Genomic DNA, 115,343 nt, shown 5'->3' on the forward strand with positions numbered 1-115,343 from the left:
TTTTTCCTTGTCGTAGACCAGCACGGAATTGCGATTATACTCCCTGACCAGTTCCGGTTCGGCTATTTCAGGGTCGTAACCCGATTCGCCGTACTGGTACTCGTAGTGACGCCGGTTGCGGAAGCCCCAGTACTTGGTCCAGGTTCCGACTTTCTTGCCATTCTCAAACTGCCCATCCCAGTCACGCTGTCCATTTTCGAGGTAGCGCACGTAGTCGCCTTCCACTTTGCCGGCCACGTAGGGAATGACCTCTTTAATTTTTTTACGCTCGGCGTCATAGTAGCTCACGGCCGCGTCGCGGGGGAAACCCATTTCGTAATGCGTCTTGGTCAGCAGCACATTGTCCTTGTTGTACCGCTCCCAGCGCAGGTGACGGGTACCGAGGGCGAAGTACCCGGTTTCAACTACCTTCCCACCCTGCAGCTTCTTATAAGGCCCGTGTAGTACTTTGTCAGTCGCAGGGTTCAGCTCCGTGGTAGCTTTGAAGATTTTACGCTTCTTGGGATTGAAGTAATACAGAGCCGGTGCGTATTCGCTGGGCTGTCGGAAGACTTTAAGGTAATAGAACTGCTCAATCACTTGGTTGCGGCCTTTGGGGCCGGACTTGGTAAAGCTCTTCTTTATTCTCTCGCCCAGAAAGACATTCTTTTTCTTCTTTGGCTTACGCTGAGCGGCCTTCTCCTTTTCCTTGGCGGCCCGCTCCTGCTCTTTGGTCATAGCCAGGCGCTTGGTGTCCAGGGAGGGGGCGCTGGTCGTGTCCCGGGCCATGGTCAGCGAGTCACTCAGCAGCGTCGACAAACCGGGCTGGTCGGACTTACTGTTAAAGGAAACCGTCTTTTTGCTGCAGGCCGCGGCCAGAAACAGCAGCACGAGCACAAAAGGGAGAAAGGAGAACCGAAGGAGGCGCATCAACGAAATGGGCTGAATTCGAAGGGTCGAACGTAAAGATAGAAGGATTTAGTGCCGCGCCTCGGCAGGAGCTAAGCCGCTCAGCGAAGGTCAATCCTTAAACTCACCTGTCGGCTGCGCCAGAAGCTACGTATTCGGCGAACTGTGATAAAACAAAGGGGCCGTCTCCGCATGGAGAAGGCCCCTTTGTTTTTTTATTCCCTACGACCAGCTTAGGCGGTCAGCAGGTCGGCGCTACGCTTCACGAAGGCCGTTAGGGCTTCGCCTTTCAGCAGGCCCTGGGCCAGCAAGGCGAGGTCGAAGGCCTGGCGGGCCAGTTTCTGGCTGGCTTCGTCATCGGCGCTGAGCACGCGCTGGGCTACGGGGTGGTTGGCGTTTACGCTCACGGTGTAGCTGTCGGGCAAGGAACCGAACATCTGCATGCCGCCTCCCCCACCGGCGCGCTGCATGTCCTTCATGCGGCGCATAAACTCGGGCAGAGTAATGATAACCGGCGCATCCTGGGGCGACAGAGCCTCGACCTGCACGTGCATTTGCGGGTTGCTGATGGCCGTGGTGAAGAGCTCCTGCAGCTTGGTCTTGTCCTCGTCGCTGAGCACGCTCTCGGTAGCGCCATCCTTCTCGATGAGCTTACCGATGGTATCGGCATCGACACGCTTGAAGGTGACTTTCTCCAGCTTCTGCTCGAGCTGCCCGATAAAGTGGGAGTCAAGCACGGTATCGAGCTTGAGCACGTCGTAGCCCCGGTCGAGGGCGGCCTGCACGAAGCTGTGCTGGGTTTCGGCGTCAGTGGTGTAGAGCACCACGGTCTGCTCGTTCTTGTCCTTCTGGTTGGCCTGCACGAATTCCTGGTACTCGCTCAGGGTAAAGAACTTGCCGGCCGTGTTCTGCACCAGCACGAAGTCCTTGGCCTTGTCGTAGAATTTGTCGTCGGAAAGCATGCCGTACTTCACGAACAGCCCGATGTCGGACCATTTCTCCTCGAAGCCTGTGCGGTCCTTGCGGAAAAGCTCCGCCAGCTTGTCGGCGACTTTCTTGGTGATGTAGGTATTGATTTTCTTCACCGCCGCATCGGCCTGCAGGAAGCTGCGCGACACGTTCAAGGGAATATCGGGCGAGTCGATGACGCCGTGGAGCAGCATCAGGAACTCGGGTACCACGTCCTTCACCTCGTCGGTAATGAACACTTGGCGCGAGTAAAGCTGAATCTTGTTGCGCGAGAACTGCAGCTCGTCCTTCACCTTGGGGAAGTAGAGAATACCGGTCAGGTTGAACGGATAGTCCACGTTGAGGTGAATCCAGAACAGCGGCGGCTCCGAGAAGGGGTACAGCTCCTGGTAGAACTTGGTGTAGTCCTCGTCGGTCAGCTCGGCGGGCTGCTTGGCCCAAATCGGCTGGGTCTGGTTGATAACCTCACCCTCGAACTCAATTTCAATGGGCAGGAACTTGCAGTACTTGGTCAGGATGGTGCGCAGGCGGGCCGCTTCCAAAAACTCGTCGGAGTCGGCGGCTACGTGCAGCACTACGTCGGTGCCCCGGTCGGCCTTGTCGGTGGTTTCGAGGCTGAACTCGGTGCTGCCGTCGCAGGTCCAGTGGGCGCCTTCGGTGCCCTCCTTGTAGCTCTTGGAAAAGATTTCAACGTTGTCGGCCACCATGAAGGCCGAGTAGAAGCCCAGGCCGAACTGCCCGATAATCTGGTCTTTAGCAGCGGCGTCCTTCTCCTTGTACTGCTCCACAAACTCGGTGGCGCCGGAGAAGGCAATCTGGTTGATGTACTTCTTGATTTCCTCGGCCGTCATGCCCAGGCCGCGGTCCGAAATGGTGATGGTGCGGGCTTCCTTGTCCACGCTCACCTTTACTTTCAGCTCGCCCAGCTCCCCTTTGAACTCTCCCAGCTGCCCCAGGCTCTTGAGCTTCTGGGTGGCGTCTACGGCGTTAGAAACCAGCTCCCGCAGGAAGATTTCGTGGTCGGAGTAGAGAAATTTCTTGATGATGGGGAAGATATTCTCGGTATGAATCGAGATGCTACCTTTCTCTTGCATAGCGCGTTGGCAAAAGGGTTTGAAATAAGAATCCGGACGAAACGCCAGCTTAACGCGGTGGCGTTTCAACTAATCTGCCCGCTTCAAAACCTGTTCCACGCCGCTATGCCTGCCAGTTTGACAGCGCACCCGCACCTGCATAGGGTCTATTTTAACCCACAGCGGAAACCAGCGCTACATTGCCAACTACTGCTTCTCCGCCAGTAAAACATTGCCAGCGAGTACGTTATTAGTTATTACCCACTGCTTTGAGCAATCAACGGCAACTTCCACACAGAACGGAATTTAGAACGTATCGGGGACACCTTCCCAAGATACTGAGTTCTTAGGCCCCGTTACGTTATTATACTTTTCCGAATCAGCGCCGTGTTGCTCCGACCATTCCTGTTCCAGCTCTAGACCACGGCCAGAAGAGTTTGTCAGCCAGTCCAAGGCCGATGTGGCGTCGGAGAAGAATTGAATATCTCCGCACTCATACCGCTGACCATCAGCCAGTACATTCTCTATCACCAGCTGATTGTGCATGTTGTTGGGCAGAATAATCGCTACGTCAGTTACCTGCAAGCGCACAAATAACGGCAGCCACGTATCGCTAAGCCAAGCTTGCTCATCTATGCCTACTACCGGCATGCTAGAAGTATCGACCAGCCAACGCCTAACCCTCTCTTGATCTGATTTTTCCAGCAAATAATAGAAAGCTGCCTGAAACTGAGCCGAGCTAATAGGCCCACGCCACTGCCAGCGGAGCAAGCGTAATCCTTGGTCGTAGTGAAGTAAAAGTGAATCGGGTTTGTGCATACTACTCGTTGGCCCTACTGTGAGTAGTGCTGTCTAAACAAATGTACTGGATAAAACCACCGTTTGTATAACTTTTCGACTACGGGCCATCTAAACCAGCCCAAAGCCTATCCGCCAAGGGTTAAGCATTAGCGCGAAAATCACCTCAACACTAAATCCATTTGCCGAGCATACATAAATTGTACTAATCTAATAAAATTCTTTAAAAATTAAAATCTACTTGTAACCCTCTCTCGGGTATCATATTGCATTTACCACGGAGAGAACAAATTAGTATCACCAAGTACTGTTATCCATTGAGAAAAGCCCCGGTCCAACGTATATGCATTGATCAATACAATGATACCTCTTCACTGCACCACCTTTGATCTTGATTAGGACGCACCACGGCGCTCTACAGCCTAGACAGTCCCAAAGTTGCCTCACAGCCTTCAGGCACGCTACAGCAGATTTTGCTAGCTCAAAATTTTTTCTACCTTTGAGTTACGGCTTCTGACACATTGTTGCAAATGCACGCACTCCGCTCCCGTTTAGCTATTCTGTTGCTGCTCTGCTTTACGCGGGTGCTGCTGCCGGATGCGTGGGTGCTGGCGTTGCACTCCCACCAACACACGACCGAAGAAGCGGCCCAAAAGCCAGGCTTGTTAAAAGCAAAGGCGCTGCTGTCGGTGAAGCACCAGCACTGCTCTGTCGACCATTTTTACGACATGCCCTTCCAGGCGGCCATACCCCTGGAATTTTTGTTGTTTACAAGCTACCAGACTCCGTCTCCGCAGACGGTAGCTTCAGTATGGCTAGCTGCCACGCAGCCCACGGCCGACCTGCGCGGCCCGCCCTGCCAGGGGTAAACTTTCTGTTCTGAGCTAGTACTCAGCCTGCCCCTGCTTTGCAGTCGGTAGTGGCTGATGCTCAGCGTTGCTGTGCGGCCCCAGAACTCCTGCCCTGCACAGCGGCGAGTTTTCTCCACTGGCTTCCCTTATTCTTTATGGATTTTCGCTTCTTGGCAGTGGCCAGGGTAGCGTGTGCCCTTGGACTGATGCTGTTGGCATTGGTACCGGAGACTCGCGCAACCCAGGCTTTGCCTGAGTGCATGCTCTCTTTGAGCGGCCGTATCACCGACCACGAGTCGCGCGAGGGGCTGCCGGGCGCCACGGTGGTTGTGCTGGAAACCCAGCAGGCTACCCAGACGGATGCGGCCGGCAACTACCATCTCCACGTTTGCGCGGGCTCCTATCATCTGCAGATTTCCTACGTGGGCTACAGTCCGGAAGCCGCAGAAATGCGCGTCGACGGCGCCTTGATTCGGAATTTCCAGCTGCACCCCGATGCCGTGCTGCTGAAGGGCGCCTTGGTGCAGGGGCAGCGGGTTACGGCCCCCATCACCCAACCAACTGCCACTTTGAGTGGCGCGGCCCTGCAACAGACCCGCGGGCAGGCCCTGGGCGAAGCCCTGCAAAAAATGTCGGGGGTGACGGCCATCCAGACCGGACCGGGCATTTTCAAGCCCATGATTCATGGCCTGCATTCGAACCGCGTAACGGTGCTTAACAACGGAGTGCGCCAGGAAGGTCAGCAGTGGGGCGTAGAGCACGGGCCGGAAATAGACCCCTTCACGGCTTCCCGCCTGACGGTGGTAAAAGGCGCTGCCAGTGTCCGCTATGGTTCCGATGCCATTGGGGGGGTAGTACTGGTCGAGCCAAATCCCCTGCGTGACTCGGCCGGCATCGGGGCGGACTTAAACCTGGTGGGTATGAGCAATAATGGGTTGGGGGCTGCCTCGGCTATGGTAGAGGGCAATGCAGGTCGGCTGCCGGCCCTGAGCGGGCGAATCCAGGGCACGCTGCGGCGGGCGGGCACGATGCAAACGCCGGATTATTATCTCAAAAACTCCGGGTTTGCCGAGCAAAACTTTTCGGCTGCCCTGGGCTGGCGCAAGGCTACGTATGGGCTGGAGGTATTCTATAGCCAGTTCAACACCCGCATTGGGATTCTGCCAGCTTCGCACGCGGGCAGCAAAACCGACCTGCTCCTGGCCGTGGCCCGCCCTGAGCCTTTGGAAACTACTGGCTTCAGCTACGATATTGACCGGGCCTATCAGCACGTGCGGCATGATATAGCCAAGCTGACCGGCTTTGTCCGGACCGGAGCCGCTGGTCGGTTGCAGCTGACGCTGGCCCAGCAGGCGGATTACCGGGATGAGTACGACAAGTTCCGGCCCCGCAACGACAATCTGGCTTCCCTGAACCGACCGGAACTTAGCTACACCAACCGCACCAGCACCGGCGAATTGCTCTGGGAGCATGCTCCCTGGCACCAATTTACGGGGAGTCTGGGGCTGGCCGGCACTTACCAGTTTAACCGCTATGCCGACGGCAGCCGCCAATTTATTCCGTACTACACCAACCTGACGGGTGGCGTTTTCTGGATTGAAAAGTGGCAGCAGGGCAACTGGCTGCTCGAAGGCGGCCTACGCCTGGACCGCCGCGACCTGGCCGTGAAACGGGGTGACCGGAGTGCCACCGGAACCTTCTTCGTGGACCGGTCCCGCTTTCAATTCACCACGCCGGCAGCTTCCCTGGGCGCTACCTACGACCCCACCGCCCACCTTACTCTAAGCGTGAACACGGGCCTGACGCGGCGGGCCCCGGCGGCCAACGAACGGTTCAGCGAGGGAGTGCACAACGGCATGTATGAACTGGGCAACGACCTGGTGCCCGGCGCTACACCGCTGAAACCCGAAACCGCCTTTAATTCCGGCATCACGGTGAGCTGGCACACCAACCCGCGCTTCAATGGCGAAGTAACCCTGTACCAGAACCGAATTCTGGATTTCATCTACCAAGTACCCCTGACCGAGCCCGTGCAAACGGTGCGCGGCAGCCACATCAGCTGGCAATACCAGCAAACCGACGCCACCTTCCGCGGCCTTGACCTGAATGCCAGCTACCAGCTGACGACTGCCTGGCTGCTGGGAGCGAAAGGCTCGGTGGTGCGCACCCGCGACACCCGGGCCGACGAATGGCAGATTCTGATGCCCGCCGACCGGGTTGAAACCACCCTACGCCACGACTGGCACAAGCCCGCTACCCGGCTGCGCGGCGGCTACGCCCAACTGGGAGTAGTAGCGGTGGCTCGCCAAACCCGGGTGCCCGACAACTACGAAGCCCGCGACCTGCTGGCCCCGCCGGCGGGCTACACCCTGCTAAATCTGGAAACCGGCACGACCATTCAGTGGGGCCGCCTGCCGCTGACGGTGAGCGTGGCGGCTTCCAATCTGCTCAACCAGCGCTACCGCGACTACCTGAACCGCTACCGCTACTTCACCGACGAAATGGGCCGCAACGTGACGCTGCGGCTACACATTCCCTTGGAACTGACGCCTACACCTCACTAACCATTTCCTCTACCCTTCCCCTTTCTTTTCCATCATGAAAAACATTCTGTTTTCCAAGTCCCTGTTTGCCTTGCTATTAGCAGCACCCCTACTGGGAGCCTGCGACAAAGACAACGAGGAGCCGACGCCCGATGAAGACAACGAGCAAATCACGACGGTACGCTATGAGCTGACGCCGGTGGGCGGGGGCACGCCCGTGACGGTGCAATACCGCGACCCGGACGGCGACGGTGGAACGGCCCCCACTATTGGCACGCTGACGCTGGCTGCCGGCACTACCTACACGGGCAAGCTGGTGCTGCTGGATGAAACAAAGAATCCGGTAGTAGTTACCTCCGATGAGGTGAAGGAGGAAGCCGATGAGCACCTGTTCTTCTTCGAGCCCAGCAACGTGAACCTGACCATCAGCCGCACCGACAAGGATGAGAAAGGCCTCGAGGTAGGGCTCGAAACCCGCGTAGTGGCCGGCGCCGCCAACGCAGCTACTACCACCGGTACTCTCAAAATCACGCTGCGCCACCAGCCCGGCGCTAAAAACGGCACGTTTGCCCCCGGCGACACCGATGTGGAGGTCAATTTCCCGACGGCGGTGCGCTAGGGCAGAACCCAGCAGTAAAGCCCGGCCTAGCCGGGATATACAGTCTCCATTGGTTTGGTTTGGAGAACTTAACGAAGGCATCGGCTCGTAGCCGATGTTTTCGTGTTTCCGGACGCATCCTCCCAGCTGATTTCCCGTTCATGCGCTACGGCGCTTTTGTAGTTTAGTATGTCTCGTTCTCCCTGGGCCACCGGCCTGCTTCTTTTTGCCTGTTCCGGAAATCTGCTGGCCCAAACCCCGGAACTCTCCCCGTCTGTTGCCCCACCCCTGCGCCCGGTCCGGACGGCGGTAGTCCCCGTGACGGGCCGGGTAGTCGACCAAACCACCCAGGAGCCCTTACCGGGAGCCACCATCGTATTCCCGGACCTGCGTCAAGCTACCACCAGCGGCCCCGACGGCTCATTCCGCTTTACGAACTTGCCCAAGGGCCGTTTTCTGATGCAGGTGCGCTTTATCGGCTACAATACGGTGGTGCGAACGGTGGATACCAGCACGGGGCACTTAGCGGACGTAGCCTTGCTTACCGCCGCCACCGAAATCGAGCAGGTGGTTGTTACCGGCGTATCGGCTTCCACGGAGATGCGCCGCTCACCGGTGCCCACCACCGTCATCGACCGGAGCCAGCTCAACCAAGCGGCGGCCTCCAATGCCATTGACGCCATTGCCCATACGCCGGGCCTGGCCCAGATTACCACGGGCGCGGCCATCAGCAAGCCCGTTATCCGGGGCCTGGGTGCCAACCGCGTCATCACCCTGAACAACGGAGCCAAGCAGGAAGGGCAGCAGTGGGGCGACGAGCACGGCATTGAAATCGACGAGTATGCCATCGACCGGGCCGAGGTGATTAAAGGGCCCGGCAGCCTGCTCTACGGCTCCGACGGCATGGCCGGCGTGGTCAACTTTCTGGCTCCCGACCCCGTGGAAGAAGGCAAGATCCTGGGCTCGGTAGCAGCCAACTACCAAACCAATAACCACCTGCAAGGCTACTCCCTCATGAATGCCGGCAACCAGAACGGCTTCAACTGGCTGGTGCGGGGCAGCGGCAAACTCGCCGGGGCCTACCGCAACCGCTACGACGGCCGGGTCTACAACTCCGGGTTTCGGGAGCTGGACGGCAACGGGTACGTGGGGGTCAATAAAAGCTGGGGCTATTCGCACCTGACCTTTAACTCGTTCAATCAGGAAGTAGGCCTGGTGGAAGGAGAGCGGGACGAGGAAACCGGCCGCTTTTTAAAGCAGGTAAACGTGGGCGGCGACGCCGTGGCCGAAGTGCCGGTAGCCGACCAGGACCTGCGCGGCTACGACCTGGACGTGCCCAAGCAGCGCATTAACCACCTGCGCATCGGCACCGACAACAACTTTATCCTGGGCCAGAGCCGGCTGACGCTGAACGTGGGCTGGCAGCAGAACCTACGCCGCGAGTTTGGCGACGTGCTGGCCCCGAAAGACCCCTCCCTCTATTTTCAACTGCGCACTCTGGATTACGCCGCCCGCTATTTCTTGCCCGAAGCCAATGGCTGGAATACGACCATTGGGCTCAGCGGCATGCGGCAGGAAAACGTGAATAAAGGCGTGGAATTTCTGATACCGGCCTACCGCCTGCTCGACGGCGGCGTGTTTGCCGTGACCAAGAAAACCTTCGGCAACCTGGACCTGAGCGGGGGCCTGCGCTACGATTTGCGCCGCATCACAGCCGACGCCCTCTACCTGGACCCCGCCACCGGGCAGCCCGTGCCGAGCGGGGAAGGCGAGGAGAAGTTCGGGGGCTTTACCAGCACATTCCGTAACGTGTCGGGCAGTATTGGCGGGGCGTACAGCGTGACGGAGAAGCTGCTGTTCAAGGCCAATGTGTCGCGGGGCTTTCGGGCACCCAACATTGCCGAGCTGGGCTCCAACGGGATTCACGAGGGCACTATCCGCTACGAAATCGGGGACCCGGGCCTCAAAGCCGAAACCAGCCTGCAGCTCGACGGCGGGGTGAGCTACACCACCGACCACATCAGCCTGAGCCTGGATGCCTTCCGCAACCAGATCCAGAACTACATCTTCCCCGAGCGGGTAGCCGATGCCGTGAGTGCGGAAGGTGACCCGATCTTCCGGTACGGCCAGGGCAATGCCCGCCTGGCCGGCGGGGAGGCCACACTCGACATTCACCCCCACCCGCTCGACTGGCTGCACTTCGAAAACTCGTTTTCTATGGTGCGCGCCCTGCAGCTCAACCAGCCCGAGGGCCAGCAGTACCTGCCCTTTATTCCGGCCGACCGGCTGCAGTCGACGCTGCGGGTAAACTTCCGCAAGGCGGGCAACTCCCGCCTCCACAACCTCTACGCCCGCGCCGGCGTGGAGCACACCTTCGAGCAAGACCGGCTCTTCTCCGCTTTCGACACCGAAACCAGCACGCCCGGCTACACGCTGGTCAATCTGGGCGTGGGCTCCGACCTGGTGAATGCCACCGGCCAGCCCTTGTTTTCCTTGTACCTGACGGCTAATAACCTGTTTGATGTAGGGTATCAAAGCCATTTGAGCCGCCTGAAGTACGCCGCCTACAACGCGGGCAACGGCCGGATGGGGGTGTACAACATGGGCCGCAATGTGAGCGTGAAGCTGGTGGTGCCCCTGGTATTCAAGTAAGCCCGGCCCGCTGGTTCCAGAGCTGAGCAGCTTTGTGTTGGGTTCATCCCGGCACTTTCCGCAATACCCCGTAGTTGGCAGCAAGTAGGTAACTTGCTGCCAACCGCTTTTTAAGACCTTCTGCACTGTATGGCCCATTCGCACGACCACCACGACCACCATCACCATTCGCACGCGCCGGCGGAGTTTGGCCGGGCGTTCGGGGTGGGCATTGCGCTGAACATAGCCTTCGTCGTTGCCGAAGTTATCGGCGGCCTGTGGGCCAATTCTTCGGCCCTGCTCTCCGACGCGGGCCACAACCTGAGCGACGTGCTGAGCTTGGCCCTAGCCTGGGGCGCAGCCACGCTGGCCAAGCGCCGCAGCTCAGCCCGCTACACCTATGGCTACAAGGGGGCTACGATTCAGGCGGCCTTGGTTAATGCGGCCCTGCTGTACGCGGCCCTGGGCGCTATTCTGTGGGAAACCATTGCGCATCTGCGCCACCCCGAGCCGGTGAATGGCAAAATGGTCATGCTGCTGGCCGGCCTGGGCATTGTCGTCAACGGCTTTACGGCCTGGCTGTTCAGCAGCGGACAAAAGGGCGACGTAAACGTGCGCGGGGCTTATTTGCACATGCTCACCGACGCACTGGTGTCGGCAGGCGTGGTGGTGGGCGGCGGCCTGGTGCTCTGGACCGGCTGGCTCTGGCTCGACCCGGCCATCGGCTTCGTCATTCTGGCCCTTATTGCCTATAGCTCCTGGGGCTTGCTGCGCGAAACGGTGCAGCTCAGCCTGCAGGCTGTGCCCGCCGGCATCGACCTCGATAAAGTGCGGCAGTTTCTGCTGGCCCAGCCCGGCGTAACGGAAGTCCACGACCTGCACGTGTGGCCCCTGAGCACCCAGGAAACGGCCCTGACGGCCCACGTAGTCCGCCCCAGCGGCAGCTCCGACGCCAACCACTTCCTCAAAAACCTTCAGCACGACCTGGTCCACGAGTTCAACATTGGCCACTGCACCATCCAGATTGAGCAGGACACCGCCGTGCTGGGCCACCACGGCTGCTGCGACGCCGAGAAAGGCAGCGTCGTCACTACAAAACAGCCCGCGTGATACCCAAAGAGCACTTCCGCCAAATTGACGACGTCGGGCTAAGGCTTGTGGGCGCAATTGAGGGGTATTGCCCGGTACAGGCCGAAGGCACAGTAACCACTTATCCGTTTTACTTCCGGGCCCGCTGGGAGGAATGGGCTTTTTCCGTTGCGGAAACCAGCCTTATGGACGCCGTAGACATGCAGTCTTTCGAGAGCGGTGCAGATTACGGCTTCCTAGTTTCTGGCTTGGTTCCCGGTAAGTACGATGCCAGTTGGATGGATTACGACGTAGCTGAAGCCATAATTAAAGACTGTTGCCGCCAGTATCATGAGTTGCGGAGCGCGTAAATCTTTGTAATCTGCATTTCCAATCCTGCTCACTCCGCCCCGTTCCTGCATGGCCATTACCTCCCCCCGCCCCGATTCGGCCCCCAAAACCGCCTCCCTGTTCAGCGCCATCGTCATCGTGGCCTCGCTGGGCTACTTCGTCGACATCTACGACCTGATTCTGTTCAGCATCGTGCGGGTGCAGAGCCTCAATTCCCTGGGTATTACCGAGGCAGCGGCCGTCACCGACCAGGGGCTGTTTCTGATTAACATGCAGATGGGCGGCATGCTGCTCGGCGGCATCCTGTGGGGTATTCTGGGCGACAAACGGGGCCGCCTCTCGGTGCTCTTTGGCTCCATTCTACTGTATTCCCTGGCCAACCTGGCCAACGGCTTTGTCCAGACCATCGACCAGTACGCCTGGCTCCGGTTGATTGCCGGTGTGGGTCTGGCTGGGGAGCTGGGTGCTGGCATCACGCTGGTATCGGAAACCCTGCCCAAGGAAAAGCGTGGCTACGGCACCATGATTGTGGCCACGGTGGGCGTATCGGGGGCCATGCTGGCCTACTGGGTGGGCGACGTGCTGGGCTGGCGCAATGCCTACTTCGTGGGTGGCGGTCTGGGTTTGGCCCTGCTGGCGTTGCGGGTGGGCGTCTACGAGTCGGGCATGTTTGAGCAGGTGAAGCAGTCGGAAGCCTCGCGGGGCAACTTTCTGAGCTTGTTTACCAACGGGCCGCGCCTGGTGCGTTACCTGAAGTGCCTGCTCATTGGCGTGCCCCTGTGGTTTGTGGTCGGCATTCTGATTACGCTAGCCCCCGAGTTTGGCCGGGCACTGGGCATTACCGGCGAAGTTTCGGCGGGCCTGGGCGTGTTCTGGTGCTACTTCGGCCTCGTATTCGGCGACTTCGCCAGCGGCACGCTCAGCCAGCTGTTGCGTAGCCGCAACCGGGCGTTGCAGCTGTTTCTGGTGCTGTGCGGGCTGCTGTGCGCCGTCTACTTGTTTGCCATTCGCGGCGCCTCGCCCACGACTTTCTACACCGTGTGCTTTGTGCTGGGCTTCACGGTGGGCTTCTGGGCGCTGTTCGTGACGGTGGCCGCCGAGCAGTTTGGCACCAACCTGCGGGCGACGGTAGCCACCACGGCTCCCAATTTTGCCCGGGGCTCGGTGGTGCTGCTGGTACCTATCTTTAAAGCTCTTTCGGGGCTGCAAATGGGCGGGCAGCCACTGGGCATTATCGGCAGTGCGGCCGTTATTGGAGTGGCCTCGTTGCTGGTAGCTTTCTGGGCCGTCAGCACCTTGCCCGAGAGCTACGGCAAGGACCTGGATTATCTGGAAGAATAACGTGATGCAGCACCAACTATGCTGAAGGCGGGCCGTTACAGACTAAACAGTAACTCTCCCTAGTCATGAAAAAGACCCTAACCATACTTGCTGCTACCCTTTTGCTGGCTGGCGCCGCCCAGGCCCAAACCCAGGTGGCAGCTACCGACACAGCCCAGGCCCGCCTGCAAATGCAACAGCAGCGCACCGCCGACGCCAAAGCAAGCTTGTCGGCGCAAAAAAATCAGGCTTCGGCCAGCAGCAGCGCCGTAGCCGATACCAAGGCTCAACTGAAGCAGCAGAAAGCCCAGTTGAAAGAGCAGGAAGCAGCGGCCAAGCAGGCACGGCAGCAGGAAAAGCTGGCCAAACAGGCGCTGCGTGAGGAGAAAAAGAAAACCCGCGCGGCTAAACAGGCTACCAAGGCAGCTTAGGCTGCCCCAGGCTGCTTACGTATATAGCTCTAATCTTTTCGCACTCCGGCTCTTGAGTCGGAGTGTTTTTTATGTTCCTTGTTGCTTCATCCTTTCTTCTGCCCATGACTGCCAAACCGACGAAAAACAAACCGATGTACTACCCCTGGCACCATTTCGTGCTGTTTCCGGCCGCCGTGGTACTGGCCGGCTACGGCATTAGGCGCTACCTGAATGTGGCCGGCAACGACGACGAAATTTCCCGCCTGTGGTTTACCGTGATGCTGCTGGCCGTGGTTGGCCTGGGCGTCATCATTATGCTGCGCCAGCACTACGCGCTGGCCCTGCAGGACCGCCTGATTCGGCTGGAAGTGCGGCAGCGCTACTTCGAGCTGACCGGCCAGAGCCTGCGGACCTGGGAAGAGCAACTGCAGATGAGTCAGATTCTGGCGTTGCGCTTTGCCGGCGACGCCGAGCTGCCGGTCCTGGTGGAAGCTGCCGCTCGGGAAAAACTCAGCTCCAAGGACATCCAAAGCCGGATTCAGGACTTCCAGTTCGACCACCTGCGGGTCTGATTTTTGGGATTTGGTAAACTATGTATTCAGGTAGTTGGATTTTTCCGCCGATTTTTGTGTTGCCCTATTTCACCGCGGCCTTCGGCTTCGGCGGCGTTTGCCTGAAACCCTGAAACCGCGCTTGTTAGTACCCCCACAACTCCTATGATTCTGTACAACGTCACGACCAGTCTGGACCCGGAAATTGCCGAGGAATGGCTTGTTTACATGCGCGACACGCACATGCCCGAAGTAATGGCCACCGGTTTTTTCCTCAAAAGCCAGCTCTGCCGCATGCTCAATGAGGAAGATAATGGCATCACCTACGCCTCCCAGTACTATTGCGTAAGCCTGGAGCAGCTCGAAGAATACCAGAAGGTGGCCGCTCCGGCCCTGATTCGGGAAATGGAAAAGCACTTTGGTGGCCGTTACGCCTCCTTTCGCACCATGCTGGAAGTAGTCGACTAACGCGAGCTTGTGGCGCAGTTGCCCAATCAAAGGGGCCGTTCCTGTCAGGAGCGGCCCCTTTTCAGTATATTTCTTTTTCCAACCGCACTCCTCTCCCACCCCAGTCCTTCCCACCCATGAGCCTGAACCCTATCGTCTTATCTATTCCGATATACTTCACGCTCATTGGCGTGGAACTGCTCGTCGAGCGGCTGCAGCACACCGAGCGGTACCGGTTTCACGACGCCATTACCAACATCAGCTGCGGCATGACGTCCCAGATTACGGGCGTGCTGCTCAAGGTCGGCGTCATTGGCATGTACGAGCTGCTCTACACCCATTTTGCCCTGTTCCAGATTCCGCGCACCTGGGCCTGGGGCATCGTGCTGTTTGTGCTGGCCGACCTGTGCTATTACTTTGCCCACCGCTACTCCCACGAAATCAACTTTTTCTGGGGCGGCCACGTGGTGCACCACCAGAGCGAGGACTACAACCTCTCGGTGGCGCTGCGCCAAAGCTCGTTGCAGGGCTTTTTTACCTTCCTGTTTTATTTGCCCCTCGCTATTCTGGGTTTCGAAACTGAGTTTTTCGTCTACGTGTCGGCCCTGGTTACGCTATACCAGTTCTGGATTCACACCGAGTTTATCGGCAAGCTGGGGCCGCTGGAGTGGGTACTCAACACGCCTTCCCACCACCGCGTGCACCACGGCCGCAACCCCAAGTACATCGACAAAAACTACGCGGGCACCTTCATTATCTGGGACCGGCTCTTCGGTACCTTTCAGGAGGAAGAAGAAACGCCGGTCTACGGCATCACCACGCCGGTACGGTCGTGGAACCCGCTGTGGGTCAACTTCGGCCACTATTTCCAGATGCGCGAGCAGCTGCGCGAAACGCCCGGCCTGTGGAACAAGCTGCGTGTCGTGTTTGGGCGGCCCGGCTGGCGGCCCGCTGCCTTGGGCGGCCCCTACCAGATTCCGGAAGTCAGCGCCGCTACGGTGCAGAAGTACACCACCAACGCCCCACGGACCGTCAATTTCTACGTGCTACTGCACTACGCGGTGCTGCTGGGCGTGGCCGCCGTTTTTATGTTCACCCAGAAAGACATGGCCCCGACGACCCGCTACCTCGTGGCGGGCTGGTGCATGTGGACGGCCGTAGCCTGCGGGGCTTTGTTTGAAGCCAAACGCACCGGCTACCTGCTGGAGCCGGTGCGCGTAGCGGCCTCCCTAGCCCTGCTGCTGTTTGCCCTGCGCACCTCCGACCTGTTCTTCACCGCTGCCATAGCCGGCACGGCGTGGCTCGTGGTTTCGCTCGTGTGGGCTTATTCGTTCCGCAGGGTGTTTGCCTCCACGGCTGCTACCACGGCCGCGTCGCACGCATACGCCTGAAGCTGTTCGGCGTTGAGGTTGCCGTTGAACCACTCCGGGTCCAGGTTGGCCCCGATGCGCTTGTAGAACCCGATGGCGGGCTCGTTCCACTCCAGTACCTGCCACTTGAGGCGGTAGGCTCCGGTGCGGCGGGCTTCGGCTACCACGGCATCAAACAGCTTCTTGCCAATGCCCGTGCCGCGAGCCGCTTCAGTCACAACCAGGTCTTCGAGGTAGAGCATGCGGCCCTTCCAGGTAGAATAGGCCGTGTAAAACAAGGCAATACCCAAAATGCCTTGCTCCGGCGTTTCGGCCACGAAAAAGCCGAAGATGGGCTCGGGCCCGAAACCGTCGCGGTGCATATCCACCAGCGTGTTGGTGACTTCCTCCGGGGCCCGCTCGTAGATGGCCAGCTCCACAATCAGCTCGTGCACGCGGGCCAGGTCGTCGGGGGTACCGCGCCGAATGGTAATGTTTGCCATGAGTTTTTAGATTTTTATCCGTTTGTCATCCCAAGTTCGGCGAACGGGTTTCTCCTACTAGAACGAGTCGTTGTTACGAGAGTCGTTCTGCTTTTCAAGGTCCGTTGCGAGGCTCCGGATGCCAAACGCTTTTTAGGCTAGCGAAATAAAAAACCAACGCCCACCTGCTCAGACTTGGGCAAGTGGGCGTTGGCAAGAAAGCCCGAAGGCTGAAATTACATCTGGGGCTGCATCTTTTTGATGTCCTCGGTAGCGTTGGCCGCGTTGATTTCGCGGGTAGCGGCGTTCTGAGGGGCCGTTTTGCCACCCGTCGTGTCGGGTGCTGCCGGAATGGGGGGCAGCGCTTCGGTGGCTACATCCTCATTGGTTTCGTAATCGGGGTTTTTGCACGAGGTAACGGACAGCGTCAGCAGCGAAGCGCCGGTCAGCAGACCGAGCAGGAACTTTTTGTTCATAGTAAGCCGAAATAAGACAGGCGTTTGGGACTTTGGGGCCGCAAGATACGAAGCGAGGCCCGCGAAACCTACCTACGGCTTAGCGCCCCATAGGATACGGATTGACGCCCATGTTCTGGAAGGCAAACGACCACACGTCGGCCCACTCCTGAATTTGCAGGGCCGTGCTCTTGCCCGCACCGTGGCCGGCATTCACGTCGACGCGAATCAGCTGGGGGTTGGGCCCGGCGTTCATTTCCTGCAGGGTAGCCGCAAATTTGAACGAATGCGCAGGCACTACCCGGTCGTCGTGGTCGGCGGTGGTAATCATCGTGGCCGGGTACGTGGTACCGGCGCGCAGATTGTGCAGGGGCGAGAATTTGTACAGGTTTTTGAACTGCTCATAATTGTCGGAGGTGCCGTACTCGGGAGCCCAGTTCCAGCCGATGGTGAACTTCTGGTAGCGCAGCATGTCCATCACTCCTACCGCGGGCAGGGCTACGTGGGCCAGCTCGGGCCGCTGGGTCATGATGGCACCCACCAACAGGCCGCCGTTGGAGCCGCCGGCAATGGCCAGGTGCTTGGCATCGGTGTAGCTCTGCACGGTGAGGTACTCGGCGGCGGCAATGAAGTCGTCGAACACGTTTTGCTTATTGGGCGTCATGCCGGCCTGGTGCCAGGCTTCGCCGTATTCGCCGCCGCCCCGCAGATTGGGAATAGCCAGAATGCCGCCGTTTTCGAGCCACAGCATGCGGGCCACGCTAAAGCTCGGCGTCAGGGAAATGTTGAAGCCGCCGTAGGCGTAAAGGTAGGTCGGGTTCTGGCCGTTGAGCTTCACGCCTTTCTTATGCACGATGAACATTGGAATCTTCGTGCCGTCTTTGCTGGCGTAGAACACCTGCGTCGTGACGTAATCCTGGGGGTTCACCTCGACCTTGGGGGCCCGGAATACCGTGCTTTGCTTCGACTCCAGGTCGTAGCGGTAGATGGTGGTGGGGTAGGCAAACGAGGTAAAGGCGTAGTACACGCTCTTCGCGTCGCGGCGGCCCCCGAAGCCGGCAGCCGTGCCGATGGCGGGCAGTTCGATGTCGTTCTGGAACTCCCCTTTTTCACTGTAGACCTTCACCTGGCTGCTGGCATCCTTCAGGTAGGTCACGATGAGGCGGCCGCCCACGTGCTCCACGTTTTCCAGCTTGTTTTCGCCCTGCTTGATTACCTCTTTCCAGTTGGTTTCCTGGGGCTTTTTGGGGTCAACGAGGACAATCCGGTAGCGCGGAGCCTTGTAGTTAGTCAGCACCAGCAGCTGCCCGCCCACGTTGCCAATGACCGAGTTGTTGTGCTCGTAGCTGGCAATAAGGGTGGTGAACTTGGTAGCTTGTTTCGGGTCGGTCAGGTCGCGCACGGCCAGGCGGTTGCCGTCCTTTTTACCGTCGGTGGTGTAGAGCACCAAAAACCGCTCGTCTTCGGTGGTGCCCACCGTGCGAAAACCCAGGGGCATGGTCTTGTCTTCGTACACGAGCTTGTCGGCGCTCTGCGGGGTGCCCAGCTTGTGGTAATAGACTTTGTGAAACTCGTTTTTGCCCGACAGTTGGTTTTGCCCGGCCTTGGGCGCGTCGTAGCGGCTGTAGTAAAAGCCATCCTTGGCCCAGGCCGCCCCCGACACTTTCACCCACTGCAGCTCATCCTTGAGCGGCTGCCGGGTTTTGAGGTCCAGTACCTTCAGCTTCTGCCAGTCGGAGCCCCCGCCCGAGGTGGCGTAGGCCAGGTAGCGGTGGTCGTTGGAGAAATACGTGCCGGCCAGGGCCGTGGTACCGTCGGCCGAAAACTTGTTGGGGTCGAGCAGTACGTCGGCCTGGCCTTCCTGCCCGTTCTGCTGTACGTAGAGTACGCCCTGGTTCTGCAGCCCGTCGTTTTTGGAGTAGTACAGGTTTTCGCCTTCAATCTGCGGAACGCCGAACCGCTCGTAGTTCCACATCTTGGTGAGGCGGTCTTTGATCTGGTCCCGGAACGGAATTTTTTCCAGGTAGCCGAACGTGACCTTGTTCTGGGCCGTCACCCAGTCCTTGGTTTCGGGCGAGTCGAGGTCTTCGAGCCAGCGGTACGGGTCCGTGACGGGCGTGCCGTGGTAGTCGTCGGTATGGTTGGTTTTGCGGGTTTTGGGGTATTCCACAGCGAGTCGGGGAAGGTCGGCCGCGGCCGCCGCACCGCGACGACTCGGACCATTGGTTTCAGCAGTAGGCACTTCCGTAATGGGCCGGCGGGCGGCTACGTCGTTAGCCGGTTGCGTCGACTTACAAGCCCCCAGCACAGTCAGTGCCAGCAACGGATAGGATAATTTGCGCATACGATACGGAGCGTAGAAAGGAGGATGGGCCCGAATATAAACCCATAACCCGCAACCCGCGCAGCTTCGGGCTTTTTGTTTAGGGCAGGCACTGTCCCAACTGCCACCACCTGAGCTTCCTGTAGGCAGTAAGTAAAGTCAGAAAGAGCGTCATGCTTCGACTTCGCTCAGCATGACGCTCATGTTTTCATAACGACATAGTACACCGTTACCGGGCACTGGTCATGCGGCCGATTTTGGGAATCACCTGAATCAGGAAGCGCTTGTTCTGGCCTTCTTTGGCGCCGCGGTAACGGCCGGTGCCGAAGAAGCCGCTGCCGCCGATGATGAGCTCCACGCCGCTGTCCTGGCTGAAGTCGAGGCCGTTTTGCTTCCAGAAATTCAAGAGGTTTAGGGCCCGGCGGTAGCTGAGCTGGTAGGTGAGTTGCTCCTCGGCGCGGTTGCGGGCGTCGTTGCCGGTGTAGCGGGCGGCCATGCCTTCTACAATCACGAGGTAGCGCACGGGCTGCTCGGTTTTGATGGTCTTGAGCACCGAGCGCAGCGTGCGGCCGGCCTGCAGCAAGGCCGGCTTGTAGGCTTCCTGAATCTCGTCACGGCCCGACTTAAATTGTACCGGTACCAGCAGCTCGTGCCGCTCCAGCGCCGGGTCGTACTTAAAGTATTTGCCCTCCAGGCGCTGCAACGAGCGGCGAATCTTGGTAATCTGCTCCAGCTCTTCGGCCTTGGCTTTGAGCTCCCCGTTGGCCGTTTTCAGGTCGTGTTCCCGGTCCTTGAACAGCTTGAAGCTATACACGAACAAGACCAGCATCACCACGAAGAGCGACGTCATCAGGTCCACGTAGCTGGGCCAGAAGAAGTCGTTGGAAGAGCGGTTTTGCGAGTCGTTCATGGTGGGTTTTTAGGTAGGCTACTAGTCTAAATCCTGATAATAGTCATACAGCTTGGCGGCAATCAACTCGCTTTTCGTAGCAGGACGCAAGGTAGCTGAACCCGTATATGCTTCCCCAGTTATGTGGCGGCATTGATGCACATCACTGATAACTACTTTGCCCTCCAGTTCCGAATACCAAGCTTCTAGCGGCTCAAGCTGAATTTCCTCCGACCAGCCTACTTTATACACTACCAACTGGTAAAGCGCATCGTTTATGTACTTAATAAAGGAATGCAAATCACGATCAGCATGCCATGGCAGTTCTGCACTTGCCTTCCAAACCGTAATCAACTCATTGATTTTCCGTCTGCATTCAACCAGGGCGAAAGCTGAAACTGGTAAATCTGCTGTTTGTACTTTCTGGAAAAGCCAAATGAATGTTGTGTGCTCCGGCCGGAGGCCATTCTGACTGTAATGGTCAATTATACTCTGAACGTGATTCGCAGTACAGCCCTTTAGCTCTATCAAGAAGCTCTCCGGCGGATCTATACCCATAGCACCCACTGCTTGCAAGCAGCTTATAGCCTGACGAATACGGGCGTTGATTTGCATTACTTACACTGGCTTTACGCCACCAAACAAGCTGTCCATAAACCGCTGAAACCGGTTCTTGGACGTGGCCTTCACCAGCACCGTGTTCAGGTTGGAAAGCTCGGAGAGCAGCTTGGCCTGAATCTGGGAGTCCAACTCGATTTTGCGCAGCAGCTCGCGCTGGGTAGCTGATACTTCTCGGCCGAGCACGTCCTGCTGGGCATTGAGGTTCTTGAAAGGCTCCAGGTACTGGCGGATTCGGTCGAAGACGTTGTCCTCGTTGAGCTTCTGGAAGTGCTGCTGCCACTTTTCGTAGGCCTGCTGGGCGTCGCGCTCGTGGAAGCTCAGGCGCTGCTGCATCAAATCGGTGAGGCGGCCGGTGGCCTGGTCGAAGTACTGCTCGGTACGGGAGGCCAGGTTGCTCATTTCCTTCTGGTGGCGCTGGAAGAAGTCGAGCTGGGCCTGCACTAGGTTGTCGTGCTGGCCGATGTACTGGCCCACGTTGTTGATGCCCCGCTCGAAGCCCACGAGCCGGTCCAGGATGCTGCTCACGGCCCGGGCCGTTTCGGTGCCGTCTTCCAGCATCTGGTTGAGCCGCTCCTGGTAGCCCACGAATTGCTGGAACATTTCGGCCGACTGACTCACCTTCTCAAACACGGCCACGTTGGCCGAGGCCATCTTGTCGAACCCGATTTCGTTGAGCCGCATCAGGAAGTCGCGCTGCACCTTCACGTTCTCGGTGAGCGTGCCGATGACGGGCTCGAAGATGGTGACCTTGCTGACGAAGTCCTGGTTGAAAGCGTCGAGCACGGCCTTCAGGTTGGAGAGGCTGCCGGCCATATCCGAGTGCAGAATGGGCAGCAGGCGGGCTTGCAGAAAGGTGTAGTAGTTGTTCTGGGCCTGGTCGAGCTTTTGGTGGGCGTTGCGCACCAGGCCGTTGCCGAGCAGCGTGAGCAGCAAGCCCACGAAGGAGCCGGTCATGGCAATGAGCACCCCGGTCAAAAAGGGCGTCAGGGCCTCGTCGTCCGACACGCCGTTGCGGGCAATGCCTACCAGGCCCAGGATTACGCCCAGAAACGTGCCCAGCAAGCCCAGATAGAGCGGGGTGGCCACGTTGGCCTGCACCGCATTTTCCAGGACCTGACTCTGCCGCTCGGAAATGTCTTTGAGGATGCTGAAGTCGGCCGCGCCCTTGTTGTAGCGCAGGTAGGCGTTGGTGTCGGCAATGATTTCCTGGAACTCCGGCGTCACGGCGTCGGCCTTGACGATGTCGACCAGAAACGAGCCTTCCGGGGCATTGGCGGCGTATTCGGGTAGGTCTTCGCCGGAGGGCGTCACCAGGCGGCGCTCCACGCGCAGGGTGTTGCGGTCGGGGTAAAACTGGCTGAGCCGGCGGGCCTGGGCCCGGGTTTGCAGAAACGTGCGAATCTGCAGGCCCACCACAATGGCCACCACAACGACTTCGAGGATTATTTCGAGCATGAAAACGTCAACGGGGAGAAAGCACAAAGGTCAGCGCAAAAACGCTGACCTGCCACTCAATATGCAAAAAAACGCGCGATGCTGAGGGCACCGGCGCCCAATAACCGTTCTACGCAACCCAAACTAGAACGTCATGCTGAATGCAGTGAAGCATCCCGCGTGCAATGGTAAAATCTATTTACTGCTGCGGTAGAGATGTTTCGACAAGCTCAGCATGACGTGCGGGAGCTGGTCACTTGGTTCTATTCGAAATGAATAACGGCTTTCTGCTCAATTTGCCAGGCGCCGTTGCTCTTAATCAGAGTGCCATCCTTGTCCGTCACAATGCGCGACACGGGCCCGTTGGGCTGCTGGTAGGCGCAGGCTTCGCGCAAGGAGTACTGGGCGCTTTGGATGGCGTAGGCGTGGACGCCCGTGTTGGCAGTAACCCGGAAGGTGGCTCGCTCGGGCACCCGCGGGTCGGGGGTTATTTCGTAGATGCTGTCGTGCTGGGGCTGTTCCTGCAAATCGTACTCGCTGAAGCCCCCGTTTACGGGCACCTTCACGTAGTAGCGTGTCGGCGTGGAGGCGGCTGGCGCCGCAGCTACCGGAGCCGGGGTTTCCCAGGTTTCGGGGCCGGGCAGCTGCACCGGGGGCACCAGGCTGTCGAAGTCGTCGCGCGGGGCCGAGGCCGGAGAGCCCGACGGAATGGGCTGGGGTACTGGGGCCGTCTCGTGCATTGGCACCTGCGGCGGAGCATGCGTAGTGGGCGCTGAGGCAATGTTCTGAAACTGGTTCTGAACCGGGGGCGTCGGGGCCGGCGCTGGCTTAGGTGCCGGAGCAGCCGGGCGGGCCGGGGTATTAGCGGCCCGATTGGCAGCCTGGGCAACGGGCGGGGCCTGGCGTGGGGCCGGGGCCTCCACTTTGGGAGCCGCAGTTGCGGAGGACTGGTGCTTGGCTAGCTCTTCTGCTACCCGCTGCTGTACCATTCGCTCAATTTCGCGTTGCAGTTCGGGCGTTATGCGCTTGGGCGCAGCGGCGGCCGCAACTACCCCAGCCGAGGGCGCACTGCCGCTCAGAGCCGCTGCCTTCACCGATTCCAGCTCACTACGGTGCCGGTCGGCACGGGTACCCAGGGCACTGATGCTGCGCCGCAACATCACGTAGAGAAAGATGCTGAGCAAGGACAGAATCAGGGCCAGCGGGGCAAAAAGCTTGCTCATCAGGCTCTCACTGGCCGCGGCTGGGCGAGGTGCTATGGCATTTCCCTCTGCGGCCCCCTGCCCTACTCCGGCGTCGGAGGCTGCCAAAGAAGCTTCATCAGCAACGGAAGTATCTTCGGTGTCGGCGCCGGCAGCGGTTACGTCACTGTTCAGGTCGGCGGGCGGGGTACCGTTGGTCAGGTAGGCGTCCAGTTGCTCTTTCAGGGTGGTAAGCTTGGCCATGCGGGCCGCGTCGGCCCGTCGGGCGGGGGAAGCCTGCAGCTTAGTAACAATTTCGGTGGTCAGCTTCTGCAGCCGCGACTTATCCGAGCCCAGCCCCTTATACATCGTGCCCTTGCCTTCGAGAGGCTGGTAGAGCATGCTGTACACCTTCTGGCTGTCGGCCTTGATGCTGGTCACGAAGTCCGCTAGCGACCCGCCGCAGTTGAGGCTGCTTTTCAGGTTGGGGCGGTTGTTGTCGTCGTACACGTAGCGCACCGTAGCACACCAGATCTGCACCTTCTGCTCATCGAGCGTAGGCTGACCCAGGGGCGTTTGGGCGTAGCCGCTGGTGGTTAGCAGCAGTCCGGTAAACAGAGCAATAACGCGGTGGGAAAGAGTCATGAATACAGCGAAAAGCAGGTTGTGGAAATGTAGCTTGGGTGAATTTATACAGAGACACTGCGTCTTAGTCTATTCACATGGTTATTGAATTTGATTCATGAACTATCTTATATCCCACACTATTTCTAATCGTCCTTTCCTAGCTGTTTGAGGGAAGTATTCCAAGCATGCATCATACCCATAGTAATCGAACCACACACCCGGGATGGTTTCTCTATCTCTATCCGCGAGTATATCTATGCTTCCTTTACTAAGTTTTAGCGCAAAGTCTTCACATCTTGTACTTGAAGGCCCAGAGCCAAAGATCAAGCACGCATCCCCATCTAGATGACCTTTAACAGAAAGCTCTCCCTTATACACGTATGTGTGACTGTTCTCCTTTTTCAGAGTCCAACGGTGATACTTAGAAACATCGGTAACAATAATAGTACGTTGCCGCAACTCTCTTTCTGCTTTTAAATAGTCTTTGTAACCCCACCAAAAGAGGCAAAGCGCCGGTATTGTAATACACAGAGAAAATACCAGTGCTTTCCTATTTGTATCCAGCATTACCCATTCGAAATCAGCTCCCGGCTAAGATTGTACAAGGCTTGCTTGAGCGGATAGAAAAACAGCGTTTCGGGCAGGGTTTCACCCTGGCCGAGGTTGCGGCCAATCTGGTGCAGACCCAGATTGAGACTGTCCTCGATTTCGCGCAGCAGCATTTCCTTAATGCGGGTGCGGTCCACGTCCACGCCGACCTCGCGCATGAGCGGGGCCACGTCGTCGTTGTCGAGCACGATTTCCAGGAAGCGGCGGGTGTTGTCGATGACGCTCTGCTTGAGGTCGGCATCCACCTGGGGCATTTTCAAGCGGGCCGTGTCGATGTCCTGACCTTCGGTGGCGCCGTTGAGCTTCACGGTGCGGATCTGATCAAAGTCGGCCGAGCTGGTGGCGCTTTCCTCGAACAGTACGCCGCCGTTGGTAGTGGCTTCCTTGGGGTTGTCGGCCAAGATTACGCGGAAGTTCTGGGGAGCTTCCTGACCCGTGGCGGCCTTGAACACGGCTTTGCTGATTTTCTCAATGGCTGCCATACTGGCTCCGCCGCTGAGCAAACGCAGGTAGAGGCTGCCCTTGCCCGAGAAGCACAGGTAGCGCGGGGGCTTGAGGCCGAGGTGCTGCACCAGCTGGGCCACGTGGTAGACGATGGCCGTGTAGTGCAGGTAAAACAGCACCCGCAGCTGCCGCCCCTTGCCCAGGCCCAGGCTCTGGGTGAAGCGCAGCGCATCGTTGTAGGTGAACAGCAGGCTGGTCACGTCGGCCGAGCCGAAGTCGGGGTTCTGCAGGGCGGCGCGTAGGTAGCCCTTGTACTCCTGGTTTTCCTCCGAGTCGGGTAGGCTTTCCACATACTGCACGCCCAGGCGGAGCAGACCGTTCTGCTTGGGCGCACCCTGCACTCGGGCGTAACCATCACCCCACAGGTCGTCGCCGGCGAAACGGAACGAGGAGCTGAAGGCCGGCTTCTGCTCGGCGAATATCAGCAAGTCCGTTGTGCCACCGCCGATGTCGATGTTGATGACGTTTTCGTCGCGGTTGGGCACCACCTGGTTCGTGGCCGTGAGGTAGTAGTACGGCGCCACCGACTCCGAAATGCACTGAGTGGGGCGGCGGGCCCGGAAAATCTGCTGGAAGGCCTCGTCCCAAACCTGCTGGAACTGGTTGCGCAAAAACATGTCGAAGCTCAGCGGGGCAAACCACACTACGCGGGTGTCTTCCAGGATGCCACCCTGCATGGCCGCCTTGTGCTTCATTAGGAGCAGGATTTCCTTGAAGAAGGCCGCAATGCGGTTCACGCCCTGGGGGTCCAGCTCGGCGCTCCACTTCAGGTTGGTCACGAAGCGGTTCTGGGGCGGCTGCCCGGTTTCGGTGTTGATGCTGAAGCCGATGTTGATGTTGCTCAGCACCTTGCTCGGCTCGTTGGCGTAGGAGTTCGTCTCGCACACGGCCGTCCGGATCGGGAATTCATACACCGAGCCGGCCTCGCCGATGATGCTGGGCACAAACTCGCGGTTCTGAATCAACGGAATGTCGAACAGCTGGCCCGGGCCGCGCATGTAGCGCTGGAAAGCCGAGTAGCCGGTGTCGGGCAGCGGGGCGTTGAGCAGCTCCATCTGCAAGTCGTTTTCACCGATGGTGAACGGACGCGGGTGGGCCGAAGGGCCGTCGGCGTAGGCCACGTGGGTGTTACTGGTACCAAAGTCGACGGCGAAGGTGAAGCGGCGGGTACCGCGGTCCAGCTCCCGCCAGCGCGGCACGATGAGGCCGCGGGCCGGCGGCGCGCCGTGGAAAGCCGGCGGGCAGGTCAGCTCGGCCAGGTCGAAGTGGGTGCCGGTAATTTCATAGTAGGTGCTGCCGGCCGTGGAAACGCTCTTTTGGGTGCGCTCAAACTTGGTGGCCCGCTTGGCCGCGCCCTGGTCGGTGAGCCGCTCGCCGTTCACGAAGAAGGTCAGGTCATAGCGGCGCTGCAGCATGGTGGGCGAGTTGTCGGCGTCCACGAGCATGACCTTGTAGAAGTCGTTGTACTCGGGCTGGGCCCGCATCTTGTAGAACGGAAACACGCCCATCCCGATGTTAGCCTTCACGATACGGCCCTTCTCGGGAATCTCCCGGCCCTGCGCGTCCTTAGGATTCTGGGGATTCTGGTAGTAGCTCCGCTCGAAGGTGATGAAGCGGCCACCCTGCACCGGAATCCGCAGCGCGATGCGCACGTGGTTCAAGTCGATAGTGAAGGTGAGCAGTTCGGCCAGGTCGTGGTCGGAGAAGTACTCAAAGAAGGTCTGGCGCAGGGGCAGCAGGTAGGGGAAGCGCGCCCGGCCCTGGGTGTCGGCCCCGTACTGGAACGTGACCTTGCCGGTGTGGAAGCGCTGCGAATTCAGCTCGTAGGGTAGCTCCACCAGGGCATCCTCCAGAAAGTCGCCGACGGTCAGGTACGGGTACTTAAAGCCTTTGCCGGGCAGCACGCGGTTTTCCAGGGTCAGCTCGTCGGCATAGGGCACCGGCGTGCGGTCGTCCCAGGGCTGGCCGTTGAGGTAGTTGGCGCCCTGCATGGTCAGGTTGGGGCGCAGCACCAGCGGCGTAGGCCGGCTCTGGTTAGTTTGCCGCGTGGGCGCAATAAACAGGTCCGAGCTGGTCACGGCCGACTGGTCGGCACGACTCGGCAGCGGCACGTGCTTTACGCTGGCCAGGTTGCCCTGGAAGTCGGCAATGGCGGGGTACTTGGTGGCAAACTGCTGGGCCGTATGGTCGCCCCGCATCTGCATCTGGTTGATGATATTCCGGTCCAAGCCCGCAAACACGCTGCCGGCAAAGTCGCGGCGCTGCAGCTGTGGATACGCCAGGAACAGCTCGTAGACAAACTCCCGGAAAGCCGGCGAACGGTCCTCGAGCAGCACCACCTGATCATCAAAGTAATGGCCGCGGGCCTGGGCGCGTTCCAAGTCCAGCCGGCGCACGGCCGGAGCGGTAAAGAACATCGTCAGCGGCGACGTGCCGCCGAGCAGCTGCGGGCCGCCGGGCAGGTTCGGCGACTCGTAGAACACGAGGTACATGTCCGAGAAGTCGCGGAACCGGTCGTCTTGTAAGAACAAACGCAGGGTTTCGCCCAGCAGGCGAGTACCTTCGTCGCCCTGCATCCGCCGCAGCTCCGACTCCACGTTCCAGCGGCGCAGCGTGATTTTGCGGCCGGCCTGGGTGTAGAGGTTGTAGTTGTAGAGGATTTCGAACAGGTCCCAGAAGTGCGACACCAGCTCATGGTACACTGAGCCGGGGTTGCGCTGCCCTTCCCGGGCCAGAAAGTCGAAGGCCGTTTCAAAAAGGTGCATCCGCGCAAAGGGCGTCGGGATGCTGACCGCCACGTTCTTGGCCCGCCCGCCCGTGGGGTCGGTTACGGTATTGATTTCGGTGCTGGTGATGGGGGCGGTTTTCTGCCAGCCCTGCACCTGCTGGGAACCGTTGTTATGAAGACGAAGAACTTTGGGCATTGTCGGGAATTTGTCTTGGGTAAGGGGAGCCGCAGGAGGAATACGGCGAGGAGGGCGTCGATTCCCCTGCTTCTTTTCAAGGAGGGGTGCCCGAAGGGCGGGGTGGTTCGGCGTTGTTTAGAAGAACGTCATGTCGAGCAGAGCGAGACATCTCGCGTGGCGTCGTTGAGTTACTAATCAGCGTTAGCAGGCGAGATGTCTCGCTCTGCTCGACATGACCAACGATTTTCGTTCAACCAAACAACATCAGCTAGTGTGGTCAACCACCCCAGCGGCAGTAAACTGCCGCGTCCCCTCCTCATCTGAGGAGGGGAGTTAGTTATTCCGCTAAACCACTTTCACCTTTTCCTCAAAGGCCTTATCCGTCACCCTATCGAACAGGGCCACGAGCTTCTTGAAGTTATCGGGCTCCTGCACGGACTTAGCCGCGTCGTTGAGCTGGTTGAGGAAGTAGTTCTGACTGAGGCCTTTGTTGAAAAAGTCGTTCCACTTCTTTTCCACAGGCTTGCCGGCAATCATGGCGTTGAAGTCGTCGGTGGTTAAATCGAAGGGACGGAAGGCGCGGCGGTTCTGGGCCAGCTCCTTGAGCCACTCGTCCACGCCGTACTCGGGGCTGTGCAGGAAATTGTTGAGCTCCTTGAAGATGGGCTCGTTGCGCAGGGCGTGGTCCAGGTTCAGGTTGTCGAAATAGGGCGCCTTGTCGGTGGGCAGGTGCTGCTTGTGGTAGCGCGAGAAGTAGAGCAGCTGGGTCAGGTTCTTGGCTACCAGCTCCCGCGACTCGTCGGGCAGGTGGCTGAAGTTGAGCTCCTGGGTGTCGACGCCGAGGCCGTACTCGTGGAAGTGCGGGCCGCCGTTGCGCAGCTCGGCATCCGAATACTGCATGAAGTCGACCACGCTCAGGGCGGCCAGCAGCTCGATGAGGTGGGCCTTGTTGCGCTGGGCCGTGCCGCCGGGCTGGTTTTCGTAGGGCGTGTCGGGCGTGTCGGCCAGGTAGTACAGCGCGTCGAGGCCCTGCAGGTTGTGCTCGTAGTAGCTAAGCGCCGCCTTGGTTTTGGTCAGGAAGGAGTTGGAGTCGATGATGGAGTTGTCCTCGCTCTGCAGGGCGAAGTAGGGCATCACCGTCACGGCGCCGGTGAGGGCGTCGCGCAGGTAGCGGGCGTTGCTCAGGCGGGTATTCTGGTCCTTGAGGTTCTTGAGCAGCAGCGGGAAGCCGGCCGCGCCGGTACCGCCGAAGATGCTGGAAATAAAGAACACCCGGTCCCCGGCCTGGAAGTTGTCGGCGAAAAACCGGATTTCGGGCGACTCCACCACTTTGTTGAGCACGATGCTGCCCACGTTGGGCGAGCCCCGGAAACCGATGGTGAGCGGGCTTTCCAGGTTGTCCTGGGTGAAAAGCAGCTCCACGAGGCCCTTGGAATCGACGGACAGCTGGTCGTAGCTCAGGTACTGGCGGAAGCTCTGGTTGATGCCGCCGAAGTCGAACACGAAGGTATCCTTCACGCCGCCGTTGTTGTCGGCCGAGATGCTGCTGAGCGTGCTGATGTCGGTTTGGAAGAAGCCCTCGTCGCGCTTGCCCAGGCGCTGGTAGATCTGCTGGTAGCTCTTGAGCATGTCGACCGTGCGGTTCATGTCGCCGTTGTGGGCGTCGGGGTCGATGATGATGGGCACCACCCGGTCGCAGTTGGCCAGCTTCACGCCCGAGGCTAGCAGCATGGTCAACGACCGAATAACGCGGGAACCGGTGCCGCCAATGCCGAAAATGAACAGTTTAGCCATGTTGGAGTTGAATTTTGACGAATCTCCCCGCAGTAGATGATGCGGGGATGATGCAGTTTGAAGTCTTACGGGGTTTGTTGAGTGACTATCGTTCTGACGTTTCAACCACCCCGCCCTTCGGGCACCCCTACTTATCTAAGGAGGGTAACTGGTGTTCTTAAGCCTTAAAAAGGAGTCGTGCTGGCGTTGGTGGAGCCGCGCTTGAGGATGACCGAGAACAGGAAAAACCAGAACAGGCCCAGGATGGCATTCCAGGTCGACATCCAATAGATGTAGCTGTGCGAAGCTACCGCCTGGGAGTTGGCCTGCCAGATACCGATGATGAAGGCCAGCAGGGCGTTGATAACCAGGAAAGTTACCCAGTGGCGCACCTTGTTAAAGGTTGCCACGCCCATGGCCCGGTTAATCAGGTAGTAGAAAATCAGCACCATAGCCAAGGACAGGCCGATGGTGAGCAAGCCTACGTTGGGAAAAATCACCTCCCGGTAGACCGGCGTTTCGGACGGGGGCTGGGGCGAGCCGATGAGTTCGTAGATAAAGCGGAAGAAGCCTTTCATAGAGCGGAGTGTAGGGCAAACGGTGGTTTGCAGAGCGTGAAACGAGGGTGAAAAGCGGTAATGTGGGTGCCGATGATACGAGAATCTACTGGTGCCGTTGGGCTTAGTCGGCGGGCTGCAAGGTGAGCGGAATAGTGAAAACCGGGGCTTTCTCCTGCCCGGAGGTCGTTACGGCCTCTACCCCGTCGAGCAGGCTGCTCAGGGCGAAGGTCTTGGCCCCGACCTGGTTGATGTTGCTGTCATTCTTGGTGGTCCACTGCCCTACCCAGGCCGGGCGCTGGTTTTTCAGCACCAACTGGAGCGGGCGGGCGGCTTTGCCGAGCTTGGTAACGCGCACTTTGACAAAATGCGTGTACTGGCTTTCGGCCCCACTGCTGTTTTTGGTTTGGTCGTTGGCCGCAAATACGTCGATAATCTTGGCGTCGGTGTCCTGGGCCTGTAGTTGCAGATTAGGCTTGAGGTACTTTACGTCGCGAAACAGGCCGGGCAACTGCTTTAAATCTAGGCCGACCACAAACTCTACCGGCTCCTTGGCCGACACGCTGCTCACGGCCACGGTGTGGTAGGTAGCCCCGGCGGCCCGTTTGCTGGCGTCTTTCTCACCATAATACCAGGAGCCCACGTTCTGGAAGCGGCTCAGTAGGGACGACGTCGGCACCGGATACGTTACGCCAAAATGGGCCTGCTGGGCGGGCTGCTTTTCCAGCAATGCCGTGTCGAAACGGCGTACGGCGTCGGCGGGGCCAATCACCCAGAAGTAGTAGGGAATATCCGTGTCGCAGCAGCTGTTGATGCGTTTCATCGCCGTTTTCAGGGCCGGATAATACGTACCGCGGAAGTCGGACGAGTAGCCGTACACCGACACGGCCAGGTCCGGGCGCTGGGCGCGGTTCAGCGCGTCGGTAATGTCGGTGCTGATGTAGGGAATAGCCCCGGCGTTTTTGGGGGAGTAAATAAAGTCCGAAATCAGCACGCTCACCGAGTTGGGCGCGTAGTAATTAGCTACCAGCGTATCGAGCACCGTGGGAATATCGGTGCTGCTGGCCGGTTGCTGAATGCCGCCGCGCACGGTCTGGGAGAGTTGCTGATAGGAGTCGCGGTAGGGTTTTTCCTTGATGCGCAAAAACGTTTTGCGGGCCGCACTGCTGCGGTTTACTTCCGACAAAAACTGCGCAACGTGCTGCTGAAAGCGGGTATTGGAGGCATCGGCGCCGGTTTTGGGCATAAAGCCTTCCATGGAGCCCGATACTTCCAGGAACACGTTGACCTGGGCCAGCGGGCCGGAGCCGGCCGGAGCGGGGGTAGCTGCCGCAGCCGTCGTTTCCTTGGGCGCTACGGCACCGGGAGCTTCGGTAGGCGGAACCTCCGTGGGAGTTTCGGCCCCGCCTTCCTCCTTGATATCCTTGCGGGAGTAGCAGCCGGGCAAAAGCAGCAGCCCTAAAGCCAGGGCCGGAAGCAGACGGAAAGAACTGGTCAAGTGCATTCGAACAAATTAAGAGCCGTCGACGGTGCGCCGCCCTCTGCGTACTGCCAGCACGGCCGGCAGGTTGTGGGTGGAACGTACGTAAGGCTATAAAATTTTATGGCAAAAACCGCATATAGGCTTGATCTTGCCACCAAGCCTATGCCAATCAGCCCGTTAAAACTGTGCCATGAAGTCCGCAACCCGCAAAAAGAACGGTCCGGGCGAGTGGCCGACATCAGGGCGCAAGCGCAATAATTCGGTGCCTGTTGCGCATCTTGCAGAAGCCAGGCTTGAGCTCATCGGTAGGCTCGGCTGGATGTAGCCATGTTCAAACCTTTATCCTGGGCCGTGGTGCTGTGCGCCACGCTGCTAAGCTGCGAATCCCGCCAGCCAGTCACTGTTACTACGGCTCCAACTGAGTCGGCTACATCAGCGGCCCCGGCTGCTCCGGCGAAGCCCACTAGGCCCGGCGTAGCCGATACAACCGCCGCTTTTGCTACGCTGAGCGCCCAGCCCGATTCTACGCACCGCCCACCGACCATCACCATCGGAGGCCAGCAGTACCGGCTCCTGACCAGCGCCAAGACCGACCCCAACCGCCGCCTGCCCGTGCCCCAAGACCCAGCCGATTCGGCCGAAGTGGTTACCGCCGAATCGGAAGCTATGGCACTCGCCGGCAGCTACGGGTATGACGTGCAGTACACCGTGAGCCTGGTAGCCGCCAATGGCAAGCCCCGGTTTACAGCGACGCTACACAAAGCCGATTTTGCCGCCGCCATGGGTCCCACCCACGTGAACGAGTCGTTTGCCGCGGCCCCCGACTTTTACGGCTACCTGCCCGGGTTTAACGCCCTGGCCTTTGTCGTCTCCTTTTATCTGCACGACACCGACGACGGCGGTGAGGCCCTCTTGCTGCTCGATGCAACGACCGGCAAGGTGCGCCACATCGGCATGCAAGGCTGGGCATTCGGGGCCACCGACGGCATAACCCTCACCCCCGATGGCCGCACTCTGCTGACCAGCTACGAAATTGTGCACGCCAACGGCCGGTCCGTAAAGCTGGCTCGTAAAGGCCTGGAAATAGCCGGTACCCTGCTGATAAATGACCAAACCGTGCTGGCCGTATATGAGGGCGAAACCTATATTGACGCCGATGGGGGCATGACCAACCGGGAAATAAATGGCCCCAATGCCTACCTGCTCGACCTCAACGGCCGCGAAATAGGCCGCTTCAACTTTCACGGCACGCAGGCGGAAATGGGGTACGGCTTCACCTACAAGTACCTGGCCCAGACCCGCTCCCACTATTTGTTCGACGACGGCATCAAAGTTCTATTCGTACTTAACCGCGACAACCCCCGGGCCCACCGGCCAGTTCGGCTTACCCAACTGCGCAAATTCACTGCTCCCCAGCGTCCTACTGAGGTTCGCCTGCATCTTACCTCTACCCTGGGCAGCCACCTCACCCTCTACGTCGATACGCTGAGTAGCAGCGCAGTACGTTACTCGCTGCGCAAGCCTACGTATGAGCCATAAACCAATTGCGGCTTGGTAAAGCGGCCTACGTGCTCATTTCCACGTCGTCCCAGTCCTGAGCCCGGCTGAACACCCACTCCAGGGCTTTGCGCCGCTCGTACACCAAGCTTTCCGATACCAGCGCCTCCCGGCCGTGCAGGCGTTCATCCACGCAGTACCAGTGCAGACGGTAGTAGTAGTCGAGCATGCGGTAGAGCTCCTCAGTGGAGCGTAGCTGCTGCACCTGGGCCAACTTGGCGTTGTCTTCGCCGGCCTCCAGGTTGGGCAAGAGCGAGGCCATGTTGTCGCCGCACCACTCGGTGGGCTGCAACTCGTCGGTCATGCCGGTGGCCCACATCAGGGCCCAGAGGCTTTCCAGGCTCCAGCGCAGGTTAATTAGCTCCTGCTCGGTTAGCTCGCTGTTGTCTTTTTGCAAAAGCGTCTCTTCCTCCGGCGACAGAAACACCAGCAGGCCGTGTTGGGTCAGCCAGTCGCGGATAATATCGACGGGGGCCTGAAAGGAGATGTTGATCAGCGCATTCAGTACGCTCATGCGGCCCTGCACCTCGGCTACCGAACGGGTAGCCGGCGTGTCGAGTATCGGCAGCCAGTCGCAGACGCGGCCGCCCAGCAGCAGTACCTTGCCTTCCGATTCAGTCTTGGTATGAAATTTAAATTCCTCCGTCATACCCCGGGCGGATTATTGGTCTTATAAAAACGCCGCTACCTGGCACTTCAACCAGGTAGCGGCGGCAACTACGGCAGCCTTGTGCGGTGTTAGCTATAGTCAATTTCGGTGTTGTCGCCGATGTTGAGGCTATGGTTCAAGCCGCGGAACGAGGCATCCGAGCCCACGATACAGTCGTGCATCACGGCCTGCCGCAGCTCGGAGTACGAGCCAATAATAGAGTCGCTCAGGATGGTATTTTTCACGATGGTCCGGTCGCCGATAGCTACGTTGGGCCCGATGATGGAGTGCGAAATCTGGCAGTCCTTGCCGATGCTGACGGGCGGAATGATGATGGTATCGGGAAACTCGGGGTATTTATTACCCAGGAATTCGGGCCGGTTGAGCAGCTTGGCATTGGCTTCGAGCAGGGAGTCCTTGCGGCCACAGTCAAACCAGTGGTCTACCGGCGCGGTGGTCATCTGAGCCCCGTCCTGAATCATGAGCATCAGGGCGTCGGTGAGTTGGAATTCGTTGTGGGTGCGCAGGTCCTGCTCGATGATGCGTTCCAGGGCCGAGGCCAGCCAAGCCGGGTCGGCAATCTTGTACAACCCCACCAGCGCATAGTTCGACTTCGGAATCCGGGGCTTTTCAATGACCTTGGTCACTTTCCCGCTGTTGCTGGTTTCGACCACCCCGAATATCGAGGGCGTTTTCACCTCCTTCACCGCCAGCACGTTGCCTTCGGTACGCAGCAGCTCGCGCAGGTCCACGTCCACGATGGTATCGCCGAGCATAATGAGTACGCCGTCCTGATCGTGGCGGAAGGTGTCGCGGGCCAGCCACAGGGCGTGCCCGATGCCCTCGCGGGGTTCCTGCACCACGAAGGTGGAGCGCAGCTGCGGATAGTAGCGCCGTACGTAGCTCTCGATTTTTTCGCCCAGGTAGCCGATAATAAACACGAATTCCTCGATTCCGGCGTCCTGCAGCCGGTCGATGATATGCCCCAGAATGGTATTGCCGGCCACCGGCACCAGCGATTTGGGCTGGGTATGGGTGTGCGGGCGCAAACGGGACCCGATACCGGCGACAGGGATAACAGCTTTCATGCGGTATGAAACAAGCGTAAGTCCGCAAAATAGTGAATCATTGTGGTAGCGGACCATAGAACAACCGCAATGACCTGAATTCGTACTGGGAACCCAGCAGCAACAGCTGCCCAGGCATTCGGTTTCAAACTGGACTTCTACTTTACCGCACTTCTTTCCCTTTTTCCCTTCATCCCTACTCCTTTTCTCATGAAACGTCTTTTTCTGTACCTGATCGGGCTGGTCGTGCTGCTGAGTCAATCTTCCTGCGGCTACAACACCATGGTGTCGAAAGACCAGGCCGTAAAAGCCCAGTGGGCCAACGTGCAGAGTGCTTACCAGCGCCGCTCCGACCTGATTCCAAATTTGGTGAATACCGTGAAGGGTGCCGCCAACTTCGAAAAAACGACGCTAACGGATGTCATCAATGCCCGCGCGAAAGCCACCAGCGTGCAGCTTTCGGCCGAAAACCTGACCCCCGAGAATATCAAGCAGTTTCAGGAAGCCCAAAGCCAGGTTAGCTCCGGACTGGGCCGCCTGCTGGCCGTATCGGAAAACTACCCCGAGCTGAAGGCCAATGCCAACTTCCAGGAGCTGCAGGCCCAGATTGAGGGCACTGAAAACCGCATCAACGTGGAGCGCAACAAGTTCAACACCGTCACCAACGACTACAACGGGACGGTCAAGTCTTTCCCCAATAACATCTTTGCGGGGATGTTCGGCTTCAAAGAAAAGCCCTACTTCGAGGCGGATCCGGCTTCGCAGAAAGCGCCGACAGTACAGTTCTAAGTTCGTTTTTGGTAGCTGGTTTTTGGTTTTCGGCCTGCAACATGGCCAAAGCCAAAAACCAAAAACGAATCACCAAAAACAGTTGTCATGACCAACCCCATTACCCCGGAGCAGGAAGCCGCGCTAGTGGCCGCCATCCGGCAAGCCGAAATCACAACTTCCGGTGAAATTCGGGTGCACCTAGAAGACACCTGCCCCACGCCCGAACCCCTGGACCGCGCGGCCCAGGTGTTTGCCGAGCTGGGCATGCACAATACCGCCCAGCGCAACGGCGTACTGTTTTACCTGGCCTGGGAAACCCGACAGTTTGCCGTTATCGGCGACGCGGGCATCAACGCGGCCGTCTCCGACGACTTCTGGGAAACCACCAAGGAAACCGTGCTGGAGCAGTTCCGAGCCGGTAAATACGTAACTGGGTTAGAGCGCGGCGTGCGCATGGTAGGCGAGCAGCTGAAGCGTTACTTCCCCTACGACGCCAAGACCGACAAAAACGAGCTCGACGATTCTATTTCATTTGGCGACCCCGCGCCGCCACGCGTATGAGCAACCTCTCCCCTGTGCTAGTGCTGCGGCACTGGCTTCGCTTTTTTCTGCTGCTGGTCGGGCTGGCTCTTAGTGCCAGGCTGAGCTATGCCCAGCAGGTTCCGCCCCGCCCCAGTCCGCCCCGCCTGGTCAACGACCTGGCCAATATGTTGCAGCCCGATGAGGAGGCCGCCCTGGAGCAAAAGCTGGTCACCTACAACGACTCCACCTCGTCGCAGATTGCCGTGGTGACGGTGCCCACCCTGGGCGACGACGAAATAGCCAACTACGCCCAAACCCTCTACGAAAGCTGGGGTATCGGGCAGAAAGGCAAGAACAACGGCGTGCTGGTGCTGGTAGCCGAAAAGGAGCACCTGGCCCGCATCCAGACCGGCTACGGCCTGGAAGGCGCCATTCCGGATGCTCTGGCCAAGCGCATCATTTCCAACACCATCGTGCCCGCCTTCCGCGAGCAGCGCTACTACGAGGGCCTCGACCGGGCTACCGACCAGCTCATTGCCCTGGCCAAAGGCGAGTACCAGGCCGACCAGGCGCCGGCTACCCGGCAGCGCGGCCGGCAGGATAGCAGCGGCTCGGGCTGGATGTTCTGGCTCATTATCGGCATCATTGTGCTTTTCATTCTGATGCGCAGCCGCGGTGGCGGCGGTGGTCGGGGCGGCGGATTCCGCGGCGGCATGATTCCGCCCATCATCTTCGGCGACTTCAGCGGCGGCCGCGGCGTATTTGGCGGCGGTGGCGGTTTCGGCGGCGGCTTTGGTGGTGGTGGCGGCGGTGGTTTCGGCGGCTTCGGCGGCGGCTCCTCCGGCGGCGGCGGGGCCAGCGGCAGCTGGTAAATGTCCTCCATGTATTAAATGAAAAAGGCCTGAACCATGACGGTTCAGGCCTTTTTGCTTTCAAGCTAGCGCGAGGTTACTCTACTACGACGCGGCGGGTTACGGGACCGTCGGCGTAGTTCACGCGCAGTAGATATACCCCGGCTTTCACGTGGCGTAAAGGCAGGGTCAGCGTGGGTTGTGGCGCGGGCTGCGTGAGTGCCGTGCGGCCCAGGTTGTCGAGCAGCTGCACCGACTCGGGCCGGGCGGTAGCGTCTAGAGCGAGGTTTAGCTCGCCCCGCGCCGGCACGGGCCAGGCCTGGGTACGGGCATCGAGCTGGGCATTGGTCACGTGCAGTACGTTGGGGGCCGTCAGGCGGACGAGGCCTACCCTGGTCTGCATATTAACGGCTTCAAAGGCTCCGGCAACCAGGATTTTACCATCAGGCTGCACCAGTAGAGCATTTGCGCTATAGTTAAAGTCTACGCCGCTAAAGGTAGCGTCGGGCTGTCCATCCGGCATCAGACGAAGTAGGTCGCTGCCAATGCCAATGACCAGAATCCGGCCGTTAGGCTGCACAGCCAGGTCAGTGAACCAGTCTATTGCTTGCTGATTATTGACTGGCAGCACAGGGGAGAATGAAGCGTCGATAGCCCCGCTGGGCAGCAGGCGGGCAAGGCGAAATGGTAGCGTAGCGGGCAAGCTATTGTCGACGTAGCTACCTACTAGTATCTTACCATCGGGCTGCACGCGGATGTTATGAATATCTATCCCCGGAGTGGTTTGAACGGGAGAGCTAAAGCTGGGGTCAAGGGCACCGTTGGGTAACAGCCGCACCATGGCCGATACGGTAGTCGAGTTGTAGGTGTCCCAGCTACCGCCAACGAGGATTTTACCATCCGGCTGTACGGCCATGCTGCGGATTATTTGGTTATGCCCAAGCTGACCAGAAATAAAGCTGTTGTCGGGCTGGCCGTTGGGCAATAAACGCTTCAACCGGCCGAAGGATGCGTCAATCACAATTCCGCCATCGGGCTGCACGACAAACCGATCCACGTAAGTACCAGGTTCGGGCTGAAAAGTAGCATCAACAGCACCCGTGGCCAAAAGGCGCATAATCTGCGGTGAGCCAACCATGTTGCCTATCAGCCAGGATCCGCTGATTAGAATTTTGCCATCGGGCTGCACAGCTATCTGCTGAACATCAAAAGGGTTTGCGGTTTGCGTGGGGAAAGTAGAATCAATCGTCCCATCCGGGTTGAAACGCGTCAGGCCCTTGACCCGAACCCCATCGACTTCATCAAAATCCCCGGCGGCTATAATCTTGCCATCGGCCTGAGAAGCCATGGTATGTATACTTCCATACTTGAGCACCACGGGGTTGAAGGAAGAATTGATGGCTCCGCTGCCGGTCAATACTACCACGCTATTGCGCCGCCCTTCCTGCTGTACTCCCAAGCCGCTTACTAATACCTGTCCGTTGGGCTCATCCTGCAGGGAGCTGACCTCTGTGCCGGCGGGAGGCACAAAGCCCGTATCACGGCTGCCATCCGGATTGACGCGAATAAGGGCCTTAGTGGCCGACCCGGCGTAAAGTCCATACATAGGCGCCATGATTCGACCATCGGCCTGAACAATAAACTCACTGGCATCATAACGATTCCGGACGGAGCCAGTAGGCGCCGTACTAACTTCTGAAAAGGACGGATCTACGGCCCCACTGGGCAGCAGGCGGCCCAACAGCCGGGTGCTACCGTCGGCGAATGGTAACCCAAACCCTCCGTCACCAACCAAAATATTCCCGTTGGGCTGTACCCCGATGAGGACGACTTTGGCCTTGTTGGTTAGTGGGGAAGAAAAGCTGGTATCCAGGGTCCCGTTCGGCAAAAGCCGGGCTATTGCCGCAGGGAAATCGAAGTCACCCCCAACAAGGATTTTACCGTCCGGTTGCAGGGTAATTTCCTGCACTGCATCATTCAACTGCGTGCCGGCGCTAAAGCTGGCGTCAACCGCACCTGTCGGCAGCAAACGCACAATGCGTTGAGCGGCTATACCGTTGTAAGTGGTAAAGGTGCCCCCTAGCAGGATCTTACCATCAGGCTGCACCGCCGAAATTCGTGCCCGGCCCGCACCGCTAGCCACTCCGGCATCGAAGCCAGGATCGGCGGAACCGTCGGCGTTGAGCAATAACAAGTCCTGCCTGCTTAGTCCACCTATGGTTAGAGCCCCGTCACCAATCAGCAGCAGTTTACCCGAGGGCAACACGCGCACATTGGTAACACTGCCTCGGAGCGTGGCAACGTTGCCAGTAAAGGTCTCGTCAACCGTATTGTCGGCATTGAAGCGCAGGAGCAGAACACTCGTTCTCGTTTCTGGACGCACAAAGTTACCCAGCACCAGCCGCTTACCATCGGGTTGGGAGACAGCCACAGTACCGCTAGCACTAGCAGGAGTATAGAGCACCGGAGACCGGAAGGTAGGGTCCAGGGCCTGACCAGTAACAGTTGCCCCTGTGAAAGCAGCTATGATTAGCGTAAACAAACATCGTAAAGGATTTCGCATAGTCTGTAAGAAAGAGTTCATGTGGTCCAATATACAGACGCTATTCCATTCAGGTAGAGCTCGAGCCATTTGCTTCCACTTGTCTTTATCGGACGACTACTCGCTAACAAGCCAGCACCTAGTGATTCGACCTCCATGCACAACAAAAAGGCCTGAACCGCAATAGCTCAGGCCTTTTTGTTGTGCGTAACTTAATGTTATTCTATTACTATGCGGCGGGTTATGGGACCATCGGCGTAGTTCACGCGCAGTAAGTACACCCCGGCTTTCACGTGGCGTAAAGGCAATGTCAGCGTAGCTTGGGTTGCGGGCTGCGTGAGTACCGTGCGGCCCAGGTTATCGAGCAGCTGCACCGACTCGGGCCGGGCGGTAGCGTCGAGGGAGAGGTTAAGCGTCTCGTGGGCTGGCACGGGCCAGGCCTGGGTGCGGGCGTCGAGCTGGGCACTGGCGACGTGCAGTACGTTGGGGGCCGTCAGGCGGACGAGGCCTACCCTAGGCTGCCCGCTAACGCTTGTAAAGCTTCCAGCAACCAGAATCTTGCCATCGGGCTGCACTAGTACATCTTCTACATCAGAGTTAAATCCGGCATCTCTGAAAGAGACATCGGCCGAACCATCGGGCATTTTGCGTAGCAGGCCATTACCATAGGCAGCTACTAACAGGCGGCCGTTGGGTTGCAGAGCAAGCCCTTTCACCCAGCCAAAACCGCCACTGGTAGGCAGACTGGAAGTAAACGTATTGTCGGCCCCGCCAGTAGGCAACAGGCGAAACAGGCCATAGGGTAATGAGGATGGGTAGGTAGCATCAGTGAAGCCGCCTACAATAATTTTGCCGTCGGGTTGCAGGAACAGTTCATCCACCTCCGTATCGGGAACAGACTGAATGGGTGACGAAAAAGTATGATCTAAGGATCCATCGGCCCGTAGCCGCGCCAATGCCTGATACTGGTTTGAACCCAAGCCCAAAAACAAGCCCTGACCTCCTACGAGCACTTTACCGTCAGGCAATGGCAATATAGTCAGGATAAGATCATTAGCCACAAATGGGTAAAACCCTGTTTCAGCAATTCCACCCTGACCGTTGGCTAGCAACAGCTCTAAATTACTGCCGTTTGTTACATAAATTTTTCCGTCGCTCCGGAGAGCGAACTGGCTTACATAGTTGCTCACATGAATACCCTTTGGCCCTGACCATGTATTATCGGGAGAGCCATTAGCCAGTAGCCGAACCATATTATAGTTGAGGCCGGATGCCAGCCCGATACCGAGTACTTTACCATCGGGCTGGAGGCTTATCTTTTCCATTCTTAACAGCGGGCCTACAGGGACTGTAAAGCTGGCATCTACGCTTCCGTCAGCATTGAACCGAGCTAGGTTATTAACCCGAACGCCATTAACCTCGTCGAACTCTCCTGCGGCCAGTACTTTACCGTCGGGTTGCTGCACGATGCTTCGTACGGAGCCAAACCGCAGCAACTGTGGGTTAAAAGCTGGATCGACAACTCCATCTGCAGTCAGCAATGCGACGGAGCTCCGATGGTTTGGCAGCCGGAAATAGGAGCCGCCTATCAGCAATTGACCATTGGCTTGTTGCTGAAGAGAGTTTACGCTTCCAAACGAGGTGGGCACGGCAAACGTCGCATCACGAGTGCCATCAGCATTAAACCGCGTCAGCAGCTCTGTGGCCTGCGTAGCACCAATTGTGACCGGAACCACCACTTGCCCGGTGGGCTGCATCACTATATCAGTGACGTCGTTTCGGTTGGCAATGGAAAAAGGATATGTAGTGTTATCGACTTTATAGGTGAATACAAGGTCTTGCGCCCCATTGGGTCGTAAGCGCACCAAGTAGTTGGCCTCGTTATTATTCCCCTCCAGTAAACCACCTACCAGAATACTGCCATCAGGCTGTAGCCCTAGCAAAGTAGCTGCAGCATCGGTTGAAAAAGGTGAAGTGAAAGATGGATCGAGGGCACCTGTAGATAGCAGGCGGGCCACCCCAGCGGGGGCATCAAAGCTACCGGCTACCAGGATGCGGCCATCGGGCTGAAGGATGATATCAGCAACGGGAGAATTGAATATAGCATTGGAGTTGAAAGTTGCATCGACGGCGCCGGTGGTCAGCAAACGAACAATGTTGCGGCGTACCACGCCATTGTAAGTGGAGAAATTGCCACCCAGCAGAATTTTTCCATCGGCTTGCACAGCCGACACACGGGCCGAGCCGCTGCTAGTAGCCGTACCGGCATCAAAGCTGGCATCAGGCGTACCGTCGGCATGAAGCACCATCAGATCCTGTCGGGTAACGCCATTAAGTGTGAGAGGACCTTCACCAATAAGCAACAGTTTGCCGGTGGGAAGTATGCGGACGTTGGAAATACTGTTGGTGAAGTTGCCCTGCAGTCCGGCAACATTGGTAGTGAAGACTTGGTCAACAGTATGATCAGCATTGTAGCGTACTAAATGGATTCTGCTACCAGCATCCGTTTGATCAAAGAAGCCAACGACCAACCGCTTACCATCGGGCTGGGGTACAACAGATGTTATCGAGGCCGGTGTGTAGAGGGTGGTAGGCTGAAAGCTGGGGTCAATGGTTTGCCCGTATCCGGCATGGCAGCCCAACAAGCTCATAGCCAAGGCTAATGACTTAAGTAATCTTTTTTTCATATGGCTAGTAGGATGTAAATCTCAGCAAGTTACACCCTACCCCACTGGGAACAAGATTTTTTACCATGCCTTACTAAACCCAAGAGCTCGTCCGCAGATTAAGCAAAAGCCACTATTGTCAGATGTGGACCCGAAGCCACCAGTTACTTACCAGAGGCAACTACTCCCCCACCTGCTTGTACAGCGGCAGCTCATAAAACGGCCGCAGCAGCGCTACCACATCCAGGGCGTCGGCCAGGGCCTGGTGAGCCACGGTGTCATCCTCGAACTGGGCCCGGGCCTTGCAGATGCTCATCGTGGGCAGGCGGGTGTCTTTGCGCCAGTTCAGGTAGAAGGCGGCCGGGTCGAGCAGGGCGGGCTCGTGGCGCACCAACGTGCCCCAGCCGGGCAGCTGCCGCAGAAACGGCACGTCGAAGGGCCCAATGTTCTTACCGGCCAGCGTCACGACCACGCAGTCGTGCTTATCGGCCTTAAAGCCGTGCTGCACCAGAAACTCCCGCAGCTGGGGCACTAGCTCGTCGGGGGTACACCGCTCCGGGTTAGCGTCTTTGCGGGCCAGCTCTTCGAGCAACCCGGCGTTCAGGGCCAGGGCGCCGGCCGTGCCGACATACTCCGGGTGGCGCACGCAGCGCCGAAAAGCGGGCAATTCTGCCAGCGGCAGTACATGCTTGGTGTCTTCCACCACGGCGGCGAGTTCGATAATCTGGTGCCGGTCGGCATTGCCACCGGTTGTTTCTAAATCCAGGGAGATATAGCGCATAGGCTACCCTATACGGGGCCGGCGCCCTTGCTGCCGTCCGGGCTTAATGGTCGCTGCGCACCCCGGCCCGAATGGCCGCCGGCAGGCGGTTTTCGGCCGGCGGTACCGGGCAGGAGTACTTGCCGCTGGCGTCGTAAGCGCAGTAAGGGTTGTAGGCCCGGTTGAAATCGAGCCACACGGTGCGGCTTTTAGGAATGCGGAAGTCGAGGTAGCGCCCCCCGCCGTAGCTCTCGTGGCCGTTGGTAGGGTCGGTGAAGGGAATGAACAGATAGTCTTCGTAGCCCGGCCGGCGCATCAGGTCCAAGCCCTGATACACGCTGAGCGTAAGCTTGCGGCCATGCAGGGTGAAGTGCAGCTCGCCGTATTTGCGGTATTCGGGCTCCCGCAGGCCGGTGGTTTTCATCTTAAACGGCGCCGAGGTGGAGTCGCGCACGAAGGTGGCCTCTACGTAGTAGCGGTAGTCGGCCGGAAAGAACGGTAAGCCCTGAAACGTACCACGGGCCTCCGCGGGCAAAGGCGTGCGGGCCGGGTCGCGGTATTCGGCATCCAGCTCCTGCTGAAACGCGGCTACGGCGGCGGCGTGTTCGGCGGGGCTCAGCCGCAGGCTCGTTTGGGCCTGGCTGCTTCCGGCAAGCAACACGAGCCATACTAACAGAAATACGCGCTGCCACTTATTCATATGCATCACCCTTACAAAAGAAAGCCGCCGCGCCGGAGTTAGGGCGCGGCGGCAAACCTACAATGCTCTTTTGATAAGCCGACTATTCTACCACGATACGGCGCGTCACGGCTCCGGTAGCGTAGCTCACGCGGAGCACGTACACGCCGGCCGCCAAGCCACGCACCGACAGCGTGGTCGTGGCCGCCGGCGTAGTAGTGTGCCGCAGCTGCCGACCCATCAGATCCAAGAGTGCAACCTGCCGGGGCTGCTGGGCCATGTTCAGGCGCAGGTGCAGCTGGTCGTGGGCGGGCACCGGCCAGATGTCAGTGGTAGCATCGGCCGCGGCGGCTTCGGTGGGCAACACCTGCGGCGCCGTCAGGCGGGCTACCGACCAGCGCGTTTGACCGGCTACTTGGCTAAACTGTCCACCCACTAGCAGTTCGCCAGTGGACTCTACCAGAGCGCTATGCACGGCCCCGTTTACCAAGCTGGTGCTGGCAGCAAACGAAGCATCCAGCTCGCCCGTGGGCAGCAGGCGTGCCAAGGTGCCCTGGTTAACCCCATTTATGCGCATGGTAAGACCCGAGCCGATCAGGAAACGGCCGTTGGGCTGGGGCACTACAAAGCTGACGCCGGTGCTGCCGATGGCGCTAAACGCCATGTTCGCATTGAAGGCCGGGTCGACGCTGCCATTGGCATTCAGCCGCACCATGTTCACGCGGTTGGCGCCATTGTAGTTGCTGAAGTGCCCGCCTACCAGCACTTGTCCGTTGGCCAGGGGCGCCACGTCATTCACGAGAACATTCACGCCGGAGGTTTCCGGGGTAAAGGCCGGATCCGGCCGGCCATCGGCCAGCAGGCGCATCAGGCCGGCGCCGGTATACGCGCTGCCATTGGAGGCCGTAAAATAGCCGCCCACGTAGGCGCGGCCGTCGGGCAGCACCTTCAGGCTCAAGACCTGACCCTGCTTGGGATTCGCATTCAGGTTGTTTTCATAGGCTTGGTCGAGCTGGCCCGTGGGCAGCAACCGGTGCAGGGCGTCGCCGAAGGTGCCGGTGTAAGTCAGGCTAACGCCGCCCACCAGCACATTGCCGTCGGGCTGCAACGCTAGGGCCGTTACCTGGGTACTGGTGCCGTTGAACACAAAACCCGCCGCAAACGAGGCATCGTAGCGGCCATCGGGTTCGAGCCGGGCTACCACGGCCGCCGGGTTACCTGCCACCTCCGTGAAGCGGCCACCCACCAAAATCTTGCCATCGGGCTGCTGGGCCAGCGCCTCCACGGCGTAGTTGGGGCCGGTTGCGGCAAAGGAAGCGTCCCGGGAACCGTCGGCGTTCAGACGCGTGATGTTGCTCACCTTCTGCCCTTGCACACTGGTAAAGCGGCCGGCGATGAGCAGCTTGCCATCGGCCTGCCGGAGCAGCTTGGCTACGCGGCCGGGTGTTACCAGATCGGGCTGAAAGGCCAGGTCGGGCTGGGCCGCGGCCGTGAGGCGCACCACGCTGGCCCCGGCCAGGCTAAAGGCCGTTTTCAAATTGCCGGCTACCGTCACGCCCCCATTGGGCTCCAGTTGCACAGCATTGATGGAGCCCAGCAGCGTGGGGCCGGTCGCAAACTGCGCGTCGATTTGTCCGTTGGGCAACAGGCGCACCAGGCTGGTATTGGGGGTGGTCGGCGTGCCAATAAACTTCTCGAAGCAGCCGCCAATCACGATACGCCCCTGGTCATCCACCACTATTTGGTCGTTGCCGGCCAGATTATTCAAGTAGCACCCAGTGTGGCCCAAACCCGGGAAAAACTGCGAATCGGCGCTGCCATCCGTTTTCAGGCGGAACAACGACCGGGACGCTCCCGTGGTGAACCGCAGCAACGCGCCATCCACAACCACGTCGTTATTGCGGGGGTCGAGGGCCAGGTGGGCGACGTAGGCATCGGGGCCACCCGTTATGGCCGGCACAAAACTGTTATCGATGGTGCCATTGGCATTCAGCCGCACCAGCAGGTGGCGGCCCGTGCCGTTGAAATTCTGGAACCCTCCGCCGGCTATAATTTTACCATCGGGCTGCACGGCCAGCGTCCGCACGAAGCCCGTGAAGCTGGTACCCAGGTTGGTCATAAAGGGCTGATCGACGCTGCCATCGGCGTTCAGGCGTACCAGGTAGGGCGCGGCTATGCCGTTGAAAGACGTGAAAAGCCCACCCAGCAGAATTTTGCCATCGGGCTGGACGGCTACCACCTGGGCGCCGAAGTTGTTGGTACCCGTGCCCGTGGCCAGCGCGGGCCCCAGCGTCCCGTCGGCATTCAGCTGCACCAAGTTGCGGAAGGCTTGGCCTCCTACAGTGAGCGTACCCGGGCTGAAAAGCAAAATTCGCCCCGAGGGCAGCTGGCGCACGGCATCAGGCGGGGTTTGTACAGCCGCGGCCGTGGTAAAGTTCTGATCCAGGCGGCCGGCAGCAGTCAACCGAATAAGTCCGGTAGCAGCCGTGCCGTTTACCTTCTGAAAGTTGCCGCTCACGATATAGCCGCCATCGGCCTGCCGGAGCATGTTGGCTACGGTAGCTGGCTGGTCTATATCCGTAACGGGGAAAGTTGGGTCGACGGTTTGGGCCTGACTTTGCGGGGCTGCCCCCAGGGCCAGACCGGCTACCAGGCAGAGGTAACGTAAACGAAGTAGCATAGGCTAAATAGGGAAAGAGGTATGAAAAATAACTAGGATAGCTGGCTCGGCGGAGCCAGCCCCGGTATTCTGTTTTTGAGTCAAGAAGTGGCGCCGTTACTCAACTACCACCCGCCGCATCACGGGACCATCGGCGTAGGTAACGCGCAGCAGGTAAAGGCCCGCTTTTACGTGGCGTAAGGGCAGAGCCAGCGTGGCTTCTGGAGCCGGCTGCATCAGGACCGTGCGGCCCAGGTTGTCGAGCAGCTCTACCAACTCGGGCCGGGCGGCGGCATCCAGGGAGAGGTTGAGCGTTTCGTGGGCGGGCACGGGCCAGGCTTCGGTACGGGCCGTGCTTTGGTGGCGGCCCACGCTGAGCACGTTGGGCGCCGTAATCCGGATCAGGGGCTCCAGGTTCTGAGTGGAGAGGTTGTTGAGCAACAACGACGAGCCGTATACCAGAATAGCTTCGTTGGCCTGCAGGGCCACGCGGGGCTGGTTGGTACTCCCCAGGATGTTGCTGAAAGACGCATCGTAGGCTCCGTTCGGGTTCAGACGCACCAGAGCGCCCCGGTTGCTGCCATTCACCTGCATATTCTGGCCCGCCAGCAGCACCCGCCCGTTGGCGTAGCGCGCCACCGACCAGATCGGAATGTTGCTCAGCGTGGGCGGCACAAAGCCGGCATCCACGGCCCCACTGCCATCCACGACGGCCACATTCGTGCGGGCTACCCCGTTATAATTCGTGAACTGCCCGCCCACCAGCAGCTTGTCATCGGGCAGGGGCAGCATCGTCAGTACGGTCAGCTGACCGGAAGTCGAGGAGCCGGGCGTGAAGGTGTTGTCCCGGCTGCCGTTGGTGTTGAGGCGCACCAGCACCGGTTGGGCCGTGCCATACGAGCCGATGTAGTGCTGGCCCGAAGGCAACACGGCCAGGCTGTACACATCCGAAAAGCCGGCCAGGCTGGTAGTCACGGCGCTGGCGTAGGCGCCGTCCACGCTGCCGTTAGCCAGCAGGCGGTGTACCGGGGCCGTGTAGCCATCCATGCCGATAACCGGACCCGCAACGAGTACCCCGCCATCGGGCTGCACGGCCAGCGCATTCACGCTGCTGCTCACGGCGCTGGAACTCAAACTCACGTAAGTAGGCGCTGCGAAGGAAGCATCGGGGCTACCATTGGCCAGCAGCTGGGCCACGAGGGGCGAAGCCTGGATGCCGACCCGGGCAAAGGTGCCACCCAGCACAATGCGGCCATCGGGGCGCACGGCAATTTTCTCCACTTCGCCATCTACTCCGTCTAGCTGGAAGCTGGGGTCCAGGGTCCCGTTCGGGTTGAGCCGGGCCACGTTGCCGGCCGTCTGACCGTTGATCTGCCAGAAGCGGCCTCCTACCAGCACCTTGCCATCGGCCTGCGGCACCACGTGGCGCAATGCCCCACGTTGCATCAGGCTGGCCCGGGGGGTGCTCAGGGCCTGGGCCGCATTGTTGAGCCGCACCAGGTTTACGTTGCGAATACTGCCGTAGCGGCTAAACTCGCCGCCCAGTACTACTTCATCATTGGGCAGCACCAGCACGCAGTTAACATCCGCGTCCAGCTGATTGCCCACGGCAAACTGCGGGTCAACCTGTCCAGTGGGCAGCAGCCGCAGTACAAAGGAATTGCCGTCGGTGGTGCTACCGTAGCTGGAATAGCAACCACTGACAATAACGCGGCCATTGGAGTCTACTTTGAAATGCTCACTGTTAGCGGCACTCGTACCCAGGCAGTTGAAGAAGGTCGTGTTGCGGAAGGCCGGGTCCAGGGCGCCGGTAGGCGTCAGGCGCACAATTGGCTGGCTGCTGCTAAAGCTGGTGTTATAGGCCAGCACGTGGTTGGTACGCGGGTCCAGGGCCAGGGAGTTGACGATGTAGAGGCCAGGGCCGGTAGTAGCTTCCGGGGTAAAGCTCGTATCGAGCGAGCCATCCGCATTCAGCCGGACCAAGCCCTGGCGGCCCGTGTTGTTGTAGTTGGTGAAGTTGCCCGCCACCAGAATCTTGCCGTCGGGTTGGACCACCACGCTGTACACCGCCGCGCTGCTGTTGTCGCGGGTAAAGCCGGCCTGCAGGGCCGTTACAAAGGCCTGGTCGACGCTGCCATTCGCGTTCAGGCGCACCAGCCGGTTGACGGCCACCCCGCTGTAGCTGGTAAATGAACCGCCCAGCAGGATTTTGCCGTCGGCCTGCACGACCAGGGTATTCACCCGGGTGTTGGTGCCGCTGCCGGGCGAAAAACCAGATACTACGCTGCCGTCGGCATTGAGCTTGGCCAGCGTATTGAAGGTGCGCCCGCCCAGCGTGATGTTGTTGTAGCCCAGCACCAGGATTTGCCCATTGGGCAGCAGCCGGATTTTATCAATCGGCGACTTACAATTGGCCAGGGTAGTAAAGGAGTTATCAAGGGAGCCGTCGGCGTTCAGGCGGGCCAACCCCACGGCGGCGCTGCCGTTTACCTGGGTAAAAGACCCGCCCACCACGTATTTGCCGTCGGGCTGCTGCTGCACGTTGTTTACCGTGCCGGTTTGCTGGATGGCAATAGAGGCCAGCGTCGGGTCAACCGTTTGTGCGTATAGCTGTTCTGTTGCTTGTAAGCTAAGTGCCAACACAAGGCTTGCTTGTATTAGTCTTTTCATATAGTTGACGGTTAGTTAACTAGCAAAGCTAACCACAATTCTGCCGCTGCAAGGCCCCGGCCGTTGCTTACCTTCGCCCTACTATGACTGATACCGCCCCCGCCCGCAAAAAGCTGTTCCTGCTCGACGCCTTCGCCCTGATTTACCGGGCCCACTTTGCCTTCAGCAAGAATCCGCGCATCAACTCCAAGGGCATGAACACCGGCGCCGTGCTGGGCTTTACCAACACGCTGGTGGAAGTGCTGCAAAAGGAAAAGCCCACCCACATCGGCGTGGCCTTCGACGCGGCCAAGAAAACCTTCCGCCACGAGCAGTTTGCCGAGTACAAGGCCCAGCGCCAGGCTATGCCCGAAGACATCGGCACGGCCATTCCCTACATCAAAAAGATTATCCAGGCCTTCAACATCCCCATTCTGATGGTGGATGGCTTCGAGGCCGACGACGTCATCGGCACCCTGGCCCAGCGGGCCGAGGAGCACGGCTTCGAGGAGGTCTACATGATGACGCCCGACAAGGACTACTGCCAGCTCGTGACCGAAAAGGTCAAGATTTACCGGCCCGCCTTCATGGGCAACTCGGCCGAGGTGCTCGACCTGGACCACGTGCTGCAGCGCTTCGAAATTGACCGGGTCGAGCAAGTAACCGACATTCTGGGCTTGCAGGGCGATGCTTCTGACAATATTCCCGGCATTCCCGGCATCGGCGAAAAAACGGCCAAGGCCCTGATTAAGCAGTACGGCTCGGTCGAAAACCTGATTGCCAACGTCGACCAGCTCAAGGGCAAGCAGCAGGAAAACGTGCGCAACTTCGCCGAGCAGGGCCTGCTGAGCAAGGAGCTGGCCACCATTCACGTCAACGTGCCCATTCCCTTCGAGCCCGAGGAGCTGTGCTGCTCCGTGCCCGACGAAGAGAAGCTCACGGCCCTGTTCGACGAGCTGGAGTTTCGGCAGCTGGCGGCCCGGGTGCTCAAAACCGGCCCGGTGCGCACCTCGGCCACGCCCATTAGCCCGGCCAAGGGCAAGAAAAGTCTGATTCCCACCGGGGCCGGCCACCAGGCCTCGTTATTTGCCGCCCCAGTAGGTATCACCGAGTTTATCGAGGAAGACGAGGACACGGGCCCCATCGTGCGCCGCACCCTGGCCGACGTAGCTCACCAGTATCACCTCGTCGACACGCCGGCCCTGCGCAAAGAGCTGCTCAAGTTCCTGCTCCAGCAGAAGGAAGTCAGCTTCGACACCGAAACCACGGGCCTCGACACGATGACGGCCCGCCTGGTGGGCTTGTCTTTCTGCTGGCTGCCCGGCGAGGCTTACTACGTGCCCGTGCCCCACGACGACGATGCCGCGGCCCAAGCCCTGGTCGACGAGTTTCGGCCGTTTCTGGAGCACGAGGGCATTCTGAAAATCGGGCAGAACATTAAGTACGACCTGACCATCCTCAAGCACTACGGCATCCGCATCGGCGGGCCGGTGTTTGATACCATGCTGGCCCACTACCTGCTCGAGCCCGACATGCGCCACAACATGGACGTGCTGGCCGAAACGTACCTGCACTACACGCCCATTTCCATCATCGAGCTGATTGGGCCCAAGGGTAAAAAGCAGAAAACCATGGCCGACATTCCGCCCGCGGAAGTAGCCGATTACGCCTGCGAAGATGCCGACGTAACCCTGCAGCTCAAGCACGTGTTTGAGCCCAAGCTCGAAGCTCTGGGCTTGCTCAAGCTGCTCAACGAGGTGGAAAATCCGCTGGTGCCCGTGCTGGCCGATGTCGAATACGAGGGTGTGCGCATCGACTCCAGCGCCATGGGCGAGTACTCGGCCCAGCTGCAGGGCTACATCACCGACATTGAAAAGCAGATTTTCGCCGAAGCCGGCCAGGAATTCAACATTGGCTCGCCCAAACAGCTGGGCGAGGTTCTGTTCGACAAGCTCCAGCTCGGGGGTGGCAAAATCAAGAAAACCAAGACCGGCCAGTATGCCACCGGCGAAGAAGTGCTCAGTGCCCTGGCCCCGGAAGCGCCCGTCGCCGCCCTGATTCTGGAGCACCGCCAGCTCACCAAGCTGCGCAGCACCTACGTGGAAGCCCTGCCTCAGCTCGTGTGCAGCCTCGACGGCCGCGTGCATACTTCCTTCAACCAGGCCGTCACGGCTACCGGCCGCCTTTCCAGCACCAACCCCAACTTGCAGAACATTCCGATTCGCACCGAGAAGGGCCGGGAAATCCGCAAGGCCTTCGTGCCCCGCGACGCCGACCACATCCTCGTGGCGGCCGACTACTCCCAGATTGAGCTGCGCATCATGGCCGACTTCAGCCAGGACGCCACCATGATTGAGGCCTTCCGCCAAGGCATCGACATTCACTCCAGCACCGCCAGCAAGGTGTTTAAAGTGCCCCTGAGCGAGGTTGACTCGGAAATGCGCCGCAAGGCCAAAACGGTCAACTTCGGCATCATCTACGGTATTTCGGCCTTCGGGCTGGCCCAGCGCCTGGGCATTGGCCGCAAGGAAGCCGTGGATATCATCGAGGCCTACTTCCAGGAGTTTCCGGCCGTGAAGCAATTTATGGATGCCAGCATCAACAAGGCCCGGGAGCTGGAATACGCCGAAACCCTGCTGGGTCGCCGCCGCTACCTGCGCGACATCAACTCCCGTAACGCTACCCTGCGCGGCTTCACGGAGCGCAACGCCATCAACGCCCCTATTCAGGGCACCGCGGCCGACATCATCAAGATTGCCATGATCCGCATCCACGACTGGCTGGACAAGGAAAAGCTCGGTACCCGCATGATTCTGCAGGTCCACGACGAACTGGTGTTTGACGCGCCCAAAGAGGAAGTTGACCTGATTATTCCCCGCATTCAGGAGCTGATGATCAACGCCCTGCCCCTGAGCGTACCCATGGAAGTGGAAGTAGGCACCGGCCAAAACTGGCTGCAGGCCCACTAAAGCCACCCGAAACAATAGGAAAGCTCGTCGGGCCCCGCCTCGACGAGCTTTTTCGGGTCCTGTTCTATCCTGAAGCTCGGTGGGCCGTATAGCAAAGTGTTACCTTCCACTGCCTGCCATGCCGCACCCGACTCCGACCACTACTGCCCAAAACGTGACCCGCGCCCTGCTAGGGGCCTTTATGGTTGTGGCCGGCATTAGTCACCTCACCTTTGCGCGCCGCGAGTTTCAGGCCCAGGTACCCGACTTTGTGCCGCTGAATAAAGACACGGTAGTACTACAGTCGGGGGTAGTGGAAATAGGTCTGGGCCTGGCGCTGCTGTTGTGGAAGCGGCGGCGGGTAGAAATGGGCCTGGGACTGGGCGTTTTCTACGTGTTGGTATTTCCCGGCAACATTCACCAGTACACCCACCACCTGTCCGCTTTCGGCCTCGATACCGACGCTAAGCGGCTGGGCCGGTTGTTTTTCCAGCCCGTGCTTATCGGTGCCGCCCTTTGGTCGACCGGTGCGCTTAAAACGTTGAAACGCAAGTCGTAGAGCCCGGGCTCGGCCATGGGGCAACCGGCAATTTCAACCAGACGTATTGCACAAAAGGCCGGCTCCATTCCGGAGCCGGCCTTTTGTGGTGGCGTTAGCAAGGTTACTGCGCCGTGAAAGTAGTCGTGAACGTAGCCGTTTCGTCGGGCTGCACTACCACGTTTCGCAGTACCAGCTTCGAGGAGCTCAGCTCCACAATGTCGGTCTGAGCCGCAGCGCTGTTGCCCAGCTCCGGCGCGTTGATGTAGATTTTGGTTTGGTCGGCATTGATGTCCCAGGTGCCCATGGCCATTTGCTCACTGTCGAGGCACACGTTTTTGCCTTCGTTTACCTCCAGGGTTTTGTTGGAGTTGAAGCGCAGGTAGTTGTCTTTCTCGCAGGCCTGCATAGCCGCGTACGTATCTTCCTTGCCAGCCTGGGCCCCGGTGTATTCCACGGTAGCGGCCGAAACCTGCCAGTTCTTGCCCACTAGCAGGTCTTGCTTGGTTTCAGTTTTGTCTTTTTTGCAGGCACCCAGGGCGCCGGTCAGCAGTAGAGATAATGCAATAAGTGAGTGGCGTTGCATGAAACTTAATGAGTTGAAAAAAAGTGTGGTACAAGGTAAGTCGTTTTGGGGCTACCAACCAACTTTGGGCCCTTGCCGGCTCGTACCTAGTCTAAACACAATGCCCCCACTGGCGGTATAGTAGCCATTATGCGTAACGAAATGATTTCACAGGGGCCAGCTTCCGTTGACGTGGTGGTAATAGGAGCCGGGCCGGTGGGGCTGGCGTGCGCGCTGGAAGCCCGGCGGCGGGGGCTCAGCGTGTGTGTCGTCGATAAAGGAGCCTTGGTCAATTCCCTGGTGGGCTACCCCACCAACATGGAATTCTTCTCTACGCCCGAGCTGCTCGAAATCGGGGGGTACCCGTTTCCGACAGCGCACTATAAGCCTCTGCGGGAAGACGCCCTCGACTACTACCGCCGCGTGGCCGTGGCCGAGCAGCTGACTCTGCGCCTCTACGAACGGGTGCTGCGCCTCGAAGGCCAGCCCGGCGCCTACGCAGTCGTGACCGAAAAAGGCCGCTTGGCGACGCGCTACGTCATTATTGCCACCGGCTTCTTCGACGTGCCCAACCGCCTCGACGTGCCCGGCGCCGACCTGCCACACGTGAGCTACTACTACAAAGAGCCGTATGCGCACGTAGGACAGTCGGTGGTGGTTATCGGAGCCAAAAACTCGGCGGCCAAAGCGGCACTGCAACTGGTACGGGCCGGGGCCCAGGTTACGCTGGTGGTACGCGGCAGCGCCGTGTCGGACTCGGTGAAGTACTGGATCCGCCCCGACCTATTGAACCGGATTGCCGAAGGCCGGATTCGGGCTTACTACCAGACTACCGTGCACCATATCGGCCCCGACAGCGTCGGCCTGCTCACGCCCGAGGGCCCGGTCGAGCTGCTGGCCCACTACGTGTACGCCCTCACCGGCTACCGCCCCGACTATAGCCTGCTGGCCAACCTGGGCATCACCTTCCAGGACGATGCCGCCCGCACGCCTACTCATAACCCCGACACGTTCGAAACCAATCAGCCCGGCGTATATCTGGCGGGCACCGTTTGCGGCGGACTCAATACCAGCCGCTGGTTTATCGAAAACGGGCGCCACCACGCGGCCGTCATTGCCGCCCAGCTGGCAGTTCCTGCTACGATTGAATAAAAAAGGCGGCCCTTGCGAAAGGCCGCCTTTTTGTTGCCGAAGCGGGGCTGCTACTTCTTGCTGTAGGTGTAGGTAAACTTCCGGTTCTGGCCCTGGGCATTCCGTATGCCGCTAATTTTGAGCGTATTATCATTGAGCTCAATGATATTGAAGCTACTGTTGCCCAACGTCTGCATGTTGGTTTTCAGCACCGTCTCATTGCTGTCGAACGACCAGGTCCCGGAGTAGCGCTGGGGACTATTGGGGTTGCAGCGGGAAGCTCCTTCGTCCAAGGCACAGCTGCCGCTGGTTTCGTAGCGCATCAAATCATCGGTGTCGCAGTCTTCCAGGTACGGAAACAGGTCGGTTACGGTGCTGCCGTCGTCGGCCGTCATGCCGGGCTCCACGGTCTGGGCGGTCAGGATCCAGTCCTTGCCCGACAGCATGTCGGTTTTGGTTTTGGGAGCAGGGCTATTCTCCTTGTCTTTCTTGCAGGATACTGACACGAGGGAGACAACCGAAAACAGGGCAAGCAAGGGTAAGCGAAATGGCGTTTTCATAGCGCGAAAATGGGTTTGGAGGTTGAGAGTAAGCTGTTTCAGCACCGACAAATCATTGTCCGTCAGCGTGAAACAAAGGTAGACCAGCCCCCTGCCGCCCCGCAAAATCACCACCTCACATGAATGGGTGGCGAAGACCAAAACGCCCAACCCCTATATATTTTCCAATATTTTTTTGCATCACATTTATATGTAGCCTTTTCGAGGTGTATTGTCGTCCCAGGCGGCCTACTGCTCTTTCTGTTGTTGCGTTGCAGGCCGCCAGACAACAGAAAAGCTCCTTCCCATTGCTGAGAAGGAGCTTTCAGTAAAGGCAGCTAAGTCAGGGTAGCGGTTATGGAAACTCCACCCCCCGGTAGGCCGCAGCGTTCAGCTGAGGTACTTTTGCCTCATATCGTGCGTTGATGGCCTTAATCATCTCATTAGCGACAATGGCATAGCCACGGGGCGTAGGATGAACCCCATCTAGGGAGAACAGGTTACCGCTTACAAAAGCAGCCGTGTTCGTCGTACCATTCGTGATTACCCCAAACCGGGCCACATTAGTAAAGTAAGCGTTGGCGTCGAATACGGCCAGGCCCCGATCCTGAGCAGCTTTTTGAATAACTGCGTTCAGGTCGGCGGTGCGAGCAGTTACGTTTGCTACTTCTGTAGCATCCAGCACAAACTGAGAAGGCAGGGGGTTGGCCAGCGTAGCGCTGTAGCCTACGCCTACCGGCAACGTGGTGGCGCTGCCACCGGTGCCGATAACGCTACGAGCGGGCAGGAGCAGCAAGTCGGAGGCAGTTGCTTCCCGAACAGTGTTGGTGCCGGTGCGGATGTAGAGACTAGCCGCAGCAGCATTCGGAATCTGTGGGTTGGCTTTGATGCTGGCAATAACTGCCGCCACGGGCACCGTCGTGAACAAGGGCACGTTCGTCACGTTTGGAATGGTAGCCACCAGTCCTTTAGCGCCACCAGCCGTCAGCACGTCCAGCATCTGACCATACTTGGTGGTAAACTCGGCCACCGGCGTCAGCGGAGCAGCCGTGCCGCCCGAGCTAGCGTAGCCCAGCACGTCGTTATTGCCGAGCCAGTTGGTGAAGAAAGTCGGTTTAATGGTATTCACCCGCTCCTGCACATATTGCAGGTAGGTGGCGGGCGAGTTGCTCAACAAACGCTCAAAGTAGGGGTTGAAGCCCGCCGGATTGTCGAATCCGTAGCCGACAGTCGTAATGTCGGCAATGCGGATACCGGGCACGCCCAGGTTCTGGTTGCCAGTGCCGGTATACTTGGCCAGCAGAGGCGTTTTCTTATCAGCGCCCAATCCGACGGCCGCGTTGGCGGCTACGTTTCCAATGATAGGATTGCCCGTGTTATCGAAGCCGGTAATGGCGAGGTAGCCGCTGCCGTTGCGTTGGTTCTCATTAAACAAAGGCTGCTCAAAATCGCCGCCGCCTACTTCCTTAAACTGCATTGCCAGCAGGTTCGGGTAGGAATTCAGCTGGCCCTCCAGGTACAGGCCGTTATCCGAGAAACCGGCCGTCAGGGAGTTACCAACGGCGATGTAGCGGGAGAAATCGGCCGTACCGGCGGAGGCTTTAAAATCATCTTCTAAATCGGGCTGGCACGCGGTGAAGCCCAGCCCCAGCAGTGCCACGAAGGGCACAAACTTGCGAAACAGTGTCGTATTCATGAGTCGAGAGGCGAAGGAGGATTAGAAGGTGTAATTCAGGCCCAGGCCCGGAATCACGATGTTGGTCTTGTAGGTACCAGCCACGCGGTCTGTGGTCTGGTTGTTCTGCAGTTGCTCGAAGGTCTGGGTACGCTGCTTGATGCGCACAAACTGGGTCGAAAGATCAACGCTAAAATGCTCGCCGAAGCCGTAAGAAACGCCCAAGGTGCCGCTGAGGCGGTCAGCATCCGGCGTTTCGGGGGTCACGTAGCCGTCCTTTACCGGCGAGTCGTCGTAGGCCCCCCCAATGCGGGCGGTAAAGGCATCCGTCACTTTGTATTGCCCACCCACGCGGAAAGTAAAGGCGTCTTCGTAGTAGCGTTTCGAGCTGGAGGTCGTCGAGCCGTTGATGGGCTGGTCGAAGTTGAAGTCCAGGGTACGGTAGGCGCTCCAGTTGACAAAATTAACGTCCAGGCCCACCGTCAGCTTGTCGTTGGGCATGATGCCCACACCAAAGCTCGTAGTGGCGGGCAAAGGCAGCGTGGCACCAAACTTAGTGGCTTGGAAACGCGAGGCAAACGTGGGCGAAATATTGGAGAAGGTCACGTCGCCATCTTCCACCTGAGCGTCGATTTTGGAACGGTAGCTGATACCAACCGACAGCTTATCCGAGGGCTTGAAGAAGATACCGGCGTTGTAGCCCAACTTGGTTTCGGCCTTGCCGTCCAGCTCGATGTGGCCGTAGGAATCGGGCAAAGGAATGTCGCGCTGCAGGTTTACGGCGCCATAGGCCAGCACTACCAAGCCCGCACCCACGCTGATTTTGTCGGTAAGCGCGTAGCTGAAAGTGGGCTGTACGAAGATGGATTTCAGGTCGATATCCGTCAGGGAAGTGCGACCCTCCCAGCCTTCGGCGTACTGCAGTTTGCTGCCAAAAGGCGTGTACACGGCAATACCCGCGCGGAATTTGCCTTCCGCTGGCCCAAAGCCGGCAAACAGGCTGAAGGGCGTTACAACCGAATTGCGCAACTCGCGCTGGGTGTTGCCGCCCTCCGCAATAAACGCGTTGCGGGCAAAGGTGACGTTGCCACCAAGCTGCACGCCCCGCTCCCGGACCATGGCCAAGGCGCCGGGGTTGTAGAACATGGCCGCCTGGTCCAGGGAAAGACCTACACCTACGCCGCCCATGCCGTTGTTCTTTATCCCGGCCAGCGTCACTTGATAGCCACCTGCCGAGGCTGCCGTACCCGAGAGTAGCGCACCACCCGCGAGGAGTAGAGTTTTTAGATTCATAATGAAGGAGAAAGGGTGAGAATGAGGGGTTGTGGAGCTAAATGTAGCGAGAAAAAAGAATTAACTAGTAGGCGTGCCGACTATTTCTACCGCCGGTGAATTGCCAGTTGAACGCCCCAAAAATGCAGTTATTATTCTTCGTTCACTACTTGCCGGGTCTTCAGATTTAAGCGCTGCCCACTTACGAGTAGATGCACCCGAAAATCCTGAGCGGCTACCGGCTCCCCGCGGCCGATCCGGCCCAGGTTGTTGCCGTGCATATGCTTCCCATCAACGGCCATCACGACGCCGTCGCCGAACACCTCGGCTTCCTGCCCGCGCCGGATGATAATCCCGGTTTCTTCTGCCAGGCCCAAACCCAGGCACATCGAGTGGGTGAGCATGGCGTGGGCCAGGCGCCCGAAACGACCCCGCTCCACGAAGTGCTGATCGATGAGCAGGTTACTAATCAGGCCCAGGCCGTGGTCGGTGCGGATACCGCCCTTGCGCAGGGCCCGCCAGCCATAGCCGGCCACGAGCATGTGTTCGGGCATGACCGAGGCGCCGGCGCTGGTGCCGGCAATAACGAAATCGGCCTGGGTATGGTAGCGGTGGGCCAGCTCGCGCAAAAACTCGGTGCCACGCAAAAACTCGGTAATCAGTTCCTGGTCGCCGCCGGTAAAAAAGACGAGCCGGGCTTCTTTGAGGCGGCGGAGCGAAGCGGGCTTGTCGGCGGAGTGGCGCTCGTCAATTTTGATGTGGCTCACATTGGTATTGCCCAGCTCACGCAGGGCCTTCACGTAATTGTTGGCCGTAGCGGTGGCGTCGCTGGCGGCCATGGCCAGTATCACAATGGGGGCGTCCGGGTCGGCCAGTAAGTCGGTGAGCAGGGCCAGCAGGGCATCGTCATCGCCGCCGCCGAGGGCAACGAGGGTTCCGAGCGGTGACGCAGACGACTGGGGCATAGCAATAGGGGTAAGCAACGGTCAAATGTACACGGGATATTAACTTCCCAACGGCCCACACGGGTCTGGGTTGCCACAGTTGAGCTGAGCGGCTGCGCCCGCGAGGCCACAAAAAAACCAACTGCCTGCGCGATACCCCCCTTCGGCCCAGCCGCTTTCATCCCGTTTGGGAAGCCAGGCTTGTCCCGGTCTACGGGCTGTAAATAAAGCGCAGAACGGGCGGTACCGGATATTTAAGTACTCGGCCGGGCACCAGGGCAGAGCGCGGATTAATCCAAGAATTGTTGCCGAGCCGGGGAATTGCCGGCCGAGGTTTGGCGTTGCGCAAAATGATAGAAACCGGCGCGGCCGGGCCATTTTTTTGGCCTACTTTTGCGCGCCGAATTACTCACTCAACCTGCTGCCTAGCGAAGCACCTCCCTCCTGACTTTTTCCATGAATCAGCATCCGACTACTGACCAAATTACGTCCCTGATTCAGGAGGGCGAGTTCTTTAAATTGAAAGAGGCCCTCAAGTTGTTTGAGCCCTCGGAACTGGTCGAGCTCATTGAGAATGAGGAGGAGCGCGAGCAGCTCATCGTGTTTCGGCTGCTGCCCCTGCGCCTGGCCACGGAGGTGTTTGAGTACCTGGACCTGGATATTCAGCGCCACTTCCTGGCTAACCTCTCCCAGGACAAAATTTCGGACATCCTCAATGAGATGTCGCCCGACGACCGGACGGCGCTGCTGGAGTTTCTGCCCGACGACTTCGTCAAGGAGCTGATTCAGACCCTGTCGGAGCCCGAGCGCCGCGTAACGCTGGAGCTACTGGGCTACCCCGAATACTCGGTGGGCCGCCTGATGACGCCCGACTACATTGCCATCCGCGAAACCTGGACCGTGCAGCAGGTGCTCGACTACATCCGGCGCCACGGCGGGCAGTCCGAAACCCTGAGCGTGCTTTACGTAACCGACCACCGTGGCGTACTCATCGACGACATCCGGATCCGGGAGTTTCTGCTGGCCGACCCCAGCTTGCGCGTGAGTGAGCTGATGGACCGCCGCTACGTGAAGCTCAACGCCATGCAGGACCAGGAGGCCGCCATTGAGGTGTTCCGCAAAAACGACCGGGTGGCCCTGCCGGTCGTCAACGACGAGGGCGTGCTGTTCGGTATCGTGACCATCGACGACATTCTCGACATCCGGGAAGAGGAAGATACCGAGGACATTCAGAAGCTCGGGGGCTCGGAAGCCCTGGACGAGCCGTATCTGGCCACCTCCATCTGGAGCATGGTGAAGAAGCGGGCCGGCTGGCTCGTGATTCTGCTCATCGGCGAGATGCTGACCACCTCGGCCATGCACCACTTCGAGGACGACTTGCAGAAGGCGGCTGTACTGGGCTTGTTTATTCCGCTCATTATTTCGGCCGGCGGCAATGCTGGCTCCCAGGCCACGTCGCTCATTATCCGGGCCATGAGCCTGGGCGAGTTCAGCCTCTCGGACTGGTGGCTGGTAATGCGGCGCGAAATAATTTCGGGCCTGTTGCTGGGTGGCATTCTGGGCGTGGTGGGCTCGTTGCGCATCGTGCTCTGGGCCACCTATATTGACCCTGGCTATTTCGGGCCCTATTGGCAGCTGATTGCTGTTACGGTAGGATTTTCCCTGCTGGGCATCGTGCTCTGGGGAGCCTTATCGGGAGCCATGCTGCCGATGCTGCTCAAGCGCCTGGGCCTGGACCCGGCCACGGCTTCGGCCCCGTTTGTGGCCACGCTCGTGGACGTGACCGGGCTCATTATCTACTTCTCGGTAGCCACGATGGTGCTGCGCGGCACGCTGCTTTAAATCGAGAGTACTTCAGCTAACTCAACAAGAAAGGCGCAAATACTTGCGCCTTTCTTGCGTATGTACTGTACCGTTCAACCCGTAGCCGGCCCCAGTGGCGGCTCAGGCCTAGCCGCTTTCCTGTATCTGTTATGACCGAAGACCTTCTGACCAAGCAGGAATGCCATTTCGCCTGGCTGGATATCACCAACCCCTCGGCGGCCGAGCTGCAGGCGGTAGCCGAGCAGTACGACCTGCCCGATTCGCTGGTGCGCGACTGCCTGGAACCTACGCACCTGCCCAAGTTTGAAACCACCAACGGGCTGAACTTCGTGATTCTGCGGGTCTTCGTGAATCCGGATAACCAGGAGGCCGATACGATTCAGGAGCTGAGCACCAAGATTGCCATTTTCTACGCCGCCGACTACCTCATCACGGTGCACCGCCGGGCCCACCCGGTGCTGAGTCAGCTGAAAACGGTGGCCCAGTCGCCGGGGCAGGAGTGCATTTCGCCGCCCGAGGTGGCCGTGCATCTGGTGCGTTACGCCCTCAACAGCTTTGTGCAGCCCGCCCTGCTGCTGACCAAGGAGCTGGACGACTACGAGGCGGAAATCTTTCTGAAGCAAGAAGTACCCAACGCCCTGCAAGGCCTGTATTTTCTCAAGCGCAAGGCCTCGGCCGCCAAACAGCTGCTGCTGCTCACCCGCGACATTATGACCACGCTACGCCGGCAGACGCTTACTTCCTCCACCACCGACTCGACGCTGCTGCAGGACACCCAGGACTTGCAGGTGAAGGTAGAAACCCTCTACCAGCAGCTCGACGGGGCGGCCACCAACCTGATGAATCTTTACCTGTCGTTGTCGTCGCAGCGCACCAACGAGGCCATGCGCGTACTGACCGTGTTTTCCGCCTTTTTCCTGCCGCTTACCTTTATTGCGGGTATCTACGGCATGAACTTCCAGTACATGCCCGAGCTGACCTGGAAGTTTGGCTACCCCGTAGCCATGGTGGCCATGCTCGTTATTTCGGTGGGCATCTATTGGTGGTTTCGGCGCAAGGGCTGGATTTGACCGACTGCGAAAGAGCTTCTTCGCCCGGTGCCCCACATATTTGCGCTTTCCTCCCCTAACCGCCCGGTATGCCCCTGCTTTACCCGTTGCGAAACGCCCTTAGATACGTGCTGTACCGTGGCCCACTGCTAGGTTTGGGCAGCTTGCTAACCGGGTGCGCGGCCGTGGGGCATATGCCCACTCTGGAGCCCGGCGACTATCAGCTTGTGCGCACCAACGACCCGGCCCTGACAACGGCCGTGGGGCAGGACCGGGCTTTCTACGTGGAACAGGCCCAGGATTCGCTGCATTTCTACGGGCAGTCGAAAACCGATACACCGCCCCACCGCCTGAGTTATGCCGTTCGGCGCGGCCGGTACGTGGTGCTGGTGCAGCGCAAGTTCGACCTCGACGTGTTTACGATTCCCTTCAAGGCCCGCCCGCCGCAGGGCGACGTGCCGGTGCAGCTGAACACCAATTTCAACGCGGCGCTCTACTTTGGCCGCCGCCTCGATTTCTACCACGTCAACAGCCACCAGCTGCTCAGCAACCGGCAAACCCCGCAGGTGCGCACCGTGGGGCTGGGCTACGGCCTGTTTACCGGGCTGGGCTCCACGGCCATTACGGCCGATGTCACCGGCCAGCAAAACAGGGCCGAGTACGAAGGCTTTGTAGTGCACGCCGGCGCTGCTACCATTTACGACGCGCGCATCTTCAACCTAGGCCTGGCCGTGGGTTTCGACCAGTTGCTGGGCCCCGACGGCCGCCACTGGCTGTACCAGCGCAAGCCCTGGTTTGGGGTGCTCTTTGGCCTGGATATCAACTAGATGATTTGTTCTGCGGGCTGGCTACGCTTGGTGGGCCTTATGCCGGCGGATGCTGCTTCTGCCAGCGGCGGCGCCCCGCCCAGGCAGGTACCAGAGCGACAACTAGTAGCGGCAGCCACAACCGGATATGATATTCCATCACCAAAGCATAGGTATACAACCACGTATGCTTTGTTGCTACTAGATAGGCAACTACCAGGGCCATAGCCGTGTAGGCGCTGAATACCCACCAGCGCAGAGCCACCCGATTAGAAGCCGAACGAAGGAAAGGTATTTCGAGCAGGACGTGGTAGAGTAGAAACGGCACGCTCAGCCAGAAAGCACCTATTCCAACCATTACCAGAACCCACAGCAGCCCTACCAGCAGCCACGCCACCGCAATACCGAACCCCGGGCCCATAAACAGGCACCCAACCACTAGCAAAGCCAGCAGCAGAAACCCACCCGTAACCCTGGTTTGCAGCCCCATCTGGTGTGTCGGTCCGGAGCGGATTAAAAATCCAGCTTACCCCGATTCGCCTTTTTCTCGCCGTGCTTTTTCTTGGATTCGAGGCGGGCCCGGACGGCGCCCTTGCTGGGCTTGGTGGCTTTGCGGGCTTTGGGCTTGTGCAGGGCCTTGCGCAGCAGGTCGTAGAACTTCTGCACCACGATTTCCTTGTTGCGCAGCTGGCTTCGGTCTTCCTGCGCCGAAAGCAGCAGTTCGCCTTCGGTTGTCAGCTTGGAAGCCAGCTTTTCCAGCAGCGTGGCCTTCTGCTCCTCACTCAGCAGCTCGGAGTTGCCCACGTGAAAGCGCAGCTCCACCCGCGACTCCACCTTGTTCACATTTTGGCCGCCCGGTCCGCTACTGCGGCTGGTTTGAAACTGGAGTTCGGGCAAAAAGGCGTCGGCGGGAGGTAGCATGGGCAAGAAACGGCGGGCAAGCGCCAAAGTTACGCGAATGAGCTTGGCCTACAGCTGCTCCCACAGCACGTAGCCCAGCACCAGCAGGCGCAGAGTCCAGGCCCCGGTACGCAGCCAGTTGGTGCGCACCAGCCCGTCGATGGTGATGTAGTTGTAGCCGTCCTGGGTCAGCCGGTTGTGGAAGGGGACGGAAATAAAGAAGGTGACCAGCCAAATCAGAAGCACCAAGGCCAGGCTCCACCACCCGGCCGCGCCCAGCCCCCGCCCGGCCCAGGCCAGCCAGCCGGCCAGCAGCAGCTCGGCTACCATGGGCCCCATCACCACCCAGCCCATGCGCCGCAAATGCGCCTGGTGAAACGCCCCGAAGCCGGCCGCCGGCACCTGGGCAAAGCCGGGGTAGTGTACCAGCTGCACCATCCAAATGACACCGGTGAGGTAAGCGGCCAGCGTGAAGTTGACGAGCAGAAGTTTAAGGAGCATAAGCGGGTAGCAAGTGAAAAACGGGCCGTCAGGTTGAGCAAAGCGGGGCATCTTGCGTGCGGAGGTTGCCAAAGTAACGCAATGCAAAGCTCGACCTGACAGTTTACCCAGCATTTGTCAGACCCTGTATACACCGACTGCCAACCTCGAAACCTGGCCTGGCTGCAACTCTGCCGAAGTGCGCTGGTCCATTGTGCTGACAGAATATTTACCTTCGGCTTCCCTTCCCTCCTTTCTTTACTTACCGCTCTATGAACAAAGCCTCTGCGCTTGGCAAATGGCTGCTTTTCTGCGCCGCCGTAGCCGGCCTCAAAAGCTGTAATTCCGGTGGTCAGGCCGGCGCCAGCCAGCCCGATTTGCTGCAGGCCAACCTCGACACCACCGTGCGCCCCGGCGACGACTTTTTCACCTACGCCAACGGCGGCTGGCTGAAGCGCCACCCTATTCCGGCCTCCGAGAGCTCCTGGGGCATCGGCAAGGAGGTGCAGAATGAGGTGTATGCCCGCCTGCGCGCCCTGAACGAAGAAGCCGCCAAGGCCAACGCCAAAGCCGGCACGAGTCAGCAGAAAATCGGTGACTTCTGGGCCTCGGGCCTCGACTCCGCTACCATCGACAAGCAAGGCACGGCGCCGCTCAAGCCCGAGCTAGACCGTATTGCCGCCATCAAATCGGTGGCGGATGTGCAGAGCGTCATTGCCCGCCACAAGGTGCTAGGTGTGAATTCGCTCATTGGCCTGTATGTGGGGCAGGACGCGAAGAACAGCGACAAAATGGCCCTGCATTTCTACCAGGCCGGGCTGGGCTTGCCCAACCGCGACTATTACTTCAACAAGGACTCGCGCACCAGCAATATTCGCAAGGAGTACGTGCGCCACGTGGCCCGCATGCTGCAGCTCATCGGGCAGGATTCGGTAACGGCCCAGCGCCGGGCCGCCCAGATCATGGCCCTGGAAACGCAGCTGGCCGGCTCCTCGCGCAAGCTGGAAGACCTGCGCGACCCCTACGCCAACTACAACAAGCGCAGCGTGGCCGACCTGGGTAAAATCACGCCCGGCATTGCGTGGCAGCCCTGGCTGGCGCAGATGGAGCTCAAGACCGACACGGTTATCGTGGGCCAGCCCGAGTTTTACCAGAAAGCCGGGCAGTTGCTCCGGTCGGTGCCCCTCGACCAGTGGCAGGCGTATTTGCAGTGGCACCTCGTCAATGCCTTTGCCGGCCAGCTCAGCCGCCCCATCGACAACGAGCATTTCCGCTTCTACGGCACCATTCTGCAGGGCAGCAAGCAGCAGCGGGCCCGCTGGAAACGGGTGCTGGACGAGGAGGAAAGCGGCATGGGCGAAATCCTGGGTCAGCTGTTTGTGAAGGAATACTTTGCCCCCGAAACCAAGGAACGCTACGCCAAGCTGACCCAGAACGTGGTGGAAGCCTTTCGGGAGCATATCCAGGCCCTGGACTGGATGAGCGACTCGACCAAGCAGAAGGCCTTGGTAAAGCTCAACAAGATTACGCCCAAAGTGGGCTACCCCGACAAGTGGCGCGACTATTCCAGCCTGGAAATCAAGCGCGACTCGTACTTGCAGAATGTTATGCGGGCCAACGAGTGGCAGTACCGCTACAACATCAACAAGCTGGGCAAGCCCGTGGACCGCACCGAGTGGGACATGACGCCCCAGACCTACAACGCCTACTACAACCCCTCGAATAACGAAATTGTGCTGCCGGCCGCCATCTTCGCCATTCCCGGCCTGGAGGATAAGAATGCCGACGACGCCATCATCTACGGCTACGCCGGGGCCAGCACCATCGGCCACGAGCTAACCCACGGTTTCGACGACGAAGGCAGTCAGTTCGATGAGAAAGGCAACCTGCGCAACTGGTGGAGCAAGAAAGACCGCGCCGCCTTCCAGCAGCGCGTGAATGGCATTGTGCGCCAGTTCAACGGCTACACCGTGCTCGACTCATTGCACATCAACGGCAAGGCCACGGCCGGCGAGAATATTGCCGACCTGGGCGGCATCGTCATTGCCTTCGACGCCTTCAAGAAAACCGAGCAGTATAAAAAAGGCGAGAAAATCGGGGGCCTGACGCCGACGCAGCGCTACTTCCTGGGCTACGCCCTGGGCTGGCAAAACCACCAGCGCAACGAGGTGCTGGCCCAGCGCATCCTTACCGACGTGCATTCGCCGGCCCAGTACCGCGTCAATGGCCCCTTCGCCGACGTGCCCGAGTTCTACGAAGCCTTCCAGGTAAAAGAAGGCCAGAAACTCTGGCGCCCCGACAGCGCCCGGGTAAAGATTTGGTAAAAGCCGCCCAAGTGACTTAGCAAGTAGCTCCTGTCATTGCGAGGACGCAGGACGAAGCAATCCGTCCTCTGCGAAGTACAACACATCCTTTTGCTAGAAAGCCCTTTCCTGCTCGTGTGGGAAAGGGCTTTTTACAGTAGAAGGCTCTGCACATTTCAGAGGACGGATTGCTTCGTGCCTCGCAATGACAATGACTTATACTCCCCGGGAAGCCTTGAACTGTTGTAATCCTTCGGCAGCCGACTTTCGCACCTTCTGCTGCAGAAAGGACGTCCAGCCCAACAGCCAGCCGACGGGCCCCAGCGCCTGCCGACTCCAACGCCAGAAGCTGAACTCGTCGTGGTGAGTCAGGATTTTGCCGTCTTTGAAGGTAAAGCTGGCGTTGATATGGTTGTGGACGCGCCGCTTGGTTTGGGAGAACGAGTAGCGCGCATCCCACACGGCGCGGCCCCGGTTGTCGTCGGCCTGAATGTGGTTGTAAGTCAGCTGCATGTCCTTACCCCGCTCGATGAGCATGCGCCACATAAGCCCGATATCCGTCCCTTGCAGGGAAAAGGCCGCATCGTCGAAGGTAGCTTCCGGGTGGTAGCAAGCGGCCATGGCGGCATGGTCGCGGCGCTGAAAGCCTTGGTAAAAGCGGTGCAGTAACTCTTCGTGCGGGTGCATACGGGGTGTTCAGGTGAGTATATTAGCTTAAAGGTGGAGAAATAACTTCACCTACGGCGCACTTTCCAGCCGCGCCTATCTCCGAAAATGGGCAACTGCACGGTTCAGCTTCACCTTGTCAGGGCGGGGTACGGTATTCGGGCACCCAGGCAACGGTTGTCAAACCCAACGCATCTTGCCGACAACTGCCACCTTTTACCTCTTGCCTATGAAAACGCTACGCCTCCTTTCTTGTACGCTGGTATTTCTGACCGGCCTGCTCTTCTCAGTCCACCTCCGGGCCGCTGGTCGCGCGGCCGACCGAGAAGTCCGCGAGGTTGCGGCCTTCACGGAAATCACGCTGGCCAACTCCGCCACGGTGGTCGTAACCCAAGGCAGCCCGCAAAAAGTGGAAGTAGAGGCCTCGGCCGAAGACCTGCGCCGCCTGGAAACCACGGTTAGCAACGGCAAGCTGCGTATCGGCATCAAGTCCGAACTAAGATCAGTTAACCTGGGCAAGATTACGGTCTACATCACGGTACCGGAAATTAATGCCTTGGCCGTCAGCGGCTCGGGCTTCCTGAAAGCGGGCAGCGTTAAGACCAACGCCCTGCAAGTATCCGTGAGCGGCTCGGGCCGCCTGGAAGTAGCCCAGTTGCAAACCACCGAGCTGAATTCGTCGGTTTCGGGCTCGGGCTCCGTCAGCCTGGCCGGCAGCAGCCCCCGGCACTCGGCCAGCATCAGTGGCTCGGGCAGCATCAAAGCCAACGACCTGCGTTCCGAAACCTGCCAGGTTAGCATCAGCGGCTCGGGCACCTGCCGCCTGAACGTAGCCCGCAGCCTGGACGCCAGCCTGCGCGGCTCCGGCAACGTATATGTGACCGGCAACCCCACTATCAACAGCAAAACCACGGGCAGCGGCCGGGTGCACCGAAGCTAGTATTCTCGCCCTGGTTGTTATACAAAAGGCCGGCCCCTGGAAGTAGGAGCCGGCCTTTTTGTAGAAACACGTCACTTTACTCAATCACCACTTTCTGGGTAACTACGCCCGTTGTGGAGGTAAGCCGCAGCTGGTACAGGCCCGCGGCCAGGCCCGGCACCTGCAAGTCGTATTCGGCAATGGCCGCGGCCGGCAACTGCTGCCGGTACACTACCTGGCCCTGCATGTTTAGTAGCTCCAGTCCGGCAGCCGAGGCCGTGGTTTGCTGCACCCGCACCGAGAAGGAGCCGTGGTTGGGGTTGGGGAATACGGTGGCGGCCAAGGCATTGGGCTGCGCTACCTGCACCACGGCTACTCGCGAGAAGCCTTCTTTACCGTCGGTGTCTACTTGGTGCAAGCGGTAGTAGCTCAGGCCCGGCAGCGGCGCCCGGTCGGTGAGGCGGTAGCTCTGGGCTTTGTCACTGTTGCCCACGGCTTTGCGGCGTTCTACCGGCTCAAACACCACCCCGTTGGTCGAGCGTTCTACCACATAGTAGGCGCTGTTGCGCTCCTGGGCCGTGGCCCATTCCACGTTCACATACGAGCCGGCCGCTTTGGCTTCAAACCGCACCAGCTTTACGGGCAGCGGGGTGCCGGTCCGGGCGCTACAGGTGCTGCTACCGGGTACCGGCTGCCGGCTGATACCGGGGCCTTCGTACTCGAATACCAACCGGTTGTTGCCCGTGTCTTCCCCAAAATGAATCAGCAAATCGTGCAAACCCTCGGCCAGGGTCACGGTTTTGGACACCGTAATAGCCGCGTGCTGCCCACCGTTGTTGATAGTGGCTTGGTTGAGGCGGGGCGGCGACACCCGGGCGGCGTTATCGAGCCAGAGGTAGGAAGCATCGTCGGAAGTCAGGTAGAAGGTGTAGTCACCGGCCGTCGTGATGGCCAAGCTACCCCGGTACCGGGCGCTGTAATGGTCGGGGTCAATGGCGGTGTTATCGGCCGGCGGCAGAATGTTGCCCCAGCCATCCTCGGAGTTGTAGTTCAGGCTCGATTCCAACCGGGTGATAAAGGCCGGGCTGTTATCGAAAAATGCCGGGTCATCGTTGAAATAGCCCGTAAAGTACTCCCCGTACAGCCCCGCCGTGGCCGGGCTACCATTGGGCGCGCTCAGGTTGCAGCCGGCCGGCGGCGGCGGCGCTACCGTAAAGGTGAAGACATTCAGGAACGTGGTGGTGGCGTTGGCATTGGTAACGGCCACATCCACGGCATACGAGCCCAGCGGCACCGTGCCATCCACGAAAAGCTGCCCCTGGTTCGGGTCGATGGTAATGCCCGCGGGCAAGGGCGTCGTGTTGGCAATTACGTACTGAGCCACGGCTGTGGGCGAGGCCACGCTGGGCAGGGACGAACTGCCGGCCGTGCCAGCTACCCGAGCTACCATCTGGGGCGAATACACGAGGCTGGAAGCTACGGCCTGCTCGGGCTGAATACCCGAGCACAGCAGTCCGGTAGGCACTACCTGCCGGGTGATGCCCGGCCCCTGGTATTCCCACACCAGCGTATTGCCCCCGGTTAGCTCTCCGTAGAGAAGCCGCACGTTGTGGAGGCCCGCGGCCAGATACACCGTCGCCTGCCGGGTCTGCACGGCATGGGGGCCGCCGTTGTCGATGGTAGCCGCCGCCCGGTTCAGGGGCGAATCCAGAGCGGCATTGTCGAGCCAGAGGTAGGAGGCATCGTCGGAAGTGAGGTAGAAGGTGTAGTTGCCGGCCGTCGTGATGCGCAGGCTGCCCCGGTACTGGGCGCTGAACTCATCCGGGTCAGCGGCCGTGCCGCCAGCCACGCCGGTCAGGTCACCAAAGCTGTCGGAATTAGTGTAGTTAAGAAAAGGGTCGATGCGGGTGAGGCCGGCTGTTCCGGTAAAAAACGGCAGCGCGTCGTTGAAGTAGCCGGCGTAGTATTGGGCATACAGGCCCGAGCTGGCACTGTTGCCGCCCGGGTCGTTGCCCCCGCAGCTGGGCGGTGGCCCCTGCACCACCTGTACCGAGGCCACCTTGCGAAACGTGCTGGTTCCGTTGGCATTCGAAACGGCAACATTCACCTCATACGTACCCAGCGGCACGTTGATACCAACCGTAATTACGCCCGTGTTGGGGTGAATAGACAGCCCCAGGGGCACCGCGTTGGCAAAGGTGTAGTAGGTAGCCGCTGAGCCGCCGTCGTTCACGATGGGAGCCGCCGACTGCGTGGCACTGCCGACAAAGGCGTTGATAGTAGCAGGACTGTAGGTGATGCTCTGGGGCGGGCGGGGCGCCTGCTGCGCCGTGCAAAACAGGCTGGCCGGTACCACCTGGCGGGCAATACCGGGCCCGGCATACTCCAGCACCAGGATATTGTCGCCGGTAGCCTCAGCGTAATGAATCAGCAGGCTGTGCAGGCCGGCTGTCAGGGTGAGCGTCTGGGTAGCCTCCTGCGGGGCATGGTAGCCGCCGTTGTTGATGGTACTCTCAATCGTGGCGGCGGGCAGGGCTATGGCGGCGTTGTCGAGCCAGAGGTAGGCAGCGTCGTCGGACGTCAGGTAGAACGTGTACTCGCCCGTGGTCGGCACATTAATGCTGCCCCGCAGCCGCACACTGAAGTTATCCGGATCATCGACGGGCCCGGTAGCAATGCCACTCAGGTCGCCGAAGCTAGTAGTCGTAGCAAAGTTGACCTGGGGCTCGGTGCGCCGTAGCAGGGCCGGAGCCGCATTGTTGGTGAAGAAGGACTGGTCCGGGTCGAAATACCCCGGGTAGTACTCGGCATGAAGCCCGGTAGCGGCGGGTTGCCCAGCGGGGTCGGTGCCGGTACAGCTACTGGACTGCGCCACTACGGCTGAGCTTGCCAACCAGCTCAGCAGCAAGACGATGCCACAAGTAGCTAAGCGAGAATCAGAAACGAGAGTAAACAACAATTTCATACTTAAGCTTTATATAGTCCAACAAATGGGTTGCTCTATCAAAGCTATATCTTTTCCTAATATTTGCAAATTTTTAATTTTTATTTGCATTAAATAATGCACACCCATTCGCTATTTCCTTGTCTAATAGCGTGCTTGGGCAAATTATTTTCCCGCTTGGTCTACTTCTGTCTGCCATAAGCCAGCTGAGCAGGCGGGGCATATATATGATTTTGCTATTATTTACTTACCCGCTTCAGCGCTTTCTCGTCCTTGTTCCTATCCTACTTCGGGCACAGCCCGGGGCCCGACTCGTAGAAGCTTCCGCAGATTCCTATAGTACATTGACGCAGAGCTATGTTTATTTGCTCTGGCGTTCCGGTTATGTTCACAGCAGTATTCTAAGATTTATGGCGCATTCTCACAGTAAGCTTTCTGCTTGCGCAAACTGTTCCTATACCTTTCCGGAAAGCCAGCCCGATGATTTTTGCCCCAAGTGCGGGCAACAGAATCAGGAGGTGAGTCTGTCCATGGGGCACGTCATGGAAGAGTTTTTGGAGGGCATCTTTCACTTCGACAGCAAGGTGTTTCGGACGGCCAAGCTGCTGCTACTGCGCCCGGGTGAGCTAACCAAGCAGTTCTTGCAGGGGCACCGCATGCCCTACGTGCCGCCCATCCGACTCTATGTCTTTATCAGCTTCGTTTTTTTCTTCCTGCTGTCCATCAGCGTGCCCCATTCTTCTACCCGCCCCTCCAAGGAACTGATACGGGATGCCAAACTGCGGGCCGCGGCCGACTCGCTGCGCCAGAATGCGGCAAAGCAGCCCAATATGATTGTGTTTGACAACGGCGACAGCCCTATGACCGCCAGCCTGGGCATGGATTTCTCACAAGAAGAGCTGGTTAAGCTCAGCCAGGACCCGACCCCGGCCCGCATCGACTCAGCCATTCGGAGCCGGGGGCTCGAACCCACCCTGTGGCGCAAGACGGCCCTGCGGCAGACGGTCCGGACGCTGAATATGTCGCCCGAGGAAATGACGCGCAAGTGGCTGAAGAACCTGCCAATCCTGATGTTTGTGCTGATGCCGCTGTTTGCACTGCTGCTCAAGGGCTTATACCTGCGGCAGCGGCAGTACTACCTCTCCCACCTGATTTTCTCCATTCACTTTCACTGCTTTGTATTCGTGCTGTTCATCGTGAACCTGGTGCTGAGCCGATTCAGTGACGGCGACTGGTTTGAGCTGCTGCTCATGATTCTGCCGGCCGTGTATTTCTTCCTGGCCCTGCGCAACAATTTTGGCCAGTCGAGTGCCAAAACCCTGGCCAAAGTGCTGCTCGTGATGGTCAGCTACGGGCTGGTTCTTACTACCGGCATCATTGTGTCAGTATTGGTAAGCGTGCTGCTGCTGTAAGCCGTTGGCAGCTTACCAATCGAGAAGCCCGCGCCGCTCGGGAGTCTTCTCCTTCTTCTTGGGCTTGTCTTTCTTGTTGTCTTTGTCGTCGCCGCCGCCCAGAATGCTGTCGAGCAGGCCGGTTTTCTTTTCTTTCACCAGCACGTAGCGGATCGAAAAGGCCGTGGGAAAGCGGGCCCAGTCGGCCGAGTTAATTTCCACGCTGGGCTTGAAATCGAAGGAAATAACCACCGGCACAAAGGCAATTTTGTACTCAGCCCCAATGATGCCGTCGAAGCCGCCAAAAGCGCCGTCGTCCTTGTGGTTGCCCAGGTGGCCACCCGCGCCCAGGTAGTAGTTGAGGCTGGGACCGAGAATACCAAAATGCCGCTCGGCCAGCACCGTAGCACTCACCTCACGGTTGCGCACCAGGCCAATTCCTTCCAGCGTTACTTTGTCCAGCACTTTCTGTTGAACCGAAACTCCGTAGTTGCCGGCTCCCAGCCGGAGGCCGGCGGCCGTCCGGTACTTCTGGGCCTGGGCCGCGGAGGGTAGCAGGGTGAGCACGGTAATCAGTATAGTCCAGCTTACCAAGCGGACGGAGGCAAACGAAAAAGCCATAATATTTATCAGAGGTACTTCGAACTTAGCTTAGCAATCCGCGTTTGAACGCGCAGATGCCATGCAAAGTACGGGCGGGCCGAGGAAATAGCCCACTTTTGGCCGCCATTGCCGTACCTTGCTGCCTCGTTCTTCAGTGTCTTCCGCCTACGTTCCCACCCGTGTACATTCATCAGGTGGCGGCTTATCTGCCCGCCCAAGTTATTACCAACGAACACTTCACCCGGCTTAACGGCCTGTCGCACGAGTGGATAATTGAACGTACGGGTATCCGGGAGCGGCGCAAAGCCGCTCCCGGGGAAAATACCAATACCATGGCCGTGGAAGCCACCGAACGGGTGCTGGCCCAGGCGCCTCTCTTTCCCACGGCGGCAGTCGACCTGATTGTGGGGGCTACCTACACGCCCCACGACACGATTTATACCGTAGCCCACGCCGTGCAGCGCGCCATTGGCGTTACCGATATTCCGGTGGTCAGCATTTCGTCGGCCTGCTCTTCGCTGCTGAATGCCATTGAAATTGTGGAAGGCTACTTCGCCATGGGCAAAGCCACCCGGGCATTGGTTGTGGTATCGGAGCACAACACGGCCTACAACAACGAGAACGACACGGTAGCCGGCCACCTCTGGGGCGACGGGGCCTCGGCTCTGCTCATCAGCAAAGAGCGCCTGGCCCCCACCGACCTGCGCATGCTTGACCTGATTACGGCCGGGGCCGGGGGCATTGGCAAAGCCGACGTCGCCGTGACGCTTAAGCCCGTGGAAAAAGGCATTGTGATGCCCCACGGCAAGGACGTCTTTATTCATGCCTGCCAGTACATGGCCAGCGTGACGCGCAAGGTTCTGGAACGCAACCACCTGAGCGTGGCCGATGTCAGCTGGCTGATTCCGCACCAGGCTAATTTGCGCATAACCCGCAACGTGCTCCAAAGCCTGGAGATGCCCGAGGAGCGGGCCGTATCCAACATCGACCGGCTGGGCAATACTGGCTGTGCCGGCGCCGCTATTGCCCTGGCCGAGCAGCTCGACCAGATTCAGACGGGCGAGCGGGTCGTTATTACGGTATTCGGCGGCGGCTACTCCTACGGCGCTATGCTGCTGGAGCGCTAAGCCAAGGCGGCTTAGTTTATCTTTACGAACGACGAACTCCCCGTCCGGCCGGCTTGGTCGCGCCAGCGCAGCACGTACCAGCCAGGCCGCAGCCCACCCACATTCAGGCTTTGCGTGCTGAAACCCGTGCGGGTATCAAGGCCTTGCAGCTTGCACATGCGGCCTACCGCGTCGTAGATATAGACGGAAAGATTCCCGTCGTTGACGCCGGCAAACAGAAACCGTAGCGTGTTGCCATCCACGGGATTAGGAAAAATCTGCACCACTTGGTTGTTGTCGGCGCCTGATTGTACCAGGAGCGGGGCCGCGTTGTCCGCTGACCCGTCGGGCCGGACCAAGCGTAAGCGGTAATAGCTTAGACCCGGTAGCGGGGCGGGGTCAACTACGCGGTAGGAATTGCCCGCCGCCCCGGCGGCTACTGTGGCCACGGCTTGCCAGGTGGCGGTGGTATCGGTGGTACGCTCCACGAGGAAACGACTGAGGAAACACTCGTCCCGGGTGCTCCAGCTTACTTCGGCTCCGGCAGTACCCGCAGAGCTGGCGGCAAGCCGGGTAAGCGGGGCAGGCAGCATGGGGCTGGGCCCGCAGCCGGGCGTCGCAAAGCTGCGGGTGCGCAGCACAACCCGGCCACCGGTTCGGTCATTGGTACTAAGAGCCCGATTGGAACGGCCCCGGCCAACCCCGAAGTACATAACGGCCGTAGCCGTATTCACGTGGGCCAGCTGCTGGGCATGCCCCAGCTCATGGAGCACCACCGATTCGAAGTCGAACTGCAGGGTGCTGGGAAACCCCGGCCCAAACTGCCAATTAACCGCATCATCAAACTGCATGTCGATTTCGCTCACCCGAAACCCGATACGGCCCTTGGCATCCACACAGCCTTGGTAATAGCTCGTCGTGCGGCCCAACACATTCGCGGGCAGCTCCGACCCATTGTCGAAGCCGATGGAATTTTCCCCATCGGTACCCGTGCCGGAGGAAGTGCGCACCGCGCCTACCGTCCAGTTCACGCCCGTCTGGCAGCGCCAGCCCGTAAGCAGGGCCCGCTGAAAGGCGGCGGCAGCGGCGGCATTAGCGGCAAAGCCCGGCTCGAAACGGAAAGTATAGCCCCCTTCCCCGTTCTGGTTGATGTGGTTGGGGCGGACGATGACCTGGGAATTCTGGGCCTGCACGTTGGAAGCCGCGTACGGAACCTGCAAGGCCACTAGGCTGGTCGTTTGCAGGCCGGCAGCCGTGAGTACGCGCACCGGCCCCGACCCCGCCGGATTGCCGGTAGTGGTATAGGAAGGCACCCGCACCCGAATCTGCGTGTCGGTCCAGCTCACGTAGTCCGACGGCTGGGGCTGCACGAAGGTGGCCCCGCCATCGTCGGCATTGGGAAACTGCACTGCTCCGGTGCCCCGGTCGGTACCAAAGCCCGAGCCGTTGATGGTCAGCACGGCCTCGACACCGGCGGGCACCGTGGCGGGGCTTAGCGCACTGATAATAGGCGCTTGTCCTTTGGCCTCGGCTCCGGGTTGGCTGCGGCGCAGCTGGGCTTGCGCCAGCGCCGGATTGGGCTGCAATTCGCGGCGCGCCTGCCCCAGCTCGGCGCTCAGCTCCGAGTAGAAAGCCGGCCCGATAAGCGGATACGACCGAAACGGCTCGGCAGCGGAGGCATCCGTGAGGTTGTAGCGAATAAACCCCTGCTCACTGGCATAGGGCGCGAATCCCGCCGTTGCGGCGGTGCCGGCAAAGGCTGCGGGTTGCAGAAAAAATACGCCCTGGTCACCGGGGTGCAGCCGTAGCGTATTGGTCAAAACCTGTTCGTCGAGCTCTACCCGGCCTCCTTCGGTAATTACCGTCAGCTCCGTCGGCACCTGACCTTTCCACACGCTATACACCCGCACCCGGTGCGCGGTGTAGATGCGGCGGTGGGCCGCATCCCAGAAGCCGCGGGCGTCCAGCACCTCGCCTTCTACCACCAACCGGGCTTGGCGGGCCCGCTCAGCGGCCGTTACCGGCAGCAATAGGCAGTGGCCCGCCGGCTCGGCCTGTTGGGCTACCACCGGCTCCGGCACAAAAGCAGACAGCAATAAAAGGCCAGCACCGAACCGGCAAAGAGTACCCCAAGGCTTCATAGTCGCGCGAAAAACGGCAGAAAGGATGTCTGCTCAAAGTACGTTAAATCGGCACGGGCGGCTTGAAGACCTGAGCGGGAATTTTACTTTCTGGTGCGGCGGCCTAAAACAAGCTGCCTTGCACCGGCTGCGGAATAATGCGTGGGGGTGGCACCTCCAGCCCCGTCAGCGTTTGCAGCTTCTCCAGAAAAAACTGCGTCCAGACCGGGGAATGCATAATATCCTTCTGGTGAATGAACAGGTAGGCCGTTTGCAGCCCCGCCTGTAGCCAGGCCGCAATTCGCTCGGCCCAGGCCGTAGCCCGGGCATAGTCGCTGCTTACCAGGCCATGCCCATTGAAGCGGATAAAGGCCGTGGGCGTGGTCAGGCGCATGTGCAGCACGTCGCGGCGGCCGGCTACGTCGGTTAGCACCAGGGTTTTGCCCAGGGCTTCGAACAAGGCAAACACGGCGTCGCGCTGGCGCACGTCGGCAAACCAGGCCGGGTGGCGCAGCTCGACGGCCAGGGGCACGTAGTCGGGGAAGTCGAGCAGGTAGCGCTCCAGCCGGGGCAGGTGCTCGGGGCCGAAGGTGGGTGGCAGCTGCAAAAACGCCATGCCCAGCCGCTCATCCAGCCCGCTGATGGAACGGCAGAAGGTGGTGGTCAGCTCGTCGGCATTGTATAGTTCCCGGTCGTGGCTGATGCTTTGGGGCAGCTTGGGGCAAAAACGGAAGGTGCCGGGCACGGCGTCGCGCCATTTGCGCACGGTGGGCGCATCCGGAATGCGGTAATGCGTTGTGTTGAGCTCAATGCTATTGAACTGCCGGGCGTAGTGGTGCAGGTAGTCCGTATCCTTGATACCCGCCGGAAAGTAGGATCCCAGCCAGGCTTTGTTGGTCCAGATAGGGCACCCTACATAGACAGCCGGCGCCGCTGCCGCCGCTTGCTGGGCCCGCGCCAACACGGCAGCCGTTTCGGCATGGTCGGGGGGCAGGCGAAAATCAACGTAGCGCAGATCAGAAAGGCGGCCAAAATCCATGGCGCAAAGTACGGCAAAACCAGCTGCTCGGGCGATTTAAACGCTTAGCAAAATTCCGGGACTTTTGCAACCTGGCTGAGAAGATACCCTTCCGAGGAATGCCAAAATTTTTTTAACGGCAGATAGTCTTATTTCTAATGCCATTCGCCAAACGTCTATATAGAATGCAAAATCAGCCTTAGGGAAACACAATCAGCTATTTTTACCCGGCTGATACAATTAATTAAATGCAAATTTTGTTGAAATAGGTCAATTTACTAGCTTAGGGTTTGGCTAATGCCATTGGAATCGGTTAGGCAGTTTGGAAACGTCTTCTAGATTTGTTCTGCTCACCAACCAGTAAACGAATGAAGTTGACACCGACACGACTGCATGTTTCCGGCTTGCTGATGGCCTTGCTTTTTGCATTGTTTACGGCCCTCCCTCAAGCAGCCCGGGCTACGCGTTTTGAAGAAGAAAAGCCCGGCTCTACCGCGGCTTCCCGTTCCGTCGTATTGCGCGGCCGGGCTTCTTGGTACGGACGCGAGCATCAGGGGCACCGGACCAGCAACGGCGAACGGTTTGACCGCTTTAAGTATACCTGCGCTCATAAAACCTTGCCCTTCGGCACCAAATTACGCGTCACCAACCCCAGCAATGGCCGCTCCGTCGTAGTGCGCGTCAGCGACCGGGGCCCTTTCCGCCACGAGCGGATTCTGGATTTATCAGAAGTAGCGGCCCGCCCGCTCGACATTGTGCGCCGCGGCGCCGTAGCCGTCGTAGCCGAAGTAGTGCCCAGCACCACGCCCCTGGGCCCGGCCGATGCGCCGGAAAACCTGGCCGCCCTGGCGTCCGACTCCGTAGTCGCCCTCGAAGCTACCACACTGACGGATATTATAGCCGGGGAAACCGAAGCAGCCGACGTGGTTGTCGTACCGGCCCCTATCCCCAGCTTCGTCGTGCAGGCCGGCACCTTCGGCGACCCGCGCAATGCCCAGAACGTGCAGGCCAAGATTCAGGCCCTGGATGAAAAGCTGACCGTGACTATTGCCGAGAGCAGCCAGAATGGCAAGCCCTTCAACCGGGTTATCGTCGGCCGCTTCGTCGATAAAGCCGAAGCCGAGGCCCTACGCCAGCGCCTCAAGCAGCTTGGCATTAGCGGCCTGGTTCGGCAAGCCGAGAACTTATAGCATGACTCGTTGCCACGAAACGCAGCAGCTCTGCTCTTAAACATTAAAAAAGGCCACTATATGTGGCCTTTTTTAATGTTCTTCGCCGTCGGATTATTCATCTTATGGCGGTATTTCCCTATGAAAAAAGTAGTGTTGCTGGCTGGCTTACTGACAGCTACGTCCTCCGGAGTGTTTGCCCAAACCGAGCAAGGCAGCGTGATGCTCGGCTCTACTCTTTCGCAGCTTTCATTTGCCAAGTCGCAGGATGGCGTAACGAAGTATTTCTCGGGGGCCCTGGCGCCCAACGCAGGCCTCTTCGTTGTCGACCGGCTGGCCGTGGGCGCCCAGCTCCTGTTAGCCTACGAATCCCAGAAAACCGAGTACAGCGGCTTTGGCGCCAAGGTCCGCAGCTTTGAGTACGGCATTGCGCCGTTTGCCCGCTATTACTTTTTAAACGCGCCCAAGCATAAGTTTTTTGGGCAAGCCGCCTACGGGATTACGGGCTACACTACTAAGTATATCTCCGACGACGAATTTGGCTTTGACCGGAAGGCCAAAGGCTCGTTTGGCAGCGGCCGGGCCAGCGTCGGCTACGACTACTTTATTGTGCCCGCCGTGGCCCTGGAAGTGCAGCCGTATTTCGAGCGTACCGGGCGGGGGCAGTTGGCCAACAGTGTGGCCCACAGCTGGGGCCTGTCGGTGGGCTTCCAGATTTTCCTGCCCAAAGGCGACGCAGCCGCTGGTCAGTAGCCGTATCTTCTGCCCGAAAGAATTCGCCGCGCGGCTTGCCTCACGCGGCGGACTTCCTTTTTCTAACCCTTCTCCTCCCGCTCCATGAAGTGGTTAAAAGCCATCCTGGCAACTGCTATTTCCCTGGCTCTTACCTGGGTATTGAACACCAAGCACGGCGACATCCCGCCGTTTGGCAAGTTTCTGAGTCCATTTCAGGGATTTTGGCGCAATGGCGAGGCTACCAATGCTTTCCCGGCGGCGCAAACCCTGACGATTCCCGGCTTGCAGCAGCCCGTGCAGGTACGCTTCGACGACAAGCGTGTGCCCCACATCTTCGCCCAAAACGACCACGACCTCTACTTTGCCCAGGGCTACCTCACGGCCCGCGACCGACTCTGGCAGATGGATTTCGTAACCCACGTGGCCGCCGGACGCCTGTCGGAAATTGTGGGGCCGGCCCGCCTGGAAACCGACCGTTTTTTTCGTCGCATGGGCCTGAAGTTCGGGGCCGAAAAGTCGCTACAGGCCATGCTGGCCAACCCCACGACCCGCACCGTGCTGACCTCCTACTCGGATGGCATCAACGCCTACATTAAAAGCCTGAGCCCCCGGGACTATCCGTTTGAATACAAGCTCCTGGACTACGCGCCCGAGCCCTGGGAGCCCCTAAAGTCGTCGTTGCTGCTCAAGTACATGGCCTTCGACCTGAGTGGCCGCTCCGATGACTTACGCCTGTCGAATGCCCTGGGCAAGTACGGCCCGGCCGTGGTGAAAGACCTATTTCCCGACTATCCCCAGCGCGAAGACCCCATTGTGCCCGTGGGCACGGCACTGGACTTTACGCCCCTACCCGCTCCGGCCACCCCGCCTTCCTTTACGGCGGCCATGTCGGACAAAGTACCCCAGCACGAGCCCGACCCCGAGCTGGGTTCCAACAACTTCGCCGTAGATGGCAAAAAGTCGGCTTCGGGCTACCCGATTCTGGCCAACGACCCGCATTTGCAGCTCAACTTGCCCAGCATTTGGTACCAGGTCCAGCTTTCGGCCCCGGGCGTGAATGTGTACGGGGTCACGATTCCGGGTGCCCCCACGGTTATTATCGGCTTCAACGACCAGGTGGCCTGGGGCGTAACCAACGTGGCGGCCGATGTGCTCGACTTCTACCAGCTCAAGTTTAAGGACGCCGCCCAGCGCGAGTACTGGCACGACGGCCGCTGGAAACCAGTGCGCCGGGTAGTGGAGCACATCGTAGTGCGCGGCCAGCCCGACCGCTACGACACGGTGCTCTACACCCACCACGGCCCCATCGTATACGACAAGGAGGAAACGCCCTTTCTGGCGCAGACGCCCGTGCGGCACGCCATGCGCTGGACGGCCCACGACGCGGACAACGAAGTGCTGGCCTTTTACAACCTGAACCGCGCCCACAACTACCAGGACTACACCGCGGCATTAGCTTCCTACGGCTCGCCGGCCCAGAACTTCATCTTCGCCAGTCAGCAAAACGACATTGCTATCTGGCCCAACGGCCGTTTCCCGCTGAAATGGCGCAACCAGGGTAAGTTTATCCTCGACGGCACCGACCCGGCCTACGACTGGCAGGGCTGGATTCCGCAGGCCCACAACCCCCACGTGAAAAACCCGGCCCGGGGCTTCGTCAGCTCGGCCAACCAGTTTTCCGCCGGCCCCGACTACCCCTACTACCTGCACTGGAACTACGCCAGCTACGAGCGGGGCCACCGCATCAATGAGCGACTGGCGCAGATGACGCGCGTGACGCCCGACAGCCTGCGCCTGCTCCAGAACGACAACCTCAACCTCAACGCCCAGCTCATGCTGCCCCGCCTGCTGAGCCTGGTGAAAGGTGCCCAGCTGCCGGAAAGCGCGCGCCGGGCCTACGACGAGCTAAGCCGCTGGAACTACTTCTACGAAGCCGCCGCCATTGGGCCCAGCATCTTCGAGCTATGGTACGGGAATATGGTGAAGCGACTCTGGGACGACGATTTTGGCCTGAAAGCCACTGGCCTGGAAATGCGTAACCCCGGCCGCGACCGAACCAATACGCTGATTCTGCAGGAACCCACTTCCCGCTGGATCGACGACCGCCGCACCCCGGCCAAGGAAACCCTGGAAATCCTGGCCCAGCAGTCGTTGCAGTTTGCCGCCGATTCGCTCACCCGCAAGTTTGGCCCCCTGGGTCCCGAGTGGCGCTGGGCCAATCAGAAAAGCACCGACATTCTGCACCTGGCCCAGCTCCCCGGCTTTGGCCGCCTGGATTTGAACGTGGGCGGCGGGGCCGGCATCGTCAATGCCACATCGGAGCGCAACGGGCCTTCCTGGCGCATGGTAGTGGCCCTGGGCCCGCAGGTGCGGGCCTACGGCGTATACCCCGGCGGACAGTCGGGCAACCCGGGCTCGGCTTACTATGAAAACCTGATTGACACCTGGAGCGCCGGGCAGCTCACCGAATTGGTATTTCTGCGCAGTGCCGCCGAAAACCACCCGCGGGTGCAGGCCACCTGGACTATGCGGCACAACTAACCTTTTCGCTATTCAGCTTTTCCCAATGCGCCTTCTCCTGGTCATACTTATTCTGAGTGCCGTAGCCCAGCTTTTTCTGCCGTGGTGGATTATCATGCCCATCAGCTTCGGTGCCGCATTTCTGCTGGAGCGCCATGGCGGCCGCGCATTTCTGGCGGGCTTCAACGGCGTGGGCATCGGCTGGTTTGCCCTAGCGGCCTGGCACACCAGCAACAACGACGGGTTGCTGGCCCACCGCGTCGCCCAGCTGCTCCCGCTGGGTGGCCACGGCTGGGCCTTGGTTGTGCTGACGGCCGTGCTCAGCGGCTTGGTAGGCGGCCTGGGTGCCTTGGCCGGCACGTGGCTGCGGCAGGCAGTGGCCCCCGGCACTAGGGCAGCCAAATAGAAGCCCAGGCCCTCCGTGGCCCCCTGCTAAGCCCAAAAGGGCCCTTTCCACTACGGAAACGGCCCTTTTTGTAAGTAGTCGATTACCGGTTTAGTAGTATTGGGAGATGAAAGCATAGGCCTGCAGCGTATAGCTGGCCGCCGACGAGAAGTGGTTACCGCCCTGAATCGGGCGCAGCTGCACATTGGCCGCCCCCCGGGCCTTCATGGCATTGTAGGCATTCTGGGAATTGAAGAAGGGCACGTAGTCATCGGCGGTACCGTGGAAAAGCGCCACCGGGGCTTTAGGCTGCCAGTCGTAGATGTCGTTGTCGCGGAAGGCGTTGAGCATCTGCTGGTCGGTTTTATCCAGAATTCCCTGCCGGAATGTAGGCGTAAACAACGTCTTGGCCTGGGCAGGCACTTCACCGTAGAGGTTGGTTTGCAGCTGGGTAGCCCAGGGCTCGTTCACGTAGTAGCTGATGGGCCGGTTGAGGCCGTACATGCGGTTGTAGGTATCGAGTACCCACACATATGTGCTCAGAAAGTTCAGGGGCTGGTCCGACTGCAGGATGTAGTCGGCGAAGGCGGACTTGTGGTAGGCCCCGGCACCGGGGGCACTGGCCGTAACGGTAAACTCGCTGGCCGCTTTTTCCTCTATCATCTTATGCAGGGCCATGGTAGCGTAGCCACCTTCCGAATAACCCAGCAAGAAGTTTTTCTGATTGAGGGCCAGCTTTTCCTTGGCCGCAAACTCACGGGCGGCCCGCAGCATATCCAACGAAGCCGAAGCCAGGGAAGCGGCGTGCTCGTAGGGGTGCGGCAGAGCCTTGGAAGCCCCGTAGCCGACGTAGTCGGGGGCCGACACGATGTAGCCCGTGGAAGCCAGCACCGATACGGCCGAATATACCTCGCTGCTCTGGCTGTAGTACGACGGGGCCCGGTCTTCATCGTCGGGCCGGATGGTGCCGTGCTGGTAGCTCAGCAGCGGCAGGGGCTGGTTGGTCACGGGCACCAGCAGGGCGCCGGAGGCCGTAATGTTCTGGCCGGTATTGTTGTGGGTAGTATAGGTCAGCTTATACACCCGAATCGGGTAGCGAACCAGGGCGCCGGCAATCGGAATTTCCGACACGCGGCCGGCCAGCTGGCTGGTCGAGTACTCCCCGATGAGCGTGCTGCTGACCAGCCGAACGGCGGCTCCGCCGGTGCCCGTGGGCGCCTCGGTCGTTGTTTGGGGCGCGGCAGTGTCCTTGGTGCAGCTGATACCCGAGGCAGTGCTGATTCCGGCCCACAGCAGAAAGGTGAGACGAACTAGGCTAAAGTTGAATTTCTTACGAATCACGCGCGAAGGAATAAGTTGATTTGCTTTCCTTTAACAACGGCGCGGATAAAAGATTTCCTTCTTTCAAGCAAAAATCCAACTAGAGAGACGCGGCTTTCATCGGGTACGCCAGCGGCGGTTTTTTAGCTTGTCGAAAACCTGAGCTTTAGCGGCAAAATCACCCATGAGCCCGGTTTTGCTTCGCCGCTACCCCGCAAGCCGTAGCGGCCATCCTGACTTTTCCGCCTCGGTTCCCTGCAAAAAGGCGTAACTTGCTGACCAGTCTTGCCTTCAACGTTACCTCTTTCAGTGTCTTCTCTTACCCACTTCTCCCGCTTTTCCCGCCCACTGCTGCCAGCCCTGGGCCTGATTTTCTCCCTCACGTTTACCAGTTGCGGTACTCGCTCGGAAGGCGAGACGGCTGATACGAAAGCCACGGCGGAGGTGCCGGCCAAGCCGGTAGTTGTCGACAGTGCGGCCCTGAAAAAGCAGGCCATGCTGCGCGACTCGCTCAAAGCCGACTCCATTGTGCGCAAGAGCGGGCAGCTGCCGGGCGCTATTCTGCCGGGCAAGCGGATTGTGGCCTTCTACGGCAACATCCGGTCAAAAGGCATGGGCATTCTGGGCCGGGAGCCCAAGGAGCAGATGTTCCGCAAGTTTGAGAAAGTACTGGCTGAGTGGCAGGCCGCCGACCCCAGCATTCCGGTGCAGCCCGCCCTGCACAACGTGACCATCACGGCCCAAGGCACGCCCGGCAAGGACGGCAAATGGCGCCTGATGAACTCCAAAGCCACGATTGAGGAAGTTATTTCCTGGGCCCGGGAGCATAAGTGCATCCTGTTTCTGGACGTGCAGCCCGGCCACAGCACCCTGGAAGCCGAACTGCCCAAGCTCACGGAGTATCTGAAGCAGCCCGATATTCACCTCGGCATCGACCCCGAGTTTTCGCTGGCTACCATGCCCGGCATTCGTCCCAACCAGCGCATTGGCACCCTCGACGCGAAGGATATCAACTTTACCATCAACTTCCTGGCCCGCATCGTGAGCGAAAATAACTTGCCGCCCAAGGTGCTGACCGTGCACCGCTTCACGCGGAAGATGGTGACCAACTACAAAAACATCAAGCTCGACCCGCGCGTGCAGGTCGTGATGCACATGGACGGCCACGGCGAGCCAACGCTGAAAAAGGACTCCTACCACGACTACATCCAGACCGAGCCGGTACAGTACACCGGGTTCAAGCTCTTCTACGAGTACGACCCCAAGCCCAAGCCTCACCACCTGATGACGCCCACGGAAGTCCTGACCCAACTCACGCCCAAGCCGCTCTACATTCAGTATCAGTAAGCAAAGGCCATATTCTACCAAAGGCGCTGACATCCTCAGCGCCTTTTTTTATGCTCTTTTCTTCGGAAAATTTCGGGCCGACACTACCTGAATATGTGATTCGGCGCAAAGGCCGATTACCTAGCTTTGCTGGTACTTGTCTACTCTGAATTCTCACCCGATGCCTTTCTGCCGTTTAGTTCGGACCTTCCTGCCGCTGCTGGCCGGGATGCTCAGTTCCCTGGCGCTGCAAGCCCAGCCAAGCCCAGGGCCGGCGGGCCCGGTGCCTCCCAAAAACCTGCTCAAGATTGCGCCCTTCGGCTGGATTCACGGGCAGTTACCGTTTTCGGTCGAGTCGCGCCTGGGCTACGAGCGGGTCATTGGGCCGCACAGCAGCCTGGGAGCCAGCTACTCGTATTTGGGCACCAACTATCCGTTCAGCTTTCTGGGCAGCGTAGCCCTGAGCTCGGCCATCAGCACGGCCTTCACGGCGGCAGGCCACCCCACCGTCGTCTGGACCGAAACCAAGATTCGCACCAAGGGCCACCGCTACCAGTTTCAGTACCGCCACTACCTGAGCAAGAAGTACTACGCCCCCGAGGGCTGGTACCTGTCGCCGCACTACTCCCATGCGCAGGCCGAGTACCGCGTCACGCTCAAGGATTTTGACGTGGCCCGCACCCTCAAAACCACGAATAGCAACTACAATCTGCTGTTTGGCTACCAGAATGTGCTGGGCCGGCACTTCGTGCTCGACGTTTTCACCGGCCTGGGCTACCGCGACATCCAAACCAAGATTTTCGACGAAAACGGCGGCTATCTGCACGATATGGAAGAAGGCAGCGCCCTGAAGATTTCCTCCGGTCTGAATATCGGCTGGGCCTTTTAAACCCCTCATCCAATCCGCTTCATCAGGTGAAGCTCGGAACATTTCGCGCCGGCGAAGCCATCCGTCCTCTGCGAAACACGATACCCTCTTGTACCAGAAAGCCCTTTCCCGTTGCTTACGGAAAAGGGCTTTCTGGCTTAATGACGAAGTCTACGCTTAGAAGAATCGTTTAGTGCGCGGCGTTCATATCAATGGCTTCCCCGCGCTTGGCGCGCTTGATGAGCAGCACCAGCGGCAGGCAGACCACGAAGAAAAGGCCAATCATCGAAAACACCTGGGAGTAAGTGATAATGGATACTTGCTTCATCAGAATGCCTTCGAGGGCTGCGTAAGCTTGCTGACGGGCCTGCTCGAAGGAGAAGCCCCGCGCCATAAAGTTCTGGGTAAAGGCCTGAATACGCTGCACGGTGTTGGTGTCGTAGAGCGAAATGTGGGCCAGCGGGCTGATACGGTTCTGGGCCATGCTGCGCTCCAGGTAGGTACCTACGATAGCCACGCCGAACGAACCGCCGAGTTGGCGAATCATACCGGTGAGGCCGGCGGCCTGGCCCGCGTCTTTGCCCTTCAGACCCGCCAGGCTCATGGTGGTAATGGGCAAAAAGATCAGGCCCATCCCCAGGCCGCGCACCATCAGGGGCCAGAAAAAGTCGTCCTCGCCGGCAGTGGGCGAAATAATTTGGGACATCCAGAAGGTGAAGACGAAGAAGATGCCGAAGCCTACCGGAATCATGTACTTCTGGGGTACGCCAGCTTGCAGCATGCGCCCGATAAGCGGCATCATCATTCCCGAAGCCAAGGCACCGGGCAGCAGAATGTAGCCCGTTTGGGCGGCGCTGAAGCCCAGAATGCGCTGGGTGAAAATCGGGAAGATGAACACCGAAGCAAACATGCCGAAGCCCAGTACGAACGACAGCACCGCGCCCACGGCCAGGTTGCGGCTCCTGCCCAGTACCCGCAGGTCGACAATGGGCTGCTTGGCCGTCAGCTCGCGCCACACGAAACCGACCATGCCAATGACGGCCAGCACGGTGAAGCTGTTGATATAGGCGCTTTCAAACCAGTCCTCCGACTCGCCCTGCTCCAGAACCAGCTGCAACGAACCCACGCCCAGAATCAGCAGGAAAATACCGGCCCAGTCAATTTCGCGCAGGGGCCGGGGCACCGCATTCTTGATCCGCTCGGGGTCCCGGATAAACAGAATCGTGAAGATGGAGGCCATGATACCCACGGGCACGTTCACGTAGAAAATCCAGGGCCAGTCGTAGTTATCCACGATGTAGCCCCCCAGCGTCGGCCCGATGGTAGGCCCGATAATAACGCCCATGCCAAAGAGGGCCTGACCCAGCGGCAACTGCTTGGGCGGGAAGGTATCAATCAGAATGGCCTGTGAGGTGGCCATCAAAGCGCCGCCGCCAATGCCCTGCACGAAGCGGAACGCCACCAGTTCCCAGATGTTGGTGCTCTGCCCGCAGGCAATGGAGGCCAGGGTGAAGAGCACGACCGACACGAAGTAGTAGTTGCGGCGGCCAAACTGCTCGGCCAGGAAGCCCGTCATGGGAATCACAATAACGTTGGCAATGCCGTAGGAGGCAATTACCCAGGTTACTTCCTGCTGCGTGGCCGAGAGGTTGCCCATCATCTGGGTCAGGGCCACGTTCACGATACTGGTATCAATCAGCTCCAGCAAGCAGCAGAGTACCACCGTAATAACGATGATCCACTTGGTAAATCCGGTTTCCAATGTTGTGGTGCTTAGGTATAACGTACCGAAAGCCTGGTGGCAACATGCAGCCTTGCGGGGCCCATGCCGCCAACCAAGCTCCCGGCTTTAGCATTATTTGGTTTTCACGGTAGCCGTCACGCTCATACCGGCGCGTAGCGGGTGTTCCGGGTCCACCTTGTCGAGCACGATTTTAACCGGCACGCGCTGGGTTACTTTCACGAAGTTACCCGAGGCATTGTCGGGGGGCAGCAGGGCAAAGCGGGCCCCGGTAGCAGCCGACAACGATTCGATATGGCCCTGAAACTCCTCGTGGGGGTAGGCGTCCACTTCTACGGCTACTGGCTGGCCCACTTTCATGTTTTCCAGCTGGGTTTCCTTGAAGTTGGCAATAATCCAGGTTTGCTCGGAAGCCACCAGGCCCATCAGCTGTTGGCCGGGCTGTACGACCTGGCCGGGCTGCACGTTTTTCTTGCTCACCACCCCATTGGCGGGAGCTACGAGAGTGGTATAGCTCAGCTGTAGCTTGGCGTTGTCGAGGTCGGCCTGGCGCTGCTTCACGACGGCCTGGGCTACGGCTACCTGCTGCTGGGCGGCGGCTACCTGCTGGCGGGCTACCTGCACCTGCTGCTGGGCCGTGGCGCGCTGGGCGCTGGTCGACTTCAGGTTGGCCTGCACCGCATCGTACTCGCTCTGCGGGATGATGTCTTCCTTGCGCAGGAAGGCACTGCGCTTCAAATCTTTCTCGAGACGGGCGCGGTTGGCATCACTCACGCCAATGGTGGCCTGGGCGGTGCTTACATTGGCCGTGGCCGTACCCACGCCGGCGCGGGCAGCTACCACGTTGGCCTGAGCCGCCGCCAGGGCAGCTTCGGCAGCATTCACGCGCTGCTGATAGTCGGCCGGGTCGAGGGTAGCCAGCACATCCCCTTTCTTTACAGCCTGGTTATCCTGCACCTTCACTTCCAGCACGGGGCCACCCACGCGGGGCAGCACGGGGTAAATGTCGCCTTCTACCTGGGCGTCGTCGGTTTCTTCGTGAGTCTGGCCAAATTGATAGCGCTGATAGCCGAAGTAGCCACCCACGAGCAACACCAGGGCCAGGATAATAAATAGGATAGGGCGCTTCGAGCGGCCTTCCTGCTCTTCAACTTCCGGCTCGTAGGCGGGAGCCGAAGTAGCGTGCGGTGCAGCGACCTGATCGGGTTGAACGGGAGTTGCCATGGAAATGGGTCAGTAAGAAGTTATTCGTTGGGTTGAGTTTGAAGGTGGAAAGCCGCGGCAGGGCGGACTTCCCTTAAGCAGACTTCCGGTATTCGGCGGAGGCCTGCGAGTTGACGAGCAGCGTGGCGCACGGGGCCGTGCGCACCACGGCCTCGGCGGTGCTGCCCATCAAAAAGCGGGTTAGCCCGGTCTGGCCGTGTGCTCCTATTACGATTAAATCGGCGGCGTGGCGGCGGGCGGCGGCCACGATTTCAGTGGCCGCCTCGCCCCGTAAGATGCTGGTAGTCACGTGGGCACCGGCTTGCTCCGCGGCAGCCCGGTGGTGCGCCAGCTGCGAGGCCAAGGCCATATCCTCCGTATCGGTGGCCAGGGCTGGCTGCGGGGTCAGCACGTGCAGCAGCCGCAGTTCCGCCTTGGCTCCTGCCGCCAGCGTTGCCGCATAGGCCACCAACGACGCAGTAGCCACCGAGAAGTCGATTGGGCAAAAAATGAGCGAAAGAGTCATAGGGGGTGAACTTGAGAAATGGGGAGAGGGCGAGTTTGGTGCTGGTGGTGCCAAGGGCGAGGTAGAACGTCCACTCCCCATTTCACCAGCTGCCCAGCTGCCCCCTACCAAATTTGCTCGCCGGTAGCGCGCTTGAGCTGGTACTGGCCCAGCGTGTAATTGTAAATAGCCTGCAGGCGGGCCAAACGGGCCTGAGCCAGGGAGGTTTCCGCGTCGAGTACGTCGAGGTTGGTGCCTACGTCGTAACGGTAGCGCGCTTTGGCCCGGGTCAGGGCATCGGTGGCTTGGGCAATCTGCAACTGGGCATTTTCGTAGCGGGCGGTGCTGGCCTGCATATTATTGGCAGCCTGCCGCACGTCGGCCCGGATCTGCTCCTGGGTATCGAGAATGCGCGACTGGGCGCCGCGAATGTTGGCCAGAGCCTCGACGCGCTGGTTTTTGTTCTTGTTGCCGTCGTAGATGGGCACGTTCAGCTGCACCACCCCTACCGTGTTCGGCCGGATGCGGTTAAGCTCGGGCTGATAACCGTTCTTGGCTCCTACCTGGCCCCCGATACCCAGCACGGGCATGTTGCTGCGCTCAATAAGCTTCAGATTCAGGTTGGCGGTTTGCTCGGCGTCGCGGGCCAGCTTCACTTCCGGGCGGTTTTCCACGGCCTGGTTCAGGGCCGCATTCACGTCAACCGTCTGGGGGGTGTAGGCAAAGGCGCCACGCACGGGCACGTTCACATACTCGGGCTTGTGCAGCAAACGGGCCAGCTGCACCTGCTGGTTTTGCAGCTGGTTTTCCAGATCAATGCGGGTGTTCTGGGCCTGGGTGATACGCACCTGAGTAGTCGTCACGTCGAACTTCGTGCTTACGCCACCTTCCACCCGCTTTTCCATCTCGCGCTGGTGCTGGCGCAGGGAGGCAATCTGGGCGTCCTGCACCTTAATACTCTCCCGCACAAACAGGATGTTATAGTACACCTGGGCCGCCGAGTACGCCAGGTCACGGCGGGTCACGTTGATGTTGTCAACGGCCGTGAGGCGGCGGCTTTCGGCCAGGTTATAGGTGGCTTCCTTTTTACCGAAGTCCAAGAGCCCGTATTGCAGGGTGATGTGGGCGTCGTAGTTGTTGTTGGGCTGAAACTGGAAGGCCGGCGCGTCGGGAGCAATTTGCAGCTTCACCACCGGGTCAATCCGGGTGTAGGTGGCCGTACCCGTTACCTGGGGCAGGAAGCCGCCCCGGCTTTGCGTAACGCGGCTGGTAGCCGCGTTGACTTCCTCTTCGAGAGTCGTAATGGCGGGGTTAGCATCCAGTACTGCCCGGATGGTACCGTCTAAGGCAAGAGAATCAGAAATAATCGGCCCTTGTGCGGAGGCCGTGCCAGCCACCGAGGCTAGCCCAAGGGCTAAAAGCGGAGCGGCAAATGTTGGTCGGGAAAGCATCGGAATACAGCTTGTTGGTGAGCGGCTGTTACCTAACCTTGTGCCAACCGATTAAAACCGAATTAATTTTCTTTAAAACTGGCCTTTACAGCTCAGAATCAGGTTTTATTTTTTTACTGCGGCCGCCACGAAACCATCCCTGCGGCTCGCTGTTATCCTCATATATCAGGAAATCCTAAAATAAAATCCTGCTATTTCAGGAAAATATCACGGGTATGTCTAATCAGGATGAATCTTTGCTGCTCTATCTGAACGAGGCCATTGCCACTACCCGGAGCAAGGAAAAGCTGTTTCAGATCGTCACGGAAAAACTCCGGCTAATCTTTCCTTTCGATATGATTGCCGTTGTCACCTTTGATGCCGCTCACCAGTACAAGCGCCTTTTTATGCGCGACTACCTCGGCGATGCGCCCTACAATGAGGCGCAGATGACGGAAGCTACGCCGGTAGCCGGCTCGCCCACCGAGCTGTTTGTGCGCGACCCGCGGGTGCAGCAGGTGGATATTCGGGAGCTGACCCCCAACTATCCGGAGTTCATGCCCTTCGTCCTGATGCAGCAGCGGGGTATTTACTTTACCACGTTTGTGCCCCTGCGCACTGGCGGGCAGCTGATTGGCCTGCTTTCCATGGCCGCCCGCCGCCGGCCCGAGTTTACCCCGGACGACCTGACGCTGCTGGAAAAAATTGGTAGCCTGATAGCCGTGGCCGTTAGCAACGCGCTGGCCTTTGAGGAAGTAGCTCGGCGCGAACGGGAAAAATCCTTGCAGCTAACGGTGAATAACGCCCTGCTCAGCCGCAAAGACCGGGCAGCCCTATTCCTGACGGTGGCCGAGGAAATTGACCGGATTGTATCCATCGACTACTTCGGTGTCCGGATTCGGCGCCCGGCCACGGGCACCCAGGGGTTCGTCGAATTCTCGAAGCAGCCCGACGGCAGCTTTCTGCTCCTGGAAGACAGCCGCTGGGAAGGCGTACCCGGGCGGGAACAGATGCAGGCCGAAATTATCGGGGCCTTTATGGAGCCGGTTATGCTTACCGGTCCCGAGTTTGAGCTGGCGGCCCGGCGCTACCGCATGCTGCAGTACGCCATGGAAAAGAACGGTACCCGCTCGATGCTGGGGGTGCCGCTCTGGAACAAGGCCGAGCACGCCGCCGTCCTGGTACTGGCGGCTCGGCGGCCCGATGCCTTCACCACCGACGACCTAGCTTTGGTGATGAGCCTGGCTCCGCAAATCACGCTGGCTATGCAAAACCTGTACGCCTTCGAGCAGATTGAAGCCTTGCGGGCCCAGCTGGAGCGGGAGAAAACCTACCTCATCGACGAAATCAACACGACGGCCAAGTTCGAGGACTTCGTGGGCCAGAGCGCCATTATGCAGCAGGTCCAGACCCGCATCAGCCAAGTGGCTCCCACCGATACGACTGTATTAATCACGGGCGAAACCGGCACTGGCAAGGAGCTGGTGGCCCGGGCCCTGCACAACCTTTCCCCGCGCAAAGAACGGGCTTTGATTAAGCTCAACTGCGCCGCCTTGCCCGCCCAGCTCATCGAATCCGAGCTGTTTGGTCACGAGAAAGGTGCTTTCACCGGGGCCCACGACCGGCGCATCGGCAAGTTTGAGCTGGCCGATGGGGGCACTATTTTCCTGGATGAAGTCGGGGAGCTGCCCCTGGACTTGCAGGCCAAATTATTGCGCGTGCTCCAGGAAAAGGAATTTGAGCGAATCGGGGGCCGCCGCGTGATTCAGACCGACGTGCGCGTTATTGCGGCCACCAACCGGGTGCTGGAAGAGGAAGTAGCGGCCGGCCGCTTCCGGGCCGACCTGTATTACCGCCTCAACGTGTTTCCCATCCGGCTGCCAGCCCTACGGGAGCGGCCCGAGGATATCGAGCCCCTGATGCGCCACTTCTTGGAGCGGTTTACCAAACAGATGGGCAAGCCCGTGCGCGGCCTGCGGGAGCGGGATTTGCGGGCCATGCAGCAGTACGGCTGGCCCGGCAACGTGCGGGAGCTGGAACACGTGCTGGAGCAGGCTGTCATTGTCAGTCAGGGGCCGTTTCTGGAGTTTGCGGGCTTCTCGGCCGCCGCGGCCCAGGCCAGTCCGCCCTTGTCGTTTCTGGAGCAGAACCAGCCGCTCAAAACCCTCAAAGAGCAGGAACGGGACCATATTCTGGCGGCTTTGAAGCGCACGGGCGGCCGGGTCAGCGGGCCAAACGGAGCCGCTGCTATTCTGGATATCAATGCCAAGACGCTGGAGGCCCGGATGAAAAAGCTCGGTATCCGGCGGGAGCATCAGGTAGCTGAATAATCCTGGCCCGGGGGCGTAGCGCAACCGACAACTGAAACGCGCTACTCGCGGCCCCGGCCCGGCTAATAAGCCCCCGAAGCCGAACCCCGTGTGATTAGTTGGCGTTTTGCGTGTACTTTCCGACCTGATGCCCGACTCCGCCGCCCCGTTTACCCCCGCTCAGCTTACCCGTGACCATGTGCTGCGGGCTTTGCGCCAGATTGACCGGGAAAGCCAGCCCTTGCCGCCCAGCACGGTGTATGATCTGGTCTACAAAGGCCGGCGCTACCCGCCCCGGCCCGTGCTACAGCTGGCGTTTCGCCTGGCCAGCGGGCAGCCGGAAGCCGCCCTGCCCCTGCTGGCCGGCACCCCGACCAACTCCGTGCTGGAGCGCCTCGACTTCACGGTTACGACCAAGCGGCCCGTGCTGGCCAACTCGCCCCACGACGGCGACGTGGCCGCGCAGGAAGCTATGCAGGAGCTGTACACTGGCAACGGCCGGGAAAACCCAGCCGCGGGGAAGCCCAGCCCGGTGCGGGCGGAAATGCCGGCGTCCGAACCTTTAGTACCCTACGAGCTGCCGCCCGCTACGCCCTACACCCACGAGCTGGCGTTGCAGGAGCTGTTTTTGTCGGCCGACTCCCTGGCCCAGGCGGAAGCCGCGCTGCAGCGCCGCCGCAACCTGATTTTGCAGGGCCCGCCGGGCACGGGCAAGACGTTTCTGGCCCGCCGCCTGGCCTGGCTGCGCCTGGGCAGCACCGATGCCAGCCGGGTGGAGCTGGTGCAGTTTCACCCCAGCTACAGCTACGAAGACTTTATCCAGGGCTTCCGGCCCGATGGGCAGGGCGCTTTTCGTCTCACGCCCGGCGTGCTGCTCGATAGTTGCCGCAAGGCTGCCAACGACCCGTCCAAGCCGTATTTCCTGCTGATTGACGAAATCAACCGGGGCAACGTGAGCCGGATTTTCGGGGAGTTGCTGCTGCTGCTGGAAGCCGACAAGCGCGGGCCGGCCCACGCCGTGCGCCTGCCCTACGCCCCGGCCGATGCGGCCCGCTTCTTTGTGCCCGACAACCTCTTCGTAATTGGCACCATGAATACGGCCGACCGGTCGTTGGCGCCCCTGGATTACGCCCTGCGCCGCCGTTTTGCCTTTGTGCAGATGCAGCCCGAGTTTGGCACGCCCTTGCAGACGTTTTTGGCCGGTCACCACGTGCCCAAAGCGGTTATCGGCCGCTTGGTGAGTCGCCTTACCGAACTCAACCAGGCCATTGCCGACGACCCGGAGCTAGGCCCCGATTTCCAGCTGGGCCACAGCTATTTCTGTCAGCCTCCGGCCAACCCCACCGAGGCCCCGGCTTGGCTGGAGGCCATTCTAAGCCAGGAAATTGCGCCTTTGCTCAACGAGTATTGGCTCGACCAGCCCGCCAAGGCCGCTGCGCACCGCAAAAAGCTGCTGGCCAACTAAGGGGCGGGTATGATTCCGATTCAGAACCTCTACTACCTGCTGTGCTACGCCTGGAACCGGCTTCCCGAGCGGGAGGAGCTTCTCGCCATTGAGGCGGCCCCGTTTCACAAGCCGCTGGAGCTACTCACGCAGGTGCTGCTCACGGGCACCCGCCGCCTGCTGCGCCAAGGCCTGGAAAAAAGGTACTTGGAGCAAGCAGAAGAGCTAGCCGAGCTGCGGGGCCGCCTGTTGCTGGCGCCCAGCCTGAGCCAGGATCTGCTGCGGCGGGGCCGGGCGGTGTGCGCCTACGACGAGCTGAGCCCCGCTACGCCCTTCAATCAACTGCTGCTCGGGATGCTGGAGCAACTGGGCCGGACCCGCAGTCTGCCCGCGGCGCTCCGACAGGAAGTGCGGGCCGTGCGGCGCCGGTTTCCGGCTACGGTGCAGGCCCAGGCCTGCACGGCGGCCACGCTACGCCAAGTGCGCCGCCTGCGGCCCCGGGGGCTGGAAGCCTTTCTGCTCAATATCTGCACCCTGCTTTACCAGAGCGCCCTACCCGCCCCAGAGGCCACCAGCCGCAGCCGCTTCCGCGACTTCCGGCGCGACGAGCGGCTCATGGCCCAGCTGTTTGAGGCCTTTGTGCGCAACTTCTACCGGCACGAGCAGCGCCAGTTCCGGGTGTTGTCCGAAACCATAGCCTGGCAGGCCGAGGCCGAGCAGCCCACTGACCTGGCCCTGCTGCCGACGATGATAACCGACACCACCCTGGAGGCAGCCGAGCGCAAAATCATCCTCGACACCAAGTACTATACGGCCGCCCTACGCCCCCGCTACGACCAGCAGCGCCTGATTTCGCCCCACCTCTACCAGCTCTACGCCTACCTGCAAAACCAGCCCGCCGCGCCTGGTCAGCAGCTCGAAGGCATTCTGCTCTATCCGGCTGCCAAGCACGAACTAGCCGCCCGCTACACGTTGGGCGGCTTCCCGGTCCGCGTTGTCACCATCGACTTAAACCAGCCCTGGCCCGGCATTGCCAAAGATTTACTGGCCTTGATTCAGTGAGATAGTGGAATAGTGCGTTTACGAAGTCGTGTCATTGGAAGGAAGCATGACGAAGCCAGCCGTCCGCTGCGCAGCACAGTACATTCTCTATATATCGGAAAGCTCTTTACTAGACGCGGTAGCAAGGGGCTTTTCACAAAGAAAGGCTCGGCCTATTTCAGCGGACGGCTGGCTTCGCAAGCTCGCTGTGACACGAGCCTCGGTACCTCAGCATCGCCCTTCACACTTGTGCTTTAAGCATTGCTTCACCTTTTCTTCCTTTCATGCAGCCCCCTGGCACTGCCGTGGTCTATTGCTGTTGAATTTCCCCGCATTTCTGCTTAAACTGCCTTTCCCTCCTTCTATTTACCAAACTTCTACCCCTTGAAACGACGCGAATTTGTCGGGCTGACCAGCTTAGCGGCCGGCGCCCTGTTCCTGCCCAGTTTCCCCGGTTTCGGTGGCACGCCCGTTGACCCGGCGCGCCTGCTCGAAGGCGTGGACCCTGCCCTGAAAAAGCGCCTGGCCGACGCGGCCCTGAACGCCGCCAAATCAGCAGGAGCCACCTACGCCGACGTGCGGATTGGCCGCTATTTGAATCAGAGCATTTTCACCCGCGAAAAGCAGGTGCAGAATATCACCAGTGGCGAGAGTTTCGGTGCCGGGGTGCGGGTGCTGGCCAATGGTACCTGGGGCTTTGCCGCTACCAACACGGTAACGGAAGCCGGCTTGGCCAAAGCCGCCCAGCTGGCCGTAGCCATTGCCAAGGCCAATGCCAAAGTGCAGAAGGAAAAAGTAAACCTGGCCCCGCAGAAAGGCTATGGCGAGGTAAGCTGGAAAACCCCGATTGTGCAGAACTCTTTCGAGGTGCCCATTGCCCAGAAAGTGGATTTGCTGCTGGCAGCCAACGCCAAAGCCCTCGACAACGGCGCTAACTTCGTCAACTCGGCCCTGTTTCAAATCAACGAGCAGAAGTACTTTGCCAGCACCGACGGCTCCTATATCGACCAGGATGTGCACCGCATCTGGCCCACCTTCGGCGTAACGGCCGTAGACCGCGGCACCGGCAAGTTTCGCACCCGCGAAGCTCTGAGTGCCCCCATGGGCCTGGGCTACGAATACATGACGCCCAAAGCCGCCGACAAAATTGCCGGCCCCGCGGGCACCGGCCTCATCGGCTATAAGAACAGCTACGACATTCTGGAAGACGCCGCCCTGGCCGCCCAGCAGGCCAAAGCCAAGCTCACGGCCAAATCGGTGACGCCGGGCAAGTACGACATCGTGCTCGACCCTAACCACCTGGGCCTGACCATCCACGAAAGCATTGGGCACGCCACCGAGCTGGACCGCGTGCTGGGCTACGAGGCTAACTACGCCGGTACTTCGTTTGCCACCTTGGAATGGAAAGCCAAAAACCAGCCCTACGGCTCGAAACTGGTCAACATCATTGCCGACAAAACCCAGCCCGGCTCGTTGGGCGCGGTGGGCTACGACGACGAGGGCGTGAAAACCAAGCAGTGGGACATTATCAAGGATGGCAAACTGGTAGACTACCAGAAAATCCGGGACCAGGCCGCCATGGTGGGCCAGAATGAGTCGGATGGCTGCTGCTACGCCCAGTCGTGGCAGGATGTGCAGTTCCAGCGCATGGCCAATATCAGCCTCAAGCCCGGCACCCAGAAAATGAGCGTGGACGACATGATTAAGGGCGTCGATAAGGGCATCTACATTGCCGGCCGCGGCTCGTTCTCTATCGACCAGCAGCGCTACAACTTCCAGTTTGGCGGCACGGTGTTCTACGCTATTGAGAAAGGTAAAATTGCCGGCATGCTCGAAGACGTGGCCTACCAGGCCAACACCCAGGAATTCTGGAACAGCTGCGCGGCCATCTGCGACGAGTCGGACTACCGGCTGTTCGGGTCCTTCTTCGACGGCAAAGGCCAGCCGCCCCAGGTGTCGGCCGTCAGCCACGGCTCGGCTACCACCCGCTTCAACGGCGTCAACATCATCAATACGGCCCGTAAAATCGGCTAATCCCACGTCTATTTACCCATGGCAATATTAACGAAAGACGAAGCCCAGGCCATCCTGAAAAAGGTGCTGAGCTTTAGCACGGCCAATGAGTGCGAAGCCACGCTAACGGGGCAGATGGGCGGCAACGTCCGCTCGGCCCGCAACGCCATCAGCACGGCCGGCGCCGTTGAAAACGTGCAGCTCATCGTCGAGTCCCGGTTTGGCAAGCGCAGCGGTACGGCCAGCTGCAACGAGTTCGACGACGCCACCCTGCGCCGCTGCGTGCAGCGGGCCGAGGAAATCGCCAAGCTGGCGCCCGAAAGCCCCGAATACATGCCCCTGCTCGGCCCCCAGCAGTACCTCGACGGCTCCAAGGCCTTTGCCCAGAACACGGCCAACATCACGCCCGACTACCGCGCCCAGCAAACGGCGGCCAGCCTGCAGCTCTGCGAAAAGCGCAAGCTTTCCTCGGCCGGCTTCCTGACCGATAACGCCAGCTTCGTAGCCAAGCTAAACAGCAAGGGACTCGAAGCCTACCAGGCCGCGACCAGCCTGGAATATTCCGTGACGGTGCGCACGCCCGACGGTACCGGCTCGGGCTATGCCACGGCCGACTACAACGACATCAGCAAGTTCGACGCGGGCCGCCTGACCCAGATTGCGGCCGACAAAGCGGCCGGTTCGGTGAATGCCAAAGCCATTGAGCCCGGCAAGTACACCGTGATTCTGGAACCCGCCGCGCTGGTAGCCAACACCGACGCCTCGCTGCTGCAGGCCCTGATGGGCGCCATGGATGCCCGCGCCGCCGATGAAGGCCGCAGCTTCCTGAGCAAAAAAGGCGGCGGCAACAAGAAGGGCGAAAAGCTGTTCGACGAGCGGGTTACCATCTACTCCGACCCAACCAGCCTCGATATCCCCGACCGGATCTTCGCCAACGACGGCCGCCCCCAGAAGAAGGTGACCTGGATTGAGAAAGGCGTGGTCAAAAACCTGTACTCCTCGCGCTTCTGGGCCCAGAAAGCCGGTATTCCGGACATTCCGCCGCCCGGCGGCTGGATTATGGAAGGCGGTACGCAGAGCGTGCAGGACATGATTAAGGGTACGGCCAAGGGCATTCTGGTGACGCGCCTGTGGTATATCCGCCCCGTGGACCCGCAAACGCTGCTCTACACCGGCCTGACCCGCGACGGAACTTTCTACATCGAGAACGGGAAGATCAAGCACCCGGTGAAGAACTTTCGCTTCAACGAAAGCCCCATCATCATGCTCAACAACCTGGAAGCCATTGGCAAACCCCAGCGCGTGGGTGGCAACATGGTGCCCCCGTTGAAAATCCGGGACTTCACCTTCACGAGTCTCTCCGACGCGGTATAAGCGGACGGTTCCTGCTCATAACACCCGAAAAGTCTCCGGCTCCTGGCTCGGAGACTTTTTGTGTATTAAGGGAATAGCAGAAAATAACCCGAGGACTCTGCAACCATTCCTGCTGCTCCAGGCTCCCCCTTATACCTTGGCCATTGCAGCTCCTGCTCGTAGGATTCAAACCAGGTGCTACCGTATTGTTTTACCCACTTAATTTTCATGTTATGCTTGCGAATACTACTCGTCATTGGCTCTGTGGCTTGAGCCTGCTAGCAGCAGTTGGCCTGAGCGGTTGCTCCGAGAAGGCAGATGTCAGCCCCAGCAACGAACCCAGCGCGGCTGAGGTCGGGTGCAACACTCCGGTAACGGTGCGCCTATGCATGGGGATGACGGCAGGTTGTCTCACCGACCACACTACGCTACGCCTGCCGGACGGCACCTTGGTTTCGCCGAGCGGCCCTATCTGGGAAGACTACGAGCGGAATCAGGTTCATGACCAAGTGCTGTCGGTCGGCTATGTACTGGGCGGCCCCGCACCCGCCGGCTCCCTGGCCACTGTCAATGCTACTATTACCTGCCTGCAAACGGCCGCCCCCGTGAACTGGTGTGGCACCCCGGACCTGTACAACCGCAAGAGTCGTTTCCTGCACAAGACGCCCTATACCCGCTAACCCAAAAAAGCCCCGCACTGCTGAAGTAAGGGGCTTTTGTTTTAAGCTAGACCACCGGAACCTAGTTACCGTCGGGCAGCTGGAAGCTGACGTAGGCCTGGAACACGCGGTTTTTCAGTTCCGGGTCATTCACACCCCGCACCGATTTCACGTTGTTGATATCATTCAGGCCGGCGTTGAACCGTCCGCCCACGGCAAAACCCAGCGGCAGCTTCAGGCCCGCGCCTACGCAAACGCCCAGGTCCAGCTTTTTGTAGTCGTTCCAGGAGCTGCGGTCATCGGTGGCGTAAGTGGCCCCGCCTTCCCCATCCTGACTAATGACCATCACGCCATCTTCCCGGGCCTTGAGCAGAAAACCGGCCTGCGGCCCGGCCTCCACGTACACCGGGCCCACGGTTACTTTGGCCAGCACCGGCACGTTGAGATAGTGCAGCTTGGAGCGGTAGTTCACAAAGTCGGACTTACGTTCCGTGCCCTGGAGCGAATACAGAATTTCGGGCTGGATGGACAGAATCGGGTCCAGCACTTTTATTTCGTAGAATACCCCGGCGTGGTAAGACGTCTGGTAGGTGGCATCGGTGCCCACGGAGCCTTGCAGCACGGCCGCATTGAGGCCAGCTTTTACGCCGAGTTGGGCATGGGCTGGCACCCAGAAAAACACACTGAGAAGCAGTACAGCAGCAATTCGTTTCATAGCAGGTGTAAGTAAGAGCGAGTTAAGAGTGTAGTAGTAAGAGTCCTAACGTTGGTTTTTCCCCTATCGTACGCAGGCTTTTTTGCAAAGGCTGTGGCCGAGGTCAGCTTATTTGTTGCTGCCGCCTTACTTTTTTAGCTCTTCTTGCTCGTACTTGCAGGGCCCCGGCCCGGGTGCCGAGCCACCTTCGGGCCGCGCCCGTGTCTTTGCCCCGTCCTCTCCTTCGCTTCGCTTTTCTGCCGCTGCATGCCCGTCCCGTTTACCTTCGTGCGCCTCCAGTACCGCTCCGGCGACTGGGATTCGGTAGACGAAAGAATGCCCGCCAACCTGCTGCACTCCCTGATTCAGTACACCACGGTGCCCGTCAATCAGAAAGAGAAGGCCGTGGCCCTCGACAGCCCGGAGTTATTCAACTACCCCTTCTGCTACCTCTCGGGCCACCGGCTAGTGCAGTTCTCGGCCCAGGAGAAAAAGAACTTCACCCAGTACGTGCGCAACGGCGGCTTCGTGTTCGTCGACGACTGCAACCACGACATCGACGGACTGTTTGCCCGCTCCTTCGAGGAGCAGATGCGGCAGTGCTTCGGGGCCGGAGCCCTGAAGAAGCTGCCCAAAAACCACCCGATCTACTCGCAGTTCTTTAAGTTTCCGGAAGGCCCGCCGCCCACTTCCTTCGAGCTCAATGGCTGGGGCGACGACCTAGTGCACGACTACCTGAAGGGCATCGAAATAGATGGCAAGCTGCGGGTGCTTTACTCTAACAAAGACTACGGCTGCGAGTGGGACTACGACTTTCGCAACAAACGCTTCCTGGCCGAAGACAACACCAAGTTTGGGGTGAATATCCTGCTCTACGCCCTAACGGCGTAAGCTTACTAGAATTTGAAGCCGATGCCCAAGCGCCCATCGATGGTGGTAGGCGTCCGCTCGAAGTAGCTGTCTGGCTCGTAGTAGCCTGGGGGCACCTCGCCCTGCACTTTGTTTTTACCTAGCTTCAGCCACGACATCACGCCCAGCGAAGCATCCAGAAACAGACGGGGACTGCGAGGTATCACGACCTGCCACCCCAGCAAGGCCCCTGCGCCCGCAAAGTGCTGTCGGGTATCGGGCTGCCGGTACCCGCTTAGCCCCACCGCGCGGTAGCTCAGGGCCGGCGCAACGTAGAGGCCGCTCAAAGGGGCTTTATCCTGGGCTTGAACCACGTAGTAGCGGCCCTGCACCCCCAGCCCCGTCTTGCGCTCATCGGGCGTACCACCATTGAGCAGGCCTTCCGCTACCACGCTGAAGCGGGGCTTGAGTTGCCGTTCGTAGGAAACCAGCACCGGTACCAGCGTTTCCGGATTGCTATTCAATAAATTATAGGTCAGATTGGTAATGAAGATCCCACCCACATCGAAGCGTAGCGCATTACGGTAGGTGGGCTGGGCCGAACTGACAACGAGGGCAGGCAGCTGCTGCGCCTGCCCCGCAGGAGCCGCCAGCAGTACGCTGCTAAGCAGGGCAGCGACACGGCAGAAATGCCCGTTTTGCGCCAAACACGTGGCAAGGGAGCAGCTGATTTTTGTGCGTAAAGACATGCCTTTTGTGATTTTCAATAGATCTTGAGGTCAAAGTAGAAGGCTGCTGCCGCCAGTTCAACCGAGGAACTGGGTTGGTCAGACTTTTAAGAAGTGTCCATCTAGGCCACTATTCAGCGCCTCAAAGCAGCTATTGTTGAAATAACTAGACTTTACAGCAGTCTTTCCCCTGCTTCACCCTTCCTTGTCTTGACTGAATCTACCGTTCGTTCCCTGTTAGCCAAGCTGCCGCCCCTGCGCGAAGAAATCGGCAAAATCATCGTGGGCCAGCAGCAGGTGCTGGACGAAGTGCTGGTGGCCTTGCTGGCCGGCGGCCACGCCCTGCTCGAAGGCGTGCCGGGCCTGGCCAAAACCTTGCTGGTGCGCACCCTGGCCTCGGCCACCGATTTGCCCTTCCGCCGCATCCAGTTCACCCCCGACCTGATGCCCACCGATATTCTGGGCACCGAAGTGCTGGAAGAAGACCACGGCACCGGCCACCGTTCCTTTAAGTTTAACCAGGGCCCGATCTTCGCCAGCCTGGTGCTGGCCGACGAAATCAACCGGACGCCGCCCAAAACCCAGGCCGCCCTGCTCGAGGCCATGCAGGAAGGCCACGTTACCTACGCCGGGCAGGAGCACGCCCTGCCCAAGCCCTTCTTTTTGCTGGCCACCCAAAACCCCATCGAGCAGAGCGGTACCTACCCCCTGCCCGAAGCCCAGCTCGACCGGTTTCTGCTCTACATCCGCATTGGCTACCCCACCGAGCAGGAAGAACTGGCCGTGCTCAGCGGCACGACCGGCACGGCCCGGGCCGAGGTACAGCCCGTGTTGGGCGGCGAGGATATTCGGCAGTTGCAGCAGCTGGTGCGCCAGGTAAGCCTGAGCCCCGAGCTGCTGGACTTCGTGAACCGGCTGGTGCGGGCCACCCGGCCGGCTACCTCGCCGGTGAAGTTTATTCAGGACTATGGCCGTTGGGGCGCCGGCCCGCGCGCCGGACAGGCCCTGATTTTGTGCGCCAAAGCCCGGGCTCTATTGCAGGGCCGTTTTGCCGCTACCCTGGATGATATCCGCACCCTGGCCCCGCCCGTGCTGCGCCACCGTGTGCTGCTCAACTTCAACGCCGAAGCCGAAAACCTGACGCCCGATGATGCCGTGGCCGAATTGCTGAAGGCCGTAGCGGTGTAAAACTCGGAACTGGGCGGTCAGAGCGTATCTGTTTTTATGTTCTCCGGGCTTATTCTGTATCCCAACTCTGAGTTTCAAATTCTTAACTCTAACAATGCTCACTCCCGAACTCCTGCATGCGCTTCGCAATTTGCCGCTGGCCGCCAAACAGGCGGCCGAAGGCTTTCTGGCGGGCCACCACCTGAGCCGGCGGCGCGGGGCGGGCATGGAGTTTAGCCAGTACCGCCCCTACCAGCCCGGCGACGACCTGCGCCGGCTCGACTGGCGCCTGGCCGCTCGCTCCGACCGGTACTATATTCGCGAATCGGAAGTCGATACCAGCCTGACGGTGCACCTGCTGCTCGATGCCAGCGCCTCGATGAACCACCGCGACGACAACGGCCTGACCAAGCTCGACTACGCCCGTTTGCTGCTGGCCGCCCTGGCCTACCTGGCCCAGCAGCAGGGCGACGCCGTGTCACTGAGTGTGCTGCACCCGGGAGGCTTGCTGCACCTGCCCGCCCGCGCCGATGCCCGCCAGCTGCCCCGCCTTTACCAGGCGCTGCAACATGCCACGGGGGAAGGCCGGTTTCCGGCAGCCAGCCAGCTGGCCCCGCTGCTAGCCCGCCGCCAACGGGCCCTGACTGTGTGCGTGAGTGATTTATACGAAGAGCAAAGTGAAATCAACACCCTGCTTACCCGGCTGCGGGCCGTGGCCGGCGACGTGCTCGTGCTGCACCTGATGGCCGGCAATGAGCTGAGTTTCAGCTACCGGGGTGCCGTTACCTTCCAGGACCTGGAGACAGGCCAGACCCTGCAGCTCGATGCCGAGCAGCAACGCAGCGCCTACCAGCAGCAGATCCAGGAGTGGCTCCATACCACGGCGCAGGCCGCCCGCCGCCAGGGCTTCGACTATTACCAACTTAGTACGGCCGAACCGTTGGACGGAGCTTTGCGCGAATTTTTGCGCCGCCGTCAAGCCACTTCCTTCTAACGACTGGTGTCTTTGCCGCGGTTGTTTCGGCCGAATTTTGCCTCTATACTGCCTTTTTCTTCTAACGCCTCGCTCCTTGCTCACGTTTCTTGCCCCTTCTGGTTTGCTGGCACTGCTGGGCGTAGCAGTTCCCGTAGCCATTCACCTCTGGAACCGGCGGCCGGGGCGCGTAGTGCAGGTGGGCAGCATCCGGTGGCTAACGGCTGCCGCCAACCGCCGCTTGCGCAACCTGAAGTTGGAGCAGCTTGCCTTACTGCTGCTGCGGGCGTTGCTAGTCGTTATGCTGGCCCTGGCCGTGGCGGGCCCCGTGTGGCGGCGCCCGGCCCCGCCCCGCCGCGGCCAGGTACTGATTAGTGCTGATTTGCTGAACTCCGAGTCGCTGGCCGCCGTGCGCCCTACTATCGACTCACTCCGGCGCCGGGGCTTCACGCTCCGCCAGCTGCGCCAGGGTTTCCCACGCATTTCGGATACCGTTTGGCAACAGAAGAATCAGCCTGTTTCAGTGCCAGCTGCTGCTACTGCCAACCTGCATTTCTGGCCCCGCGTGGCCCAGGCCGCCGACTCTTTTCCCCACGAGCCGGTATGGGTGTACACCTCGACTACGCAGCGCCATTTTGCGGGAAGCCGGCCCGCCCTGCCCACTTCGGTGCGCTGGCAGGCAGTACCGTTGCCCGCTCCCGCAATAGCTTGGCTGAGCAATGCCAGCTTAACTACCCCTGACAGTCTGCGTCTTGTCGGCAGTCGGGGCACCGACGAAGCAGTTTTCACGACCTCCCGGACCGTTGCCCGCCCCCGCCAAAGTCCGGCTGTGCTGCCCCGGGTAGCCGGTTTACCGCCCCTGCACTACCATTCCGAGGCGGGCCGAAGCGTTATTCGGGTGGCCATGCCGACCGATACGCTACAGGTGCCGGTACTGGCGCAGCCAATGCGGGTGTGGCTCTACCACGATGCTGCCTATGCCCCCGACGCCCGCTACCTGCAGGCCGCTTTGCGCGCCGCCGGTGTGGGCTTGCTGCCCCGCCTGGAGCTGACGGTTTCCCGGCAGCTGCCCCCTGATGAAGCTTCGCTCAACTGGCTGTTCTGGCTACACAGTTCCCCGATTCCAACGGCCTGGCAACAACGCGCCAGGCAGGGCTTAGCCATTTGGCAGTCCGCCCGAGGCCCGGGCGTGGCTCAGCAAACCGTTTTTGGGGTAAATCCTGCTGAGCTTACCTACTCCCTTACCCGCCTCGATACCACCAGTCACCCCGGCAGCCGACTGGTGTGGCAGGCCGCTACTGGCCGGCCGGTGCTGTCTTGCCGAACAGTGGGCCGGGGTGCTATCTACCAATTTCACAGCCGCCTCCACCCGGCCTGGGGCACACTAGTAGACAGCCCCGAGCTACCCGAGCTACTCCTCTCCCTGCTCCAACCGTCCACGGGCCAGCCTGCGGAACCGCACGACCCGCGCCAGCTCGACGCTGGCCAGGTTGTGCGCCAGGAAGTGGCCCCGGCCGACCGCACAAGCACGCCTAGCCCAGCCCCAACCGATACGGACTTGCGCGCCAAGCTGGTACTGCTAGCTGCTGTTCTCTGGGCGTTGGAGCGGGGCCTGGCCCAACGCTTCTCCGCTAAACCAACGAGCGTATGAGTGTCGGCAGCAACGTACTCACTTCGGCCAGCCCTGGGCTGGCGACTCTGCTGCCGCGGGTGCAGCAGCAATACCGTTGGCGGCGTTCTGCCATGGTGCTGCTGCCAACCGTCCTTTGGGGAGCGGTTATGCTACTGGCAGCGCGCACCTTGCCCCAGCTGCACGTACTCGTAGCTGGCCTGGCTCTATTGGGAGCGGGCCTAGCCAGCTGGCGGCTAGGAACTATCTGGCGGCAGCCCCTAGCAGCCCTTGCCCGGCAGCTCGACCGGCAGTTTGCCGACCTGGAAGACAGCACCGGGCTGCTGCTGCGCCCTGTCACCGAACTCAACCTGCTGGAACAGTTGCAGCAGCAGCGCACTGCCACGCGCTTAGCCAACCGGCTGGCGCAAGCCCAGCCGCTGCTGTCCGTGCGGGTCGGTCCATCTCTTGGGCTTGCGGCCGGGGCTTTAGCAACAGCAGGTGCCCTATGGCTCTGGCAGGCTCCTGCGACTAAGAGCCAAGTTGAAACCGCACCCAACGTAGCCCTGCACTTCCCCAGTCAGCTGGCCAAGAGCACTACCGCTGGGGCCCGCATTGTAGAAACGCGTATTCGGATTATTCCGCCGACCTATACCCGGCGACCCGCTTTCATGGCGGCCGAGCCCTCCTTCCGCTGCCCCCAGGCCTCCCGCGTGCAGTGGACGGTGCTGGTATCGGGTGCGGCAGAACGGCCCCAGCTGGAAGTCGGGCGCCAGCGGCTCCCGTTTCAGGCAGTGCCGGGGCGGGCGGGCCAGTTTACGGTTGCCTATACGTTCCGGATGTCTACGCTCTACCGCATTCGGTTTGCGGGCCGGGTTTCCGACGACTACGCCGTAGAGGTACAGCCCGACCGTGCCCCGGCTATTCAGCTGCGCGCCCCTAAACCATATACTCTGGTAGAGTTTGGCCAGAAGCCGGAAGTAGCCGTTCGAATTGCTCTAAGCGACGACTACGGCCTGGTGCGGGCCCGCTTGGTTGCCACCGTAGCGCAGGGGCAGGGCGAAGCTGTCAAGTTCAAGGAGGTGGCCACCGAGCTGAACGGCTCCCTGCGTGGCCAGCCCACCCAGGCCAACCTTACCCACCTGCTACGCCTCCCGAGCCTGGGCCTCACCTACGGCGACGAAGTCTACTTCTACGTGCAGGCCTGGGATAACAACCGCCACAGTGCCCGCTCCGACACCTATTTAGTGCAGTGGGAAGACACAACTGTGGATGACTCCGGCTCGGACATGGCCATGGGGGTAAACGTGGTACCCGCCTATTTTCGCAGCCAGCGCCAGGTAATCATCGACACGGAAAAGCTGTTGGCAGAGCGGCGTCAGCTCGAGGCCAGTGCCTTCACCACGCGCTCCAACGACCTGGGCCACGACCAGAAAGTGCTTCGCCTGCGCTACGGCAAGTTTCTGGGGGAGGAGTTTGAGGAAAGCTTTGGCCAAAGCGCTACCGTTCCGCCCGGGGCAAATGCCGACAATAACCACTCCGACGAAGCGGAGCACGCCGAAGAGGCAGAAGCCGGCCATGACCACGGCGGCACCGCACCAGCCGACGCCTCGCCTTCCGTAGTAGCCGAGCAACTGCTGGATACCTACGTGCACCACCACGACGACTCCGAAACCGCCGATTTTCTGGAACCCGCCGTGAAAGCCAAGCTACGGGGGGTGCTGAGTCAGATGTGGGAGGCCGAGCTGCGCCTGCGTACCGCCCGCCCGGCCGAGGCCCTGCCCTACGAGTATCGCGCCCTGCGTCTGCTCAAGCAAGTGCAGCAGCAAACCCGGGTTTACGTGCGCAAGTCGGGTTTCGAGCCCCCGGTTATTCCCGAAGCTACCACCCGCCTCACCGGGGAGTTGGCCACGGCAGCCGCGCCTCGGCTTCAGCAGCAGGTTCGCCCCGCTCCAACTCAGCCCGCAGTCCGAACGGCGCTACGGGTGCTGGCAGCCCTGCACCAGGGTACGGCAGGCAAGCCGGCCGATGCAGCAGTGCTAGAGCAAGCTAGCCCGGCCGTGGCCCAGGCGGCCCTGCGCAACCCGGGCCGTTATTTGTCGGCAGTGCGGCAGCTGCGGCAGCTTACTTCCGAGCTGCGCAATAGGCGCAAACCCTGCCTGAGCTGCGTGGCTACGATTGAGGCCGCTCTCACTGATCTGCTTCCCCAGCCCGCACCCGCTCCTACTCGTGTAGCCGGCCCCACTCGGCTGGCCCGCCGGTATTTCCAGGAACTGAGCCGGTAAATATGTCTGCTAGGATGTTGTCTTCCCCCACCTTTTACTTGCTCTTGCTGGTTTGCCTGCTGCTTGCTCTGGGCCTAACGGTAGCAGCCCTGCGGCGAGCCAACCGCCAGCGGCTGCTACTGCGCCTTCTGGCCAGCTTGCTGGCAGTAGCGGGCCTGTGGTTTACTGCTTTTCCACCTCGGCATCTCGTTTACGGAGCCAGTCGGGAGGTTGTCGTGCTCACACCTGGCTACCACCTCGACAGCGTCCGGCAAGTGCTGCGGCGGCTGGGCCCGGCTACTCAACTATGGCGCCATGGCTATAGCACCATTTCCGACACACCCACGTTACACAGCTTGCTTCTGCTGCGTGAGCAGTATCCTGCACTGCAACGCTTGCATGTGCTCGGCCGGGGGTTGCCCTCAACTATCCTAGCAGAAATAGGCTCTTTGCAGATAGTGGCTCATGAGGCCCCAACAGTTGGTTTTCGACAGGCTACTTGGGCGCACCGCTTCGAACTGGGTCAACCACTGTCCGTGGCCGGTACTTTTGCTGCTTCCCCAAGTAATGCTGCTCAACCCCTGTGGCTAAGCCTGCGTGGTCCCGGCCGCAGTGCCGACTCCGTTCGGCTGCCCTTCGGTCAGGGGGCGTTCCGCCTCCAGCTTCTTCCTAAAGCCGCTGGTCTGGCAGTGTATCAGCTTGTTGCCCGGCGCGGGGGGCGGATAATGGCCTCCGAGCCCATACCGGTCGAAGTAACGTCCCCGCAGCCACTGCGGGTACTATTGTTAAGCAGCACGGCTTCTTTCGAATTTAAGTTTCTGAAGAACTACCTCGGTGCCCAGCAGTACCGCGTAGCCTTGCGCGCGGGCCTTAGTCGGGGACTTACGCAAACGGATTTCCTGAATCAGCCCGCCCACGAGCTAGCTCGGCTCACGACTGGGTTACTGGCCCGCTACGATGTAGTCATTGCCGACGCGGCCTCGCTGGCTGCTCTCCCCCGACCTGAAGCCCAGACCCTAACCGGGGCCCTGCGGGCTACCGGGCTGGGCCTTATCGTGCTGGCCGATGCTGGGGCTTTGCCTCGCTCCGCGCCGGGCCGCAGCAGCTTCGTCGTAGTGCCGCACGTGGCCCCCGCTCCCGCCCGCCCCCAACCTCTCAAATGGCCTGATGCACCGGCCGCAGCATCCGCTTTTGTTCCGGCTACGCTACGCGTAGCCCCTACGGCCCGCACCCTGATTACGGACAACCGACGGCAACCCGTGGCAGCCACTCAGCGGCTGGGCATGAGTACGGTTACGGTTACAACAGTAGCGCAGACGTATCCGTGGGTTTTGCAGGATGCCGAGAAAACGTATGCGGCGTACTGGAGCCTGCTCTTGGGAGCCGCCCGCCCGTTGCCGACTCAGCCTACTTGGCAACTGCTTACGGCCTGGCCCCGAACCCACGAGCCGACCTTTTTGCGGTTAACCACCCCTACAGTTCCCCAGACCCAGCCTATTGTTTCAGGCCCACCACCCACCCGCCCGATTACGGTAGCGCTTCGGCAGGAGGTGCCAGTGGCGGAATGGCTGACCGGCGTATTCTGGCCCGCCGCATCGGGCTGGCACCGGGCGCAGCTTGCCGGGCAGCCCACGCGCGCTTTCTACGTGTATAAGCCTCAGGATTGGCAAGGCCCCGAGCAAATCTTACGGCAGCAGGCTGTAGAGCTTCAAGCAAAACCGGAGACCCTTTCTACTGCGAATCAGCCGATTGAGACATATCAGCCTTACCCAACTATCTGGTTTTTTAGCCTATTTGTGCTAGCCGCTGGCTTTTTGTGGCTGGAAGAAAAGTTCTAACCCAGCTAAGCTAGTAGCGAATATCCGGATGCCCGTTCAGCAGCGTATCCTCAGCATCACCTACCCGATACTCGCCTACTGCAAACACGGTTGCTCCCGCCGCCGAGTCGGACTTCTCTTGCGCTAAGGCGTTTTCCGCGGAGCTGCGAGCAAGCTCAGCCTTACTTTTAGGTAAGGAGCTTCTGTTCAACGGGCTAGAGTCCCGGGTGGTTGAATTAGACAAGGCAAATAAGAACTAGCTGGGAAAAAGGCAGGGGCGAATATTGCACTAAAAATATTAAATATTTAACCTATTCGTTATTAAATATTAGCCCCGCTTGACCGGCAAACAAAAACGGCCCGCTTTTCCGAAAGGAAAAGCGGGCCGCTCGAGCTTACAAGCCAGCCAAAGCTGGCGCGTAATTACTTCTGCTCGGTGGTAGTAGTCGTGGTCGAAGCCTCGGTGGTAGCAGCGGGAGCAGCAGCAGCCGTGGTGTCGGTCGATACAGTCGTGGTGCTAGCCGAATCCGTAGTGGTCGTGGTAGCAGCAGCATCCGTAGCAGGAGCTTCAACAGTCGTGGTCTCGGTGGTTTCAGCAGTCTTCGACTCGCACGAAGCAAGCGTGGTAGCGAATACGAGAGCCAGGGCAGAAACCTTCAGGAGATTCTTCATTTTGGTGTTACGTTTGGAAAATTTTAGTCTGAAAAACGCCCTTCATACTGTCTTTTGAAGAAGGTAACCCGACAGTAGAAAAAATATTTTTCGCGGGTTACCAAAGGGTTGGCACTGTATTAATCAACAAAGCGAATGGGCAAGGGTATTCCTTCCTACACCGATGAAGAGTTCGTGGCGGCCATCCGCCGCGGCGACGACCGGGCGCTGGCGCAACTCTATCGTCTGCATCTACCAATGGTTTCGCACTATGTTCTACAAAACAGTGGAACTGAAGACGAAGCTAAAGATGTGTATCAGGAGGGCGTGATGGTGTTTTATGAGAAGGTGCGTGAAGGCTCCCTGGAGCTAAGCTGCCAAATCAAAACCTACCTCTACGCCGTGTGTCGCCGCCTCTGGTTGAAGCGCCTCGCTGAGAAAACCCGCTTTGGCGGCCGCCTCGACGACCACGAACCCTACCTCGAAACCGGCGCCGAGGCCGACCTCGATCTGGCTGAGGAGCGCGACAAGCGCTTCGCAACGATGAGTGAGGCCTTGGAGCGGGTGGGAGAGCCTTGCCGCTCGCTTTTAGAAGGATTTTACCTGCTGGATAAGTCTATGCAGCAGCTCACGGCGGAGTTTGGCTATACCAATGCCGACAATGCTAAGAATCAAAAATACAAGTGCCTGGTGCGCCTGAAAAAGTTGTTTTTCGCTCATTACAAAGGGGAAGAATCGTTTTAACCGGTGCGCTTATGCTGGCCGAGCACCCACTCGGCTCAAGACTATGAAAACGGAAGCTGACTATTACGCTTTATTTGAAGCCTACCGCAGCGGTGAGCTAGCGGCCTCGCAACGCGCCGACCTGGAGCACCGCTTGGCCGCCGACCCCAACTTTGCCCAGTTGTTTGCCGACTTCACCGAGCTGACTTCTACACTGCATGGCTACGGGGAACGGCTGGCCACGCGCCGCAAGCTCCACGCTATCCAAGCCGATCTGGATGCTGAGCAAGCCGTCCGTCTGGAGGAAGGAGAAACGCTGGAAACGGGTATCCCGACCATGCCCCAGGTATATATCTCGCCGGTCGAGCGTAAGCTGCGCGCGTTCTGGGGAGCGCACCGGGCCACGGCAATGGTCGCGGCCTCCGTAGCTGTTATGGCGGTGTTTGCCACGCTGCTGGGCCTGGAGTGGTGGCGGGCAGCCCAGCAGCGGCCTTCGCTGTATGGCTACACCGTGCTTCGGCGCGAAGTGGAGCGCATCAAGCAAACTCAGAAGGCAATGAACCGGGCCATCAACCAAATTGATGGGACCAAGCCCGAGACAGAGCTGAACCCCGGTAAATTCAGCGGCACTGGATTTGCCCTGACTGCCGACGGTTATTTGGTGACCAGCTACCACGTGATTCAGGGTGCCGACTCGCTGCTGATTGAAAGCCGGGACCGGCAGCGCTACCGCGCCGAACCCGTGTTTACCGACGTGGCCCACGATCTGGCTATTCTACGCATCAAAGACCGCAAGTTTAGTGGCTTTGGCCGCCTGCCCTATTCGTTTAAGCGCGGCACGGCCGACCTAGGTGAAAAGGTGTTCACACTGGGCTACCCCCGCGAAGATGTAGTATTTGGCGAAGGGTCGCTAAGTGCCCGTTCGGGCTTCGAAGGCGACACTGCTTTTTACCAGATTTCTATTCCGGTGAACCCCGGCAATAGTGGTGGCCCGCTGCTTGATGACCGGGGCAACCTAATCGGCATCATCAGCGGCCGGCAGATGGACATGCAGAGCGCTGCGTTTGCAACCAAATCGTCGTACCTGATGCGCTTGGTTGACTCGCTTTCGGCGGTTGGTACGGCTCAGCCCTACAACATGCCCCGTACCAATCTTATGGCTGGTACTTCGCGCCGCCAGCAGATTCGTAAGCTACAAGACTACGTGTTTGTTGTAAAAGTCTACGAATAAGCCCTGCTCTACAAACTTTACCGCTTCAAAAGCCCCGCCTGCAGCGGGGCTTTTTTGTTGTCTACCGGTATTCTTGTGAAGTGAAATACCAAGTGCTTTTGCTTGAGCAGCAACTAACTTCTCTTTCCACAACAAAAGAAGCGTTGACCGACCAGGCTACCAAGGCAGATTTGGTGGCTACTAAAGCTCGGCTATAGGGTTAGAAATGTTAGTGAGCGTTGGAAAAAGCGTAGCCAACCAATGGCTTTTTGCGTACAGGCCTTTCGGTGGTATCCCCACCATTACTGAACGACACATCCACCAACACCTACACCTCCGCTATGGAATCACAGATGGAACAACAACTGGAGAAAATTATGCCTGAAGATCTGGCCCGTACCTTCGAAAGCGCATATCACGTGCTGGTACAAGGCGACCATGATCATATTGATGATTTACTCAGACATGGTGGTACGCTGATCAAGAAAGCGGCTCAGCGTTTCACGCCTACCCAACTTATCCTGGGCATTGCAGCCGTAGCAGTAGTGGCAGTAGTAGCGGTAAACCGCTCTATGCAACAGGAAGACACCACGGGCCACGACGAGGGCACCTCTGCCGAGCCCGTGAAGGAGCCCAAAGCAAAAGCAACTGGTAACACTGCCAACAAAGGCAATCAGGAAAATAAGGCTGGTCAAGAACACCAGGGTCACTAGGCGAGCTGTATACGCCAAAACAAAGCCCCGCAGGTTTGGTAACCACCAAATCTGCGGGGCTTTGCACATTCACATCATCATGTGGTGCTATTTTATTGCATTAAGCAAATATCATTGTCTAATATTGCAACATCAAAATCAAAAAACATCTACTCAAAATACCAAGATTTATGAAAGCAATTTTTCTCTTCGTTCTCGCCTCGGTTCTGGTTTCGCTCCCCGCTGAAGCTAGTGTCGCCCTGGCTTCTCCTGCAACAGAGTATTCTGTACATGATGCTGGCGTAAGCACTACTGAATCAGGTTTGGGCCTATTCAAGCGTAAAAAATATAAGTATAAGAAGCGGCGCAAATCAAGCAAGAATCGTCGTCAGCATCGCCTCTTCGGCCGCTAAAGGGTTGTTTAAACGAGCTTACAAGAAGCCTAGGTTCTGATTATCCAATCAGGTCCTAGGCTTCTTTTATTTGCATCTAAATTATTTTTATTTGTTATTAAACAATAATAATTTATCATTGCAGCAAGTCATTGTATTCATTATCAATCAGTACTCGCCCCAACTTCTATGAAAACATTTAGCCTCCTTTTGCTAGCTGGTATGGTAAGCGCCGATGTGCTGGCGGCTTCGGTTGCGTCTCCCGTAGCATTGTCAACTACCAGTAATACGTGTTCCGTACTGCCAGCAGCGCAAAGCACTGCGGCCGATGCTCTCAAGCGACGGAAGCGTAAAAAGTCCCGGCCCGCCTACCGCCGCTTAGGTACCCGACAAACCTACAGCTATTAACCTAAGCGGCTGGAGCCAGCACCGCCGGATCGTTGTTGGCCGGCGAGTTGACCAGCGTGCTCACCACATATTCCTGCATCAGCGCGGCTGAATACGGTTGTAGCAGAGCCTGATGGCTACTATTGGGCTGGCCATCATCGAGCCAAGCTAACTCAGCCTGTCGGTCGGGCAGAATTACAGGCATGCGGTTGTGCAACTGCATCATCAGCTCGTTGGGCTCGGTGGTGATGATGGTGAAGGTAGGAACCACCTCCCCCGAACTTCGGTCGACCCACTCATCCCAAAGGCCCGCAAAAGCAAACGGCTGCTCATTGCGCAGCAAGATCCGGTGGGGCGTTTTTGGGCCTTTGACGGTGGGGGCGGTTTGCTGCCATTCGTAGAAACTGTCGGCCAGCACGAGGCAGCGGCGGCGCTGCAGTAGCTGCCGGAACGACGGTTTCTCAGGCAGGGTCTCCGCCCGGGCGTTAATCGGCTTGGGTGCTGCTTTCACATCTTTAACCCAACCGGGAAGCAAGCCCCACTGAAACAGCTGAATGCGGCCCGGCTCGGTGTTCGTAATGATGGGCAATTGCTGGGAAGGCGCTGCATTATAGGTCGGCGGTACGGGCTCCAGAAAGCTGGCGTCGAAGCGCTCCTCAATAACGGGTGCCGGGGTAGTGAAGGTATAACGGCCGCACATAGCTGGAAAAGTGGTTAAGCAAAGCAGCAGCTTTGCCGGTGAAAAGGCATTCTGGGTACGCCTTTCCATGACCGGGAGTTGTACCGCCGTTAGGGTCCGAGTATGTATGACCACGTATATTTTGCCCGCCTGTAGTCTGCACGGCTGGATTCGGGCTGGCGGCGCATCGCATAGGTATGTGACCTAACGGGCCATGAAGCAACACGACGCCGTCGGCAAAAGCCAACGGCGTCGTGTTGTTCAGCCAGAAGATGCAGCCGTACCAGTTGCGGCTTAGTGGCGTACCAGCGGAAACACGAGCTGGGTAGCGGGGCCACTTACCTGCACCAGATAGGTACCGGGCGCCACTCCTTGCACGTCGAGGGGCTGTTTCTGGGCCCCAGTAGCCAGGTAGCGGCGCAAAACACGTCCCGTTAGGTCGGTGAGCTGCACGGCAAGCTCTCCGGCGGGAAGCCCGGTCAGGTCGAGTGTAGAAGTACCAGTGCTGGGGTTAGGATACACGGAAACGGCCAGCTTAGGCTTGCTGCTTTCCGCAAACTGCACGGTACGCACGGGGCTAAAGGAAGTAGCGCCATTCGTATCGACCTGCCGCAACCGATAGTAGATAGGCTGACGCGACAACCGGGACGCCTGCTTATCCCGGAACTGGTAGCGGGACGCGGCAGAAGTAGTACCGTGGCCGGCTACCGTGCCGATAGCCTGGAAAGTAGTGGCATCCAGGGAGCGTTCTACCTCGAAGTGGTCATTGTTTTTTTCCGAAGCGGTGTTCCAATTCAGCACGGCATCTGCTTGGTCGGCCGTAGCGGTGAAAGCCGTTAGCTCCACGGGCAAAGGGTCGCCGACGCTGGTGACGAGCGAAGCGGTGTTATTGCTCATCGTAGGATCAGGCACGGAAGAAGTAGAAGTGGCCTGGCTGTTCATCGTAGCCGGCTGCGAAGCCGGCACCCGGAAAACGGCGGTATTCACAATCGGCGCGGCGCCATTCGCCACAGAATTAACGACGGAATAGGTAATCCAGCCCGTGGTGGGGTCATACGTGCCATTGGGCGCCGTAACAGCAGCCTGGGACAAGCCGGCCGGTATGCGCAGCTTGGGCACCACGCTCAGCGCCGTTACACTACCTCGGTTGGCCGTGGTCATGGTATACGTCACGACGTTGCCCCGCGAGGTGTTGGCCGGACCACTGAGCGTAGCCGCGAGGTCGGCTCCCTGCACCGTTATGCGGATGTTGGCCGGGCTAGACGTGTAGTCTTCGCCCAGAATAGAACGCATGGTGTAGGGAATTACCAGGGTACCGGCAAAGGTACCGGAAGGCGTAAAAGTGACTACCCCCAGCGCATCGACAGCAAAACTGCCTTTGTCGGGTACCGCGAGGGTTTTCTGGATTCCAGCCGTGGTAGGGTCCAGGTCGACGGAGGTAACGTCGATGCTGCTGCCAGGGGCTACATCATTGGCCAGCACCGGAATAATCAGGGGCACGTTGTAGACCGTGCTTACTACGTCGGTGTTGGCAAAGGGCACCTGTACGATGTTCAGGTTACGAATTTCGTGAATGTTGGTGCTGCCACCGGTTGAGCCCGAAAAACCCAGGCGCAGGTTGGGCGGCGGGGTGGGCACCACGAAATTGTCGATGGCGGTGCGCACCGAATTGCCATGCTG

91 protein-coding genes (2 of these 91 running past the window's edge) are annotated in these 115,343 nt (G+C 59.6%); 46 read left to right on the plus strand and 45 right to left on the minus strand.

The window, feature by feature from the left end:
* From E5K02_RS16235 to E5K02_RS16245, 3 genes are all read right to left on the minus strand, one after another.
* Nucleotides 1-909 carry the 5' portion of a toxin-antitoxin system YwqK family antitoxin gene (locus E5K02_RS16235; RefSeq protein ID WP_135396262.1) on the minus strand. The gene continues 51 nt to the left of window position 1, outside the view, so 909 of the gene's 960 nt are visible here — the first part of the coding sequence; it begins with the start codon at nt 907-909; its stop codon lies off the left edge, out of view.
* A gap of 212 nt (nt 910-1,121) precedes the next feature.
* On the minus strand, nt 1,122-2,951 hold the full coding sequence (htpG, locus tag E5K02_RS16240) for a molecular chaperone HtpG (RefSeq protein ID WP_135396263.1): 1,830 nt from the start codon (nt 2,949-2,951) through the stop codon (nt 1,122-1,124).
* A 285-nt stretch (nt 2,952-3,236) separates the two neighbouring features.
* Complete coding sequence (locus tag E5K02_RS16245) at nt 3,237-3,749, minus strand: hypothetical protein (protein WP_135396264.1); 513 nt, start codon at nt 3,747-3,749, stop codon at nt 3,237-3,239.
* Between the two features lie 509 nt (nt 3,750-4,258).
* On the opposite strand from E5K02_RS16245, the gene E5K02_RS16250 reads away from it, so the two are divergent.
* From E5K02_RS16250 to E5K02_RS16300, 10 genes are all read left to right on the plus strand, one after another.
* Nucleotides 4,259-4,597, plus strand: a complete 339-nt coding sequence (locus tag E5K02_RS16250; protein WP_135396265.1) for a hypothetical protein — start codon at nt 4,259-4,261, stop codon at nt 4,595-4,597.
* A gap of 242 nt (nt 4,598-4,839) precedes the next feature.
* Nucleotides 4,840-7,143, plus strand: a complete 2,304-nt coding sequence (locus E5K02_RS16255) for a TonB-dependent receptor (protein WP_167856445.1) — start codon at nt 4,840-4,842, stop codon at nt 7,141-7,143.
* 34 nt (nt 7,144-7,177) lie between these two features.
* Nucleotides 7,178-7,741 carry a hypothetical protein gene (locus E5K02_RS16260; RefSeq protein WP_135396267.1) on the plus strand — a complete coding sequence of 188 codons (564 nt, stop codon included), beginning with the start codon at nt 7,178-7,180 and terminating at the stop codon, nt 7,739-7,741.
* A 168-nt stretch (nt 7,742-7,909) separates the two neighbouring features.
* Nucleotides 7,910-10,372 (plus strand): TonB-dependent receptor, encoded by a 2,463-nt coding sequence (locus E5K02_RS16265; RefSeq protein WP_135396268.1) that lies wholly within the window; start codon nt 7,910-7,912, stop codon nt 10,370-10,372.
* A gap of 129 nt (nt 10,373-10,501) precedes the next feature.
* A complete protein-coding gene (locus E5K02_RS16270) occupies nt 10,502-11,461 on the plus strand; it encodes a cation diffusion facilitator family transporter (RefSeq protein ID WP_135396269.1) in 960 nt (319 codons plus the stop codon).
* 378 nt (nt 11,462-11,839) lie between these two features.
* On the plus strand, nt 11,840-13,111 hold the full coding sequence (locus tag E5K02_RS16280; protein ID WP_135396271.1) for an MFS transporter: 1,272 nt from the start codon (nt 11,840-11,842) through the stop codon (nt 13,109-13,111).
* A gap of 65 nt (nt 13,112-13,176) precedes the next feature.
* Nucleotides 13,177-13,521 carry a hypothetical protein gene (locus tag E5K02_RS16285; protein ID WP_135396272.1) on the plus strand — a complete coding sequence of 115 codons (345 nt, stop codon included), beginning with the start codon at nt 13,177-13,179 and terminating at the stop codon, nt 13,519-13,521.
* Between the two features lie 104 nt (nt 13,522-13,625).
* Entirely contained in the window at nt 13,626-14,075 is a 450-nt protein-coding gene (locus tag E5K02_RS16290) for a DUF6526 family protein (protein ID WP_135396273.1), read from the plus strand.
* Between the two features lie 144 nt (nt 14,076-14,219).
* Nucleotides 14,220-14,522, plus strand: a complete 303-nt coding sequence (locus E5K02_RS16295) for a DUF4286 family protein (protein WP_135396274.1) — start codon at nt 14,220-14,222, stop codon at nt 14,520-14,522.
* Nucleotides 14,523-14,638: 116 nt separating this feature from the next.
* Nucleotides 14,639-15,892 (plus strand): sterol desaturase family protein, encoded by a 1,254-nt coding sequence (locus tag E5K02_RS16300; RefSeq protein ID WP_135396275.1) that lies wholly within the window; start codon nt 14,639-14,641, stop codon nt 15,890-15,892.
* Here the strand turns inward: E5K02_RS16300 and E5K02_RS16305 are convergent.
* From E5K02_RS16305 to E5K02_RS16355, 11 genes are all read right to left on the minus strand, one after another.
* The gene (locus tag E5K02_RS16305; RefSeq protein ID WP_135396276.1) at nt 15,826-16,353 is read right to left on the minus strand and encodes a GNAT family N-acetyltransferase; all 528 of its coding nucleotides are present in this window, start codon (nt 16,351-16,353) and stop codon (nt 15,826-15,828) included. The genes E5K02_RS16300 and E5K02_RS16305 overlap by 67 nt on opposite strands.
* A 215-nt stretch (nt 16,354-16,568) precedes the next feature.
* On the minus strand, nt 16,569-16,808 hold the full coding sequence (locus E5K02_RS16310) for a hypothetical protein (RefSeq protein WP_135396277.1): 240 nt from the start codon (nt 16,806-16,808) through the stop codon (nt 16,569-16,571).
* Between the two features lie 79 nt (nt 16,809-16,887).
* The gene (locus tag E5K02_RS16315) at nt 16,888-19,131 is read right to left on the minus strand and encodes a prolyl oligopeptidase family serine peptidase (RefSeq protein WP_135396278.1); all 2,244 of its coding nucleotides are present in this window, start codon (nt 19,129-19,131) and stop codon (nt 16,888-16,890) included.
* A gap of 208 nt (nt 19,132-19,339) precedes the next feature.
* Complete coding sequence (locus tag E5K02_RS16320) at nt 19,340-20,020, minus strand: OmpA family protein (RefSeq protein ID WP_135396279.1); 681 nt, start codon at nt 20,018-20,020, stop codon at nt 19,340-19,342.
* 21 nt (nt 20,021-20,041) lie between these two features.
* Nucleotides 20,042-20,614 carry a hypothetical protein gene (locus tag E5K02_RS16325; protein ID WP_135396280.1) on the minus strand — a complete coding sequence of 191 codons (573 nt, stop codon included), beginning with the start codon at nt 20,612-20,614 and terminating at the stop codon, nt 20,042-20,044.
* A gap of 3 nt (nt 20,615-20,617) precedes the next feature.
* Nucleotides 20,618-22,075, minus strand: a complete 1,458-nt coding sequence (locus tag E5K02_RS16330) for a hypothetical protein (protein WP_135396281.1) — start codon at nt 22,073-22,075, stop codon at nt 20,618-20,620.
* A gap of 242 nt (nt 22,076-22,317) precedes the next feature.
* Nucleotides 22,318-23,880 carry a hypothetical protein gene (locus E5K02_RS16335; protein ID WP_135396282.1) on the minus strand — a complete coding sequence of 521 codons (1,563 nt, stop codon included), beginning with the start codon at nt 23,878-23,880 and terminating at the stop codon, nt 22,318-22,320.
* 548 nt (nt 23,881-24,428) lie between these two features.
* Nucleotides 24,429-27,899 (minus strand): hypothetical protein, encoded by a 3,471-nt coding sequence (locus tag E5K02_RS16340; RefSeq protein WP_135396283.1) that lies wholly within the window; start codon nt 27,897-27,899, stop codon nt 24,429-24,431.
* 327 nt (nt 27,900-28,226) lie between these two features.
* Nucleotides 28,227-29,675, minus strand: coding sequence for a hypothetical protein (locus E5K02_RS16345; protein WP_135396284.1), 1,449 nt, complete (start codon nt 29,673-29,675; stop codon nt 28,227-28,229).
* Between the two features lie 164 nt (nt 29,676-29,839).
* Nucleotides 29,840-30,232, minus strand: a complete 393-nt coding sequence (locus tag E5K02_RS16350; protein WP_135396285.1) for a hypothetical protein — start codon at nt 30,230-30,232, stop codon at nt 29,840-29,842.
* A 103-nt stretch (nt 30,233-30,335) separates the two neighbouring features.
* Complete coding sequence (locus E5K02_RS16355; protein ID WP_135396286.1) at nt 30,336-31,715, minus strand: hypothetical protein; 1,380 nt, start codon at nt 31,713-31,715, stop codon at nt 30,336-30,338.
* Between the two features lie 306 nt (nt 31,716-32,021).
* Here E5K02_RS16355 and E5K02_RS16360 point away from each other — a divergent pair, with 306 nt between their 5' ends.
* Complete coding sequence (locus E5K02_RS16360; protein ID WP_135396287.1) at nt 32,022-33,233, plus strand: hypothetical protein; 1,212 nt, start codon at nt 32,022-32,024, stop codon at nt 33,231-33,233.
* A 25-nt stretch (nt 33,234-33,258) separates the two neighbouring features.
* Here E5K02_RS16360 and E5K02_RS16365 read toward each other — a convergent pair whose 3' ends face one another.
* The gene (locus tag E5K02_RS16365) at nt 33,259-33,900 is read right to left on the minus strand and encodes a DUF4272 domain-containing protein (protein WP_135396288.1); all 642 of its coding nucleotides are present in this window, start codon (nt 33,898-33,900) and stop codon (nt 33,259-33,261) included.
* An 89-nt stretch (nt 33,901-33,989) separates the two neighbouring features.
* Nucleotides 33,990-34,988, minus strand: a complete 999-nt coding sequence (locus E5K02_RS16370; protein WP_135396289.1) for a sugar phosphate nucleotidyltransferase — start codon at nt 34,986-34,988, stop codon at nt 33,990-33,992.
* Nucleotides 34,989-35,177: 189 nt separating this feature from the next.
* Between E5K02_RS16370 and E5K02_RS16375 the strand changes: the two genes are divergently transcribed.
* From E5K02_RS16375 to E5K02_RS16385, 3 genes are all read left to right on the plus strand, one after another.
* The gene (locus tag E5K02_RS16375) at nt 35,178-35,756 is read left to right on the plus strand and encodes a LemA family protein (protein WP_135396290.1); all 579 of its coding nucleotides are present in this window, start codon (nt 35,178-35,180) and stop codon (nt 35,754-35,756) included.
* Between the two features lie 87 nt (nt 35,757-35,843).
* A complete protein-coding gene (locus tag E5K02_RS16380) occupies nt 35,844-36,299 on the plus strand; it encodes a TPM domain-containing protein (protein ID WP_135396291.1) in 456 nt (151 codons plus the stop codon).
* Nucleotides 36,296-37,132 carry a TPM domain-containing protein gene (locus E5K02_RS16385; protein WP_135396292.1) on the plus strand — a complete coding sequence of 279 codons (837 nt, stop codon included), beginning with the start codon at nt 36,296-36,298 and terminating at the stop codon, nt 37,130-37,132. The genes E5K02_RS16380 and E5K02_RS16385 overlap by 4 nt, the downstream gene beginning before the upstream one ends.
* Nucleotides 37,133-37,208: 76 nt before the next feature.
* On the opposite strand, the gene E5K02_RS16390 is transcribed toward E5K02_RS16385, so the two are convergent.
* From E5K02_RS16390 to E5K02_RS16415, 6 genes are all read right to left on the minus strand, one after another.
* Nucleotides 37,209-39,542: a T9SS type A sorting domain-containing protein gene (locus E5K02_RS16390; RefSeq protein WP_167856446.1), complete on the minus strand. Its 2,334-nt coding sequence runs from the start codon at nt 39,540-39,542 to the stop codon at nt 37,209-37,211.
* A 329-nt stretch (nt 39,543-39,871) separates the two neighbouring features.
* Complete coding sequence (locus tag E5K02_RS16395) at nt 39,872-42,340, minus strand: T9SS type A sorting domain-containing protein (RefSeq protein WP_135396294.1); 2,469 nt, start codon at nt 42,338-42,340, stop codon at nt 39,872-39,874.
* A 160-nt stretch (nt 42,341-42,500) separates the two neighbouring features.
* On the minus strand, nt 42,501-43,100 hold the full coding sequence (locus E5K02_RS16400; RefSeq protein ID WP_135396295.1) for a 3'-5' exonuclease family protein: 600 nt from the start codon (nt 43,098-43,100) through the stop codon (nt 42,501-42,503).
* Between the two features lie 43 nt (nt 43,101-43,143).
* Nucleotides 43,144-43,740, minus strand: a complete 597-nt coding sequence (locus E5K02_RS16405; RefSeq protein ID WP_206025976.1) for a DUF1684 domain-containing protein — start codon at nt 43,738-43,740, stop codon at nt 43,144-43,146.
* 121 nt (nt 43,741-43,861) lie between these two features.
* Nucleotides 43,862-46,438, minus strand: a complete 2,577-nt coding sequence (locus E5K02_RS16410) for a T9SS type A sorting domain-containing protein (RefSeq protein WP_135396296.1) — start codon at nt 46,436-46,438, stop codon at nt 43,862-43,864.
* Between the two features lie 96 nt (nt 46,439-46,534).
* Nucleotides 46,535-49,087 (minus strand): T9SS type A sorting domain-containing protein, encoded by a 2,553-nt coding sequence (locus tag E5K02_RS16415; RefSeq protein ID WP_135396297.1) that lies wholly within the window; start codon nt 49,085-49,087, stop codon nt 46,535-46,537.
* An 83-nt stretch (nt 49,088-49,170) separates the two neighbouring features.
* On the opposite strand from E5K02_RS16415, the gene polA reads away from it, so the two are divergent.
* Both polA and E5K02_RS16425 read left to right on the plus strand, forming a co-directional pair.
* Nucleotides 49,171-52,035 (plus strand): DNA polymerase I, encoded by a 2,865-nt coding sequence (polA, locus tag E5K02_RS16420; RefSeq protein ID WP_135396298.1) that lies wholly within the window; start codon nt 49,171-49,173, stop codon nt 52,033-52,035.
* 118 nt (nt 52,036-52,153) lie between these two features.
* Nucleotides 52,154-52,573: a DoxX family protein gene (locus tag E5K02_RS16425; RefSeq protein ID WP_135396299.1), complete on the plus strand. Its 420-nt coding sequence runs from the start codon at nt 52,154-52,156 to the stop codon at nt 52,571-52,573.
* A gap of 103 nt (nt 52,574-52,676) precedes the next feature.
* Here E5K02_RS16425 and E5K02_RS16430 read toward each other — a convergent pair whose 3' ends face one another.
* Nucleotides 52,677-53,138: a lipocalin-like domain-containing protein gene (locus E5K02_RS16430; RefSeq protein WP_135396300.1), complete on the minus strand. Its 462-nt coding sequence runs from the start codon at nt 53,136-53,138 to the stop codon at nt 52,677-52,679.
* 129 nt (nt 53,139-53,267) lie between these two features.
* On the opposite strand from E5K02_RS16430, the gene E5K02_RS16435 reads away from it, so the two are divergent.
* Nucleotides 53,268-54,269 (plus strand): YpdA family putative bacillithiol disulfide reductase, encoded by a 1,002-nt coding sequence (locus E5K02_RS16435; protein WP_240737325.1) that lies wholly within the window; start codon nt 53,268-53,270, stop codon nt 54,267-54,269.
* Between the two features lie 50 nt (nt 54,270-54,319).
* Here E5K02_RS16435 and E5K02_RS16440 read toward each other — a convergent pair whose 3' ends face one another.
* From E5K02_RS16440 to E5K02_RS16455, 4 genes are all read right to left on the minus strand, one after another.
* Nucleotides 54,320-54,808 carry a DUF5004 domain-containing protein gene (locus E5K02_RS16440; RefSeq protein ID WP_135396301.1) on the minus strand — a complete coding sequence of 163 codons (489 nt, stop codon included), beginning with the start codon at nt 54,806-54,808 and terminating at the stop codon, nt 54,320-54,322.
* Between the two features lie 334 nt (nt 54,809-55,142).
* On the minus strand, nt 55,143-56,483 hold the full coding sequence (locus E5K02_RS16445) for an SGNH/GDSL hydrolase family protein (protein ID WP_135396302.1): 1,341 nt from the start codon (nt 56,481-56,483) through the stop codon (nt 55,143-55,145).
* Between the two features lie 21 nt (nt 56,484-56,504).
* Complete coding sequence (locus E5K02_RS16450; protein WP_135396303.1) at nt 56,505-57,755, minus strand: OmpP1/FadL family transporter; 1,251 nt, start codon at nt 57,753-57,755, stop codon at nt 56,505-56,507.
* A 131-nt stretch (nt 57,756-57,886) separates the two neighbouring features.
* Entirely contained in the window at nt 57,887-58,699 is an 813-nt protein-coding gene (locus tag E5K02_RS16455) for a cyanophycinase (protein WP_135396304.1), read from the minus strand.
* A 435-nt stretch (nt 58,700-59,134) separates the two neighbouring features.
* Here E5K02_RS16455 and mgtE point away from each other — a divergent pair, with 435 nt between their 5' ends.
* The 3 genes from mgtE to E5K02_RS16470 all read left to right on the plus strand — a co-directional run bounded on the left by mgtE (nt 59,135) and on the right by E5K02_RS16470 (nt 62,378).
* Nucleotides 59,135-60,520: a magnesium transporter gene (gene mgtE, locus E5K02_RS16460; protein WP_135396305.1), complete on the plus strand. Its 1,386-nt coding sequence runs from the start codon at nt 59,135-59,137 to the stop codon at nt 60,518-60,520.
* 131 nt (nt 60,521-60,651) lie between these two features.
* Nucleotides 60,652-61,572 carry a magnesium transporter CorA family protein gene (locus E5K02_RS16465; RefSeq protein ID WP_135396306.1) on the plus strand — a complete coding sequence of 307 codons (921 nt, stop codon included), beginning with the start codon at nt 60,652-60,654 and terminating at the stop codon, nt 61,570-61,572.
* A gap of 173 nt (nt 61,573-61,745) precedes the next feature.
* On the plus strand, nt 61,746-62,378 hold the full coding sequence (locus tag E5K02_RS16470; protein WP_135396307.1) for a hypothetical protein: 633 nt from the start codon (nt 61,746-61,748) through the stop codon (nt 62,376-62,378).
* Nucleotides 62,379-62,415: 37 nt separating this feature from the next.
* Here the strand turns inward: E5K02_RS16470 and E5K02_RS16475 are convergent, their stop codons facing one another.
* Genes E5K02_RS16475 through E5K02_RS16485 form a run of 3 tightly spaced genes read right to left on the minus strand, consistent with a single transcriptional unit; the run spans nt 62,416 to nt 63,758 of the window.
* Nucleotides 62,416-62,847 (minus strand): hypothetical protein, encoded by a 432-nt coding sequence (locus tag E5K02_RS16475; protein ID WP_135396308.1) that lies wholly within the window; start codon nt 62,845-62,847, stop codon nt 62,416-62,418.
* Between the two features lie 23 nt (nt 62,848-62,870).
* Nucleotides 62,871-63,278 (minus strand): alternative ribosome rescue aminoacyl-tRNA hydrolase ArfB, encoded by a 408-nt coding sequence (gene arfB, locus E5K02_RS16480; protein ID WP_135396309.1) that lies wholly within the window; start codon nt 63,276-63,278, stop codon nt 62,871-62,873.
* A gap of 48 nt (nt 63,279-63,326) precedes the next feature.
* Nucleotides 63,327-63,758 (minus strand): hypothetical protein, encoded by a 432-nt coding sequence (locus E5K02_RS16485; RefSeq protein WP_135396310.1) that lies wholly within the window; start codon nt 63,756-63,758, stop codon nt 63,327-63,329.
* A gap of 251 nt (nt 63,759-64,009) precedes the next feature.
* Here E5K02_RS16485 and E5K02_RS16490 point away from each other — a divergent pair, with 251 nt between their 5' ends.
* Nucleotides 64,010-66,061, plus strand: a complete 2,052-nt coding sequence (locus E5K02_RS16490; RefSeq protein WP_135396311.1) for a M13 family metallopeptidase — start codon at nt 64,010-64,012, stop codon at nt 66,059-66,061.
* Between the two features lie 195 nt (nt 66,062-66,256).
* On the opposite strand, the gene E5K02_RS16495 is transcribed toward E5K02_RS16490, so the two are convergent.
* Nucleotides 66,257-66,727 carry a nuclear transport factor 2 family protein gene (locus E5K02_RS16495; protein WP_135396312.1) on the minus strand — a complete coding sequence of 157 codons (471 nt, stop codon included), beginning with the start codon at nt 66,725-66,727 and terminating at the stop codon, nt 66,257-66,259.
* A 208-nt stretch (nt 66,728-66,935) separates the two neighbouring features.
* On the opposite strand from E5K02_RS16495, the gene E5K02_RS16500 reads away from it, so the two are divergent.
* Nucleotides 66,936-67,646, plus strand: a complete 711-nt coding sequence (locus E5K02_RS16500) for a head GIN domain-containing protein (protein ID WP_135396313.1) — start codon at nt 66,936-66,938, stop codon at nt 67,644-67,646.
* A gap of 76 nt (nt 67,647-67,722) precedes the next feature.
* Here the strand turns inward: E5K02_RS16500 and E5K02_RS16505 are convergent, their stop codons facing one another.
* On the minus strand, nt 67,723-70,500 hold the full coding sequence (locus E5K02_RS16505) for a PA14 domain-containing protein (RefSeq protein ID WP_167856447.1): 2,778 nt from the start codon (nt 70,498-70,500) through the stop codon (nt 67,723-67,725).
* A gap of 611 nt (nt 70,501-71,111) precedes the next feature.
* On the opposite strand from E5K02_RS16505, the gene E5K02_RS16510 reads away from it, so the two are divergent.
* Complete coding sequence (locus E5K02_RS16510) at nt 71,112-71,981, plus strand: DUF3667 domain-containing protein (RefSeq protein WP_167856448.1); 870 nt, start codon at nt 71,112-71,114, stop codon at nt 71,979-71,981.
* Between the two features lie 12 nt (nt 71,982-71,993).
* Here the strand turns inward: E5K02_RS16510 and E5K02_RS16515 are convergent, their stop codons facing one another.
* Nucleotides 71,994-72,581, minus strand: a complete 588-nt coding sequence (locus E5K02_RS16515) for a hypothetical protein (RefSeq protein ID WP_206025977.1) — start codon at nt 72,579-72,581, stop codon at nt 71,994-71,996.
* Nucleotides 72,582-72,742: 161 nt separating this feature from the next.
* Here E5K02_RS16515 and E5K02_RS16520 point away from each other — a divergent pair, with 161 nt between their 5' ends.
* A complete protein-coding gene (locus tag E5K02_RS16520) occupies nt 72,743-73,690 on the plus strand; it encodes a 3-oxoacyl-ACP synthase III family protein (protein ID WP_135396316.1) in 948 nt (315 codons plus the stop codon).
* An 11-nt stretch (nt 73,691-73,701) separates the two neighbouring features.
* On the opposite strand, the gene E5K02_RS16525 is transcribed toward E5K02_RS16520, so the two are convergent.
* The gene (locus tag E5K02_RS16525; RefSeq protein ID WP_167856449.1) at nt 73,702-75,765 is read right to left on the minus strand and encodes a matrixin family metalloprotease; all 2,064 of its coding nucleotides are present in this window, start codon (nt 75,763-75,765) and stop codon (nt 73,702-73,704) included.
* Between the two features lie 148 nt (nt 75,766-75,913).
* Nucleotides 75,914-76,828: a DUF72 domain-containing protein gene (locus tag E5K02_RS16530; protein WP_135396318.1), complete on the minus strand. Its 915-nt coding sequence runs from the start codon at nt 76,826-76,828 to the stop codon at nt 75,914-75,916.
* A gap of 389 nt (nt 76,829-77,217) precedes the next feature.
* Between E5K02_RS16530 and E5K02_RS16535 the strand changes: the two genes are divergently transcribed.
* The 4 genes from E5K02_RS16535 to E5K02_RS16550 all read left to right on the plus strand — a co-directional run bounded on the left by E5K02_RS16535 (nt 77,218) and on the right by E5K02_RS16550 (nt 81,637).
* Nucleotides 77,218-77,997, plus strand: coding sequence for a septal ring lytic transglycosylase RlpA family protein (locus E5K02_RS16535; protein ID WP_167856450.1), 780 nt, complete (start codon nt 77,218-77,220; stop codon nt 77,995-77,997).
* Nucleotides 77,998-78,117: 120 nt separating this feature from the next.
* A complete protein-coding gene (locus E5K02_RS16540) occupies nt 78,118-78,729 on the plus strand; it encodes a hypothetical protein (protein WP_135396320.1) in 612 nt (203 codons plus the stop codon).
* An 84-nt stretch (nt 78,730-78,813) separates the two neighbouring features.
* Entirely contained in the window at nt 78,814-81,252 is a 2,439-nt protein-coding gene (locus E5K02_RS16545) for a penicillin acylase family protein (RefSeq protein ID WP_135396321.1), read from the plus strand.
* A 25-nt stretch (nt 81,253-81,277) separates the two neighbouring features.
* A complete protein-coding gene (locus E5K02_RS16550) occupies nt 81,278-81,637 on the plus strand; it encodes a hypothetical protein (RefSeq protein ID WP_135396322.1) in 360 nt (119 codons plus the stop codon).
* A 90-nt stretch (nt 81,638-81,727) separates the two neighbouring features.
* Here the strand turns inward: E5K02_RS16550 and E5K02_RS16555 are convergent, their stop codons facing one another.
* Entirely contained in the window at nt 81,728-82,957 is a 1,230-nt protein-coding gene (locus E5K02_RS16555) for an alpha/beta hydrolase family protein (protein ID WP_240737327.1), read from the minus strand.
* A 288-nt stretch (nt 82,958-83,245) separates the two neighbouring features.
* Between E5K02_RS16555 and E5K02_RS16560 the strand changes: the two genes are divergently transcribed.
* Nucleotides 83,246-84,283, plus strand: a complete 1,038-nt coding sequence (locus tag E5K02_RS16560; RefSeq protein ID WP_206025978.1) for a hypothetical protein — start codon at nt 83,246-83,248, stop codon at nt 84,281-84,283.
* A gap of 160 nt (nt 84,284-84,443) precedes the next feature.
* On the plus strand, nt 84,444-85,151 hold the full coding sequence (locus tag E5K02_RS16565; RefSeq protein WP_167856451.1) for a DUF3575 domain-containing protein: 708 nt from the start codon (nt 84,444-84,446) through the stop codon (nt 85,149-85,151).
* Nucleotides 85,152-85,320: 169 nt separating this feature from the next.
* On the opposite strand, the gene E5K02_RS16570 is transcribed toward E5K02_RS16565, so the two are convergent.
* The 4 genes from E5K02_RS16570 to E5K02_RS16585 form a co-directional block, all read right to left on the minus strand.
* A complete protein-coding gene (locus tag E5K02_RS16570; protein ID WP_135396325.1) occupies nt 85,321-86,892 on the minus strand; it encodes a DHA2 family efflux MFS transporter permease subunit in 1,572 nt (523 codons plus the stop codon).
* 93 nt (nt 86,893-86,985) lie between these two features.
* Entirely contained in the window at nt 86,986-88,095 is a 1,110-nt protein-coding gene (locus E5K02_RS16575; RefSeq protein WP_135396326.1) for an HlyD family secretion protein, read from the minus strand.
* Nucleotides 88,096-88,168: 73 nt separating this feature from the next.
* The gene (locus tag E5K02_RS16580) at nt 88,169-88,600 is read right to left on the minus strand and encodes a universal stress protein (RefSeq protein WP_167856452.1); all 432 of its coding nucleotides are present in this window, start codon (nt 88,598-88,600) and stop codon (nt 88,169-88,171) included.
* Between the two features lie 104 nt (nt 88,601-88,704).
* Nucleotides 88,705-90,030 carry a TolC family protein gene (locus E5K02_RS16585; RefSeq protein WP_135396328.1) on the minus strand — a complete coding sequence of 442 codons (1,326 nt, stop codon included), beginning with the start codon at nt 90,028-90,030 and terminating at the stop codon, nt 88,705-88,707.
* Nucleotides 90,031-90,245: 215 nt separating this feature from the next.
* Between E5K02_RS16585 and E5K02_RS16590 the strand changes: the two genes are divergently transcribed.
* The 6 genes from E5K02_RS16590 (at nt 90,246) to E5K02_RS25595 (ending at nt 98,849) form a co-directional block, all read left to right on the plus strand.
* A complete protein-coding gene (locus tag E5K02_RS16590; protein WP_135396329.1) occupies nt 90,246-92,339 on the plus strand; it encodes a sigma-54-dependent Fis family transcriptional regulator in 2,094 nt (697 codons plus the stop codon).
* Between the two features lie 127 nt (nt 92,340-92,466).
* Nucleotides 92,467-93,783, plus strand: a complete 1,317-nt coding sequence (locus tag E5K02_RS25590; RefSeq protein ID WP_167856453.1) for an AAA family ATPase — start codon at nt 92,467-92,469, stop codon at nt 93,781-93,783.
* 9 nt (nt 93,784-93,792) lie between these two features.
* The gene (locus E5K02_RS16600) at nt 93,793-94,824 is read left to right on the plus strand and encodes a 5-methylcytosine restriction system specificity protein McrC (protein WP_135396330.1); all 1,032 of its coding nucleotides are present in this window, start codon (nt 93,793-93,795) and stop codon (nt 94,822-94,824) included.
* Between the two features lie 363 nt (nt 94,825-95,187).
* A complete protein-coding gene (locus E5K02_RS16605) occupies nt 95,188-96,837 on the plus strand; it encodes a TldD/PmbA family protein (protein ID WP_135396331.1) in 1,650 nt (549 codons plus the stop codon).
* An 18-nt stretch (nt 96,838-96,855) separates the two neighbouring features.
* Nucleotides 96,856-98,190, plus strand: coding sequence for a TldD/PmbA family protein (locus E5K02_RS16610; protein ID WP_135396332.1), 1,335 nt, complete (start codon nt 96,856-96,858; stop codon nt 98,188-98,190).
* Nucleotides 98,191-98,402: 212 nt separating this feature from the next.
* Entirely contained in the window at nt 98,403-98,849 is a 447-nt protein-coding gene (locus tag E5K02_RS25595) for a hypothetical protein (protein ID WP_167856454.1), read from the plus strand.
* A 61-nt stretch (nt 98,850-98,910) separates the two neighbouring features.
* On the opposite strand, the gene E5K02_RS16620 is transcribed toward E5K02_RS25595, so the two are convergent.
* Nucleotides 98,911-99,543, minus strand: a complete 633-nt coding sequence (locus E5K02_RS16620; RefSeq protein ID WP_135396334.1) for a porin family protein — start codon at nt 99,541-99,543, stop codon at nt 98,911-98,913.
* A 246-nt stretch (nt 99,544-99,789) separates the two neighbouring features.
* On the opposite strand from E5K02_RS16620, the gene E5K02_RS16625 reads away from it, so the two are divergent.
* Complete coding sequence (locus E5K02_RS16625; protein WP_135396335.1) at nt 99,790-100,413, plus strand: DUF4159 domain-containing protein; 624 nt, start codon at nt 99,790-99,792, stop codon at nt 100,411-100,413.
* A 5-nt stretch (nt 100,414-100,418) separates the two neighbouring features.
* Here E5K02_RS16625 and E5K02_RS16630 read toward each other — a convergent pair whose 3' ends face one another.
* Nucleotides 100,419-101,120, minus strand: coding sequence for a hypothetical protein (locus E5K02_RS16630; RefSeq protein WP_135396336.1), 702 nt, complete (start codon nt 101,118-101,120; stop codon nt 100,419-100,421).
* Between the two features lie 189 nt (nt 101,121-101,309).
* On the opposite strand from E5K02_RS16630, the gene E5K02_RS16635 reads away from it, so the two are divergent.
* From E5K02_RS16635 to E5K02_RS16655, 5 genes are all read left to right on the plus strand, one after another.
* On the plus strand, nt 101,310-102,287 hold the full coding sequence (locus E5K02_RS16635; RefSeq protein ID WP_135396337.1) for an AAA family ATPase: 978 nt from the start codon (nt 101,310-101,312) through the stop codon (nt 102,285-102,287).
* Nucleotides 102,288-102,381: 94 nt separating this feature from the next.
* A complete protein-coding gene (locus tag E5K02_RS16640; RefSeq protein ID WP_135396338.1) occupies nt 102,382-103,260 on the plus strand; it encodes a DUF58 domain-containing protein in 879 nt (292 codons plus the stop codon).
* 76 nt (nt 103,261-103,336) lie between these two features.
* Nucleotides 103,337-104,890 (plus strand): BatA domain-containing protein, encoded by a 1,554-nt coding sequence (locus E5K02_RS16645; RefSeq protein ID WP_167856455.1) that lies wholly within the window; start codon nt 103,337-103,339, stop codon nt 104,888-104,890.
* Nucleotides 104,887-107,133 (plus strand): DUF4175 family protein, encoded by a 2,247-nt coding sequence (locus tag E5K02_RS16650; RefSeq protein WP_135396340.1) that lies wholly within the window; start codon nt 104,887-104,889, stop codon nt 107,131-107,133. Before E5K02_RS16645 ends, E5K02_RS16650 begins: the two co-directional genes overlap by 4 nt.
* A gap of 14 nt (nt 107,134-107,147) precedes the next feature.
* Nucleotides 107,148-108,950 carry a hypothetical protein gene (locus E5K02_RS16655; RefSeq protein WP_135396341.1) on the plus strand — a complete coding sequence of 601 codons (1,803 nt, stop codon included), beginning with the start codon at nt 107,148-107,150 and terminating at the stop codon, nt 108,948-108,950.
* Between the two features lie 402 nt (nt 108,951-109,352).
* Here E5K02_RS16655 and E5K02_RS16660 read toward each other — a convergent pair whose 3' ends face one another.
* Nucleotides 109,353-109,601: a hypothetical protein gene (locus E5K02_RS16660; RefSeq protein WP_135396342.1), complete on the minus strand. Its 249-nt coding sequence runs from the start codon at nt 109,599-109,601 to the stop codon at nt 109,353-109,355.
* 135 nt (nt 109,602-109,736) lie between these two features.
* Here E5K02_RS16660 and E5K02_RS16665 point away from each other — a divergent pair, with 135 nt between their 5' ends.
* From E5K02_RS16665 to E5K02_RS16680, 4 genes are all read left to right on the plus strand, one after another.
* Nucleotides 109,737-110,324: an RNA polymerase sigma factor gene (locus tag E5K02_RS16665; RefSeq protein ID WP_135396343.1), complete on the plus strand. Its 588-nt coding sequence runs from the start codon at nt 109,737-109,739 to the stop codon at nt 110,322-110,324.
* A 43-nt stretch (nt 110,325-110,367) separates the two neighbouring features.
* Nucleotides 110,368-111,534: a S1C family serine protease gene (locus tag E5K02_RS16670; RefSeq protein ID WP_135396344.1), complete on the plus strand. Its 1,167-nt coding sequence runs from the start codon at nt 110,368-110,370 to the stop codon at nt 111,532-111,534.
* A gap of 320 nt (nt 111,535-111,854) precedes the next feature.
* Nucleotides 111,855-112,226 (plus strand): hypothetical protein, encoded by a 372-nt coding sequence (locus E5K02_RS16675; RefSeq protein WP_135396345.1) that lies wholly within the window; start codon nt 111,855-111,857, stop codon nt 112,224-112,226.
* Nucleotides 112,227-112,396: 170 nt separating this feature from the next.
* The gene (locus E5K02_RS16680) at nt 112,397-112,618 is read left to right on the plus strand and encodes a hypothetical protein (protein WP_135396346.1); all 222 of its coding nucleotides are present in this window, start codon (nt 112,397-112,399) and stop codon (nt 112,616-112,618) included.
* Between the two features lie 388 nt (nt 112,619-113,006).
* Here the strand turns inward: E5K02_RS16680 and E5K02_RS16685 are convergent, their stop codons facing one another.
* Nucleotides 113,007-113,684, minus strand: a complete 678-nt coding sequence (locus E5K02_RS16685; RefSeq protein ID WP_135396347.1) for an SOS response-associated peptidase — start codon at nt 113,682-113,684, stop codon at nt 113,007-113,009.
* A 273-nt stretch (nt 113,685-113,957) separates the two neighbouring features.
* Nucleotides 113,958-115,343 carry the 3' portion of a T9SS type A sorting domain-containing protein gene (locus tag E5K02_RS16690; RefSeq protein WP_135396348.1) on the minus strand. The gene runs 798 nt beyond the window's last position, so the window shows 1,386 of its 2,184 coding nt (coding positions 799-2,184); its start codon lies off the right edge, out of view — the gene reads right to left on this strand; its stop codon occupies nt 113,958-113,960.

Source organism: Hymenobacter metallicola, assembly GCF_004745645.1.
In the GTDB taxonomy this organism is placed as follows: Bacteria; Bacteroidota; Bacteroidia; order Cytophagales; family Hymenobacteraceae; genus Hymenobacter; species Hymenobacter metallicola.

Bases quoted from the DNA above. Each gene is read 5' to 3' on its own strand.
- htpG (WP_135396263.1), bottom strand. From the start codon at position 2,951: ATGCAAGAGAAAGGTAGCATCTCGATTCATACCGAGAATATCTTCCCC.
- E5K02_RS16245 (WP_135396264.1), bottom strand. From the start codon at position 3,749: ATGCACAAACCCGATTCACTTTTACTTCACTACGACCAAGGATTACGC.
- E5K02_RS16250 (WP_135396265.1), top strand. From the start codon at position 4,259: ATGCACGCACTCCGCTCCCGTTTAGCTATTCTGTTGCTGCTCTGCTTT.
- E5K02_RS16255 (WP_167856445.1), top strand. From the start codon at position 4,840: ATGCTCTCTTTGAGCGGCCGTATCACCGACCACGAGTCGCGCGAGGGG.
- E5K02_RS16260 (WP_135396267.1), top strand. From the start codon at position 7,178: ATGAAAAACATTCTGTTTTCCAAGTCCCTGTTTGCCTTGCTATTAGCA.
- E5K02_RS16265 (WP_135396268.1), top strand. From the start codon at position 7,910: ATGTCTCGTTCTCCCTGGGCCACCGGCCTGCTTCTTTTTGCCTGTTCC.
- E5K02_RS16270 (WP_135396269.1), top strand. From the start codon at position 10,502: ATGGCCCATTCGCACGACCACCACGACCACCATCACCATTCGCACGCG.
- E5K02_RS16280 (WP_135396271.1), top strand. From the start codon at position 11,840: ATGGCCATTACCTCCCCCCGCCCCGATTCGGCCCCCAAAACCGCCTCC.
- E5K02_RS16285 (WP_135396272.1), top strand. From the start codon at position 13,177: ATGAAAAAGACCCTAACCATACTTGCTGCTACCCTTTTGCTGGCTGGC.
- E5K02_RS16290 (WP_135396273.1), top strand. From the start codon at position 13,626: ATGACTGCCAAACCGACGAAAAACAAACCGATGTACTACCCCTGGCAC.
- E5K02_RS16295 (WP_135396274.1), top strand. From the start codon at position 14,220: ATGATTCTGTACAACGTCACGACCAGTCTGGACCCGGAAATTGCCGAG.
- E5K02_RS16300 (WP_135396275.1), top strand. From the start codon at position 14,639: ATGAGCCTGAACCCTATCGTCTTATCTATTCCGATATACTTCACGCTC.
- E5K02_RS16305 (WP_135396276.1), bottom strand. From the start codon at position 16,353: ATGGCAAACATTACCATTCGGCGCGGTACCCCCGACGACCTGGCCCGC.
- E5K02_RS16310 (WP_135396277.1), bottom strand. From the start codon at position 16,808: ATGAACAAAAAGTTCCTGCTCGGTCTGCTGACCGGCGCTTCGCTGCTG.
- E5K02_RS16315 (WP_135396278.1), bottom strand. From the start codon at position 19,131: ATGCGCAAATTATCCTATCCGTTGCTGGCACTGACTGTGCTGGGGGCT.
- E5K02_RS16320 (WP_135396279.1), bottom strand. From the start codon at position 20,020: ATGAACGACTCGCAAAACCGCTCTTCCAACGACTTCTTCTGGCCCAGC.
- E5K02_RS16325 (WP_135396280.1), bottom strand. From the start codon at position 20,614: ATGCAAATCAACGCCCGTATTCGTCAGGCTATAAGCTGCTTGCAAGCA.
- E5K02_RS16330 (WP_135396281.1), bottom strand. From the start codon at position 22,075: ATGCTCGAAATAATCCTCGAAGTCGTTGTGGTGGCCATTGTGGTGGGC.
- E5K02_RS16335 (WP_135396282.1), bottom strand. From the start codon at position 23,880: ATGACTCTTTCCCACCGCGTTATTGCTCTGTTTACCGGACTGCTGCTA.
- E5K02_RS16340 (WP_135396283.1), bottom strand. From the start codon at position 27,899: ATGCCCAAAGTTCTTCGTCTTCATAACAACGGTTCCCAGCAGGTGCAG.
- E5K02_RS16345 (WP_135396284.1), bottom strand. From the start codon at position 29,675: ATGGCTAAACTGTTCATTTTCGGCATTGGCGGCACCGGTTCCCGCGTT.
- E5K02_RS16350 (WP_135396285.1), bottom strand. From the start codon at position 30,232: ATGAAAGGCTTCTTCCGCTTTATCTACGAACTCATCGGCTCGCCCCAG.
- E5K02_RS16355 (WP_135396286.1), bottom strand. From the start codon at position 31,715: ATGCACTTGACCAGTTCTTTCCGTCTGCTTCCGGCCCTGGCTTTAGGG.
- E5K02_RS16360 (WP_135396287.1), top strand. From the start codon at position 32,022: ATGTTCAAACCTTTATCCTGGGCCGTGGTGCTGTGCGCCACGCTGCTA.
- E5K02_RS16365 (WP_135396288.1), bottom strand. From the start codon at position 33,900: ATGACGGAGGAATTTAAATTTCATACCAAGACTGAATCGGAAGGCAAG.
- E5K02_RS16370 (WP_135396289.1), bottom strand. From the start codon at position 34,988: ATGAAAGCTGTTATCCCTGTCGCCGGTATCGGGTCCCGTTTGCGCCCG.
- E5K02_RS16375 (WP_135396290.1), top strand. From the start codon at position 35,178: ATGAAACGTCTTTTTCTGTACCTGATCGGGCTGGTCGTGCTGCTGAGT.
- E5K02_RS16380 (WP_135396291.1), top strand. From the start codon at position 35,844: ATGACCAACCCCATTACCCCGGAGCAGGAAGCCGCGCTAGTGGCCGCC.
- E5K02_RS16385 (WP_135396292.1), top strand. From the start codon at position 36,296: ATGAGCAACCTCTCCCCTGTGCTAGTGCTGCGGCACTGGCTTCGCTTT.
- E5K02_RS16395 (WP_135396294.1), bottom strand. From the start codon at position 42,340: ATGAAAAAAAGATTACTTAAGTCATTAGCCTTGGCTATGAGCTTGTTG.
- E5K02_RS16400 (WP_135396295.1), bottom strand. From the start codon at position 43,100: ATGCGCTATATCTCCCTGGATTTAGAAACAACCGGTGGCAATGCCGAC.
- E5K02_RS16410 (WP_135396296.1), bottom strand. From the start codon at position 46,438: ATGCTACTTCGTTTACGTTACCTCTGCCTGGTAGCCGGTCTGGCCCTG.
- E5K02_RS16415 (WP_135396297.1), bottom strand. From the start codon at position 49,087: ATGAAAAGACTAATACAAGCAAGCCTTGTGTTGGCACTTAGCTTACAA.
- polA (WP_135396298.1), top strand. From the start codon at position 49,171: ATGACTGATACCGCCCCCGCCCGCAAAAAGCTGTTCCTGCTCGACGCC.
- E5K02_RS16425 (WP_135396299.1), top strand. From the start codon at position 52,154: ATGCCGCACCCGACTCCGACCACTACTGCCCAAAACGTGACCCGCGCC.
- E5K02_RS16430 (WP_135396300.1), bottom strand. From the start codon at position 53,138: ATGCAACGCCACTCACTTATTGCATTATCTCTACTGCTGACCGGCGCC.
- E5K02_RS16435 (WP_240737325.1), top strand. From the start codon at position 53,268: ATGCGTAACGAAATGATTTCACAGGGGCCAGCTTCCGTTGACGTGGTG.
- E5K02_RS16440 (WP_135396301.1), bottom strand. From the start codon at position 54,808: ATGAAAACGCCATTTCGCTTACCCTTGCTTGCCCTGTTTTCGGTTGTC.
- E5K02_RS16445 (WP_135396302.1), bottom strand. From the start codon at position 56,483: ATGAATACGACACTGTTTCGCAAGTTTGTGCCCTTCGTGGCACTGCTG.
- E5K02_RS16450 (WP_135396303.1), bottom strand. From the start codon at position 57,755: ATGAATCTAAAAACTCTACTCCTCGCGGGTGGTGCGCTACTCTCGGGT.
- E5K02_RS16455 (WP_135396304.1), bottom strand. From the start codon at position 58,699: ATGCCCCAGTCGTCTGCGTCACCGCTCGGAACCCTCGTTGCCCTCGGC.
- mgtE (WP_135396305.1), top strand. From the start codon at position 59,135: ATGAATCAGCATCCGACTACTGACCAAATTACGTCCCTGATTCAGGAG.
- E5K02_RS16465 (WP_135396306.1), top strand. From the start codon at position 60,652: ATGACCGAAGACCTTCTGACCAAGCAGGAATGCCATTTCGCCTGGCTG.
- E5K02_RS16470 (WP_135396307.1), top strand. From the start codon at position 61,746: ATGCCCACTCTGGAGCCCGGCGACTATCAGCTTGTGCGCACCAACGAC.
- E5K02_RS16475 (WP_135396308.1), bottom strand. From the start codon at position 62,847: ATGGGGCTGCAAACCAGGGTTACGGGTGGGTTTCTGCTGCTGGCTTTG.
- arfB (WP_135396309.1), bottom strand. From the start codon at position 63,278: ATGCTACCTCCCGCCGACGCCTTTTTGCCCGAACTCCAGTTTCAAACC.
- E5K02_RS16485 (WP_135396310.1), bottom strand. From the start codon at position 63,758: ATGCTCCTTAAACTTCTGCTCGTCAACTTCACGCTGGCCGCTTACCTC.
- E5K02_RS16490 (WP_135396311.1), top strand. From the start codon at position 64,010: ATGAACAAAGCCTCTGCGCTTGGCAAATGGCTGCTTTTCTGCGCCGCC.
- E5K02_RS16495 (WP_135396312.1), bottom strand. From the start codon at position 66,727: ATGCACCCGCACGAAGAGTTACTGCACCGCTTTTACCAAGGCTTTCAG.
- E5K02_RS16500 (WP_135396313.1), top strand. From the start codon at position 66,936: ATGAAAACGCTACGCCTCCTTTCTTGTACGCTGGTATTTCTGACCGGC.
- E5K02_RS16510 (WP_167856448.1), top strand. From the start codon at position 71,112: ATGGAAGAGTTTTTGGAGGGCATCTTTCACTTCGACAGCAAGGTGTTT.
- E5K02_RS16515 (WP_206025977.1), bottom strand. From the start codon at position 72,581: ATGGCTTTTTCGTTTGCCTCCGTCCGCTTGGTAAGCTGGACTATACTG.
- E5K02_RS16530 (WP_135396318.1), bottom strand. From the start codon at position 76,828: ATGGATTTTGGCCGCCTTTCTGATCTGCGCTACGTTGATTTTCGCCTG.
- E5K02_RS16535 (WP_167856450.1), top strand. From the start codon at position 77,218: ATGGCCTTGCTTTTTGCATTGTTTACGGCCCTCCCTCAAGCAGCCCGG.
- E5K02_RS16540 (WP_135396320.1), top strand. From the start codon at position 78,118: ATGAAAAAAGTAGTGTTGCTGGCTGGCTTACTGACAGCTACGTCCTCC.
- E5K02_RS16545 (WP_135396321.1), top strand. From the start codon at position 78,814: ATGAAGTGGTTAAAAGCCATCCTGGCAACTGCTATTTCCCTGGCTCTT.
- E5K02_RS16550 (WP_135396322.1), top strand. From the start codon at position 81,278: ATGCGCCTTCTCCTGGTCATACTTATTCTGAGTGCCGTAGCCCAGCTT.
- E5K02_RS16565 (WP_167856451.1), top strand. From the start codon at position 84,444: ATGCCTTTCTGCCGTTTAGTTCGGACCTTCCTGCCGCTGCTGGCCGGG.
- E5K02_RS16575 (WP_135396326.1), bottom strand. From the start codon at position 88,095: ATGGCAACTCCCGTTCAACCCGATCAGGTCGCTGCACCGCACGCTACT.
- E5K02_RS16580 (WP_167856452.1), bottom strand. From the start codon at position 88,600: ATGACTCTTTCGCTCATTTTTTGCCCAATCGACTTCTCGGTGGCTACT.
- E5K02_RS16585 (WP_135396328.1), bottom strand. From the start codon at position 90,030: ATGCTTTCCCGACCAACATTTGCCGCTCCGCTTTTAGCCCTTGGGCTA.
- E5K02_RS16590 (WP_135396329.1), top strand. From the start codon at position 90,246: ATGTCTAATCAGGATGAATCTTTGCTGCTCTATCTGAACGAGGCCATT.
- E5K02_RS25590 (WP_167856453.1), top strand. From the start codon at position 92,467: ATGCCCGACTCCGCCGCCCCGTTTACCCCCGCTCAGCTTACCCGTGAC.
- E5K02_RS16600 (WP_135396330.1), top strand. From the start codon at position 93,793: ATGATTCCGATTCAGAACCTCTACTACCTGCTGTGCTACGCCTGGAAC.
- E5K02_RS16610 (WP_135396332.1), top strand. From the start codon at position 96,856: ATGGCAATATTAACGAAAGACGAAGCCCAGGCCATCCTGAAAAAGGTG.
- E5K02_RS25595 (WP_167856454.1), top strand. From the start codon at position 98,403: ATGCTTGCGAATACTACTCGTCATTGGCTCTGTGGCTTGAGCCTGCTA.
- E5K02_RS16620 (WP_135396334.1), bottom strand. From the start codon at position 99,543: ATGAAACGAATTGCTGCTGTACTGCTTCTCAGTGTGTTTTTCTGGGTG.
- E5K02_RS16625 (WP_135396335.1), top strand. From the start codon at position 99,790: ATGCCCGTCCCGTTTACCTTCGTGCGCCTCCAGTACCGCTCCGGCGAC.
- E5K02_RS16630 (WP_135396336.1), bottom strand. From the start codon at position 101,120: ATGTCTTTACGCACAAAAATCAGCTGCTCCCTTGCCACGTGTTTGGCG.
- E5K02_RS16640 (WP_135396338.1), top strand. From the start codon at position 102,382: ATGCTCACTCCCGAACTCCTGCATGCGCTTCGCAATTTGCCGCTGGCC.
- E5K02_RS16650 (WP_135396340.1), top strand. From the start codon at position 104,887: ATGAGTGTCGGCAGCAACGTACTCACTTCGGCCAGCCCTGGGCTGGCG.
- E5K02_RS16655 (WP_135396341.1), top strand. From the start codon at position 107,148: ATGTTGTCTTCCCCCACCTTTTACTTGCTCTTGCTGGTTTGCCTGCTG.
- E5K02_RS16660 (WP_135396342.1), bottom strand. From the start codon at position 109,601: ATGAAGAATCTCCTGAAGGTTTCTGCCCTGGCTCTCGTATTCGCTACC.
- E5K02_RS16665 (WP_135396343.1), top strand. From the start codon at position 109,737: ATGGGCAAGGGTATTCCTTCCTACACCGATGAAGAGTTCGTGGCGGCC.
- E5K02_RS16670 (WP_135396344.1), top strand. From the start codon at position 110,368: ATGAAAACGGAAGCTGACTATTACGCTTTATTTGAAGCCTACCGCAGC.
- E5K02_RS16675 (WP_135396345.1), top strand. From the start codon at position 111,855: ATGGAATCACAGATGGAACAACAACTGGAGAAAATTATGCCTGAAGAT.
- E5K02_RS16680 (WP_135396346.1), top strand. From the start codon at position 112,397: ATGAAAGCAATTTTTCTCTTCGTTCTCGCCTCGGTTCTGGTTTCGCTC.
- E5K02_RS16685 (WP_135396347.1), bottom strand. From the start codon at position 113,684: ATGTGCGGCCGTTATACCTTCACTACCCCGGCACCCGTTATTGAGGAG.